The organism is Streptomyces sp. RG80 (genome assembly GCF_040446465.1).
Classification (GTDB): Bacteria; Actinomycetota; Actinomycetes; order Streptomycetales; family Streptomycetaceae; genus Streptomyces.
The window spans coordinates 1-110,689 of the sequence record NZ_JBEAAJ010000015.1 but is presented as its reverse complement, the minus strand read 5'-3'; the positions used below and the strand labels follow the sequence as shown (position 1 = coordinate 110,689).

The following is a 110,689-nucleotide window of genomic DNA, read 5'->3' as shown; positions in this document are numbered from 1 at the left end:
CCTTCACCGGCGGACCGGGCAAGCTGGCGCCGGCGCCGTACGGTGTCGAGGACCTGCCCGCGCAGCAGGCCCGGCGTCCGGTCGTCATCGACTTCGCCTCCTTCGGGCATCTGATGATCGGTGGCGCGCCGCGCAGCGGTCGTTCGCAGATCCTGCGGACCGTGGCGGGTTCCATCGCCCGTACGCACTCGGTGGCCGACGTGCACATGTACGGCATCGACTGCGGCAACGGCGCCCTCAACGCCCTGACGCGGCTGCCGCACGTCGGCGCGGTCGTCGGCCGTAACCAGACCGAGCGCGTGGTCCGCCTGGTCAACCGCCTCAAGGGCGAGATGGACCGCCGCCAGAACCTGCTCGCCGACAAGGGCTTCGCCGACATCGGCGAGCAGCGCGCCTCGGTCGCCGAGGACGAGCGGCTGGCGCACATCGTGGTGCTCCTGGACCGCTGGGAGGGCTGGGTCCCCACGCTCGGCGAGGTCGACCACGGCTCGCTGACCGACGAGTTGCAGACGATGATGCGCGAGGGCGCCTCCGTCGGCATCCATCTGATCCTCACGGGTGACCGCACGCTGCTGGTCGGCCGGATCGCCACGCTCACCGAGGACAAGTACGGTCTGCGGCTCGCCGACCGCGGCGATTTCTCCGCGCTCGGCATCCAGGCCCGCAAGGTGCCGGAGGAGATTCCGCCGGGGCGTGGTTTCCGCAACGAGTTCGGTACGGAGACCCAGTTCGCGCTGCTCTCCGAGGACACCACCGGTCAGGGCCAGGCGGCCGCGCTGGCGGCGATCGGCGAGGCCGCGGCCGCGCGCGACGCGGCGGTGCCCCGCACCCACCGGCCCTTCAGGGTCGACAGCCTGCCGAGCCGGATCGCCTTCCCGGAGGCCTGGGAGATGCGCGACCCGGACGCGTCCCGCAGCAAGCTGTTCGCGCTGGCCGGCATCGGCGGCGACGAGATCGTCGGCTTCGGCCCGGACCTGGCCGAGGGCGTGCCGTCGTTCGTCATCGCGGGTCCGGCCAAGTCGGGCCGCTCGACGGTCCTGTTGAACTTCGCGCACTCCTTCCTCGCGCAGGGCGTACGGATCGTCATCGCCGCTCCTCGCCAGTCGCCGCTTCGCCAACTCGACGGCACCGAAGGCGTGTTGAAGGTCTTCACCGGCGACGACATCGACGAGGACGAGTTCGAGGAGCTCATCGACGAGGCGAGCCTGGAGGAGCCGATCGTCGTCCTCATCGACGACGGTGAGCTGCTCGAGGACTGCGACGCCGAGAGCCAGATGAAGAAGATCGTCTCCCGTGGCGCGGAACGCGGCCTCGGCCTCGTCATCGCCGGTGACGAGGAGGACGTCTGCTCCGGCTTCTCCGGCTGGCAGGTCGACGCCAAGAAGGCCCGCCGCGGCATCCTCCTCTCCCCCCAGGAGACCTCCAGCGGCGACCTCATCGGCGTCCGCCTCAACCGCGGCCTCGTGGGCGGACAGATCACCCCGGGCAAGGGAATGCTGCACCTCGGGGACGGGGAGCTGCGGACGGTGGTTGTCCCCGGCTGACGCCGCACCGCAAACGGACGGGCCCCGGCATCGCGCCGGGGCCCGTCCGCATGCGCTCGGCGTCCGAGTAGTACGAGTTGTACGCCTTGCCGCTGTAACACGTGGACTGCGGGCTGGTCCCGTGCACGTCCTCCACCTGGACGCGCGCGCTGACGATGCCGTCGTCGTGCGTGGCGGTGGTCGTCCAGGTCTTGTTGGAGCCGTTGCCGTCGCGCAGTTCGCGCCACTTGTAGGTGTAGCGGTTGCCCTCGCCGGTGGTGATGTCGAGCCGGATGCGGACCCAGTTGCTGTCCGCCTCGGTGTCGGCCAGGATCAGGCCGACGTCCATGCTCTTCTTGCTGTTCCAGTCCCACTGCATGCCACCGCTGGCTCCGCCGTCGGACGTGGAGCAGCTCTTCACCAGCGCGGCGGCCGAGGCCGAGGGCGCCCCCGTGACAGCGAGTCCGGCGGTGGCGGCGGCGGCCAGGAGCGCGACGATGTGTCGACGCACGTGTTCCTCCCCGTAGTAGATCCCCGTGATAGATCGGTCAGCGGGGACTGTATCCCAACTGACGTTCGACATACGGTTTTTGGCCACCCTCGGGGATCTACGGCTGAAGCAGTTCCACCTTCACGTCCGCGGGAAAACCCGTCGTCGCCCCCACCCGGCGCGCGAACTCCGCGACCGCCTCCAGCTGCGGGCCGCCGAAGCGGAAGTCGAGGGTGGTGAAGTACTGCTCCAGGACGCGCTCGTCGAACTCCTCCCAGCGGGCGGCCTGTTCGGCGACCTTGCCGACCTCGTCGAGGGAGAGGTTGCGGGAGGCGAGGAAGGCCTCGTGGACCTGGCGGGTGATGGCCGGTTCGCGTTCCAGGTAGTCGCGGCGGGCCGCCCAGACCGCGAAGACGAAGGGCAGGCCGGTCCACTCCTTCCAGAGGGAGCCGAGGTCGTGGACCTGGAGGCCGAAGCGGGGGCCGTCCAGGAGGTTCGCCCGCAGGGCCGCGTCGCCGATCAGGACGGCCGCCTCCGCCTCCTGCATCATCAGGCTGAGGTCGGGCGGGCAGGTGTAGTAGTCGGGCCGTACGCCGTAGCGGTCGGCCAGCAGCAGCTGGGCGAGGCGGACCGACGTACGGGAGGTGGACCCGAGGGCCACCCGCGCGCCGTCCAGCTCGTCGAGCGGGACCTGGGAGACGATCACACAGGACATGACCGGACCGTCGCAGCCGACCGCGATGTCGGGGAAGGCGACCAGGTCGTCGGCGTTGCGCAGGAATTCGACGAGGGTGATGGGGCCGATGTCGAGATCTCCGCGCACGAGCTTCTCGCTGAGCTTCTCCGGGGTGTCCTTCGTGAGCTCGAAGTCGAGGAGCGTGCCTGTTCTGGCGAGCCCCCAGTAAAGGGGCAGGCAGTTCAGGAACTGGATGTGGCCGACGCGCGGCCGGGTGCGTGAATTGTCCACATCGTGAGGCTAGACCCTGTCGGCTGCCGTACGATGGGCACCCCCTCCGTCAACCCGACACGAGCACGATCAAACGTCCGGGTGACGTGATCTTGGCCTCTATTGCTTTCGGCTGCCCGCGTGCTAGGCTCCTCGCAAGTTGCAGTTTGGTTTCCCTTGCAGTACAGAGCCTGCGGAGCATGTGACCGCGGGCTCTAGTCGTTTTCAGACGTATGCAGTTGTGCGGCACTGTTTTCACAATCGCAGGTTCTGGAGCAGGGCAACCCTTTGGGCCCAAGGAGGGCTTATGGCTACCGGAACCGTGAAGTGGTTCAACGCCGAAAAGGGCTTTGGCTTCATCGCCCAGGAGGGCGGCGGCCCCGACGTCTTCGTCCACTACTCCGCGATCAACGCGAACGGCTTCCGTTCGCTGGAGGAGAACCAGCAGGTCTCCTTCGACGTGACCCAGGGCCCGAAGGGCCCGCAGGCGGAGAACGTCACCCCCGTCTGAGACTTTTCAAGTCTCTGATCCGGACCTGAGAGCAGTACCCAAGGAGCCCCGCGCCGCACGGCAGCGGGGCTCCTGCCTTTCCCGGCCGAGGCCCTACATGTGCTGCATGACCAGCACGAACGTCGTCCCGGGCAGCAGCGCCTCGTACGAGTGCGGCACATCCCCGCGGTACGCCATGTAATCGCCCGGCTCCAGCTCGACCTCCTCGCCCGCGGGGCCGGCCCGGACCCTGCCGGTGCTCACGATCAGATGCTCGTACGAGCCCGGAATGTGCGGCTCCGAGTCTCGGGCGGCGCCCGGTTCCGCGCTGATGTGGTAAATGTCCCGCCGCACGCCTGGCGGACTGGACGACAGCAGCGTGCCGACATAGTTCGCCCGCTCGGACGCCACCGAGGGCCCCTGGCCCGCCCGGATCACCTGCACGGACGGCGTCGGCGGCTCCACCAGCACACTGAACGGCACCCCGAGCGCCACCCCCAGCGCCCACAGCGTCTCCACGCTGGGATTCCCGCTCCCCGCCTCCAGCTGCGACAGCGTGGACTTCGCGATCCCGGCCCGCTTGGCCAGCTCGGACAGCGACAGCCCGGTACGGGCGCGCTCGCGGCGCAGGGAGGTGGCGATCCACTCGAGCGGAAGACGGCTGCCGGTGCCGGACATATTCGTTCGCTCCATCGGTACGACCGTTCGCCTTGACGAACACGACTGCTTCTGTTCATTGTAGAGAACATGCGTACGGCACAGCGAACACCCGACAGCGACCTCGTCCGGGACGTCTCACTCGTCTGTCTGGCGGGCGGTGTCGTCGGTGTGTCCTTCGGCGCGATCGCCGTCGCCGGCGGGCTGCCCGTGTGGGTACCGGTGGTGATGTCCCTGCTCGTGTACGCGGGCTCCGCGCAGTTCAGCGCGGTCGGCGTGCTGCTGGCCGGGGGCGGCCCGTTCGCCGCGGCGGCGACCGGCCTGGTCCTCAACACCCGCACGGTCGCCTTCAGCCTCGCGGTCGCCGAGCACATCGGCCGCGGCCGCCTGGCCCGCTTCGTGGGCGCCCACCTCGTCACCGACGAGACGGTCGCCTTCACGCTCGCCCAGACCGATCCGCTACGACGTCGTAGGGCGTTCTGGATCTCCGGGCTCGGCCTGTTCGCCGTGTGGAACATCGGCGTCCTGGCCGGAGCCCTCGCCGGCGACGCCCTCGGCGACACCGCCCGCTACGGGCTGGACGCGGCCTTCCCGGCGGTCCTCGTCGCCCTGGTGCTGCCCGCCCTGCGGGACGACTCGGCCGTACGGCGATCCGCGGTGCTCGGCGCCTGTGTGGCGCTGGCCCTGGCCCCGGTGACCCCTGCGGGCGTCCCCGTGCTGCTGGCCCTGGCCGGACTCCTCGCCCACGGCCGGAGGCGGTCGGCATGAGCGCGACGGTCGCCATGATCCTGGCCCTCGCGGTCGGGACGTACGCCTTCCGGCTGGTCGGGCCCGTGCTGCACGGCCGTGTCCAGTTGTCCGACCGTGTTCAGGAACTGCTCTCCGCGGGCGCCGTCGTCCTGCTCACCGCCCTGCTCGCGACGGGAGCGCTGACCGAGAACGGCGGCTTCGCGGGCTGGGCGCGGCCGCTCGGGGTGCTGGTCGGCGGTGTACTGGCCTGGCGGAAGGCGCCGTTCGTGGTGGTGGTGTTGGGGGCGGCGGGAACCGCGGCGGTGCTACGGGCGTTCGGAATGGCGTAGTGGATCTCAGGGGGACGAACACATGCAGGACCATGAACATGAGGAGAGCGGCGGATCCGCGGCCGACAGTCGCTGGGCGCTGTGCATATCGGTCGGTCTGTCGCTCGGCACAGCTCTGGGCCTGATGCTCGGGATGGAGGTCTTCGACGACCTCGGGCTCGGGCTGGCCGTGGGGATCGGGCTGGGGACAGCTGTGGGGACGGGTGTCGGCCTGGGGCTGACGCGGCGGCAGGGCGAATAGGCCACAGCCGGGCCGCCGTTGTCAGTGGTGGTGGCTAGGGTCCCGGAGCATGACCGACTCCGATTTCGTGACCAGTACCCGGGTCTTCTACGACACCGTCGCCGAGGACTACGCCGAGCGGTTCCGTGACGTGCTGACGGCGTCGCCGGTCGACCGGGCGATGCTCGACGCGTTCGCCGAACTCGTCGGGAGAGGCGGCGCGGTGGCCGACCTCGGGTGCGGGCCGGGGCGGGTGACCGCGTATCTCGACTCGCTCGGGCTGTCCGTCTTCGGGCTCGACCTGTCGGCGTCGATGCTGGCGATCGCCCGGCGGGAGCAGCCGGGGCTGCGGTTCGAGCAGGGGTCGATGCTGGAGCTGGACATGGCCGACTCCTCGCTCGCCGGGGTCATGTCCTGGTACTCCTCCATCCACACCCCTGTGGACGAACTCCCCCGTCTCTTCGCGGAGTTCCTGAGGGTGCTCGCGCCGGGCGGCCATCTGCTCATCGCCTTCCAGGTCGGCGACGAGCCCAAGCGCCACGACAAGCCCTTCGGCCATGACGTGATCCTCGACTTCCTGCGGCGGCAGCCGGAGACGGTCGTGGAACTCCTGGAAGGGGCCGGCTTCACGCTCGTCTCACGGACGGTGCGCGAGCCGGACCCCTCGGAGCTGACGAGACAGGCCTTCCTGATCGCGCGCAAGCCCCTCTAGAGATCCCTGGCCGCGATGTAGCCGAAGGTCATGGCCGGGCCGATCGTCGAGCCGGCGCCCGCGTAACTGCGGCCCATCACCGCCGCGCTGGCGTTCCCGGCGGCGTACAGCCCCGGGATCACCGAGCCGTCCTCGCGCAGGACCCGGGCCCGGGCGTCCGTGCGCATGCCGCCCTTGGTGCCGAGGTCGCCGGGGACGATCCGGAAGGCGTAGTACGGGGGCAGCCAGAGGGGGGCGAGGCAGGAGTTGGGGAGGACGGAGGGGTCCGTGTAGTAGTGGTCGTAGGCGCTGTCGCCGCGGTGGAAGTCGGTGTCCGCGCCTTGCCGGGCAAGGGAGTTGAAGCGGTCGACGGTGGTGCGCAGGGCGGCGGGCGGGACGCCGATCGCGGTGGCGAGGGCGTCGAGGGACCAGGCCTTCTTGGCGGCGCCTGAGCTGTACCAGTCGTCGGGGAAGGGGAAGGTCGGGCTGACGTCCTTGAAGAGGTACCGGTTGCGGTAGTTCTGGTCGGTGATCAGCCAGGCCGGGATGTCCGGGTCGGTCGGGTTGCGCTCGTACATCGTGTGGACGACGTCGCTGTAGGGCCCGGCCTCGTTGACGAAGCGGCGACCGGCGGCGTTGACGAGGAGGCCGCCCGGGAGGGTGCGTTCGGCGAGGCAGAAGTACGGCTGGCCGGGGAGCGGGATGGCGGGCCCCCACCAGGCGTCGTCCATGAGGTCGAGCGCGGCGCCCACCTGCCGGCCCGCCCGGATCCCGTCCCCCGTGTTCTCCTTCGCGCCGACGGTCCAGTCGACGCCGATGGGCTGCTGCTGGTACTGCGTGCGCATGGCGAGGTTGTGCTCGAAGCCGCCGGAGCCGACGATCACGCCCCGGCGGGCTCGGTAGAGGCCGCCGGGGACCACCGCTCCGACGACCTTGCCGTTCTCGACGTGGAGGTCGGTGAGCGGGGTGTTCAGCTTCACCGGCACGCCCGCGTCCAGCAGCCCCTTGCGCAGCCCTGCGGCGAGCGACTGCCCCATGGTGAGGGGCGTCTGCCCGAGCGTGAGCGCCTTGGTGCCGCGCGCCAGGCACTCCGTGGCGACGGCGAGGCCCTTGACGCTCACGGCGGCCAGGGCGAGCCACTTGTAGTCGGCGCTGAAGACGACCATGCCGTCCGGGACGGCCATGTACGGCGGGTTCAGGTGGGCGAGTTCGGCGCCGAGGATGTTGCCGTCGAGGTAGTCGGGCTCGATGGAACGCCCGCCCGGCAGACCGCCCGGGAGCTCGGGGTAGTAGTCGCTGTACCCCTCCATCCAGCGGAAGCGCAGCGGGCTGTTGGCCATGACGAAGGAGATCATGGCGGGGCCGTTGGCGAGGAAGGCCTGCTGCCGGGCGGCAGGGATGCCGGGGCCGACGACCGCGGCGAGATAGGCGGCCGCCTTCGCGGGGGTGTCCGGTACTCCGGCGGCGAGGATCACGGAGTTGTTGGGGATCCAGATCCCGGCACCGGAACGGGCCGCGGACCCGCCGAAGGTGGGCGCCTTCTCCAGGACGACACAGCTCAGACCCCGCTTGGCGGTGGTGAGGGCGGCGGTCATGCCCGCGGCACCGGAGCCGATCACCACGACGTCGTACGTCCCGAGGAGCGGCAGGTCGGCGGCGCGGGCGCTCTGCTGCACCCCGGCCGCGACGGCCAGCCCGGCGGCCGCGGTGGTGCCGATGACCTGTCTGCGGGTGGGTCTCGGTCGTGCGGCGTCCGCGCTGGTGCTCGTCATGGGTCACTCCCGCCCGGAATCAGGCAATCTGAGGATGTGTCAGAAATGGGAATGTGACGCGGGGACCATGTGAAGTCAAGGGCTGTGCAAAGGGGTTGGGCCGCGCAGGGTGGCCTTGGCAAGGGTGCGCCCGGTGAAGCGGTCGTGGAACGGGGAGCCGGGGTCCGTGAACGACGGATACGTGGCCCTTCGGTCGCAGCTCGCTTAGAAGTACACGATCGCCTCCGCCTCCTCGCCGATCGCGGCCGTGAGTTCGGTACGCCGGTCGAGCGGGAGCAGGGCCTGCGCGAAGCCGTCCGTGCCGTAGAAGGCGTGGCACAAGTCGGCGAGTTGGAGGGCGGGGCGGGCGTCCCATGTGGCGAGTCGGGTGCGAACGCGGTGGAGGTGGGTGAGGAGCGTTCCGCCGGGATGGGGCATGCTCCCGGCGCCCGACTCCCGCAGAAGTGAAACGGCTTGGGCGGTCGGGTCGTGGGCCATGGGACTGTCCCTTCAGCCTGGGTGGGTCGGCACCCGCTCCGTCCCGGGGTGGAGCGGGTTGCCGCCCGTTGGGCCCTGGGTGGATCGTCGTACAGCCGCTGAGTCCAGTCAATCCTTGGGATTTGTCGTGTACCCCAAGTGTTAGCTTGGAGGTCATGACCCTCGATGACCTCCGGGTGTTCGTGGCCGTGTGCCGGGCTGGGAGCCTGAGTGCGGTGGCCCGCGATCTGGGCTGTACGCAGTCCGCGGTGAGCCAGCATGTGAAGCGGCTGGAGCGGGAGACGGGGGTCGCGCTGCTCGAGCGGCAGCCGCGGGGTGTCGTGCCGACGGCGGCGGGGCGGGTGCTGGAGGCGGCGGCGTCGGAAGGGATCTCCGGACTCGATCTGGCCGTAAGCCAGTTGCGCGACCTGGTCGACGGCGAGAGCGGGTTCATACGGGTGGCCACGGGGGCGACGACCGTACGGCACTTCATGGGGGACGCGGTCGTGGAGTACCGCCGCCGGTATCCGCGCGTGAACCTGGAGTTCCGTACGGTGAGTTCAGGGCGCGGCAGCTTCGACGCGCTGGCGGACGGCACGCTGGATCTGGCGTGGATCACCCTGGGGCCACCGGTACGGGGCATCGAGCAGCGGGCGGTGGCGGAGCTGCCGTGGGTGCTGGCGGTGCGTTCCGACGATCCGCTGGCGGGGCGGGAGCGGCTGGACCCCACCGAGCTGGCGGACGTACGACTGATACGGCTGCCCCCGAACTCGGCGTCGGCCGCTCAACTGGACGCCTCCTGCGCGGAATTGGGTGTAAGGCTCGGCTACGACACGAACGTGGCCGACTGGGACACCGCTTTGCTGTTGGCCGAGTTGGGGGTGGGGCGGGCCGTCGTCCCGGAGCTGTCCGGTCTGGCGGCGACGGGGGGTCTGCGCCTGATCCCGTTGCCCGAGCTGCGTCCGTTGCCGGTGGGGTGGGCCGTACGGCGGTGGGAGGCGCTGAGTCCGCCGGCCCGGGCGTTCGCGGACACCGTGGAGAGGTTCCGGCGGACGCCCGGGCGGTGACCGGTGGGGGCCGTGGGTGTTATTGCGGGAACGACGCCACCACGGGCAGTTCCTTGGCGCCCGTGCTCGTGATGCCGGAACCCGTGCCGGGCAGGAACACGCTCGGGTCGTAGTAGTTGCTCGACACGAGCAGGTCCTTGTCGCCGTCGCGGTCGATGTCGCGCAGGCGGACGAGGCCACCGAAGTTCTCGTACTCGCTGGGAGCGCCCGGGACACCGGCGGTGGCGCGGGTGAACCACCGGGAGTTGCTGCCGGTGAGGCCGGACGTGCCGCCGCGCAGGACGTGCACGCCGCCCGCGTCCTCCGTCGAGCCGACGTTCTCGTAGGCCACGCCGACCGCCAGGTCCGCGTAACCGTCGCCGTCGGTGTCGGCCGCGGAGAGGTCCGAGCCGAAGTACTCGTTCTTGGCGGCGGCCGTGGCGACCCCCGAAGTCGACTGGGAGATCCGGTACTTGGTGGTCGGGCCGGTGCTGCCGCCGCGCCAGACGACCACCGAGCCCGCCTTGTTGTTGTACCGCGTGTCGCTGACCGCGAGGTCGCCGTAGCCGTCCTTGTTGAAGTCGGCGACGACACCGGTCGGGCTGTAGTCGGGGCTCGAGCTGTTGACGACCGTGACCTTGCCCGGCTTGACGGTGGAGCCGCCCCGCAGGAACCACACGTCCTGGGTCATCTTGTCGCTGTGATAGCCCTGCCCGAGGACGAAGAGGTCGGTCGCCTTGTCCTTGGTGACCTTGCCGACGACGAGGCCCGTGGTCTCGAACGTCGCGTCGAGGGTGTGCTTGGTGACCGTGCCCGTCGTACCGGACTTGGCGAAGCCACCGCGGTAGACGTAGACGGAGTCCAGGCCGTTGGCGACCGCCAGGTCGGCCTTGCCGTCGCCGTTGAAGTCGCCGGTCTCGATCGCCTTGCCGAAGCCGTAGCGGGCGTGGGCGGTGACCTTGAGGCGGACGGCGCCGGTGCCGGAGAGGCCGGTCTTGGCACCCCACAGGATGGTGACCGCGCCCGCGCCCACCTTGGTACCGACCTTCTCGGTGAAGTCGGCGACGGCGAGGTCGGCGTATCCGTCCCGGTTGAGGTCGGCGGTGGCCATGTCCTCGCCGAAGGCGTCGACGTAGCCGCCCGCGTCACCCGGCGTGCCGGGTATACCGGCGCTCGCCTGCGTGAACGTCTTGGTGGTGGTGCCGGGACCGGTGGCCGTCCCGTACGTCACGACGACTCCGCCGCTGAGGTCGCCCGTGACGAAGTCGCGGTAGCCGTCACCGTTGAAGTCGTCGGCGTACTTCGCCGGGGTGGCGGCGGTGGCGGTACCCATGGAGAGGGTGAGCAGCCCGCCGGTCAGAGACACGGCCGTGGCCGTGGCGAGCGCCAGCCGGAGGTTGGTGCGCGTGAACATGCGTCTCCTGCGGTGATCTAAGTCTGGTGACCAGGAGACTCACGCCGACGAGTGATGGTTGTGCCGCCACGTGACTCAGGTTCCTTGAGTGGCAGTTCCGCCCACACGGTCTTGCCCACGACACGCTCCGTGACGCCCCAGGCCTGCGAGAGGAGCGTCACGAGGATCAGCCCCCGTCCGCCCTCGGCGTCCGGATCGGTGACGTACCGCAGTTGGCGGTCGGCCCGGGGATCACTCACCTCGATACGGAGCGTGGGCCCCGACTCGGGGTGCAGGACTCTGAGACGCAGTTCGAAGTCACGCCCGGGGAGTCTGGCGTGGGTGACGGCGTTGGCGGCGAGTTCGGCGACGACCTGCTGAGCGGTGGCGTTCACATCGCTGTCGTAGGGGTGCCCCCAGGCGTCGAGCTGCTGCGCGGCGAGCCGGCGGGCGAGACGGGCGCCGCGCGGGGTGGCGCTGAGGCGGGTGGAGATTTCGGCGTTCACGTGACTGAGCGTGGCCGGTTGTCTCTACGCTGACCAGGTACGACTCGGCGACGCTGGGTAGCTGTACGGGTGCGGTGCGTTCTGTGTACGGGTGTCGGGTGGGAGGGGTGAGGCGGGTGAGCGAGCGGCGGCCTGAGACGCCTTCGGAGGCGGACGGGACGACGGGGTTGTTCGTCGCGCTGGGCAAGATGCTCAAGTTCCTGCGCGAGCGGAAAGGGCTCACACAGACCGAGTTCGGGGAACTGGTGGGCTACGGCCCGGACGCGATCTCGGCAATGGAGCGGGGCGTACGGAGGCTCCGGCCCGAGGTGCTCCTCAAGGCGGAGGAACTGCTCGACGCCGGGGGCCTGTTCAAGGAGGTGATCCCGGAGGTCGAGGAGGCGTTGACGAAGGCGAGGACCCGGCATCCGGAGTGGTACCGGAGTTATGCGGGGTTGGAGGCGGAGGCGGTTGAGCTGCACTTCTACGCCAACAACGGCGTCCCGGGCCTGTTGCAGACCGAGGATCACGCACACGTCGTATTCGCGAAGCGGCGGCCGTTCCTTGACGAGGTGACGATCGAGAGGCGGGTCGCGGACCGGCTCTCACGTCAGCAGGTCTTCGAGCGTCGGCCCGCTCCGATCGTGAGCTACGTCCTCGAAGAGGTCGTGCTGGACCGGCCCACCGGCGGCCGGCGCGTACATACGGACCAGCTTCGGCGCCTGCTCGACGTAGGACATCTGCAGAACGTCGAGATCCAGGTGATGCCGACCGAGGTGGAGGAACACCCCAACCCGGGAAGCGCGTTCAACCTGTTGGTACCCAAGGGTCATGGACAGGTGGCGTACACCGAGGCCCAGGGGTATCCCCGGCTGATCACCGATCCAGAAGAGGTCCGGAAGATCGCGGACCGCTATGGGATCATGCGGGCGATGGCACTCTCTCCCTCGGAGACCCGGAAGTTGATCGAGCAGAAGCTGGAGGAGCTATGACTACCGAGCAGCTCACCTGGTTCAAGTCCAGCTACAGCGACGGCGAAGGCGGCGAGTGCCTGGAGGTCGCCCTCACCCCCGCCACCATCCACCTCCGCGACTCCAAGAACCCCACCGGCCCGCACCTCACCCTCTCCCCCACCACCTGGGCCGCCTTCCTCTCAGGGGAGTTGGTCGGCGAGCGGCGCTAGCGCCTCCGCCGCCTGTAGGGCCTCGGCCGCCGCATCTCGTACGCCGCCCTTCGCGCGCCCCCGCAAGAACGGCACCGTCTCCGGGTGCGCCGGCCAGCCGAACGCGAGGAGGCAGAGCGCGGCCTTGCGGGCCCTGGGGCTCGGGTCAGCCGCGACTCGCTCCCGCACCGCCGCGGCCGGGGCCTCGCCGGAGTCGTACACAGCCCACCACCGCAACGCCGAGGTCCGCACAGCAGGGTCGGGGTCCTTGGCCACCAGCGGGGCAAGCACTGCTGCCGCCTCCGCATCGCTCGGGCCGCTGCCGGCCCACAGGAGCAGTGCGTGGTGCCTGACCGAGGCGTTCGGGTCCGCCGCAAGCAGTTCGCGCACCAGCTCCCACGTGCGGTGTTCCTCTCGCGCGCAGGCGGTCAGTGCCCGCAGGGCTCCGACCCGGAACCACACGTCCTCGTGGACGTCCGTGGCGTACTCCCGAAGCAGGCGCCGCGCGTCAGAGTGGTCGCCCCGGTTCTGCGCCAGCGTCCACAGGGTGCGCGTCCGGCTCTCCGCCGTCAGTGGGGGTGCCTCTTCCACGACCTCCTCCCCCTGGTGCTCGGCCAGCATCCGGGCGGCTTCCTCCCTGACCCTCCGATCCGGGTCGTTGACGGCCCGGTCCCGCACGAGGGTCCAGGTGCTCTGCTCGTCGCCGTTGTCCCGTACCAGGAGCCGCAGGGCGAACCCGCGCACCCTCGCGTCCGCCTCACCGACCGCGAACTCACGGGCAAGGTGGACAGCGATCGGGTCCTGTAGTCCGGGGCCCGCGAATACCAGGGCCCGAATGCGCGCGATCACTCTGTCGTCCAGGGCTACGCCGTGCAGCAGCTCGTCCACGCCCGCCTCTCGGGTGACGTGCCGCCACAGAAGCAGGACGGTCGGCGCGCGCCCCATCTCGTCGCGTTCCGCGGCGCTCCGCTCCTCCACCAGCGCCCAGGTGTCCGGGTCGTGTCCCCAGCCCCGGGCGAGCTCGTCCAGCGCCCCGTAGCGCACCCAGCCGTCGGTGTCCTCGACGGCTCGAGCCCGGAGGTGGTCCCTCAGTTCCTCGTCACCGGCCGCGCACCGGCCCAGCAGCTCCAGGGTCCACCTTCGGGTGCCCGCCTCGTGGTGATGGAGCGAGAGGTCCCAGAGCAGCCGTCGTACCCATGGATCGTCGGGCGCGTGCTCGACCAGGGGCTCCAGCCCGGCCGCGGGGTCCTCCACGCTCCTGTCGCGCAGCAGCCGCCGTACGGCGGCGTCGTCGCCCCAGCGCTCGGCCAGGAGGCTCAGCGCCCCACGACGTACCGCGGTGGACGGGGAGTACAGGGCCAGCATCTCGGGCACATCGCGTCCGCCGTAGAGCCGAGAGGCCACGTTCACCGCAGTACGGTCCGCATGGCGGTTGAACTGGCCGCGCAGATGGAACCAGCGCAGGATCCGGCCGTGGCCCGTCCAGTGCGGCGGGAAGGCGGAGAGGGCCGGCAGCACCGCGGCCAGGTCCACCTCGACCTCCGTGTCCCGGTCCACCGTCTCCAGGAACCCGATCAGCGCGTCGGCGACCGCCCGGCTCTGCGGGGCGAGCCGTCCCAGCCTGCGCACCTCGGACAGCGCTCGGACCGCCAGCACCAGCAGCCGCCAGTTCTCCGGCGCCCCGTGCCGCCGGTGCAGGTCGAGGAGCGCGTCGACGACCGCCGCGGCGTCCCGGTCCTCCAAGCGCCCCACCAGCAGGAGCAGCACCTCGTGCCAGGCGGTGTCCACGGCGCGTGGGACCACCACTTGCTCGACGAACTCCTGCCGCGTCCACTCCCGTTCGCGCGTGTACCGGCGCTCGATGTCCTCCGCCGCCAGATACTCCAGGAACGCCCGGTGGACGAACCCGTACACCCCTCCGCCGTAGTGGCTCAGGATGAAGTTGCGCTCCCGGAACCGGTCGGCCATCCCCCGGGCGACCACGACGGCTTCTCTGGGCGGTAGCTCGAAGGTGAGCCGCAGGTACTCCTTGAACACGGCGAGCAGGTCGTCCCGGTGGATGTGGTTGCCCGCGATGCCGCCCTGTCCCTCCTGCATCTTCCGGGCGACCAGCCGCAGGAGCTCACGCCGGTCCTCCTCGTCCAGGAAGTCCGGATCGCCGGGCCCCTTCAGATACTTCGCGTGCTCGTCCCAGTGCGCCACCAGTACGGCCACCGCGTGCCGGTACACGCCGTGCCGGTCACGCGGCAGCTCCCGGCGTCGGCCGATGATGGCGAGAATCGTCAACAGCAGGGGATTGCGCGCCAGTTCGCGTACCGGGCGGGACCGCGCCACCGCCTCGGTCAGGCGCCCGCAGAGCCGCGCCGCCCGTTCCCGGTCGTACGGGAACGCCGTCTCGTACCAGAGCCGCGCGAAGGAGCCGATCTGTTCGTCGGTCAGGTCCTGGAGCACGAAGTGCCGGAAGCCGGCGCGCTCCAGAACCCCTCGTCGATAGCCGATCACTCGTGAGGTGACGACCACCCGGACACCGGCCGCCCGGTGGCGGCCGGCGAAGTCGGCGATCCGGCGCCCGACCTGTTCCCGCGCCGCCGGATCGAAGAGTTCGTCCAGACCGTCGAAGAAGACGACAGCCCTGCCGGAGGCGAGAAGCCGCTCGGTGACCGGCCTCGGCGGTGCCATGCCGTTCGTCGTGTGCAGATGGTCCAGGAAGTCCTCGAACGTCCGCCCACGCCACCCGTCGACCGCGTACTCCCGCAGCTCCACCACCAGGGGCACCCGCCCGTCGAGCCGCTCCAGCGCGCCCGCGGCCGTTCCGCCGGTGAGCGCGAGGGCCACGTGGCGCACCAGCGTGGACTTCCCGGCCCCCGGGTCGCCCAGCAGGACGAGCCGCTCGGCCTCGGGGTCCGCCACCACGTCCAGCGACCCGAGCAGGGGCGGGTCCGTCTGCGCCCTGCCGACCCGCCCGGAGCCCTCCGGCGGTTCCGACGGCCACTCGCCGGACGCCACCAGCCGCTCGACCAGATCCCCGGACAGCTCCACGGGCGGGAGTGTCGTCCGTACGAAAGGCGGCACGAAAACCTCACGCAGCCCCACCGCCGGGTGGTCCGCTTCCTCCGTCGGGATCAGGACGTCCAGGTCCAGGAGCCCGTAACTCTGCCGGACACGATCCGCGTAGCGCCGCAGTGCCTCGTGGGTCTCGTCGGGCGTGGGCGCCTCCTGCTGCGGTGACAGCCCCTGGACGTACTGGTTCTCGATGTACGTCGCGCTGCCGTGGTCCCCGGTCGCGGCCGCCTTGACGTCGCCGCCCGCGGCGACCGACCGCTCCCCGCCCGCCGTCACCTGGTGTGCCTCGTGCGCCATGCCCGGACGTTACCGGCGGCGAGGCGTCAGCGGGTGTACAAGCCCTCGATCTCCGCCGCGAAGTCCCCCATCACCGCCTCCCGTCGCAGCTTCATCGACGGGGTCAGGTGGCCGCTCGTCTCCGTGAAGTCCCTCGGGAGGATCGTGAAGCGGCGGATCGATTCGGGGCGGGAGACGAGTTTGTTCGCCTCGTCCACGGCTCGGCCGAGGATCGCGCGCAACTCCTCGTCGGCGACCAGGAGTTCCGCCGGGACGGGGTGTTTGCCGTTCATCTGGCGCCAGTGGGTGATGCCCTCCATGTCGAGGGTGATGAGGGCGGCGACGTAGGGGCGGCGGTCGCCGACCACCATGCACTGGGAGATCAGGGGGTGTTGGCGGAGCCAGTTCTCGAGCGGGGCCGGGGCGACCGTCTTGCCGCCCGCTGTGATCAGGAGTTCCTTCTTGCGGCCGGTGATCGTGAGGTAGCCCTCGTCGTCCAGGGTGCCGATGTCGCCGGTGTGGAACCAGCCGTCCACCGCGGCCGGGGTCACTCCGCCCGCGTTGGGGTCCCAGTAGCCGCGGAAGATCTGGCCGCCCTGGAGGAGGATCTCGCCGTCCGCCGCGATCCGGACCCGGGTGCCGGGCAGGGGCCAACCGACCGTGCCGAGGCGGGACTTGAGGGGCGGGGTGACGGTGGCCGCGCCGGTCGACTCGGTCAGGCCGTAGCCCTCGTAGATCTCCATGCCCGCGCCCGCGAAGAACGCGTGGAGGCTGCGGCCCAGCGGGGAGCCGCCGCTGATGATGTGGCGCACCCTGCCGCCCATGGCGTTGCGGATACGGCGGTAGACCAGGGGGTCGTAGAAGGTGCGGGCCGTCTTCAGGGCCGTGCTGGGGCCGCTGCCCGTCCCGGACTGGCGGGCCTCCGTGGCCTCGCCGTAGCGGACGGCGACGTTCACCGCGCGGTCGAAGGCGGAGACCCGGCCACCGAGTTCGGCCTTGGCCCGGGCGCTGTTGAAGACCTTCTCCAGCATGTACGGGATGACCAGGAGGAACGTGGGCTTGAAGCTGGCCAGGTCGCCCAGCAGGTCCTCCGACTTCAGGCTCGGGGCGTGGCCCAGGCGGACCCGGGCGCGGATACAGGCGATCGCCACCATGCGGCCGAAGACATGGGACATGGGGAGGAACAGAAGGGTCGCCAGTTCCTCGTCCGAGCGGGATCTGAAGACCGGGTGGAGGATCTCGATCGCGTTGTCGACCTCGGCCAGGAAGTTGCCGTGCGAGATCGCGCAGCCCTTGGGGCGGCCGGTGGTGCCGGAGGTGTAGATGACCGTGGCCAGGGTGTCCGGGCCCAGCATGCCCCGGCGTACGTCGATCTCCGCGTCGAAGACGCCCTGGCCGAGCTCGGCCAGGCGCTCCACATGGCCCTTCTCCACAACCCACAGGTGCCGCAGGTCCGGCAGCCGGTTGAGCTCCGGGCCGAGCGCCGCCGCCTGGGCGGCCGTCTCCGTCACCAGCGCCACCGCGCCCGAGTCCTGGAGGATCCAGCGGGTCTGGAAGACCGACGACGTGGGGTAGATGGGGACGGTCACCAGGCCCGCGGCCCAGGCGGCGAAGTCCAGCAGCGTCCACTCGTAGATCGTGCGGGCCATGACGGCTATCCGGTCGCCGGGCTGAAGCCCCTCCGCGACCATGCCCTTCGCCAGGGCCAGCACCTGGCCGGCGAACTCGGCCGTCGTCAGGTCCGACCAACCGCCGTCCGGCGCCCGGCGGCTGAGCACCCGGTCCTCCGGAGCGACGGCCGCGTTCTCGAACGGCAGGTCGGCGAGCGAGCCATGGGTCACGGGCGGCACCACCGGCGGCACCGACACCTCCCGGACCTCGCCGTCCAGTCGCTTGATCTCCGGCTCCACGAGCACGGGCGCACCGTCGTAGTCGGTCGCGGAGACATAGGGGAAGGTCGACGACATGGGGCAGCTCCTGGGGCGCGCGCAGCTGGATACCGCTCTGCTGCATAGGTACGCGCCGTGCGTACCTGGGCGTTCACCGGTTGTGTGCGACTTAGGGGGGTTACCGGCGGTTAGATCCGAGATCCTAGGAGGTGCAGGTGGCGAGTTCGTGAGGGTTCGGGGATGCTCCGGGGCTAGGTCTGTGCAACCTCTCACGCAACGTGAATCTGTGTCAGCTACCCGTTACGTACGTGCGAGAATCCCCGCCGACCAGGGGTTACGGCGGTCCGAGGCCCCCGTCGCACCCCTTGGTCACGGCCGTTCGAGAACCGCGGTCACGCCCTGTCCGCCCGCCGCGCACACCGAGATCAGTCCGCGCCCCGAGCCCCCCTTCTCGGCAAGGAGTTTCGCCAGGGTCGCCACGATCCGGGCGCCGGTCGCCGCGAACGGATGGCCGGTCGCCAGGGACGAGCCCGCCACGTTCAGCCGCGCCCGGTCCACCGGCGCAAGGCCCGCCTTCTCCCAGGCCATCAGCGTGGCCAGCACCTGGGACGCGAACGCCTCGTGGACCTCGACGAGGTCGAAGTCGGCCATGTCGAGCCCGGCCCGTTCCAGCATGCGCGGCACCGCGTAGGCGGGCGCCATCAGCAGACCGTCGTCGCCCTCGACGAAGTCCACGGCCCCCGTCTCGTACGCCGTCAGATACGCCAGCGGCTCAAGGCTCCGCGCCCGCGCCCACTCCTCCGAGGCCAGCAGCACGACTGCCGCGCCGTCGGTGAGGGGAGTCGAATTCCCGGCCGTCATCGTCGGGTTGGCGCCGTCGAGGCCGAACACCGGCTTCAGCGTGGCGAGTTTCTCCACCGTCGAGCCCGGTCGCAGGTTCTGGTCTCGGTCCAGGCCCCGGAACGGCACCACCAGGTCCTGGAAGAAGCCACGGTCGTACGCCGCCGCCAGCCGCTGGTGGCTCGTCGCCGCCAGCTCGTCCTGCGCCTCGCGCGAGACGCCCCAGGCCTCGGCGGTCACGGCGGCGTGCTCGCCCATCGACAGACCGGTGCGGGGTTCGGCGTTGCGCGGGATGTCGGGGACGAGGTGGCCCGGGCGCACTCCGGCGAGCGCCTTGAGCCGTCCGCCCAGTGACTTCGCCCGCCGCGCCCCCAGCAGGATCCGCCGCAGCTGGTCGTTGACGCCCAGCGGGGCGTCGCTCGCCGTGTCCGCGCCGCCCGCGACCGCCGACTCGGTCTGGCCCAGCGCGATCTTGTTGGCGGCGGCGATGACGGCCTGCAATCCGGTGCCGCAGGCCTGCTGGATGTCGTACGCCGGGGTCGTGGGGGCCAGTCGCGAGCCGAGTACGGTCTCGCGGGCCAGGTTGAAGTCGCGGCTGTGCTTGAGCACCGCGCCGGCGACGAACTCGCCCACCGCGCCCGGATCCCGTAGACCGAAGCGGTCCACCAGACCGTCCACGACCGCCGTCAGCATCTGCTGGTTGGAGGCGGTGGCGTACGGGCCGTCCGAGCGGGCGAAGGGCACGCGCGTGCCGCCGATGATCGCGACCCGCCGTGCCGCCGGCACCTGAAGGGGGCTCATCTCGACCTGCTCCTCATGCGTGACGTAGCATTACCTGCGGTAACCTTACTCCAGAGTAAGAAGGCGTGGTAAGAGGTGGGACCGAGTGGGGAGACGGCAATGTCCGACCGTTATCTGAGCTTCACCGGCACCGCACCGGGCCGCTTCCTGACCCGCCGGCTCGGCCTGCCGCAACCCGCGGCACTGCGCCGCTGGTCACCGGAGCGCCCCGCCCTCGACGGGGACGAGGTGCTCCACCTGACCGCGGGCGGGCCCGCGCCCCTCTCCGACAGCCCCTCCGGCAGCCCCTCCGCCGTCGTCCTCGACGCCACCGGCGTACGGGACACCGACGGTCTCGCCGGAGTGCACGCGGCCCTCCACCCCGTGATCCGGTCCATCGCCCCGAGCGGCCGGGTCGTCGTGCTCGGCGCGCCCCTCGACCCCACCGACCACCACCAGGCCGCCGCCCAGCAGGCCCTGGAAGGGTTCACCCGCTCGCTCGGCAAGGAGATCGGGCGCGGCAGAACCGTGAACCTGGTCCGCCTCACCGACCGGGCCGCCGCCGAATCCACCCTGTCCTTCCTCCTCTCCCCCAAGTCCGCCTACGTCAGCGGCCAGGTCATCGAGGTCGGTACGGCGGCTTCGGCGGCAGCGGCCTCCGCGGCGGCGGTCACCGTCGACCCGGACCGTCCCCTCGCCGGCCGCACCGCGCTCGTCACCGGCGCCGCCCGCGGTATCGGCGCGGCCGTCGCCCAGACGCTGGCCAGGGACGGGGCGCGGGTCGTCGTACTGGACGTGCCGCAGGCGGAGGAGGACGCGCGGCGGCTCGCCGAGCGGCTGGACGGCATCGCCCTCGCGCTCGACATCACCGCCGCCGACGCGGGCGAGCGGATCGCCGCCGAACTGCCCGACGGACTCGACGTGTTGGTCCACAACGCCGGGATCACGCGCGACCGGCGACTGGTCAACATGCCCGCCGACCGGTGGAGTTCGGTCCTCGACGTCAACCTGGCGAGCGTGCTGCGCACCACCGACGCGCTGCTCGCGGCCAAGGCCCTGAACGACAACGGCCGGATCGTCGCCACCGCCTCCATCGCCGGGCTCGCCGGGAACGCCGGACAGACCAACTACGGCGCGAGCAAGGCGGGGATCGCCGGACTGGTGCGGTCGCTGGCCCCGCGCGCGCTCGCCGAGCACGGGGTGACGGTGAACGCCGTCGCGCCCGGGTTCATCGAGACCAGGATGACCGCCGCGGTCCCCCTCCTCATCCGCGAGGCGGGCCGCCGGATGAACTCCCTCGCCCAGGGCGGGCTGCCCGTCGACGTCGCCGAGACGGCCGCGTGGCTCGCGCACCCGGCCTCCGGCGCGGTGAACGGGCAGGTCGTACGGGTCTGCGGCCAGAGCCTGTTGGGGGCGTAGGTGACCGTCGTCCTCACCCGCTCCCCCGCGCTGGCGCCCCTCCTCGCCCGCGGCGCCCTGCTCTCCGCCGTCAAACGGCCCCGCCCGGACGCCGAGTTCCCCCGCACCCGGCTGCTCCTGCCCGAGCTGCGGGTCGACCTGGCCCGGCTGGCTGCCTACGAGCGGGTGTGCGGGTTCGCCACCGGCGACGACGCGCTGCCGCCGACGTATCCGCATGTGCTCGGCTTCCCCCTCGCCATGCGGCTGATGAGCGCCCGGGACTTCCCGCTGCCGCTGCTCGGGCTCGTCCACACATCGGTAGCGATCACCCAGCACGGTCCGCTCACCGCCACCGGGAACTACGAACTCACCGTGTACGTCGACGGGTTGGCCCCGCACCGGCGCGGCACGGAGGCGGGGGTCGTGACCGAGGTGCGGGTCGGCTCGGACGTCGTATGGGAGTCGAGGAGTACGTATCTGGCGCGGCACGGCACGCCCGGAGACGGCGCCGCTCCCGAGGCGGCCGTGCGGGGCGAACCGCTCCCCCCGGTCGCCGAGTGGCGTCTCGCCGGGGACGTCGGACGCCGGTACGCCTCCGCGTCCGGCGACCGCAACCCCATCCACCTCCACCCGCTCACCGCCCGCCTCTTCGGCTTCCCGCGCGCCATCGCCCACGGTATGTGGACGGTGGCCCGCTGCCTCGCCGCCCACGGCACACCCCGATCGGCCCTGATCCGGGCGGAGTTCAGGGCACCGGTACTGCTGCCGGGAGCGGTGACGTACGCGGCGGAGGGCGACCGCTTCGAGCTACGGGGCGGAGGGGACCGGGTCCATCTGACCGGGAGCGTTTATCCACTCAGGCCGTGAGGGGAGCGGGACCGGCGGCGCTCAGGTCGTGACGGGAGCGGGACCGGCGGCGCTCAGGTCGTGACGGGAGCGGGACCGGCGGCGCTCAGGTCGTGACGGGAGTGGGGGCGGCGCTCGTGTCCTGGAAGACCCACGGGCGGCCCTCCATCAGGTTCCCGAGCCCGGCCCACGCAAAGTTCATCAGTGTCGCCGCCGCCTGCTTGGCGGTGACGCCCGGGGTGGTGTTGGCCCAGGCGGCGAGGGACTCGGCGGCGCCGACGAGGGCCTCGGCGAGCCCGGCGACCTCGCGCTCGGGCAGGTCGGGGTCGCGGTGGGCCTCGCGGGCGGCGACCACGATCAGCTGCGTCACGAACGCGACGATCTCCTCCCGCATCGCGGCGACCTCACCGGCGAAGGGCTCGCCGTGCGTGCGGGCCTGGAGATGCAGCACCGACCAGGCGTCCGGGTGCTGCGCGGTGTGCGAGAAGAACGCCAGCAGCCCGTCCCAGAGTTGGCGGTCGGCGGGCTGCTCGGTGCGGACCCCGGAGCGCACCGCCTCGGTGAGCGCGAGCGCCTCTCGGCGGATGCACGCGGTGAAGAGGTCTTCCTTGGAGTTCAGGTACAGATAGACCAACGGCTTGGAGACACCGGCCAGTTCGGCGATCTCGTCCATCGAGGCGGCCATGTACCCGCGCCGCCCGAAGGTCTCCACGGCGGCGTCCAGCATCTGCTGCTCACGGACCGCACGCGGCATCCGCTTGGTCTTCACGGCACCCATAGGGGCAAGACTAAGACGTCTGTCCCTGGGTCCGTGCCGCGTCGTCGGCCACGTCTTCCTGGTTGCGGTTGGCTTCCAGGTTGGCCTTGACCCGGTCGACCTTCTCGACGATCTGGATGGAGGCGCGGTCGCGCTCCTTGCGGAGGGCGACGAAGCTGATGGGCGCGGAGATCACCAGGGAGAGCAGGACGATCCACATGCCGTTGGAGTCGCCCAGGCCGCGCGGGGCGACGCCGGAGTAGACGAGGCCCGAGACGACCACGAGGCAGCCCACCAGGATCCCGAGGCGCATCAGTGTGTAGCGGAGCATCTCAATCCACTCTTCCGTTCCGGCTGAAAGTTCCCAAAGGGTGCCTTCCAGTGAAGCACGCGGGCTGTGCGATCTTGCAGGGGGTGGGGTGGGTCAGGTCAGCGCGAGCCACATCATGATGTCGTCCCGGTAGTCGTCCGCGGACACGCGCAGCCCGTTCGGCACCCGGCCGACCTCCTTGTACCCGGCGGACGCGTAGAACCGCTCCAGGCCCAGCCCGCCCCGGCAGGTCAGCTTCAGCGCCTCCAGGCCGAAGGAGCGCGCGTGCTTCTCGACCTCCGCCAGCAGGGACCGGCCGTGTCCGCCGCCCTGGAGGGCCGGGTCGACCATGACGGTGTAGAGCCAGGCGTAGTGGCTCTGGAGGCGGTGCGCGTTGATGCCGAAGAAGGCGGTCGCCCGCAGCCGGCCCTCCGGGTCCACCCCGGCGAGGAGCCGGTGCCGCCCCGCCGCGGTCGACTCGGCGTAACGGTCCACCTCGGGACGCACGTCGTCGTACGTCGTCGTACCGGGGAACCCGACCGCGCCACCCGCGTTGTTCACGGCCACCCACAGCCGGGTCAGCTCGTCGAGCAGGGCCGGGGTGAGGGTGGGGTCAAGGCGGTACGTGAGCTCCATGAGCCCCGAGTGTAAATCGAACGCCGCATCACCCCAGCGCCCGGGCCGCCACCCGCAGATCGGAGACAAGCCCCTGGTAGGCGGCCTCGCGGTCGTCGGAGCGCAGCACGGAGGAGGGGTGCACGGTGGCCACGAGGCGTTCCTCACGGCCGTGGATCTCCCGCTCCAGGACCGCCCCGCGCTCCTGCGTCACCCGGAACGACGACCCGAGCAACGCCGTCCCCGCGGTGGCACCCAGCACCACGATCAACTCCGGCTCCACGACAGCCAGTTCGGCTGCCAGCCAGGGCCCGCACGCCGTCATCTCACGCAGCGTGGGCGCCTTGTGGATACGACGTTTCCGGGGTTCGGCCTGCGTGAACTTGAAGTGCTTCACGGCGTTGGTGACGTACGCGTCCCCGGGATCGATACCGGCTTCGGCGAGCGCCCGATCAAGCAACTTCCCGGCAGGCCCGACAAACGGCTTCCCCTGCCGGTCCTCCTGATCCCCGGGCTGCTCACCGACGATCATCACGCGAGCGTGCGCGGTGCCCGCACCGAAGACGGTCTGGGTGGCGTCAAGGTGCAAGGGGCAGCCGTGGCAGTCGGCGGCGGCACGACGGAGGGCGGGGAGCCCGCCGCGGTCAGGGAGGAAGGGCTCAGCGGTGTATGAGTCCTCGGGCGCCTTCGTAGGCATGCGCCCCGAGTACCCACCCAGGGGCGCGGGACTGCATCAATTTTGCGGCTCCGCCGCGTGGGCGCGACCAGCCCCCACGCACCCGCACCCGACAAAAAACCCTCAGACCCTCATAGGCTGAGGCGCCTCCCGACGCGCAGGGTCGGCCCCCTCGTACTCCCGAATGATCTCGTACCGAGTGTTCCGCTCCACCGGCCGGAACCCCGCGTCCCGGATCAGGTCCAGGAGATCCTCACGGGTCAGCTTGTTCGGCGTGCCGTAGTTGTCCGCGTCGTGGGTGATCTTGTACTCGACGACCGACCCGTCCATGTCGTCGGCGCCGTGCTGAAGGGCCAGCTGGGCGGTCTGCACGCCGTGCATGACCCAGAAGACCTTGACGTGCGGGACGTTGTCGAAGAGCAGCCGGGACACCGCGAAGGTCTTCAGGGCCTCCGCCCCGGTCGCCATCTGGGTACGGGCCTGGAGCCGGTTCCGTACCTTCCCGTCCTGCACGTCGACGAAGTCGTGCTGGTACCGGAGCGGGATGAAGACCTGGAAGCCACCGGTCTCGTCCTGGAGCTCACGCAGCCGCAGGACGTGGTCGACACGGTGCCTCGGCTCCTCGATGTGGCCGTAGAGCATGGTGCACGGGGTCTTCAGACCCTTCTCGTGCGCGAGGCGGTGGATCCGGGACCAGTCCTCCCAGTGGGTGCGGTGGTCCACGATGTGCTGCCGGACCTCCCAGTCGAAGATCTCGGCGCCGCCGCCGGTGAGGGACTCCAGACCGGCGTCGATGAGCTCGTCGAGGATCTCGGAGGCCGACAGCCCGGAGATCGTCTCGAAGTGGTGGATCTCCGTGGCCGTGAACGCCTTCAGGGAGACGTTCGGCAGCGCGGCCTTCAGCTCCCGCAGCGACCGCGGGTAGTAGCGCCACGGCAGGTTCGGGTGCAGCCCGTTGACGATGTGCAGCTCGGTGAGGTTCTCGCCCTCCATCGCCTTGGCGAGCTTCACCGCCTCCTCGATGCGCATCGTGTACGCGTCCTTCTCGCCCGGCTTGCGCTGGAAGGAGCAGTAGGCGCAGGAGGCGGTGCACACGTTGGTCATGTTGAGGTGCCGGTTGACGTTGAAGTGGACCACGTCACCGTTCTTGCGGGTCCGCACCTCGTGCGCGAGGCCGCCGAGCCACGCGAGGTCGTCCGACTCGTACAGCGCGATGCCGTCCTCGCGAGTCAGCCGCTCGCCGGAGCGGACCTTCTCCTCCAGCTCGCGCTTGAGCCCGACGTCCATAACTCAACCTCTTTCTACGACAGCCCGACCAACCGTACGCCTACGACGAACTCAGACCTCTTCGGGCAGCTCTCCGACCCGGTTCTCCCACTTCGTGGAGAGCACGATGGTGGTACGGGTCCGGGAGACGCCCTTGGTCCCGCTGAGCCGCCGGATGATCTTTTCCAGTCCGTCGACGTCGTTCGCCCGCACCTTGAGCATGTACGAGTCGTCGCCGGCGATGAACCAGCAGTCCTCGATCTCGCCGAGGTCCTTCATCCGGCGGGCCACGTCCTCGTGGTCGGCGGCGTCGGAGAGCGAGATGCCGATCAGCGCGGTGACGCCGAGGCCGAGCGAGGCGGCGTCGACGGTGGCGCGGTAACCGGTGATGACACCGGCCGCCTCCAGCCGGTTGATGCGGTCGGTGACGCTGGGTCCCGACAGACCGACGAGGCGCCCCAGCTCCGCGTAGGAGGCCCGGCCGTTCTCCCTCAGGGCCTGGATGAGCTGCCTGTCCACCGCGTCCATGCGATCGAAGCCTTCCGCTGAAAGTTCCCGAAGTGATGAGAGGTACTGCGACTTGCTCAGATGACGACTACGTCGTGCGGGTTCCGGACCCGCCGCCGATCTCGCCCTGCCAGCGCCGGTACAGCCCGTGCTCGACACCCGCCGCGTCGAGGACCCGTCCGGCGACGAAGTCGACGAGATCCTGGATGTGCGTCGCCCCCGCGTAGAAGGCGGGCGAGGCGGGTACGACGGTGGCTCCCGCGTCGTCGAGGGTCACGAGGTGCCGGAGCGTCTGACCGTTCAGCGGGGTCTCCCGAACGGCTACCACCAGCTTGCGCCCCTCCTTGAGGGTCACGCTCGCCGCGCGTTGCAGCAGGTCCTTCGACAGCCCCAGCGCGACCCCGGCGACGCAGGCGGTGGAGGCCGGCACGATCAGCATCCCCTTCACGGGATACGACCCGGAGGACGGCCCCGCGGCGAGGTCCCCGGCGGCCCAGTACCGCACCCGGTCGACGCCGGCGCCGACATCGAAGCTCCCCGGCTTGCCGTCGGCCCCCCTGGCCAGCCATTCCCGCAGGTCGTCCTGCCAGTGCGCGTCCCTGAACGAGATCCCCGTCTCGTCCAGCAGCGTCAGCCGCGAGGCCCTGCTGACGACCAGGTCGACGCTCTCGCCGCCGTCGAGGAGGGCGCGCAGCACGGACGCGGCATACGGGGTGCCGGAAGCGCCGGACACCCCTACGATCCAAGGCGTACGCCGCGTCTCTCCTGGCTTGACTGGGTTCACACCCCCGAGCCTATCCGGCGTCACAGGGTGGGAACCGGTCAAGGGGGTCGGACCGTTCTTCAAGGGGATGGGGGGTTGCCATGTCCGGTGCCGAGGTGGAGTGGTCACGCGGGGATCGTGTGCGGGCGGCGGCCAGGCTGATGCTGGGCTGGGTCGCGCTGCTGTGGCTGCTGGAAGTGGTCGACGTGGCGAGCGGCCACGCCCTGGACACCTACGGCATCACCCCGCGCGAGCCCTCGGAGTTGACCGACGTCGTCCCGGCCGCCTTCCTCCACTTCGGCTTCGCCCACCTGGCGGCCAACACGGTCCCGCTGCTGGTCATGGGCTTCCTGGCGGCGCTGGGCGGGATACGCCGGTTCCTCGTGATCTGCGCGGCGATCATCGTGGCCGACGGTCTCGGCGTCTGGCTGATAGCCCCGTCCCACACCAACACCGCCGGCGCCTCCGGCCTGATCTTCGGCCTCTTCGGCTTCCTGCTGGTCAGCGGAGTGGTCGAACGCCGCCCGCTGGGCGTCCTGGTCGGCCTGCTGGTCGGCGCGGTGTGGGGCAGCGCGATAGTGGCGGGCCTGGCCCCGACCCAGACGGGCGTCAGCTGGCAGGGCCACCTGCTGGGCCTGCTCGCGGGGGTGGCGGCGGCGTTCGTGTTCCGCCGCCGCCCCTCACCGGCGCTCACACGGTGAGACCGCGCACCAGCAGATCGAGCAGCGCGCACACGAACAGGGCGATCCCGATGAACCCGTTGACGCTGAAGAACGCCCGGTTCAGGCGGGACAGGTCGTGGGGGCGGACGATGTTGTGCTCGTAGACGAAGGCCGCCGCGACGATCATCAGGCCGACCCAGAAGAAGCCGCCCGCGTCGGTCGCCACCGCGTACCAGACCAGCAACCCCATGGTCAGCGCGTGGCAGACCCGCGCGCCCCGGATCGCCGCCGGGATACCGAAGCGGGCCGGGACCGACATGACGCCGACCTCGCGGTCCGTCTCGACGTCCTGGCAGGCGTAGATCAGGTCGAAGCCGCCGATCCAGATGCCGACGGCGAGGCCGAGGATGACCGCGTCCCAGGACCACTCGCCGGTGATCGCCAGCCAGCCGCCGATCGGGCCCATCGCCTGGGCGAGACCGAGGATGGCCTGCGGGAAGTTCGTGAAGCGCTTCCCGTAGGGGTACACGACCATCGGGATGACGGCGACCGGCGCCAGCGCCAGGCACAGCGGGTTCAGCAGGGCCGCCGAGCCCAGGAAGATCACCACCGCGACCAGCGCGCCCGTCCAGGCGTGCTTGACCGACATCGCGCCGGTCACCAGCTCGCGGTGCGCCGTGCGGGGGTTACGGGCGTCGATCTCGCGGTCGATGATCCGGTTGACCGCCATCGCGAAGGTCCGCAGCCCGACCATGCAGATGGTCACCAGGAGCAGCCGGCCCCAGTGGATGTTCCCGTCCCACTGGAACATCGCGGTGAGCGCGGCGATGTACGCGAACGGCAGGGCGAAGATCGAGTGCTCGATCATCACCAGGCGCAGGAACGCCTTCGTACGTCCTGGCTGCGGAATCGCTGCGGAGGCGCTGCTCACAGGCCGTACTCCTTCCAGCGGCGGTCCACCTTCGCCGCCGTATCCGGGTCGGACAGCACCATGTCGGGCCAGCCGCCGTCGCGGGTGTAGCCCTCCTCGGGCCATTTCTTCGTCGCGTCGATTCCCGCCTTGCCGCCCCAGAACTGCTGGTAGGAGGCGTGGTCGAGATGGTCGACGGGACCTTCGACGACCGAGAGGTCGCGGGCGTAGTCCGTGTTCCCCAGCGCCCGCCACGCGACCTCGTGGAGGTCGTGGACGTCGCAGTCGGAGTCGACCACCACGATCAGCTTGGTCAGGGACATCATGTGGGCACCCCAGATCGCGTGCATCACCTTCTGGGCGTGTTTGGGGTACTTCTTGTCGATCGAGATGATCGCGCAGTTGTGGAAGCCGCCCGCCTCGGGCAGGTGGTAGTCCACGATGTCCGGCACGATGATCTTCAGCAGGGGCAGGAAGAACCGCTCCGTCGCCTTGCCCAGCGGACCGTCCTCCGTCGGCGGCCGCCCCACCACGATCGACTGGAGCAGCGGCCGCTTCCGCATCGTCACGCAGTCGATCTTCAGGGCGGGGAACGGCTCCTGCGGGGTGTAGAAGCCCGTGTGGTCGCCGAAGGGGCCCTCGGGGAGCATCTCGCCCGGCTCCAGCCAGCCCTCGATCACGACCTCCGCCTGCGCCGGCACCTGGAGCGGCACCGTCTTGCAGTCGACCATCTCGATCCGCTTGCCCGCGAGGAAGCCCGCGAACAGGTACTCGTCGATGTCGCCGGGGAGCGGGGCGGTGGAGGCGTACGACACCGCGGGCGGGCAGCCGAAGGCGATGGCGACGGGGAGACGCTCGCCCCGCCTGGCCGCGACCTGATAGTGGTTCCGGCTGTCCTTGTGGATCTGCCAGTGCATGCCGATCGTGCGCTTGTCGTGGCGCTGGAGGCGGTAGAGGCCCAGGTTCCGGATGCCGGACTCGGGGTCCTTGGTGTGGGTCAGGCCCAGGTTGAAGAAGGAGCCGCCGTCCTGCGGCCAGGTGAAGAGGGCGGGCAGCTGGTCGAGGTCCACGTCGTCGCCGGTGAGGACGACCTCCTGGACCGGCGCGTCCCCGGACTTCACCTTCTTCGGCGGTACGTGGGCCATCGCGCCGAGCTTCCCGAAGGCCTCCCGTACACCCACGAAACCGTGCGGCAGCTCGGGGCGGAGCAGGCCGCCGATCTTCTCCGTGATCTCGGAGTACGACTTCAGGCCCAGCGCCTTCAGCAGGCGGCGGTCGGTCCCGAAGACGTTCATCGCGAGGGGCATCGCGGAGCCCTTCACGTTCTCGAAGAGCAGCGCCGGGCCCCCGGACTTCTGGACCCGGTCGACGATCTCCCCGACCTCCAAGTACGGATCCACCTCGGCCTTGATGCGCTTGAGGTCGCCCTCGCGCTCCAGGGCCCTGAGCAGCGAGCGAAGATCGTCGTAAGCCATGGGGTCAAGTATCCCCGAGCGGCTACCCTGGGCCTGAACCCGGGGGCCGTGCCCCCGGCCCGCCGACCCCGTTCCACTGGAGAGGGCCCATGCTCCGGGTGCTGATGTTCCTGATCCCACTGGCGCTGAGCGTGTACGCGTTCATCGACTGCATCAGCACGAAGGAGGAGGACGTCCGCCACATGCCCAAGCCGCTGTGGGCGATCCTGGTGCTGCTGTTCCCGCTCGTCGGCTCGATCTCCTGGATGATCGCGGGCAAGAAGCGCAGCCCGGCCGCCGAGGGCTGGTCCGGGGTGCGTGAGCGTGGCGGTCGCGGTGGCCAGTGGGTCGCCCCCGACGACAACCCCGAGTTCCTGAAGTCTCTGGGCGAGGACAAGAAGGAGCGCGACGAGGACGGCTCCAAGGACAGCTGATGGAGCTGCGGCTGCTCGTCACCTTCGAGAAGGTCGCGACCGTCCTCAGCTTCACCCGGGCCGCGGCGGAGCTGAAGTACGCCCAGTCCAGCGTGACCGGTCAGGTGCGCGCCCTGGAGGACTCCCTCGGCACCCCGCTCTTCGACCGGCTCGGCAGCCGGATCCGGCTCACGGAGGCCGGTGAGCGGCTGCTGCCCTACGCCCGGCAGATCATCGAGCTGAGCGAGGAGGCCCGGGCGGCGGTCGTCGACGCGGAGGAGCCCTCGGGCGCGCTCGCCGTCGGCACGATGGAGTCGCTCACCTCCTACCGGCTGCCACCGCTCCTGGAGCTGTTCCACCACCGCTATCCGAAGGTACGGCTCTCGCTGCGCACCACCCTCGGCGACGAGACCCGGCAGGCGCTGCGGCAGGGGACGTACGACGTGGGGTTCCTGATGGAGCCGGAGACCGAGCACGCGGGGCTGGAGAGCCGGGTGCTCGCGCCGGAGCCGCTGGTGCTGGTGGCGGCGCCCGGTCATCCGCTCGCTGGCAGGGCGCCCGGGCTGAAGACCGAGGACCTCGCCGAGGTCCAGCTGGTCGGCACCGAGCCGGGCTGCCCCTACCGCGACCTGTTCGAGTCGGAGCTCGTCCACCGCACCGGGACCCCGCCGCCCTTCATGGAGTTCGGCACCATCGAGGCGACCAAGCGGGGCGTGGCCGGCGGTCTCGGGATCGCGCTGCTGCCGCGGGTGACGGTCGCCGGTGAGCTGGCGTCCGGGGTGCTGGCGGAGCTGCCGTGGGAGCCGCCGTTCCAGCTGTACACGCAGGTGGCGTGGCGGGCGGGGAAGCGCCTGCCACGCCATCTGACACTGTTCATCGAGGCTGCGGTGCGGCTGGTGCGGGAGCAGACGGAACCCGGCTCGTGACGGTCCGAGGCGACCTGGCGAGGGTCACCTTCAGGCTGGCCAGCACGATCAGCGGGACGCCCAACGCCTGGACGAGGCCGATGTGGTGGCCGTACACCACCCAGTCCATGACCATCGCGACGGCCGGGTAGACGAAGGCGAGCACGGCGATCTTCGAGACCGGCAGCTCGGCGTAGGCGGCGTACATCAGGACGTACATGACCCCGGTGTGGATGAACCCGAGCCCCACCAGCCAGCCCCAGTCCGCGCCCGTCCCCGCCATCGCGCCGAAGTCGGCGAAGGGCAGCAACAGCGGGATCCCGACGAGGACTTGGACGAGGGCGATCAGGTGCGGCCGTACACCGGTCACCCGCTTGGTGACCAAGGTGGACAGACCGTAGAGCAGCGCGGCCAGCAACGCCTGTCCGACACCGAGGAGATACGACCCGCCGCTCCCGAGGTCCCCTGGCGTGACGCCCGATACGAGGATCAGGCCCGCGAACGCCAGCGCGATCCAGCCGACCTTCGCGGCGGTGAGGCGCTCACGGAACAGCAGCGCGCCCAGCAGCACGACGTAGAACGGCTGCGTGTGGTAGACCACCGTCGCCACGGAGATCGAGGTGTTCTCGTACGACTGGAAGAGCAGGACCCAGTTGAAGACGATGAACACCCCGCCCAGGACGGCGAGTCCGAGGGTGCGCGGGGTGAAGCCGTGGTCGCGGAGCCAGCCGCGGGCGACGACGTAACCGCCGAGTGCGAGGGCACCGAACAGGACGCGGAAGAAGACGACGTTGAAGGGCGAGGCGCCCGACTCGACGACGAAGACGCCGAGGGTGCCGGAGAGCACCATCGCGGTGGTCAGCCGGGCAATGCCCCTGGTCTCTGTGCCCTTGCTCTCTGAGGTCATGTCCCCGACGCTACGAGCGGGCATCGGTGCAGGTCCACGCGCCAGTGGGGCGTCCTGCCGATGCCCCCATCGGCCCCGTCGATGCGCCCAGGTCGGCCGGGGTCAGCCTGCGTCCGGGGTCATCTCGACCATGTACGTCACCTTGATGTGCCGGGAGCCGAACTCCTTCGTCACGAGGGGCTCGGCCTTCTTCGGGTCGTCGACGCCGACGCGCACGAACCCCCGTTCGTCGACGCCGACCAGACGCAGGATGAAGGTGCCGTCCCAGCGGTTCATGTCCTCGCTGATCCGGTCGGCGAGAGCGTCGAGGGTCCTGCGGTCGGCGTCGGCCGCGTGGATCCGTAGCTTCACGCCCTTCTCGGCGGCGTCGCAGGCGGCGGTGTCGAAGGCGGCGCTGGGGATGCGCCAGATGTCGGCGGTGTCGTGGTCCCGGTCGACCGACATGCCCGTGTAGACGTCGGCGTGGTCGCCCGCGGCCAGCTCGTCGATGCGGGTGAGCGTCCGGTCGAACGGGGTGTCGTCCGGGGAATCGCCTGGGGATCCGGTGCCCGAGGGGCCGGAGCGGGTGCCGACGCACTCGTGCACGGCGTCCACCTTGTCCGCGACCTTGTCGGCGGCCTTCACCCCGACCGGGGCGCTCGACCTCGGTTCGGCCCGCAGGCCACCGCCGCTCTCGACGTGCCCGGTCTCCAACTCGTCGACATACAGGGCCGACCCCGCCACCACACCGGCGGTCGCAACCGCCGCCACGATCCAGCTCCGAATCCTCATGCCACTCCGACGCCGGAACGGGCAAAAGGGTTCAGATGAGTTCAGTGCGCAGGACCAGCCCCAACAGCCCCGGGAAACGGGCGTCGAACTCCTCCCGCCGCAGCCGGTTGACCCGCTTGGGCCCCTCGTCGCGCTGCTCCACGAGTCCGGCGGCGCGCAGTACCGCGAAGTGGTGGCTGAGGGCGGCCTTGCCGACGGGCACGTCGAAGGTGCCGCAACTGCGCGACCAGTCGGCGGACGCGGCCAACTCCCGTACCAGCTGGGCGCGTACGGGGTCGGCGAGCGCGGCGAGTGCCGTGAGGACGGGCACGTCGTCGGGGTGGGTGTGCTCGGGGGCGGCGCGATGACTGGTGCCGGCCATGGAGTCCCTCCGTACCGCGTGCCGCTTGCCGAGTGTTCGATGAAAACCATACACTCCCGAGTGTTCGCTTTTCATTGAACAGTCTTCGCGGGACGGGGTGTGGCATGCGCGCGGTCGAGATCCAGGAACACGGCGGTCCCGAGGTCCTTGAGGTCGTCGAGGTGGACGTCCCGGAGCCGGGTCCCGGGCAGGTGAGCGTCGACGTGGCGTACGCCGGGATCAACTTCGCCGACCTGAAGGCGAGGGAGACCGGGTACCGGGTGCCGTCGCTTCCCTTCCGGCCGGGGCTCGAGGTCTCCGGGCGCGTGCGGGCCCTCGGCGCGGGCGTCACCGGGCTCGCCGTCGGGCAGGAGGTCGCCGCGCTGACCGCCGCCGGCGCCTACGCCGAGGTCGCCGTCGCGGACGTGGCCACCGTCTTCGCGGTCCCCTCCGACGTCGGCCTGCGCACCGCGGCGACCCTGCCGACCGTGCTGCCGACGTCGTACGCGCTCATCCATTCGGTGGGCCGGCTCCAGCCCGGCGAGACGGTCCTCGTGCAGGGTGCCGCCGGGGGCATCGGGACGGTCGCGGGCCGGCTGGCGAAGGCGGCCGGGGCCACCGTCCTGGGGGTCGTGTCGAGCGCGGGGAAGGCCGCGTTCGCGAAGGAGCACGGCTCCTACGACGAGGTTTTCGTCGGCGACTTCGAGAAGGCCGTACAGGAGACCACCCGTGGCCGCGGCGTCGACCTCGCCCTCGACCCTGTCGGCGGCGACACCTTCCGCACCTCGCTCGCCGCCCTCGCCCCCTTCGGACGCCTCGTCTCCTTCGGCAACGCGAGCGGCGCTCAGCCATGGAGCGTCGGGCAGCCCGAGCTGTTCCCGTACGGCGTGACCGTCGGCGGCTTCTCCATCCTCACCCTCGCCCGGACCGCGCCGGACGAGCTGCGGGCACTCACCGAGCGGGCCTTCGCGAAGGTCGCCGACGGGACCGTCACACTCCCCGTCACCGCCGAGTTCGCCCTGGCCGAGGCGGCGCAGGCGCACCGGCTGATGGGGACGCGGTCGAGCACGGGGAAGCTGCTGCTGCGGGTGAACGGTCAGTAGGGCCGAACGCATCCGGCGCCCGCCGACGGGAGAGTGACGGGCGCCACTCACCACCAGGGTTTGCATGACCATGCGTTCCGATGCATAATCTTCCTATGTCCAAGGTCCTCACCTCCCTGCCCGCCGGCGAGCGCGTCGGCATCGCCTTCTCGGGCGGCCTCGACACCTCCGTCGCGGTCGCGTGGATGCGTGACAAGGGCGCCGTCCCGTGCACGTACACGGCCGACATCGGCCAGTACGACGAGCCCGACATCGCCTCGGTGCCCGGCCGCGCCAAGGCCTACGGCGCCGAGCTCGCCCGCCTGGTCGACTGCCGCGCCGCGCTGGTCGAGGAGGGCCTGGCCGCGCTCACCTGCGGCGCGTTCCACATCCGCTCCGGCGGCCGGGCGTACTTCAACACCACTCCCCTCGGCCGTGCCGTCACCGGCACGCTGCTGGTCCGGGCGATGCTCGAGGACGACGTCCAGATCTGGGGCGACGGCTCGACCTACAAGGGCAACGACATCGAGCGGTTCTACCGCTACGGTCTGCTCGCCAACCCCCACCTGCGGATCTACAAGCCCTGGCTGGATGCGAACTTCGTGACCGAGCTCGGCGGCCGCAAGGAGATGTCGGAGTGGCTGGTCGCCCACCAGCTGCCGTACCGGGACTCCACGGAGAAGGCGTACTCCACCGACGCCAACATCTGGGGCGCCACCCACGAGGCGAAGACCCTGGAGCACCTGGACACCGGGCTCGAGACCGTCGAGCCGATCATGGGCGTCAAGTTCTGGGACCCGTCGGTCGAGATCGCCACCGAGGACGTGACGATCGGCTTCGAGCAGGGCCGCCCGGTCACGATCAACGGCAAGGAGTTCGCCTCCGCCGTGGACCTCGTCCTGGAGGCCAACGCCATCGGCGGCCGGCACGGCCTCGGCATGTCCGACCAGATCGAGAACCGGATCATCGAGGCCAAGAGCCGCGGGATCTACGAGGCACCGGGCATGGCCCTGCTGCACGCCGCGTACGAGCGCCTCGTCAACGCGATCCACAACGAGGACACCCTCGCCCAGTACCACAACGAGGGCCGCCGCCTCGGCCGCCTGATGTACGAGGGCCGCTGGCTGGACCCGCAGGCGCTGATGATCCGGGAGTCGCTCCAGCGCTGGGTCGGCGCCGCCGTCACCGGCGAGGTCACCCTGCGTCTGCGGCGGGGCGAGGACTACTCGATCCTCGACACCACGGGCCCGGCGTTCTCGTACCACCCGGACAAGCTGTCCATGGAGCGCACCGAGGACTCGGCCTTCGGCCCCGTCGACCGCATCGGCCAGCTGACCATGCGCAACCTCGACATCGCCGACTCCCGCGCCAAGCTGGAGCAGTACGCGGGCCTCGGCCTCATCGGCACCGGCAGCCCCACCATCGGCGCCTCCCAGGCCGCCGCGACCGGCCTCATCGGCACCATGCCGGAGCTGCCGGAGGGCGGCGCGGAGGTCATCGCCTCCCGCGGCGAGGTCTCCGAGGAGGACGCGCTGCTGGACCGGGCGGCCATGGAACTCGGCACGGACTGATCGACGCACACGGAAAGGCCGGCCCCGCTCGGGCCGGCCTTTCCGTCGTTGCGCCCTGGACATTTCGCGCCGAATTTTGGCAGTGTCCCAGCCATGCCCGAGACCCCGGAGGCCCTGGCCTTCCACGCCGTCCAGAGCACGTTCTCCGACCCCGGCGAACTCGCCCGCCACTATGCCGGGTTACCGCGCGACCCCGCCGAACTCGCCCGTATCGTGCGCGGCTTGCTGATCCACCGCGGCGAGGGCGAGCTCTTCGGCCACACCCACTCCGAGGACCGGCTCCACAACGACGCCGAGACCCGCTACATCGACGACATCGTCCGCATCATCGTCGACCGCAGCGCCGCCCCGCTCACCGAACCGCGGCCGCCCGCCGACCGGTTCGTCGCCACCTGCCGGGACTTCGCCCTGCTGCACTGCTCGTTCCTGCGCCACCACGGCATCCCCGCCCGCATCCGCTCGGGGTTCGCCGACTACTTCCGCTCGGACGGCTTCCACAACGACCACGTCGTCACCGAGTACTGGTCGAACGGCACCTGGGTCCTCGCCGACCCCCAGCTCGCCGACCCCGCCCTGCACCACGCCTGGGACGTGGACTTCGACCCGCTGGACGTGCCGCGCTCCCGCTTCCTGGTCGCCGGCGAGGCATGGCGGGCCATCCGCGAACAGGGCGCCGACGAGAAGACCTTCGGCCTCCACCCGCCCGAGGACGGCCCGTTCTGGGGCGAACGCTTCGTCGCCGGCAACATCCGCCTCGACCTGGCCGCCCTCAACAAGGTCGAGACGCTCCTGTGGGACGTCTGGGGAGAGGACGAGGGCGAGCCGGGCACACCGCTCCCGGAGCAGTCACGTGAGTTCTACGACGGGGTCGCCCCGGTGGTCTCCGGCAAGGTGCCGTTCGAGACGGCCCGCAAGCTGTTCGCCGAGGACGACACCCTGCGCACCCCGCGGACGGTGACCTGCTACGCCCCCTTCAACGGCCCGAGCCAGGTGACCCTTCGATAGCAGAGGCGCCCCGGGTGAGTACCCGGCAGAGTGGACGTATGGATGAGGCACAGGCACGGACATGGCTCGCCACCGCCGTCGCGGAGGCCCGCGCCGGGCTCGCCGAGGGCGGTGTCCCGATCGGCGCCGCGCTCTACGGGGCCGACGGCACCCTGCTGGGCCGCGGCCACAACCGCCGCGTCCAGGACGACGACCCCTCCATGCACGCGGAGACGGCGGCGTTCCGCGCGGCGGGGCGGCAGCGGTCGTATCGGGGTACGACGATGGTGACGACCCTCTCGCCGTGCTGGTACTGCTCCGGACTGGTCCGCCAGTTCGGCATCACCCGGGTGGTGATCGGCGAGGTGACCACCTTTCACGGCGGCCACGACTGGCTCGCCGAGCACGGCGTGGAGATCGTGCTGCTGGACGACCCCGAATGCACCGAGCTGATGCGCGACTTCATCGAGAACAACCCGGCACTGTGGAATGAGGACATTGGTGTCTGAGGCGACCGAGCCCCGTATCCCCACCATCGACCTGCGCCCGTGGACGAAGGGCTCCCCCGAGGCCCGGGCCGCCATCGCCCGTACCGTCGACGAGGCCCTCCAGAGCGCCGGGTTCCTGCTGGTCACCGGGCACGGGGTGGACCCGGAGCTGCGTACGGCGATCCGGGAGGCCGCGCGGAGCTTCTTCCGGATGCCCGTCGAGGTCAAGCAGCCCTACGCCGCGAAGGTCGGCGGGCGGGGGTGGCTCGGTCCCGGTGCGGAGGCCAACGGGTACTCGGAGGGGACCGAGACCCCGCCGGATCTGAAGGAGTCGCTGACCTTCGCGACGCCGGATCCCTGGGACGACCCGGAGATCAACGCCGAGTGGTACGCGCCCAACGTCTGGCCGTCGCAGGTGCCGGAGCTCCGGACTCTGTGCGAGGAGTACCTGGCGCGGATGGGCGAGCTGGAGAAGCAGCTCCTCGACCTGCTGGGAGTGGCCCTCGGGGTCGAACACGACTTCTTCTCCCGGCACATGGACCACCCGACCTACGGCTTCAACATCAACTGGTACCCGGGCACGGAGGTCGTCGGCGACCCCGAGCCCGGCCAGTTCCGCATCGGCCCGCACACCGACTTCGGCACGGTGACGATCCTGGACCGGCAGGCGGGCAAGGGCGGGCTCCAGGTCTGGACGGACGAGGGCGGCTGGGAGGACGCGCCCTTCGACCCCGCCGCCTTCACCATCAACATCGGTGACCTGCTGGCCCGTTGGACCGGCGCCCGCTGGCGCTCCGGCCGCCACCGCGTCCTGCCCCCGCCCGTCGACGCCCCCACCGAGGAGCTGATGTCCCTCGTCTACTTCGGCGAGTGCACCCCGGGAACCCTGGTGGAGTCACTCCCGGCGCCGATCGGGCGAGTGGCGTACGAGCCGGTCGACTCCCACACGTATCTGCGGGAGAAGCTGGACTCGATCACGGTGGACTGACCGACGGCGACGGCTACGGCTACGGCCGCTCGCCCCGCTTGTCCACGACCGTGCGCTCCAGGACGGCGGTGCGCGCGGTCACGTCCCCCTTCTCGAAGCCCCACGGCAGGTCCTCGACGGCGACCTCCCGCTCGCCGAGGAATTCCTTCGTCTTCTTGTCGAAGATCAGCTCCCGGCGCTCCCCGTCGTCGACCCGTGCGACCGCGACCCCGTGCCGTCCGGCCGCGTCCACGGCGTCGTCGATCACGAAGACCCCGGAGATCCTGGCGGCCGCCCGGTAGAGCGCGGCGGCCTGCGCGGGCGGCATCAGGGACTCGCGAGCGAGGTCTCCGACGAGGACGAAGTTGGCCTCGTCCTTGCTTCCGCTGCCGTCACCGCTGGCCCTGACCAGCCAGTCGTACATCTTGTCGGGGTCGGTCGGCAGGGTCTGGAGGTGGCGGTAGTTGGTGTTGCGGGCGTTGCCCGGGGTCTCCTTCTCCAGGAGCAGGTGCTCGGAGCGGGAGAACGGTTCGTGCACCATGCCCTGCTCCTTGCCGTCCACCGGCAGCCACACCTCGCGCTGGTGGATCGGGTCGAGCTTCGCGGGCCCGTCGCCGTCCTGGGAGGTCCAGGCGACCTTGCTCTTGATGTAGACGAACTGGCCGTCGCGGATGTCGCGGGGCACGTCGGCGTGCTCGGCGGCGAGCGCGATGTCCTCCAGCAGCGCCGCAGCGGTCTGCGTGGCGGACGCCCCGGGCGCTGCCGTCGGCGGCGTGGACCCGCCGGAGCCGAAGGGCACGCCGACGGCGAGCGTCACGGCGGTCACGGCCGCGACGGCTCCGGCCACGAGGGCGGGGCGCAGCCAGGGGCGGCGCGCAGGCGCGGGGAACTCTTGCCGGATCTCGGTCATCAGATGCTCCTTGAGGAGTCGGTGACGGCCCGGCGGAAGGTCGCGTTCGGGAAGGTGGTTCATCGGTTTCCCTCCTTCAGGGGCCCGACCGCGGTGGTGCGGTCACCTCTCATCTGTCCGCGGGAATCAGACGGTTCCATATGTTTCGAGAGTTTTGTCCGCGCCCGGGAGAGCCGCGACCGTACGGTCCCCACCGGCACCCCGAGCGCCGAGGCGGCGGCCGCGTAGTCGAGGCCCGCCCACACGCACAGCGCCAGCACCTCCCGCTCGGCCCGCCGAAGCCGCCGTAACGCCTCTCCTACGACGGCCAGTTGCGCCGCGTCGTCGAGCCGCCCCGCTACCTCGTCGGCGAAGTCCCGTACCGTCTCGTCGCGCGGCAGCCGGGCCACGGCGGCGGCATGCCTGCGGGCCGCGCGGCGGGTGTTGCGGGTGACGTTGGTGGCGATGCCCAGCAGCCAGGGGCGCAGGGAGCCGCCCTCCTCGTCGACCCGGTCGCGCAGCCGCCAGGCGTCGAGGAAGGTCAGCGAGACGACGTCCTCGGCGGTGGTCCACTCGCCGGTGAGGCGGTAGGCATGGTTGTAGACGGAGCGTGCGTACGCGTCGAAGAGGTCGCCGAAGGCGTCGTGGTCCCCCGCGCGAATCCGTTTCCGCAGATTCGTATCCACGCCCCTCTACCTGTCCGTACGACGAAGGCCGGTTCCCGTGACTCAGGTCACAGGGAACCGGCCTTCACCGTAAGGGGGTTGGCCGCCCGGGCTACACGCCCGCGTAGGAGTGCTTGCCGGAGACGAAGATGTTCACGCCGTAGTAGTTGAACAGCCAGCAGCCGAAGGCGAGCAGGGCCAGGTAGGCGGCCTTGCGGCCCTTCCAGCCGGCCGTGGCGCGGGCGTGCAGGTAGCAGGCGTAGGCGACCCAGGTGATGAACGCCCAGGTCTCCTTGGGGTCCCAGCCCCAGTAGCGGCCCCACGCGTCGCCCGCCCAGATCGCGCCCGCGATGATCGTGAACGTCCACAGCGGGAAGACGGCTGCGTTGACGCGGTAGGAGAACTTGTCCAGCGAGGCCGACGCGGGCAGCCGCTCCAGGAAGGACGTGGCGAAGCTGCCGGGCTTTCCGCCGCTGGCGAGCTTGTTCTCGTACGAGTCCTTGAACAGGTAGAGGATCGTGCTGACCGCGCCCACGTAGAAGACCGCGCCGCACAGGATCGCCGTGGAGACGTGGATGTACAGCCAGTACGAGTGAAGGGCGGGAACCAACTGGTCGCTGGCGGTGTACAAGACAGTGACGGCGATGCCGAGATCGAGGAGGACGGACGTGATCAGGAACAGCCCGAGCCAGCGCACGTTCTTCCTCAGCGCGAGCAGCGTGAGGTACACACCGACGGCCACCGTGGAGAAGGTGATGTTGAACTCGTACATGTTGCCCCACGGCGCCCGCTCCACCGAGGCCGCGCGGGCGATGACCCCGGCGAGCTCGATGAGGAAGGCGAGCACGGTGAGGGACACGGCGATACGCCCGTACAGATCCCCCTGCTCGTCCCCGCCGTGCGCCCCGGGCCCGTCCGGCACGTCCCGCTGGCCGGCGGCGGCCCGCACCACGACCTTCGGCCGTTCCAGTACGGCGGTGGAGCCGCCCTTCTTCACCGTCACGGCCGGCACCTTGGCCTTGCCGTCCGCCCCTTCGGTGAGTGCGGCGGCAGTACGGCCGATCTTGCTGCGGCTACCGAAGATCCATTCGGTGATGTAGGCGAAGAAGGCCAGCGTGTAGACGGCCATCGCGGAGTAGATCAGCGTGTTGCTGAGGTTCGCGAGATGTTCGTTGGTGGCGGCGGCCAACTCGGTTGTGGCGGCGAGAGTCACCTCAGCACTCCTTCGGGTGATATCCCGGCGACTTGCCGTCGGGTGATGTGGTCTTCGGAGAAGCTGGCAGTCGTGTTACCGGGCTGGTTTCAACCCGGCTGGCGTTGATCGTGGAAGACCTGGAGGGCCGCTGGTCCGCCAGGCGGCGTGAGCCAGGAATCTCCCTGGTTCCGCGCGGGAGAGGATTCAATTCTCGGCCCCTTCGGCAACAGACGCGGCGCCGGAGTCGGACACACCATCCGGCTCCGCCTCCGTCTCGCGAGACACCCCCGGCGCCTGGTCGTAAAGAATCCCCGCGAGGTCGCCCAGCTCTTCCGGCACCTTCGCGGACTCGCTGCGGCCGAGGCCGGCCATCTCGACGACCGTCACCCCGTCGGCGCCCTTGACCGCCCGTACCCACACCCGGCGGCGGGAGATGAACAGGGAGCCGGCGAGGCCGAAGATCGCGACGATCGAGCCGGTCAGTGCCCAGTCGCTGGCGGGCTGGCGGGTGACCTGGAAGTTGGCCCACTCGACGGTCTTGTCGTAGGTGATGGAACCGGCGCCGTTGGGGAGCTTCATGGTCTCGCCCGGCTTGAGGTTCTCCCGCTGCTGCTCGCCCTTGGCGTCCTTGAACTCCTTCAGGTGCGACTTGTCGAGCTGGTAGACGCTCTGCGGGATGCCCGCGTCGACGCCGAGGTCGCCGTAGTAGCCCGCGAGGTTCAGCACCGGGTTGTTCAGCGCGGGGAAGGTCGAGGCCGTCTCGCTGCCGGGCGTGTACGTCGGCAGGAAGAAGGCCTCGAAGCCCAGCTGTTCCCGCACGCCCTTGGCGTTGCGGTAGCCGTCCATGACCTTGATGACACCGGAGGAGGTGATGTTGTTGTCGAGCGGAAGGAGCGGGACCGCGTCGCGGTAGACGACGTTGCCCTTGCCGTCGCGGACCGTGATGACGGGGGCGTAGCCGTGGGCGGTGAGGTAGACCTTGGAGTCGCCGATCTCCAGGGGCTTGTTGACCTTGACGACCGTCCGCTTGGCCTTGCCGTACGCGCCGAGGCGGTAACTGAGGTCGGCCTGGAAGGTGCGCGCGGTGCCCCGGTTGGGCCCGGTCTTCTCGTAGCTGCCCTGGAAGTCCTTGAGGTTGAAGCTGAAGGGGTCCAGCTCGTCCTGGGTGAACAGGGTGCCGGACTTGAAGTCGTCGTACTGCGTGAGGGTGTTGGAGAACCCGTCGCCCTCGACGATCAGCTTGTTGCCCTCCATCTTGAACAGCTGGCCCCAGGCGAAGGCGATCAGCATCACGATGAGCGCGATGTGGAAGGCGAGGTTGCCTACCTCCCGCAGATAGCCCTTCTCGGCGGCGACGTTGTCACCGGCGAGGTGGGCGCGGAAGCGGCGCTTCTTCAGCAGGGCGAGCGCGGCCTCGCGGACCTGCTCGGGCTCGGCCTCGGTGCGCCAGGTGGTGTAGGCGGGCAGCCGGGTCAGCCGCTTCGGGGCGCCCGGCGGGCGGCCGCGCAGCTGGCCCACGAACTGCCAGGTGCGGGGCACGATGCAGCCGATGAGGGAGACGAACAGCAGGAGGTAGATCGCGGAGAACCACGCCGAGCTGTAGACGTGGAAGAGGCCGAGCTTGTCGTAGACGTCCCCGAGGGTGGGGTTGGCGTTACGGAAGTCGGCGACCTTGGTCTCGTCGGTGCCGCTCTGCGGGATCAGCGAGCCGGGGATCGCGCCGAGCGACAGCAGCAGGAGCAGCAGCAGCGCGACCCGCATGGAGGTGAGCTGCCGCCAGAACCAGCGGGCCCAGCCGATGACGCCCAGGGCGGGCATGTTCAGGCTTTCCTCGGGTGCGGTGGAGAGCTGGGAGCCCGCGGCGCCCAGGTCCTCGTCGATCGTGGTCTTGCTCATCGTTCAGACACCCACCGTGAAACCGTTGGACCAGACTTGCATCTCCTGCACGAGACGGTCCCACGCGCCCGTCAGCAGCAGCACACCGGTGAGGATCATCATCGTGCCGCCGATGCGCATCACCCAGACATAGTGGCGCTTCACCCAGGCGAAGGCGCCCAGTGCCTTGCGGAAGGCTACTGCGGCGAGCACGAAGGGGACGCCGAGACCGACGCAGTAGGCGACCGTCAGTATGGCGCCGCGGCCCGCGCTGCCCTCGTTGGCCGCCAGGATCGTCACGGAGGAGAGCGTGGGGCCGAGACAGGGGGTCCAGCCGATCCCGAAGAGGGCGCCAAGGAGGGGGGCGCCCGCGAGCCCGGTGGCCGGCTTGGTGTGGAAGCGGAACTCGCGCTGGGTGAGCCAGGGCATCAGGCCCATGTAGAAGACGCCCATGAGGACCATCAGAACGCCGAGGATCTTCGTCAGGACGTCCTTGTTGTCCTGGAGGTTCGAGCCCCAGTAGCCGAACAGCGCCCCGCCGGAGACGAACACCACGGTGAAGCCGAGGACGAAGAGGGAGGCACCGGCGACCATCCGCCCGCGTCGGGCGTCCGCCAGGTCGGTGCCGCTGACCCCGGTGACATACGACAGATAGCCGGGGACGAGGGGAAGGACGCACGGGGAGAAGAAGGAGACAAGGCCGCCGAGCACCGCGATGGGCAGCGCGAGCAACAGGGCGCCGTGCAGCACTGTGCTGTTGGTCGTGGCTTCGGCGAGCGTGACCGTCGCGCTCACGTCACTTCTCCGCGAGCACAGGCTTGATCATGCCGGTCAGCGTGTCCTCGCCGAGCGCCATCAGGGCCCGCGCCGCGATCTTGCCGCTCCGGTCGATGACGAGCGTGGAGGGGATCAGCTGCGGGTTGAGCGTGCCCTTCTTGAAGCGGAGCATCTGCCTGCCCGTCGGGTCGTACAGACTCGGGAAGGTGACCCCGAACTCCTTCTCGAAGTTGATCGCCGAGGTGGTGTTGGTGTCCCGGGTGTTGATGCCGACGAACTGCACGCCCCGGGTCTTGAACTTCTCGGAGACGGCCTGGAGGTTCTTCGCCTCGGCCCGGCACGGGGTGCACCAGGAGCCCCACACGTTGACGACGAGGATCTTGCCCTTGTAGTCGGCGGTGGACAGCTGCTTGCCGTCGATGGTCTTGCCGGACAGCACCGGGGCGGTGTCCCGCTTGCCCTGGGCGACCGTGTCGACGCCGTCGTTTCCGGTGATGAAGTTGGTGTCACCACTGCCGCCCACCTTGCCGCCGGAACTGCACGCGGTGAGGGTCAGCGCGGCTGCGGCGGCCGTGGCGGTGAACAGGACGGCACGACGGTTGGTGCGATTCGAGCCCAGGCGGGCGCGGCTGGCAGCACTCATGTGAAAAGTTTCGCATGCCCGTTCTGGGGATCTTGCGCACCCCCCTTGCGGGCGGAAATCCGCATATCAGGCGGCGTTCGACGAGCTCCCGGAGGTGCTGCCCGCGGTGCTCTGCGAGCCGTCCTTCATGAAGGCGTTCCAGCCACCGACAGGCGCCTGTCCGACATCGAGCGTCCGCAGCTTGGCCAGCACCTCCGGCTTCTGCACGTCCATCCAGTCGACGAACTGCCGGAAGGAGACCAGGCGTACGTCCTCGCCCTTCTCCTTCTCCGCCGCGATGTGCTTCAGGGCCTCCTCGACGGCGTCCATGTAGATGCCGCCGTTCCAGTGCTCGAAGTGGTTGCCGACGAAGAAGGGGGCGCGGTTGGTCTCGTAGGCCCGCTTGAAGCCGGAGATGTAGGCGCCGGCGGCCTGCTCGCGCCAGGCGGGGTAGTTGTGGGCGGGGGCGTTGGTGGAGTTGATCGACTGGTTGGCGAGCATGTTGTAGTCCATCGAGAGGACCTCGAAGCTGCGCCCGGGGAAGGGGATCGCCTGGAGCGGCAGGTCCCACAGTCCGTCCTTCTTGTCCGGCCAGACCTGGCGGCCGCCGGGCGAGGAGGCGTCGTAGCGCCAGCCGAGCTCGCGCGCGGTGGGCAGCAGGTTGTCCTGGCCGAGGAGACAGGGCGTGCGACCGCCGATGAGCTCCTTGTCGTAGTCGAAGGGCAGGGAGGGCAGGTCGGTCCAGCCGGTGTTGGTCCGCCACTCCTTCACGAAGGCCTTCGCCTGGTCTATCTCGCTGCGCCACTGCTTGGGCGTCCAGTTGCCGACGGTGCCGTAGCCGCCGCAGAAGTGGCCGTTGAAGTGGGTGCCTATCTCGTGCCCTTCGAGCCAGGCGTTGCGGACGTTGGTCAGGGTCGCCTTGACGTGCTCGTCGGTGAGGTAGCCGATGTCGGAGGCGCCGACGGGGTTGTTGGGCGGGTTGTAGAGGCGCTTCTTCGACTCGGGGAGCAGATAGAGCCCGGAGAGGAAGAAGGACATGTGGGCGCCGTGCTGCTTGGCGAGGTCCAGGAAGCGCGGGAAGAGTCCGTTGCCGACCTCGCCGGCGCCGTCCCAGGAGAAGACGACGAACTGGGGCGGGGTCTGGCCCGGCTCCAGCGGTTCGGGCTTGGCGGGCCGGCCGGGCTGCTTGCCGGTGTAGGAGGTGGAGCCGTCGCCGATGGGGCGGGCGCGGTGGGTCTGGCCGCTCGGCTTGCTGCTGGGCTTGTCGCCGGTGGAACCCGAAGCGCCGCTCGACCCCTCTGACGGGGTGAGACCGCCGCAGCCCGCGAGTCCGAGGGCGGCGGCGCCACCCATGCCGAGTCCGAGTGCTCCCCTACGGGTGAGATCGCGCATTGCATCACCGTTCGTCACGTCCTGCGAAGTGGTCACCCATTCAGAGGACGCGACGAACGAGGAGGTTCCCGTCGTTCACGGAGATTCGGCAATGAATGTCACAGGTGTGTCATAGGCCGTAAATGTGGCCCCTCAGGCTCCGAAAGCCTTGTCCTGCCCCTTCACCGGCTTGGCCCCGGCACGCAGGTGCGCGGGCACCAGATCGATGGCGGGCTCGGAGTAACCGACCGACACGATCCTGTCGCCCTGGTACGTGAACGTCGTCAGGGACGCCAGCGTGCACTGCCGTCGGCGCGGGTCGTGCCACAGCCGCCGCTTCTCGACGTACGACCGCACGATCCAGATGGGCAGTTGGTGGCTGACGAGCACGGCCTCGTGTCCACGCGCCACGTCCTTGGCGGCGTCGAGCGCCCCCATCATGCGGACCACCTGGTCGACGTACGGCTCGCCCCACGACGGTTTGAAGGGGTTGACGAGGTGCTTCCAGTTCTCGGGCCGCTTCAGCGCCCCGTCGCCGACTCCGAAGGTCTTGCCCTGGAAGACGTTCTCGGCCTCGATGAGCCGCCCGTCGGTCGCGAGGTCGAGCCCGTGCGCCTTGGCGATCGGCGTGGCGGTCTCCTGCGCGCGCTCCAGCGGGGAGGAGCAGACGTAGGTGATGTCGCGGGGGGCCAGGTGCTCGGCGACCCGGTCGGCCATCTGCCGCCCCAGCTCGGACAGGTGGTAGCCGGCGAGCCGGCCGTAGAGGACGCCGTCCGGGTTGGCGACCTCGCCGTGCCGCATGACGTGTACGACGGTGATGTCGCCGTTGGTCTCGGAGCTGCTCACGCCTGGGCCTCCGCCGCGGCTCGGGCCGCCGCCGGGAGGGCGTCGGCGATCTTCTGCACGGCCTGGTCGTCGTGGGCCGTGGACACGAACCACGACTCGAAGGAGGAGGGCGGGAGGTAGACGCCCTGGGCCAGCATCGAGTGGAAGAACGCGGTGAAGCGGAAGGACTCCTGCCGCTTGGCGTCCTCGTAGTCGCGCACCTCACGGTCGGTGAAGAACACGGAGAACATGTTGGAGGCGTTCTGGAGCCGGTGCGCGACGCCCTCCTTGGTGAGCGCCTCGGTGACGAGCGACTGGACGGTCGCCGAGACGGCGTCGACCTTGTCGTACGCGGCCTGGTCGAGCAGCCGCAGCTGGGCGAGGCCGGCCGCGGTGGCGATCGGGTTCCCGGAGAGGGTGCCGGCCTGGTAGACGGGACCGGCGGGCGCGAGGTGCGCCATGACGTCGGCGCGACCGCCGAAGGCCGCGGCCGGGAAGCCGCCGCCCATGACCTTGCCGAAGGTCATGAGGTCGGGGCGGACCCCGTCGATCCCGTACCAGCCGGCGCGGCTGGTCCGGAAGCCGGTCATGACCTCGTCGGAGACATAGAGGGCGCCGTTCTTGGAGCAGGCGTCCTTCAGGCCCTGGTTGAAGCCGGGCCGGGGCGGCACGACACCCATGTTGCCGGGCGAGGCCTCCGTGATCACACAGGCGATCTCGCCGGGGTGCCGGTGGAAGGCCTCGTGCACGGCTTCGAGGTCGTTGTACGGCAGGACGATCGTGTCGCCGGCCTGGGCGCCGGTGACGCCGGGGGTGTCGGGAAGCGCGAAGGTGGCGACCCCGCTGCCCGCCGCGGCGAGGAGCGAGTCGACGTGACCGTGGTAACACCCGGCGAACTTGATGACCTTGGTGCGCCGGGTGAAGCCGCGGGCGAGCCGGATGGCCGACATGGTCGCCTCGGTCCCGCTGGAGACGAGCCGCACCTGCTCCAGCGGCTCGATGCGCTCGACCATCTCCTCGGCGAGAGCGACCTCGCCCTCACCGGGCGTACCGAAGGACGTACCGCGCGAGACGGCGTCCTGGACGGCGGCGATGACCTCGGGGTGCGAGTGCCCGAGGATCATCGGCCCCCAGGAGCAGACGAGGTCGACATACTCCCGCCCGTCGGCGTCGGTCAGATACGGACCGCGGCCCGACACCATGAACCGGGGCGTACCGCCCACGGCCCGGAAGGCGCGCACCGGGGAGTTCACGCCGCCCGGTGTGACGGTGGCCGCACGGTCGAACAGGGCCTGTGAGGCAGGCGCATCGTATGAATAGGGCGTTTCGCTCATGACCTGCGACTTCTCCGACTTCTCGGACTCCGGTTGCCGACTGACCTCCTCAGGGTAGGCCAGCTGCCCTGGCCGACAGCGGGCTGAGGGCCCGGAGCATCTGCGAAACTGGGACCTGATACACACAGCTCGAACGGCCCGAGGTGTTCAGGGGCTGCGAAGATCCTTGTAGGGATCCTGCGGACAGGTGTTTCAACGCACGTTTCGGCGGGCGGCCGTGGGGGAGGTCACTGACACGATGATCGGGTTGCGCGGCGGGGGCCACGCGTCCTAGAAAAGCAGTCGGGTGGAGATATGCATCGCGGTGGCGGACTGGGCGAGGGGACCGATGACCTGGGTCCTCGACGTGCCAGGCGGGGAAAGCACCGGCGCGACGCGGAGGAAGCCGCGGAATCCCGGCAAGGACATGCGGCACCTGGTGAGTCGGAGCGCGACGATCGACGTATCGAACGTCGGATCGAGCAGCTGAGGGCGGGAAGCAGGAATGGTGGTCGGGTGGGGGTGACGTACAAGTACTTCGGCGCGCCCGACGGCGCGACCGCGGCCCGTGTCCCGATCTCGATGCGTCCCGAGGAACTCGGCGGCGACGAGCTCGGTATGAACGGCATGTTCACCAAGATCAAGCCGGAGACGATGGCCGCGATGGTCCTCACCGGCATAGAGGGCGTCCCCCTCCACAAGGTGCCCCCGCTGGAACTGGTCGTCCTCCACCCCGACTACGCCGTGGTCAAGCTCCCCATGACGGTCGTCGACCCCCTGCGCGGCATCGGCGAGGAAGCGGTGGGCGCGGCGGCGTTCATCTGGTCGACGGTCCCGGACCGGGGCGGCCCGCGAGACGCGTTCAACGTGTACCAGCTGCTGCACGAGTGGCAGGACTTCAGTCACCGTCTCCATGAGGCGGGGCATCAGCCGTATTGCCTTGTCTGGCCCTGAGCTGCTGGTGCCCTGTCACGCAGAGCAGCTTCAGCTTGCTGTGGCTCTCCGTGCCGGGACCACGCGCTCGTCGATGACCAGCCGCCTCGGCAGTCCCTCCCAGCCGGTGGCGTCCAGGCCGACGCGCGTGAGCCGCGAGGCGTGCCGGAGTAGAGTCGAAGATCCGTTCCGCCGATCGTGCCCAGACGACGAGGTCGCCATGCAGCAGCCCACGGAAGCACTCCCGGAAGGGCACGCCGCCGTTCGTATCGTCGCGGCCGACCCCGACGTCGCCCGTCGCGTCGCAGAGGTGCTCCGCCGTTGCTTCGCGGCCACCGAGCAGCGCAGCTATCCCGCGGGCGCCGGGGGAGGAACCCGCCTCGAGCTCGTCGTGGACACCACGCGTGCGGCGGAACCGGCGCGGTCCTGGCTGGAGACCAGCCGCTCCCCGGGCGAGGACCGTCGGAGCAAGTGAGGCGATGGCCGGGAGCAGCCCGTTCGACCTGTTCGGGGAGTGGTGAGGCCATCGGGAGCACTTCGCGCACCGGTCCCGATACCGGTGTCGTTCCTGATGGAGCGACTACACCGGCCGACTGCCTCGTCAACGGCCATGTGATGAAGGTCGGTTGGTTCACCTCGGAGCTGGATCCGCACATGATGCTGCTGCTGTCCGGCACGGTGGGTCCGACAGGACCGTCTCGTCGTACGAGGCCGGCTCACGGACCCGGTGACCTGTTGAGCCGTCCGGCGGTCCGTGACGGGCCGGTCAGGCCTGGCCGCCCGCGGCCGCTGACATGAGCGGTTCCGCCGACGCCTCGGTCGTGTCCGGCGGCACGACCAGCAGGTCCCAGCGCCCCCGGCCGGGGGCGAGCAGGACGACGGTGTGCGGAGCGGAAGCTCCCAGTGCCCTGCGCAGTCGTACGACCTGGTTGGCGACGAGCATCCGGCCGGGCACGGCGGACCAGGTCGCCCCGCAGACCGTGACGCTGGTGATGTGACCCCATGCCCGCGGCAACCCGGCCAGCAGTTGCGGAAGTTCGGCCAGCAGGTCGTACGAACGCGGCCACCACGCGCCGTCGATGGCCCGGGGCAGGTCCCTGTGGGGGGCCAGGCGCAGGCGCAGGACGGGATGGGAGGGAAGCGGGGGTTGCAGTGCGGTGGTCATGATGGCTCCTGCCAACAGCCTTGCGTGATGGTGTGATTCGGCGTCAGGAACGACGCGCCGCCCGGTCCGGCGTCGGCCGGCGCACGTCGTGCACCCGGTCGAGGCGTTCCAGGAGGCGGATGACGGAGCCCGACGGGAAGGGGGGTGCCGTCGTAGTCCTGGGGCGACGATGCGGTGACCGGCGGGGTCGTCCTGGTGGGTGCGGTGGGGCTGATGGCATGGAGGGGGATCCTGACCTCGACGAAGGGCCGCGGGGACGGAGGTGCGGCCGGGGTCACGGGTTGCCCCTGGTGGATGGGTGGTGTGCTGGAGACGACCTGTCATATAGGCACGACGCACCCTCGTTCTCCCCACCGTACTCCCCGTGCCGGGAAACGCCCCGATACCGCCGATCAGAGCCCCTGGCCGGGGTGTGCTCGGGCCGGACCGCGTTGACACGGATCATCCCCGGACGTTGACTGAGAGGACGGCGCAGGGCCGTGACGGGCGGAGCAGGCCGGTTTCCGGCAGCCCGGAGCAGGCCGCAGGCCACCCAGAAGACCGAGGGCGTCTTCGGGTGGCGACCCCCATCACCACGGGAACGGGTGCATACGACGATGTACGACCAGACACGCGCCCAGCAACCGGCCGACCGGTCCCCGGGACTCGCCGGGCACCGCGCCCCGGGCACGGAACCGCTGCTCCCGTCCGAGGAACGGGACAAGATCGCCCGGCGCCTCGGACACGCCGTGAACACCTTCGCGGACACTCCGGGCGAGGCCCTGGAGGAGGCCGAGGGCGCCTTCGACGAAGCCACCGAGGCGCTGGTGAACGCCCTCAAGGAACGACGCCGCGTCCTGCGCGCAGGCTGGCAGGACCAGGATGCCGAGACGCAGTCCGCCGAACTCCGGCTCGCGCTGCGGGAGTACCGGGAGATCACCGGGCGGCTGCTGCGCGCGTGAACCGGCGGCTGTCGCCGCACGGTCGGCCACGGGTCGGCCGGCGCAAGCGCCTTCCGACGGCCGCCGCCGGTCGTCCGATCCTCGGCGGCGGCCGTCTGAGACTCCCGGCGCGGCCGAATCCCCCTTCACGGGCGCGCGATCGGGAGCCGTGTGCCCCGCATCGGACCGTGCGACGGCAGGCGGGAGGCCATCGCGCCGGTCTCGCGACGAGGGGAAGCAAGGACGAGGCAAGCACAGGAGCCGACCACCCAACGGGCAACGAAAGCCGACTGCTCTGCGGAGGCTGAGAATCGATCCTTGCCCGGGAGCTCGGGCGCAGGCAGCCCGCGGGCTGCCGAACGGCGTGCGTTCCGACGGAACCCTGTGCACGGCGGAATACCGCAAGCCTAGGTGGACTCACCCCGGGTGAGAACCCTCGAGGGCCATGGAGAATCCTCCGGACGGCCCGCCTGTCGACGCACCGGGGCCGAATGGCCCGGAGCGAACCGGGAGTTGCCCGTACGCCGGCTCCCCGCGGCAGTAGGCTCGACACGCGGTAGCCCTTGGCCCCGGCCCTCTCCGTGCAGTCCGTTCCGCGCAACAGAGGCTCTGCGCACGCTGAAGCTCCAACCGGACAGAGGAGATGGGGCGCATGTGCGCTCATCCCGATCGGCCCGAGCCTTTCCGTACACCCGAACTGTTCGACGAATGCCGGATGGTCACAGCCCGCGGGGAGCTGGACCTGACCACCATGGGACCCCTGACCCACGCTCTGGAGGGCGCCCGCAGCGGCTGCGGGCGTCTCTTCCTCATCGTCGATCTCCGCGAGGTGACCTTCACGGACGGAAGCATCCTGCGACCGTTGCGCGAGGCGTGGGACGACTGCCGGACCCGCCAGGGCTGGGTCCGCGTCGTCCACCGCAGCCGGGGCATAGACCTCGTCCTGCTCAGCGGCGGCCTGCTCGGCCGCTTCCCGGCCTATGCCAGCGCCCAGGACGCCTGGCGGGGAACGCCCACGGCAGCCCGTGGCGCAGCCCGCGCCCCCACCTCGACGCGTACCGTCGGCGGAGAGTCCCGGTGAAGTCGCGCGGCGGGTCCTGGCCGGTGATCACCACTCCCACCTGCCTGAAGGGACAGCCCCGTCCCCCGATGACGACACACTCCCTCGTCACGGGCTCGGGCCCGACGTTCTCCATCGACATCGGGTAGGACGCGGGCGGGCGGCGGTCAGCGGAGCACAAGCAGTCGGCTGGGAGCGAGATGTGACGCTCCGCGGGCACCGGTCGACAGCCGGCGCCACCCCCAGGACAGCAGTGCCTCGAGCGCGTCCGTGTTGTCACGGTCGACCAGCGTGACACCGAGCACGGCTGCGTGATCGCTCAGCAGCCGCTTCTGCAGGCGCCGGGCGAGGTTCCACTCGCGGCTCTGGTCCTGGGTGCGTACCCGTCGCTCGACGAGAATGTCGGCGACCGCGAAGAGCCTGCCGCAGGCGGCGACGCGCAGCAGGCTCTCCGGGAGGTACCCGTCGAGGCCGTCCCACCAGGGCCCGTCGCCGCGCACGGGGAAGCCGTAAGCGCACGCCGTGAGGACGACGGTGCCCGAGGGGCCGTCGCTCTCTGCCACGAGCAGCTCGAACCCCGGCCGCCGCATGTGGCCCGCGAGCCGTCGCCGGAACGCGGCGGACCGGTCCTGGTTCGACGCGTCCGAGGCCCGCACCTGGCTGGACGAGGTCTGCGTGTACAGCTCGCCCAGCTCTCGCATGCGGTCGTCGATCTGGCACCGGGTCAGCGGACGGACGAGCTCGCCCTTTTCGGGTGAGGGCCCCTGGCGCCGCCGCTGCGGCGGCGCCTCGGAAAGTGTCGGCCCCCGGCCCGGTGTCCCAGGGTGGGCTGTCTCCGGGCGCTCCGGCGTGTTCACGGTCATGGGCGAACCCTGCTCCGGCCCGGACGGGTCCGGTCCGGTGTCGTCGTTCGCCGAGAACGGCACCGGCGTGGAAGTCGGCACACGGAGAGCCCTCGGTACCTCCGAGCCTACGCCCGCCGGCATGGCAGGCGAGCGCCTCCACCCGCACTCCGACCGTCGTTCCTCGGTCGACAGCCGCCGGGCTGTGCCGGCGTTCAGCGATGAGCCGATGCCCGGCTGGTTACCATCGTCGGGTGAACACCTACTGGCACGTCGTTCTGCCGCCGCTCTGCGCCTGACGGGCGCGGACACCGCGGCGGTTTGAGTATCTGACCGTTTGACCCCGACCCCGGCCGGCCCGCAGGGCGGTCAGGGGTGGTTGTCGTGCGCCTGTTCCGGATCGGAATCCCAGACGCATTCGACGACGGAAGATCACGACTGTGCCGAACCGCACGACCTCTCTGCCTCCCGCACGCCCTGCGCCGACCGGCCTCCTCGGCGGCCCCGCGCCCATCCTCGCCTCGGCCGTCCTGTGGGGCACGACCGGCACCGCGAGCGCGCTGGCGCCGGCCGGTGCGCCGGCGGCGGCCATCGGCTGTGCCGGGCTCGCCCTCGGCGGCCTGCTGCTGTTCCTCACCTCGCGCGGCGCGCGCTCGCTGCCGGCCGGCTGCACGCGCGGCGAACGCCGGCTGCTCGTCCTCGGGGCGCTGGCGGTGGCCGCGTACCCGGTCACCTTCTATCCGGCGGTCGCCCGGACCGGCGTGGCGGTGGCCACCGTGATCGCGCTGGGCAGCGCCCCGGTCTTCGCCGGGCTGCTCTCCTGGGCGACCGGCCAGACCCGCCCCACGTCACGCTGGGCCGCCGCCACCGCGGCCGCCGTGCTGGGCTGTGTCCTGCTGGTGCTGGGCCCCGAACTCACGGGCACCGCGGCGCCTTTGGACCTGACGGGGGTCGCCCTCGCCGCCTGTGCCGGACTCTCGTACGCCGCCTATTCGCTGATCGGCGGCCGGCTCATCGTGCGCGGGCACTCCTCCGACGCGGTGATGGGCGTGCTGTTCGGGGCGGCCGGGCTGCTGGTCGTGCCGCTCCTGCTGTCCGTGGACCCGCGCTGGCTCGGCACCGCGCGTGGGGCGGCCGTGACGACGTATCTCGCCCTGTTCACCGTCTACCTGGCCTACCGCCTCTTCGGCCACGGCCTGCGCCGCACCCCGGCGTCGGTGGCCACCTCGCTGACCCTCGCGGAGCCCGCCGTGGCGGCGGTGCTGGGCGTGGCCGTCCTCGGTGAGCGTCTGCCGGCAGCGTCCTGGTGCGGGCTCGGCGTGCTCGCGGTGGGGCTGGTGCTGCTGACCGTGCCGGTGGGCGCGGGCGGGCGGCGCCCTTAGCCGAGCGGTTCCCACGCCCCGCCGCCTCCCGCCGCCTCCCTACGGGTCAGGCGGCGGGGTGCGGGTCCCGCGCCGTCAGCCTGCGGGCGAGCAGGCCGATGAGTACGGCGTTGACCAGGCCGCACGCGACCGTGCCGGCCATGAAGAGCGGCGTGCTCAGCCACTCGTGCGGGGAGTCCCACGCGGGAGCCAGGGACATCAGGGGGATGCTGACGACCATGCTGAGCGGAGCCGTGGCCAGGATCGCCCAGACCCCGGCGAACCCCGGGTCGGGCGACAGGTACACGGCCCACAGGAAGAACCCCAGGGACGTCGCGACCACCGCGAGATAGCCACGCGCGAGCCAGTTGTCGACGGCGGGCGCCAACAGGGCCCGGATCCTCGGGAATCGCGGGCGTGCGGAACGGGTCATGACGGTGCCTCTCTCTTGGCAGAAGGTGCTGGAAGCTGCGGTTCAGGCGTGCCCGGCGGCACGGATGTCACGGACGTGGTGCGCGAGCGCGCCGGCCACGGCGGCGTTGACGAGCGCACACGCGAGAAGCCAGGCCCCCGCCACGACGGAGGCGACCACCACGGCCGGCCCACCGGCGTCCTCGGCGAGACCGGGCCCGAAGGGGACGACGGCGCCCATCATGGAGAGGGGCTCGGTGAGCAGCACCGGGGCCATCGCGTACGTGCTGTCCGGAAAGAGGAACGCGACCGGCACGGAGGCGGCGAACACCCCCAGGTACCCCCGGGCGAGCCAGTTGTCCGTGGCGAGCGCGAGAAGCCGGCGCAGCCGTGGAAGGCGGCGCGGGCGCGAACCGTTCGACATCGCGGGTCCCTTCGGGTCGGTGCGTTCTCGGTGTGAGTCCCACGGTCCTCCGAGAGCCGCGCCGGGACATGAGTACGGGGGCTCATCTCCGGCTGGGTGCCTGCCCGTACGCCCCCGGCACGGCCGACTCAGGAGAGGCGTGAGCGACCGTGGACGACCGCGCACGCCGGGTCGTCCACCACCGGCAGCCCGCTGTCCCCGGGGCCGTCACTCCATGAATCCGACGCATGCTTTTCATCGCAGTCATGAACGGGAACCATGAGCGATGTGGATCTCCAGCAGATGCGCTACGTCGTCGCCGTCGCCGAAACCCGTAACTTCACCCGTGCCGCCGAGCGCTGTGACGTGGTGCAGTCCTCGCTCAGTCATCGGATCGCCGGTCTGGAACGGGAGTTGGGGGTCAGGCTGTTCGCCCGGTCCAGTCGGCGCGTCGAACTCACCAGCGCCGGGGCGGCGTTCGTCGATGCCGCGCGGGAGTGTCTGGCGGCCGCCGACCGGGCCGTCGCCGACGCGGCCGCCGCGACCGGTGTGGTGCGGGGCCGGCTCGCGGTCGGTGTGATCGTGACGACGGCCGCCGTCGACGTGCCCGAACTGCTTCAGCGTTACCGTGCCCGGCATCCGGAGGTCCGGGTCGTCCTGCGCTCCGGGCGCAGTGACGATCTGACGGCGGCGATCCGCCGGGGTGAGCTGGACATCGCCTTTCTCGGTCTGCCGGAGGGTGAGGGGCCGGCCGGGGTGGAGGCCGTCGCCCTCGATCACGACGAGCACGTCCTGGTGGTCCCGGCCGGGCACCCGCTGGCCGGGACCGCGCGGGTCGAGCTGCGGGACATCGCCCACGAGACCTTCGTGGACTTCGTCGGCGGCACCCCCGCCCGCGCCCAGTCCGACCAGGCGTTCGCCGACGCGGGCCTGGTCCGGGACGTGGCGTACGAGGCCGGCGCCGTCGAGCTGATCACCCGGCTGGTCGCGCGCGGACTCGGCGTCGCTCTGCTGCCCTCGGCGTTCGTCCGTCTCCTGGCCGCCGACCATCCCGAGCTGGCGCTGGTCCCGGTGGCCGACGGACCGCGCCGCGTCGAGTACCTGGCGTGGAGCCGCTTCAACCCCAGCCCGGCGACCCGGGCGATGCTGGACGTCCTCGGGGTCAGGCGGTGAAGCGACAACCGCGCCGCGCGGTCACGAGGTGAGCGCCGACCGGCCGCCGGGCGCCAGATGTCCGGACCGCCAGGCCGACAGCGCGAAGGCGGCCGGGAGCTGGAGCGTGAACAGCGCGAAGATCAGCATGACGAAGGCGGAGTCGGCGGGCGGCCCGTCGTAGGCCACCGCCTCGGCGGCGGTGACCAGCAGCAGGACCAGGGCGTACAGGGCGGTGTCGACGCCGGCCGTGGTCCAGCGCGACCTGGCCGGCAGCACCAGCCGTGCCTCGACCAGCACGATGATCGCCACCAGCGGGAAGGCGAGCCGGTCGGGGGTGAGGAGGGCGTTCGTCGCCCAGTTGCGCGTGGGCGGCTCGGGGTTCCACAGGAGGTCGACGACCTCCCCCACCGCCAGCGAGACGAGCGTGACGATCGCCGCGTACGAAACGGCACTGCGCCAGGACGTGTTCATTGTGCTGCCCCTTCCCCCGTGGGCCTCCGCGGCCTCACCAGGAAAGATCAACGAACGGCCCCGGCGGTTCCCGTCACTTCGTCCCCACCGTCCGCAGCACCGTCAGCGCCAGCGTCCGCGCCACCGCCACCACCTCCCGCACACTCACCCGCTCCCGGGCGCTGTGCGCGACCTGGATGTCCCCCGGCCCGAACTGAAGGGTCGGGATCCCGGCCCCGGCGTACAGCCGCAGATCACTCCCGTACGACGCCCCGCGCTCCCGCAGCGGCCCGCCCCCGGCGTCCGTGTGCGCGGCCCGGATCACGTCGGGCAGGGGATGCCCCTCCGGCAGCCGCCCGCTGGCGAACTGCCCGCCGGGCCAGGTCACTTCGACCGGGTGCTCCCGCAACCAGGGGTCAACGGCGCACACTTCGGCGACCCGGCTCTCGAACGCGGCCCGGGCCGCCGCCGGCTCCTCCCCCAGCCGTACGCCCAACCGCCCCTCCGCGACGAGCAGATCGGGCACGCTGCTCGCCCAGTCCCCCGAGCGCAGGGTACCCACGGACAGGGCGTACGGGATCGGGTACTCGGCCATCAGCGGATGCGGGTCCCGGTTCCGCTCGGCCTCCAGGTGCCCCAGCGCCCGGTGCAGCGGCAGATAGGCGTCGACGGCGCTGACCCCCTGGTCCCGTGAACTGCCGTGCGCCGACTTTCCGTTGACGGTGAGCCGGAAGGTCAGCGCGCCCGCGTTGGCGGTGACCAGGGTGCCGGCGGTCGGCTCGGCGATGACACAGGCATCGCCGCCGTAGCCCCGCCGCAGGGTCCCGAAGGCGCCGAGCCCGCCGTCCTCCTCGCCCACAACGAAGTGCACGGCGACCCGGCCGCGCAGCCGCGCCCCGCTCGCCCGGACCGCCGCCAGCGCGGCCAGTTCCGCCACCAGCCCGGCCTTCATGTCGCAGGCCCCGCGCCCGTGCACGACGTCACCGACGACGCGCGGCACGAACGGATCCCCGGGCCAGGCGCCCGGGTCCCCGGGCGGCACCACGTCCACATGCCCCTGGAGCACGAGCGTCGGCCCGTCGTTCCCGCTCCCGGTCTGCCCGACGAGCCCCCACGCCTCGTCCCTGGGCGCCTCCGCGCCGGGGAAGTCGGGGTCGGCGCGCAGGGCGTCGAGATCCATGGGCCACAGGTCGACGTCGAGCCCGAGCCGCTCCAGCCGCCCGGCGAGGTGGTGCTGGAGCTCCGACTCGGCGGCGCTCCCGGTCACGCTGGGGATGGCGACGAGCTCGGTGAGCAGCTTCCCGACGGCGGCCTCGTCGATGCCGTCCAGCGCGGCGGCCTCCTCGGCACTCAGCATGACGCCCCTCTCAGGTCGGCGGCCCGTTCACGTGGTGACCCAAGAGATACCTGCTCACCCCCACCGCCGTATACGCGCGCTCAGTCCCCGCCCACCGTGAATCCGATCACCGCCCCGCCGCCCTCGCGGCGTATCGCGAACGGCGCTCCCCCGTGGGCGAGCGCGACCTCGCGCACGATCGACAGGCCGAGGCCCGACCCGGGCAGGGACCGTGCGTCGGCGGCGCGGTAGAAGCGGTCGAAGACGCGGATGAGGTCGGTGTCGGAGATGCCGGGGCCGCGGTCGAGGACCTCCACCCGGACCGTGCCCGGGCGGGCGGGCCCGGTCACCGTGATCTCGATCGGTGCCCGGCCGTCCTTGTCGAACTTCGCGGCGTTCTCCACGAGGTTGGTGACCGCCCGGGTCAGCATCGTCGGCCTGCCGTCGGTCGTGGTGTCCCCGCTCACCCGGACCACGACCTCCCTCGCGGTGCGGCGCCGGGCGAGCCCCGCCACGTCCTCGGCGATGTCGGCGAGGTCCACCCGCCGGGGCGGCTCGGTGTCGGACTGACCGGCCGCCAGCTCGACCAACTCGTTGACCAGGTCGGTCAGTTCGCGCGCCTCCTGGGAGAGGTCCGCCACCAGCTCGTCGCGGGTGTCGGGCGGCAGCTCGTCGATGCGCCGCAGCAGCGAGATGTTGGTGCGCAGCGAGGTCAGAGGGGTGCGCAGCTCGTGCCCGGCGTCCTGGACCAGGCGCCGCTGGTCCTCCTCGGACTGTGCGAGGCGGCCCAGCATCCGGTCGAAGGCCCGGCCGAGGCGACCCACCTCGTCGTACCCGGTGACCGGCACCTGGATGCCGAGCCGGCGGGTGCGGGCCACGTCCTCCGCGGCCGAGGTGAGGATGACCAGGCGGCGGGTGATGCGCCGCGCCAGCCACCAGCCGAACAGTCCCGCCGCGACCACCACGGCCGACATCAGGATCAGGGTGCGCTGCTGGAGGGCCCGCAGCAGGTCCTCGGTGTCGCTGAACTCCTGCGCGACCTGGACCGCGCCCCGGCCGCCGCCCAGGGAGACGGTGGCGACCCGGTAGATGTCACTGCCGACGTCGACGTCCTTGTGCTCGGTCAGCCGCCCGGCCGTCGCGGCCGCCGCCACCTTGCGGTCGGCGTCGGTGACGGGCAGCCCGGGACTGCCGGGGTCGACGACCGAGCCGTCCGGCCCGAGGACCTGCACATCGGTACGGGCCGGTCGTACGAGGTCGTGTCCGGGCGCCGACGAGGAGAAGTCCTCCGGCGTCATCTTGTGCTGGCTGACCTCGTCCCGCAGATCCTGCACGACCTCGTCGAACACGGACTGCTGGTCCACCCGGACCAGCCGGGCGGCGGCCGAGTACGACAGGATGCCGACCAGGACGGTGACGGCGGCCGTGACCGCCGCGAAGGACACCGCGAACGTGGTGGCGAGGGACACGAGCCCGGGCCGCCGCCGGCGCAGCAGCCGAGCGAGCCGGCCCACTCAGTCCTCCCGCAGCACGTAACCCACGCCCCGCACCGTGTGGATCAGCTGCGGTGCCCCCGGCTCGTCCAGCTTGCGGCGCAGATAGCCGACGTAGACGGCGAGGTTCTTGGAGCCGGGCCCGAAGTCGTACCCCCAGATCCGGTCGTAGATCGTGGAGTGGTCGAGGACGATGCCGCTGTTGCGCACCAGCAGTTCGAGGAGCTCGAACTCGGTGCGGGTCAGCTCCAGCTCGCGTCCGTCCCGCCAGGCCCGCCGCGCCTGCGGGTCCATCTTCAGTCCGGCCGCCTCCAGATAGCGCTCGGGCAGCTGCTGCCTGGGGGCCTCGGGGGCGGGGACGGCGACGCTGTTCACCGCTCCGGTGCGCCGCAGCAGCGCCCGCAGCCGGGCGAAGACCTCCTCGACGTCGAAGGGCTTGAGGACGTAGTCGTCGGCGCCCGCGTCCAGGCCGGCGATCCGGTCCGCCGTCTCCACCAGCGCGGTCAGCATCAGGATCGGTGTCCGGTCGCCCTCGGCGCGCAGCACCCGGCAGACCTGGAGCCCGTCGATGCCCGGCATCATCACGTCCAGCACGAGCACGTCCGGCGGGGTGCGGTGGGCCTGCGCCAGCGCCTCGACGCCGTCGGCGACCGCGGTGACCCGGTACCCCTCCAGGGTCAGGGCGCGCTCCAGGGCGTGACGGATGGCGCGGTCGTCTTCGGCGAGCAGCACGGTCTGAGGCACGCCTCCATAGTGCCAAGGCGACCGCCGGTTCAGCCGGGTGAGCGGGCCGACGATCAGCCTTTTTACCCGGCTCTCACCGTCACAGAGGCAACCGCGGCCCGTACGCCTACGCTCTTCTCACCCTCGTCGTCCGGGGGCGCGGCGCGGCCTCAGACCGCCACCCCGTCCTTCGGTGACAGCGCCGCCAGCTGCTCGGCGAAGGGGACCACCTCGAAGCAGGCCTTGGCCGGCTTGTTCGCCGGGCGTCCCGCGAGCAGCCCCGCCAGCTCCCCGGCGGCTTGCTCGATGCGCCCGTCCAGCCCCTCGGCTCCCCAGTCCTCCGAGGCGGCGTAGACCCCGGTCGGAACCACGACGGCCCTCAGGTACGAGAAGAGCGGCCGCAGCGCGTGGTCCAGGACCAGCGAGTGCCGCGCGCTGCCGCCGGTGGCCGCGATCAGCACCGGCTTCCCGGCCAGCGTGTCCTTGTCGAGGACGTCGAAGAACGACTTGAAGAGCCCGCTGTACGACGCCGAGAACACCGGTGTGACGACGATCAGCGCGTCCGCCTCGGCGACGGCCGCCTGTGCGGCGGCGAGGGCGCGCCCGGGGAATCCGTGGGTCAGGTTGTGGGCGATCTCCACGGCGAGGTCGCGGACCTCGACGACCTGGGTCTCGGTCTCGGCCTCGGCGGACCGCTCCACCGCCGCCGCCAGCCGATCCGCCAGCAGCCGGGTGGAGGACGGCACGCTCAGCCCCGCAGAGACGACGACGAGCTTCATACGGCGGTCTCCTTCTTCTTCGCTTCGGCGAGCAGGGACGCGTGGGTGGGCGCCTCGGGAACATCCTTGCCGCGCCCCTTGGCGAACTCCTCGCGCAGCACTGGAACGACCTCCTCGCCCAGCATGTCGATCTGCTCCAGGACGGTCTTCAGCGGCAGTCCGGCGTGGTCCACCAGGAACAGCTGGCGCTGGTAGTCGCCGGCGTAGTCGCGGAAGGCGAGGGTCTTCTCGATGACCTGCTCCGGGGAGCCGACGGTCAGCGGGGTCTGGTCGGTGAAGTCCTCCAGGGACGGCCCGTGGCCGTAGACCGGCGCGACGTCGAAGTACGGCCGGAACTCCCGTACGGCGTCCTGGGAGTTGCGCCGCATGAAGATCTGTCCGCCGAGCCCGACGATGGCCTGCTCGGGGGTGCCGTGCCCGTAGTGGGCGTAGCGCTCGCGGTACAGCTCGACCATCCGCTTGGTGTGGTCGGCCGGCCAGAAGATGTTGTTGTGGAAGAAGCCGTCGCCGTAGTAGGCGGCCTGCTCGGCGATCTCGGGCGAGCGGATGGAGCCGTGCCAGACGAACGGCGGTACGCCGTCCAGGGGGCGGGGCGTGGCGGTGAAGCCCTGGAGGGCGGTACGGAACTTGCCCTCCCAGTCCACGACGTCCTCGCGCCACAGCCGCCGCAGCAGGGCGTAGTTCTCGACCGCGAGCGGGATGCCCTGACGGATGTCCTGTCCGAACCACGGATACACCGGGCCGGTGTTGCCGCGGCCCATCATCAGGTCCACCCGGCCGTCGGCCAGGTGCTGGAGCATCGCGAAGTCCTCGGCGATCTTCACCGGGTCGTTCGTGGTGATGAGGGTGGTGGAGGTGGAGAGGATCAGCCGCTCGGTCCGCGCGGCGACGAAGCCGAGCATCGTGGTGGGCGACGAGGGCACGAACGGCGGGTTGTGGTGCTCGCCGGTCGCGAAGACGTCGAGCCCGACCTCCTCGGCCTTGAGCGCGATGGCGACCATGGCCTTGATGCGCTCGCGCTCGGTCGGCGTGCGGCCCGTGGTGGGGTCGGGCGTGACATCACCGACGCTGAAGATCCCGAACTGCATGGCCGTTCACCCTCCAAGTTGTTGACGGTTCAACTATACCCGGAGAACGACGGCACCCGGCTGCTAATTCCCCTTGACGTCCACCGGCACCCACCCCCATATTCGTCTGCGTGACACAGATACTGCATGACGCACAGAAAGAGCCTCCCCTCCCCGCACCCGCTGGGCGATCCTCGCCGTGATCCTCGCCGCGGACGTCCTCGACCTCCTCGACGCCACGATCACCAACATCGCCGCCCCCACCATCACCGCCGACCTCGGCGGCGGCCCCGGCCTCGTCCAGTGGCTCGGCGCCTCCTACGCCCTCGCCCTCGGCGCCCTCCTCGTCCCCGGCGGACGGCTCGGCGACAAGTACGGCCGCCGCAGGCTGTTCCTGCTCGGCCTCACCGGATTCGTCATCGCCTCACTGGCCTGCGGCCTCGCCCCCGACCCCACGACACTCGTCGTCGCCCGGCTCGCCCAGGGCGCCTTCGGAGCCCTCGTCATCCCCCAGGGCTTCGGCATCCTCGGCGCCACCTGGCCCCGCGACCAGATCGGCAAGGCGTTCAGCCTGTTCGGGCCCGCGATGGGCCTCTCCGCCGTCGGCGGCCCGATCCTCGCCGGATTCCTCGTCGACGCCGACGTCCTCGGCCTCGGCTGGCGCCCCATGTTCCTCATCAACCTGCTGCTCGGCGGCGCCGCCCTGTTCGCCGCCGCCCGCCTGCTCCCCCGCGACCCCGGCGACCCCACCGTCTCCGTCGACATCCGCGGCGCGGCCCTCCTCACCGGCGCCCTGCTCGGCCTGCTCGGCGGCCTCATCGACGGCTCGCAGAACGGCTGGACCACCCGCCCCCTCACCCTCCTGCTCCTCGGCGCCGCCCTCTCCCTCGCCTTCTGCCACCGCCAGCGCACCGCGCCCCACCCGCTCATCGAACCGACCCTGCTCCACAACCGCGGCTTCGCGGCGGGCCTCACCCTCGGCGTCGTGGCCTTCGCCGCGACCTCCGGCCTCCTCTACGTCCTCTCCCTCTTCCTCCAACAGGGCCTGGACCGCTCCCCCACCGGCACCGCGCTCGCCCTGATCCCCCTGACGATCGGCATCGTCCTCGCCTCGATCGCCTGCCACGGCCTGATCCACACCCACGGCCGCCGCCTGGTCCACGCAGGCCTCCTGACCCTCCTGACCGGCTGCGCCTGGCTCCTGCTCCTGATCCACAACTCGGGTACGGACACCGAAGGTTGGACCCTGATCCCACCCCTGCTGATCCTCGGCCTGGGCATGGGCACCTGCTTCGGCACGGTCTACGACGTCACCATCGGCGACATCGCCCCGTCGGAGGCAGGCAGCGCGAGCGGCTCCCTGAACGCGGTCCAGCAACTGGCCAACGCGGCGGGAGCGGCGGCGGTGACGACGGTGTACTTCAGAACACCGGGCGGCGAGACCCACGCCACGGTGGTGAGCCTGGTGGCAGTAGGAGCAGCGCTGATGGCATGCCTGCCGTTGGCTCGCCTACTGCCGCGCAAGGCGCAAGAGGAACAGCACCACTAACCCACCTAGGGGCGCGGGGAACTGCGCGACCAGCCACGACGGCGCCGCAGACAACTCGCCGCCCCCAGCGGAGCGTTACGGCACCAACACGATCCGCCCCCGAACCCCACCCTCCGCCAACCGCCCATGCGCCTTCCCCGCATCCTCCAGCACGAAGCTCTCCGCCACCCGCAGGGTCAGCACCCCCGAATCCACCAGCCCCACCAACTCCGCTAGCCGCGAACCATCGGCGGCAACCTCGACAGCCGAAGTACGAACCCCCCGCACCGAAGCCGGCTGAGCCTGCGGAATCACCCCCACATACGCACCCCCGTCCCGCACGAACTCCAGCGCCCCCTCCCCCAGCACCGCCGCGTCCAGCACCGCGTCGAACCCGGCCCGCCCCGCCGCGACGAACTCCCCGGCCCCCAGCGACCGTACGAGCTCCTCGTCCCCCTCCCGGGCCAGCCCGGTCACCGAGATCCCCCGGTGAGAGGCGAGTTGGACGGCGAACCCACCGACCGCCCCCGCAGCCCCGGTCACCAGCAACGACTGCCCCGGCGTCAACTCCAGCAGATCCAGGGCCTGTACGGCGGTCAGCGCGTTCAGCGGCAGGGTCGCGGCGTGTATCGCGTCCACCGTCCTCGGCGCCAGCGCCACGGCGTCCGTGTCCAGGACGACGTACTCGGCATGGGTGCCCAGCGGCGTGACCATGCCGTAGTGCAGCCCGACGACCTCGTCACCGACGCTCCAGGCGCTGGCGACCCCGGTCGCGTCGACCGTCCCGGCGACATCCCAGCCGAGCCCGATCCGCTTCCCGGCGCCACCGAAGACGCCCTGCCGGATCCCGGCGTCCACCGGGTTCAGCGCGGCTGCCGCCACCTTGATCCGCACCTGCCGCGCGGCGGGCTCGGGCACCTCGGTCTCCACGACCTCCACGACCTCGGGCCCGCCGAACGTGTTCACCACAGCAGCACGCATGTCAACTCTCCTGGTTTTATTGGCGTTTGAGAGGGTTTCCCCTCCACTGCCAACAACCCTAGGAAGAGCTACTATCTATTCGTAAGTAGTTACCTGGAAGTGCGTAAGCATCCCGGAGGTGAGCCATGGCGACCACGACCGCGGCCCAGCGGCGCGAACAGGCACGGGTCGAGTACGACGCGTTCATCCGCGGCTGCCCCACCAACCAGCTCCTGGACCGCCTCAGCGACAAGTGGGTCAGCCTCGTCGTCTCCGCCCTCGCCGCCGGCCCCATGCGCTACAGCGACCTCACCCGCAAGATCGCCGGCGTCAGCCCCAAGATGCTCACGCAGACCCTGCGCGCACTGGAACGCGACGGCATCCTCGCCCGCACGGTCACCCCGTCCGTGCCGGTCCGCGTCGACTACGAACTCACCCCGCTCGGCCACAGCCTGGCCCTGCTCCTGACCGCGGTGAAGGACTGGGCGGAGACCCACATCGGGGAGGTCCACGAGGCCCGCGAGCGCTACGACACGACGGACTGACGGGTGGGAGCGGGGTTGGGGCCGCCTACACGTCCCCGGCGCGCAGCCGCTCGACCTGCTCGGCGCTGAACCGGGTCGTACGCCTCATGTGCTCGATGATCAGGGCCAGTTGGGCGTCACCGAGGTCGTCGAAGAGGGCGTTGTACCCGCCCCCCAGCCGGTCCCACACCCGCGTCAGCTCCGCGAGCCGCTCCGGCACGGTCGCCACCAGCACCCGCCGCCGGTCCGCCACGTCCCGCTCCCGCAGCACGTACCCGGCCCGCTCCAGCCGGTCCACCAACCGCGTCGCCGACCCGGTCGTCAGCCCCGTCAGCTCCGCGACCCGCCCGGTCGTCACCGGCCCACCCTCCAACGCCAGCAGGTTCAGACACTGCAAGTCGGTCGGATGCAGCCCCAGATGGTCGGCGACGGCCTGGTTGAAGAGGGCGTACGAGGCCATGTACCGGCGCGACACGGTGGCCAACTCGTCCAGCAACCGCTCACGTCCCGACCCCACCATGCCCGTGCCGCCCTTCATCTGCGCCGTGCAGAGATCGTACGACGCACAACAGCCCCACCCGGCCGCGACCGAGCACCCCACCCACCCGCAGCAGCACACCCCGCGCCCCGCCTGAAACACGCCCACGCCCAGCCGAAAGCAGACTCTCCACCCCGGCCGGAGACACGCGCCCCACCCCAGCCGAAAGCGGGCCCTCCACCCGCCCGGACGCAGTCGCCCCTCCCCCGCCCGGTCAGAAGAAGTACGTGTCCCCGGTGTCCAGCACCAGCACTCGCTGTCGGTCGTTCAGCCGGTTGCGGTCCACCACGCCGCCGCTCCACACCGTGTCGATCTCCAGCAGCACCTCGGCGGGCGCCCCCCGCAGCCGTAGCCGCAGCCCGATCTGTTCTCCCAGGCCGTCGGCGGCCAGTGCTCCCACGCGGCACAGCACCACCCGGGCCCCCGACCGCGCGCACCCGGTCGGCAGTTCCTGCCGGTTCGCCAACGGCTCCGACCAGCGCAGTCGTACCGTCGCGTCCGGTACCGCCGACGGCCCGTGGTTGCGCGGGGTGAACCGCACGTCGACCTGGCCCCCGGCCATCGAGGCGGCCCCGTGATAGGCCAGATCGGCCTCGGGCCAGTCGGTGGCGCCGGCGACGGCGACCGGGATCCCGCCGGCCACCGCCAGCACGGCCGCGACGCCCACAGCAACAACCCGCATACCGCACTCCTCACTCCGGCGTGGTCGTACAGGCGGATGTATCCCACGCGGAGCGGACGACAAGGCGCCGTGGCACCCGTATGGCAGGCTGCGGGCCATGTTCGTGCTGCGCTCGGCCGGTCTCTTCGTCCTCGCCGCCTTCTTCGAGATCGGCGGCGCCTGGCTGATCTGGCAGGGCGTGCGAGAGCACCGCGGCTGGCTGTGGATGACCGGCGGCGTGCTCGCTCTCGGCGCCTACGGCTTCGTCGCCACCCTCCAGCCCGACGCCCACTTCGGCCGCATCCTCGCCGCGTACGGCGGGATCTTCGTGGCCGGGTCGATCCTGTGGGGCGTCGTGGCGGACGGCTACCGACCCGACCGCTGGGACATCGCGGGCGCACTGATCTGCCTCGCGGGCATGGCGGTCATCATGTGGGCGCCGCGGGGGGAGTGAGGCGGGCACCCGCCGTCTACGGTGTCTCGTCCGGCAGCAGCCCCAGCTGCCCCAGGAACTCCATCTCGTCGAAGTAGAGCCGGTAGTCCACGATCTTGCCGTCCTTCACCGTGGCGATGTCCACCCCGCGGATCCTGACGTCCTTCTGCGTCGCCGGCAGGGACTCCCCGGTAGGCAGCTGGATCGGCCCGGTGTTCCGCCCGCTGAACCAGCCCTCGTCGATGGCCGTGTCACCGGTCTCGTAGGCGTGCAGCGTCTCGAACCTCGCCTCGGGCACCGCCTCCGTCATCTGCCGCCAGTACTCGACGATGTCGTCACGCCCGCGAAGCTCTCCCTCGTCGGGCGTGAAGGCGACCGCGTCCTCCGCGTACAGCTCGGCGATGACCTTCAGGTCCGGGTGCGTGGTCAGCGCATCGGTGAGCCGGTCCATGACCTCTCGTGCTTCACCCATAATCCACCTCGATGAGCCGGAGGATCACCATCCCCATGGTCTCACCGGGCCCGCGATCCGGACACTCCGGAGAAGACCACGGGAGCCGCATATCCTGAGGAAAGTCGTCTGAAGCCCCCTGAACACCGACCCGAGGAGCTCCCGCTCATGCCCAGCGCAGCGTCCCGCATCGCCGTCGTCACCGGTGCGAGCAGCGGAATCGGCGCCGCCACGGCCCGACAGCTCGCCGCCGCGGGCTACCGCGTCGTCCTGACCGCCCGCCGCAAGGACCGCATCGAGGCCCTGGAGGCGGAGATCAACGCGGCCGGCCACCAGGCGACGGCGTACCAGCTGGACGTCACCGACCGCGCCGCGGTCGACGAGTTCGCGTCGGCCTTCAGGACGATCGGCGTCCTGGTGAACAACGCGGGCGGCGCGCTCGGCGCCGACCCGGTGGCCACCGGCGACCCGGCCGACTGGCGCACGATGTACGAGACGAACGTCCTCGGCACCCTCAACGTCACCCAGGCCCTGCTCCCGAAGCTGGTCGCGAGCGGCGACGGCACGGTGGTGATCGTCTCCTCCACGGCCGGCCACGGCACGTACGAGGGCGGCGGCGGCTATGTCGCCGCCAAGCACGGCAGCCACGTCCTCGCCGAGACCCTCCGCCTGGAGATCGTCGGCCAGCCGGTGCGCGTCATCGAGATCGCCCCCGGCATGGTCAAGACGGACGAGTTCGCGGTGACCCGCTTCGGCGGCGACAGGGAGAAGGCCGCGAAGGTCTACGAGGGGGTCGCCGAGCCCCTCACGGCCGACGACGTCGCGGACACGATCACCTGGGCCGTCACCCGCCCCGCGCACGTCAACGTCGACCTCCTGGTCCTGCGCCCCCGCGCCCAGGCGTCGAACACGAAGGTCCACAGGGAGCTGTAGTGACCGGCGAAGGGACGGACGAAGGAGACGAGGAACTCGACCGCCGACGCCTGGCGTTGGAGAAGAAGCGCGAACGCATCGTCTGGTACTACCTCGGCTACTTCCTCTTCGGCATCCACATCGTCGCCTTCGTCATGATCTACGCGGTCACGCACGCGAAGTAGGGTCACAGGCCGTGGACAGACACGTAGCTTTCGACGGCCTGCACAACTTCCGTGACCTGGGCGGCTATCCGACGACCGACGGCCACCGCGTCCGTCCGGGCCGCCTCTACCGCGCGGACTCACTGGGCAGGTTGACCCCCGGCACCCCCGACTGGAGCCGCTTCCTGTCCCTCGGCATCGGCACGGTGATCGACCTCCGCCACGACTGGGAGATCGAGAAGCGGGGCCGGATCCCGGAAGACGCCTCCTTCACGTACCGCAACCTCAGCATCGAGCACCGCCCCTACAACCAGGCCGCGTTGGGCGCCGACGTGGACCCCGGCCCCTACCTCGCCGAACGCTTCCTGGAAGTGGCCGAGGACGGCACGAAGGAGATCCGCGAGGCCCTGGAACTGCTGGCGGAGTCCAAGGCGCCCCTGGTCTTCCACTGCGCCTCGGGCAAGGACCGCACAGGCGAACTGGCCGCCCTGATCCTGTCGTTGCTCGGCGTGGACGAGCGAACGATCATCGAGGACTTCAGCCTCACGGAACTGGCCACCCAAGCCCTCCTGTCGGACTGGAGAGCCCGCAACAACGGCAACTCCCCCAACTGGCCGGGCTTCGCCCGCGCCCCCGAGTCGGTGATGCGCCTGTTCCTGGAGCGACTGAACTCCCGCTACGGCTCGGTGCAGGGCTACGTCGCCGAGGCCCTGGGCATGGACGCGGAAGCACTCTCGACACGCCTCCGCGAGAACCTCCTGGAACCGACCCCGACCACCTGGCAACCCCTCACCTACCGCCGGGCAACCCCGCGGGACGCCCCGACCCTGGTCCGCCTCCGCGACTCGGTGGCCCTGTGGATGCTGGCCCGGGGAATCGACCAGTGGAAGCCGGGCGAGAAGGACGAGGCCCACTTCCGGCGCCGCATGGACGAGGGCGAGGTCTGGCTGGCGCACTCCGCCAATCACCTGGCCGGCGCCTACGAACTCTGGTGGACCGACGAGGCCGCCTGGGGCCCCCGCCCCGCCGAAGCCGGCTACATCCACCGCCTCATGACCACACCCCACCTGGCCCCACCCGGCACCGGCCGCGCCCTCCTCACCCACGCCGAATCCCGCATCACCGAAGCAGCCCTCCCCTACGCCCGCCTCGACTGCCTCTCCACCAACCCCCGCCTCCGCACGTACTACGAGTCGGCGGGCTACACAGTGGCCGGCGAACAGCCCGCGAAAGACGGCGGCCTGGGCAGCCCGTACGCGGTGACCTTGCTGGAGAAGCGGCTCGGATGACATGGCGAAGGGCCCGAGCCGCACCGGCCCGGGCCCTTCTTTCGGTCAGCCCTTCACGCAGACGACCTGCTTCAGCTTCGCGACGACCTCCACCAGGTCCCGCTGCTGGTCGATGACCTGCTCGATCGGCTTGTACGCACCCGGGATCTCGTCCACGACGCCGGAGTCCTTACGGCACTCCACGCCCCGCGTCTGCTCCTCCAGGTCCTTCGTCGAGAAGCGCCGCTTGGCCGCGTTGCGGCTCATACGGCGACCGGCGCCGTGCGACGCCGAGTTGAAGGACAGCGGGTTACCGAGGCCCTTCACGATGTACGAACCCGTGCCCATCGAGCCCGGGATGATGCCGTACTCCCCGGCCCGGGCGCTGATCGCTCCCTTGCGGGTGACGAGCAGGTCCATGCCGTCGTAGCGCTCGACGTTCACGTAGTTGTGATGGCAGCTGACCTCGGGCTCGAACGTCGGCTTCGCCTTCTTGAACTCCTTGCGGATCACGTTCTTGAAGAGCGCCATCATGATGGTGCGGTTGTACTTCGCGTACTCCTGCGCCCAGAAGAGGTCGTCGCGGTACGCCGCCATCTGAGGAGTGTCAGCCACGAAGACGGCGAGGTCTCGGTCGATCAGACCCTGGTTGTGCGGGAGCTTCTGCGCAACCCCGATGTGGTATTCCGCGAGTTCCTTGCCGATGTTGCGCGAACCGGAGTGCAGCATCAGCCACACCGATCCGGAATCGCAAATGTTTACTTCCGCAAAGTGATTTCCTCCACCGAGCGTGCCCATCTGCTTCCCGGCCCGTTCGCGGCGGAACTTCACCGCCTCCGCGATCCCGTCGAACCGCCCCCAGAAGTCCTCCCAGGGGGCCATGGAGAAGCCATGCAGCCGGGCCGGGTTCACCGGATCACCATGCATCGAGAAGCCGACCGGAATCGCCTCCTCGACCTTCGACCGCAGCCGAGACAGATCCCCCGGCAGATCATTAGCGGTCAGGGACGTCTTGACCGCCGACATCCCGCACCCGATGTCCACCCCCACCGCCGCAGGACACACCGCCCCCTGCATCGCGATGACCGACCCGACCGTCGCGCCCTTCCCGTAGTGCACGTCCGGCATCACGGCGAGGCCCTTGATCCACGGCAGGGTCGCGACGTTGCGCAGCTGCTGGAGCGCGACGTCCTCGACCGACGCCGGGTCGGTCCACATGCGGATGGGTACCTTCGCGCCCGGCATTTCCACGTACGACATATCGTCCTCATTCCCCCGGAATCAACCAAAAGTCTTAAATCGCAAAACCGGCGCCAAGATCAACGAATGAGACAACGGACCGGCGTCCACGGCTGTGCGTGCGATAGACATGGTGCACAGGGGCCACCCGCGCCCAGCAACCCATTAACCAGCAACGAAGAGGAGCCGACCGTGCAGCGGAAGGCGTATGTACCCGGCGTCGCGGCACTCCTCGTGGCGTTGCTGGCCGGCTGCACCGGCAGTTCGGACGACGGCGGCACCACGGACGACTCCAATCCCGGCGACGCCGGCACCGCTTCCGCCGTCGCCGAGCCCGGCCGGTACCGCACTCTCCCGGAGCCCTGTTCCGCGGTGGGCGAGAGCACGCTCGACTCGCTGCTGCCCGGCATCCCGCAGATCGCGGACGAGGACCAGCGCGAGAAGGCGTACGAGGGCGCGCCGACGGTCACCTTCGACACGGACCGCAAGGTCGGCTGCCGTTGGAAGGTCGAGTCCACGGACGCGACGGACCGGCTGCTGGTCGATCTGGAGCGGGTGGTGTCGTACGACACCTCGGTGAGTGACGACAGCCAGGCGGAGGCGCTGTTCGCGGAGAAGCAGGAGGCCGCCGATCTTCCGGAGCCCGAGGCCTCCGAGTCGAGCACGTCCGACGTGAGTTCCTCCGCGTCCCCGAGCTCGTCCCCTTCCGCCACCTCCTCCACCGCGACCGGTTCCCCCAGCGCCACCCCCTCCGATCTCCAGCCCCGCATCCTCGACGATCTCGGCGACGAGGCGTTCCTCGACGACGCGCTCAGCAGTTCCGGTTCGACGGCTCGCCAGCGCACGGTGACTGTGGCGTTCCGCACGTCCAATGTGATCGTGACGATCGTGTACGAGGAGCAGCCGGCGACGGTCGGTGTGGTGCCGGACAGTGAGGAAATGCAGGACAGGGCAAGGAAGCTGGCCTCTCAGCTGGCGGACACGCTGGCGGGTTGAGGCCTGTTCGGGCCGGTCGGCAATGCGGGCGAACCAAGCCGCACAGCTGTCTCACCGCGTACCGTGGCCCCTCGGACCCGATCCGACCGCAGGAGCACGAGCAGCGTCATGAGTGAAGGAACCATGCAGCGAGCAGCACAGCGAGACCACGACGGCAGGCGCACGAAGCGGCTCAACCGCGTTCTTCTCGGCGCGGCCGCAGTCCCGGTGATGCTGGTGGCGGCCGGCTGCTCCTCGGACTCCGGTTCGGACGATGCCGGCAGCGACAAGAGCTCCGAGACGTCGGCGTCCGTCAGCGCGTCGCCGACCGTGCAGGCGGCGACGTACAGCTCGTTGCCGGACGCGTGTGACACCTTGTCGAAGGGCACGCTGGGCGATCTCGTACCGAAGGCCTCCAAGTCCGGCAAGCAGGGCAAGTCGGACGATGTGGCGACGCGGGGCAGTTGCTCCTGGTCGAGCCTGGACAACAACGGCGTCAAGGGCTCCCAGTTCCGCTGGCTGAACGTCTCCCTGCTCCGTTTCGACTCGGACGCCACCCGTGGCGAGGGCGACAAGCTGGCGCAGACGTACTTCGACAAGCAGGTCCAGGACGCCCAGGCGGTGGACGGCGCGAAGAACGCCAAGGCGGCGCCGGTCACCGGTACGGGTGAGGCGGCGACGCTGGTGACGTACGACCTGAAGAAAAAGGAAGGCTCCTTCAAGCAGCAGACGCTGGTCACGCGCGTCGAGAACGTCGTCGTGACCATCGACTACAACGGCGCGGGTCTGGCGGGCGAGAAGACGCCGAGCGCCGACAGTCTGGCGAAGCTGGTGAAGAAGGCGGCCAAGGAGGCGGTGGCCTCGGTGACGAAGGCCAACTCGGGCGGCGGCACGGCCGGTTCGGCGAGCCCGTCCCCGTCGAAGTCCCCCTCGAAGTCCGCGTCCACGTCGCCCTCGAAGTCCCCGTCGAAGTCCGCGTCCCCGTCCAAGTCGGCTGCGAAGAAGAGCTGACGACACAGTCGACGAGGGACCGCCGGAGGGCTGACGTCCGCTACCGGGCACCCGTGCGCCGCACACATGTGCCACTCTGTTGCGCGCAACAACACGCAAGGGGAGGGGAGTACGGGTGGCCGCGCCAATGCAGCTGACTCGGATGCACCGCATTCTCATCGGCGTGGTCGTGTTCGGCGCCGTGATCATCGCCGGCATCGGCTTCGCAGGGTCGTACGCGGCCGTCCGCGAACTCGCCCTCAAGAAGGGCTTCGGGAACTTCAGTTACGTCTTCCCGATCGGCATCGACGCGGGCATCTGCGTCCTGCTCGCCCTGGACCTGCTGCTGACGTGGATCCGGATACCGTTCCCGCTGCTGCGGCAGACGGCGTGGCTGCTGACGGCGGCCACGATCGCCTTCAACGGCGCGGCGGCCTGGCCGGATCCGCTCGGTGTGGGCATGCACGCGGTCATCCCGATCCTGTTCGTGGTGTCGGTCGAGGCCGCCCGGCACGCGATCGGCCGGATCGCGGACATCACGGCCGACAAGCACATGGAGGGCGTCCGCCTCACCCGCTGGCTGCTCTCCCCCATCCCCACGTTCCTCCTGTGGCGCCGCATGAAGCTGTGGGAGCTGCGCTCCTACGAGCAGGTCATCAAGCTGGAGCAGGACCGCCTGGTCTACCAGGCCCGCCTCCACTCCCGCTTCGGCCGCGCCTGGCGCCGCAAGGCCCCGGTGGAGTCCCTGATGCCGCTGCGGCTGGCGCGCTACGGCGTGCCGCTGGCGGAGACCGCTCCGGCGGGCCTGGCGGCGGCGGGCATCGAGCCCGCGCTGCTGCCTCCGGCGCCGGTGCCGACGGCGACCCAGCAGGTCGAGGCGCCGGTGACGCAGCGGGCCGTCGAGGCCGCGCCCGTTCCGCAGCAGGCGACGGCTCCCGTCGAGGAGCAGTACGAGCAGGTGCCGGAAGAGAGCCCCTGGTTCAACACGCCCCAGCAGATCGAGTACCAGGGCGGCTACGACCCCGCGTACGACCCGGACCAATACGCCCAGTGGTACCCGGAGGAGCAGCCGGTGTACGACGAGCCCTCCCCGGAGGAGACCGGCAGTTTCCCCATCCCGGCCGGTCCCGGCCGTACCCGCGAGCTCGGCGAGGGCGGCGGCAGCCCGGAGCCGACCGAGGAGGACTACTACCAGGTCTTCCGCCAGTCGATAAACGGCAGCCTCCCCACGGCCCGCCAGTTCGCGGACGCGGTGGAGGACACGTACGGCAGTGAGATCCAGGACGCCGAGGCGAAGCGCATGGTGACCCGCTTCTCGAACCGCTTCAACGCGGAGCTGGAAGAGGACCACATCGCGTAACAGCCACATCCGCTACGACGATGGGGGCGCCCGGTGGTTCACCGGGCGCCCCCATCGTCGTAGAAACGGCCCGGCCTACTCCCCGAGCAGGGTCCGCACCCGCTCCTGGCCCACGGCCAGCAGCAGGGTGGGCAGTCGGGGACCGGTGTCACGGCCCACCAGCAGGTGGTAGAGCAGCGCGAAGAACGTCCGCTGGGCGGTCTTGATCTCCGGCGGCAGCTCCTTGGGCGTCGCGTCCGCGGAGAACCCGGCCTGCACCTTGGGCACGCCGTACACGAGGTGGGTCAGTCCGTCGAGCGACCAGTGCTCGGCGAGTCCGTCGCGCAGCAGGCGCAGCGACTCCACGGACGCCTCGTCGAGGGACTTCAGCAGCTCGCTGTCGGGCTCCTCGCGCACGATGGTCCGCTGGTCGGCGGGGACGTGCGTGTTGATCCAGGCCTCGGCCTTGTCGTACCGCGGCCGGGCCTCGGCCAGGGAGGACAGCGGGTCCGAGGGGTCCAGCTCGCTGAGGATGCGCAGCGCCTGGTCCTCGTGTCCGGCGGTGATGTCCGCGACGGACGCGAGCGTCCGGTACGGCAGCGGCCGGGCGGTCCGGGGCAGCTCGCCGCCGGCCGTGCGCACCGCGCGGGAGTGCGCGGCGACGTCGGCGGGCAGGGCGGACCCGTCGGCCACCTTGGCGTCGAGCTTGTCCCACTCGTCGTAGAGCCGCTGGATCTCCTGGTCGAAGGCGATCTTGAAGGACTGGTTGGGCCGGCGGCGGGCGTATAGCCAGCGCAGCAGCTGAGGCTCCATGATCTGAAGCGCGTCACCCGGTGTGGGCACGCCCCCCTTGGACGAGGACATCTTCGCCATCCCGGAGATCCCCACGAAGGCGTACATGGGCCCGATGGGCTGCTTCCCGCCGAAGATCCCGACGATCTGCCCGCCGACCTGGAAGGAGGAGCCCGGAGACGAGTGGTCGACACCGCTAGGCTCGAAGACGACCCCCTCGTACGCCCACCGCATCGGCCAGTCGACCTTCCAGACCAGCTTGCCGCGGTTGAACTCGTTCAGCCGGACGGTCTCGGAGAAGGCGCAGACGTCGCAGGTGTACGTCAGCTCGGTGCTGTCGTCGTCGTACGCGGTGACGGTCGTGAGGTCCTTCTCGCAGTTGCCGCAGTACGGCTTGTACGGGAAGTACCCGGCCGTCCCGGAGGAGCCGTCGTCCTCGTCCGCGGCCCCCGACCCCTCCGCGGCCTCCAACTCGGCCTCGTCGACGGGCTTCTGCGACTGCTGCTTCTTCGCGGGAGCCTTCTTGGTCCGGTACTGGTCGAGGATCGCGTCGATGTCACCGCGGTGCTTCATGGCGTGCAGCACCTGCTCGCGGTACACGCCGGAGGTGTACTGCGCGGTCTGGCTGATCCCGTCGAACTCCACACCCAGCTCGGCGAGCGCCTCGACCATGGCGGCCTTGAAGTGCTCGGCCCAGTTCGGGTACGCGGACCCCTTCGGCGCCGGCACCGAGGTCAGCGGCTTGCCGATGTGCTCGGCCCAGGAGTCGTCGATGCCCGCAATACCGGCCGGCACCTTGCGGTAGCGGTCGTAGTCGTCCCAGGAGATGAGGTGCCGGACCTGGAGCCCCCGGCGCCGGATCTCGTCGGCGACCAGGTGCGGGGTCATCACCTCGCGCAGGTTCCCGAGGTGGATCGGCCCCGACGGGGACAGCCCGGACGCGACGACGACCGGTTTGCCCGGGGCCCGACGCTCCGACTCCTCGATGACCTCATCCGCGAAACGGGAGACCCAGTCGGTGGTCTCGGTGCTCTGAGCCACGGCGCACGTCCTTCTTTCTACCGGGACAGCCGGTACGGTCTACGGCTGGCGTGGCCATTCTCCCAGCTAGTCCGTCAAGCGCGAAAACGCCTTTTCCCAGACGCGCCCCAACGGCGGCGCAGCCGCGTCTGGGGGCGCGGGGCTGTATGGATAGGCGGCGCAGCCGCCTTCAGGGGCGCGGGGAACTGCGCGACCAGCCCCCACCGGCCCGCGGCCAAAAATTCGCTACACCCCCCATGGGATACTGGCCACGTCTGAAACAACCCCACGAGGAGAACGGCTCCCACCCCATGACCTCGGTCACGTCGCTCACCGGCCAAGTCCACCAGCGCCTCATCGACGCCCTCACTTCCGCCCTGCCGGAAACCGACGGAGTCGACCCGCTGCTGCGACGTAGCGACCGGGCCGACTACCAGGCCAACGGGATCCTGGCCCTCGCGAAGAAGGCGAAGGCGAACCCCCGCGAGCTGGCCACGCAGGTCGTCGCACAGGTCGAGTCCGGCGACGTGATCAAGGACATCGAGGTCTCCGGCCCCGGCTTCCTCAACATCACGCTCACCGACAAGGCGATCACCGACAACCTCGCCGCCCGCTACACCGACCCCACCCGCCTGGGCGTCCCGCCGAAGCAGAACCCCGGCATCACGGTCGTCGACTACGCCCAGCCGAACGTGGCGAAGGAGATGCACGTCGGTCACCTGAGGTCCGCGGTGATCGGCGACGCCCTCCGCGGCATGCTCGACTTCACCGGCGAGCGGACGATCGGCCGGCACCACATCGGCGACTGGGGCACCCAGTTCGGCATGCTCATCCAGTACCTGGTCGAGAACCCCGGCGAGCTGGCCCCGCCCGAGGACGTCGACGGCGAGCAGGCCATGTCGAACCTGAACCGGGTCTACAAGGCGTCGCGCGCGGTCTTCGACGCGGACGAGGAGTTCAAGGAGCGCGCGAGGAAGCGGGTCGTCGCCCTCCAGTCCGGTGACAAGGAGACCCTCGAACTCTGGCAGCAGTTCGTGGACGAGTCGAAGGTCTACTTCTACTCGGTCTTCGAGAAGCTGGACATGGAGATCCGGGACGAGGAGATCGTCGGCGAGTCCGCGTACAACGAGGGCATGCCGGAGACCGCCCGCCTCCTGGAGGAGATGGGCGTGGCGGTCCGCTCCGAGGGCGCGCTGGTCGTGTTCTTCGACGAGATCCGCGGCAAGGACGACCAGCCGGTCCCGCTGATCGTGCAGAAGGCGGACGGCGGCTTCGGCTACGCGGCCTCCGACCTGACGGCGATCCGCAACCGTGTCGTCGACCTGGACGCGACGACCCTGCTCTACGTCGTCGACGTACGCCAGTCGCTGCACTTCAAGATGGTCTTCGAGACGGCCCGCCGCGCCGGCTGGCTCGGCGACGACGTCACCGCGCACAACATGGGCTACGGCACGGTGCTGGGCGCGGACGGCAAGCCGTTCAAGACCCGTGAGGGCGAGACGGTGAAGCTGGAGGACCTCCTCGACGAGGCTGTCGAGCGGGCCACCGCGGTCGTGCGCGAGAAGGCCGAGAAGGTGGGCCTGACCGAGGAGGAGATCGTCGAGAACGGCCGGTACGTCGGCATCGGCGCCGTGAAGTACGCGGACCTGTCGACCTCGCCGAGCCGGGACTACAAGTTCGACCTGGACCAGATGGTCTCGCTGAACGGCGACACGTCGGTCTACCTCCAGTACGCGTACGCCCGTATCCGGTCGATCCTGCGCAAGGCCGACGACAAGCGGCCGACCGCTCACCCGGAGCTCGAACTCGCCCCGGCGGAGCGGGCGTTGGGCCTGCACCTGGACGCGTTCGGCGAGCAGCTCGCGGAGGCGACGGCGGAGTACGCCCCGCACAAGCTGGCGGCGTACCTGTACCAGCTGGCGTCGCTGTACACGACGTTCTACGACCAGTGCCCGGTCCTGAAGGCGGACACGGAGGAGCAGAAGGAGAACCGTCTGTTCCTCTGCGACCTGACCGCCCGCACCCTCCACCAGGGCATGGCCCTGCTGGGCATCAGGACGCCCGAGAAGCTCTGAACCGACGCGCTGTGGCCCGTCCTCCCCATCGGGAGGACGGGCCACCGCCGTTTTCCGACGTCTCGGCCCTGGATCCGGTCGCCCCTAGATCCAGCTGGGCAGGTGCTCCTGCGCGTAGCGGGCCCCGAATCCGCCCTGGGGCAGGATCGCGTCGATCGCGGCGAGGTCGGTCTCGGTCAGGACGACGTCGGCGGCACCGGTGTTCTCCTCGATGCGCCGCACGCTGCGGGTGCCCGGGATGGGCACGATGTGCTCGCCGCGGGTGAGCAGCCAGGCCAGGGCGAGCTGGGAGACGGTGGCGCCCTTGGTGGCGGCGAGGTCGGCGAGCCGGTCGACGGCCTCGACGTTCTTCTCGAAGTTGCCGGGCTGCCAGCGCGGGTCGGTGTTGCGCATGTCGGTGGCGTCGTAGGAACCGGCGGGCTTGGCGGTGCCGGTGATGAAGCCGCGGCCGAGCGGGGAGTAGGGGACGAAGCCGATGCCGAGTTCGTCGAGGAGCGGGAAGAGCTGCTCGGCGTCCCGCTCGAACAGGGAGTACTCGGTCTGGAGGACCGACACGGGCTGTACGGCGTGGGCGCGACGGATGGTCTGGGGCCCGGCCTCGCTCAGGCCGAAGTACTTGACCTTGCCCGCGTCGATCAGCTCCTTGACGGTCCCGGCGACCTCCTCGATGGGTACGTCCGGGTCGACGCGGTGCTGGTAGAAGACGTCGATGTGGTCGACGCCGAGGTAGCGCAGGCTGTTGTCGGCGACCTTGCGGATGTTGTCGGGCCGGCTGTTGAGGCCGAATCCCTTGGACATGTCGGAGAGGTCGGACAGGTCGAAGCCGAACTTGGTGGCCAGGACCACGTCGTCGCGGAAGTCCTTGACCGCCTTGCCGACCAGGATCTCGTTGGAGCCGGTGCCCCAGCCGTAGAGCTCGGCGGTGTCGATGAAGGTGACGCCGAGGTCGTGGGCACGCTGGATGGCGGCGACGCCCTCCTGTTCGTCACCGGGGCCGTAGGCCATGGTCAGGCCCATCGAGCCGTAGCCGATCGCCGAGGCGGTCAGACCCTGGCCGCCGAGTGTCCGCTGCTGCATGACGCGCTCCTCTGAAGTCGTCCCTCGGGAAATCACCCCTCGGAAAGTCATCCCTGGGGTAAAACCAAAATGTTTGCTTTGGCTCTCGCTTCCCGACTGTACGCCCGAACGGCGACCATCGCCAAACAAACCTTTTTGGCCAGGTAGTCTCGGGAGCATGACTCCTTCGGCCGCCGCGGACTCGACCCGCGACCGCATCGTCACCGCGGCCAGGGCCGAGTTCGCCCGGTACGGCATCGCCGGCGCGCGGATCACCCGTATCGCCAAGGCCGCGAGGACCAGCACGGAGCGCCTCTACGCCTACTTCCGCAGCAAGGAGGAGCTCTACGGCTTCGTCGCCGGACAGGAGCTCGCCGCGGTGTCCGAGGCGACCCGCCTGGACGCCACCGACCTGCCGGAGTACGCCGGGCGGGTGCACGACTACTTCACGCGCCACCCCGACCGCTACCGGCTCATGAGCTGGGGCCGACTGGAACTCGCGGGCGACGCGACCCACGAGACCATCCGCCGCAAGGTCGGACAGCTCCGCGAGGCCCAGGAGGCCGGCCACCTGGACCCCGCCTGGGACCCGATCGACGTGCTCGTCCTCCTCAACCAGATCGCCACGGCCTGGCCCGGCCAGCTCGACCTCGTCGACGCGGCCGGCGACAACGTCCGCGACCCCTCCCCGGAGGCTCGCCGCGCCGCGGTCGTCGCCGCCGTGCAGCGCCTGTTCCCCGCCGCCACGGAGAAGTGACCGCCCCCTGACCGCCGTCTGCGGACCCCGCCCGGAATGCCTCCTACCGCGGTCCTCATCCGGACAAGTCCTGCCGTACTGCGGCATGTGAAGGCCTCGTGCCCCTCCCCCGCACCCCGCCACGCACACCCCCGACGTGACCCGGTGCTTCACAAGCCCCCCACGCCACGTTTCGCACACACCGTGACGGCACCCCCACTTGGCACTCTCTTTACTCGCCCGTACCGGCGTCCGGTTCACCACCCCCGGCATCCCCCGATGGTTGACCCATACACGACAACCCCGTCACGCTCCCCCAGGTCATCGCCGAGCCGCACCGGCCCGGATGCCGGTGCCGAACACGGGGGAACACCATCAATCACCGCAGATCATTGAGCGGCGCGCTGCTCGCGTTCACCGCCGCCACCGCACTCACCGTCACCGCCCTGAGCCCGGCGCAAGCCGCGGCGGGGTCCGACACCACCGAAGTCACCTACCGGGGACACACGTTCACCGTCCCGGACGACTGGAAGGTCGTGGACCTCCAGAAGTCACCGGCCACCTGTGTCCGTTACGACAGCCACGTCGTCTACCTGGGCACCCCGGGCGCCGAACAGGACTGCCCGGCAACGGCGTTCGGCCGCACCGAAGCCCTGCTCGTGGAGCCCTCGGACGTGAACGCCACCACGGTGACCGAGAACCGCACCTCGCACACGTACTGGGCCGAGACGAAGGGCATCAAGGTCACCGCCTCCTACGGCGAGAACCGTGACCGGATCAGGGAGATCCTGGACAGCGCCGCTCTCCCCGTGGACCGGGCGACGCCCGCGGCCACCGCGGCCGCCCCCACCCTCCAGGCCCTCCCCGCGGACGCGACGAACTTCCAGGGCAAGGGCTTCGACCGCTGCACCGCGCCCTCCACGGCCCAGATGAACGCCTGGAAGTCCGCCTCGCCGTACGGCGCGGTCGGCATCTACGTCGGCGGGGTCAACGCCGGCTGCAAGGACACCTTCGACGCGGCCTGGGTGCAGGCGCAGTACAACAGCGGCTGGCGGTTCATGCCGATCTACGTCGGCCCGCAGGCCGAGTCCAACGCGGGCAGCTGCGGCGGCGACTGCGTGGTCATCACCGACCCGGCCGCCCAGGGCGCGGAGTCGGCCCGGGACGCGGTCGCCCAGGCGCAGGGTTACGGCTTCCCGGCCGGCTCGGTCCTCTACTACAACATGGAGCACTACAACGAGCCCGCCTCCACCGCCAAGGTGCTGGCCTTCCTGGAGTCGTGGACCGACACCGTCCACGAACTGGGCTACCGCTCCGGCGCGTACGGCAGCGTGTCCTCGCTGATCGAGGATCTGGTCGCGGCCGGTGCGGGCTACACCCAACCGGACGTCATCGACTTCGCCCGCTGGGACGAGGTGGAGACCACCCAGGACCGCGCGATCCCGGACGACATGTGGGCGAACCACCAGCGGGTCAAGCAGTACGACGGCCCGACCGAGGACGACCCGAACCGCGAGACGTGGGGCGGCGTGACCCTCGACATCGACCACGACCTCCTCGACGTGGGCGAGGGCGGCACCCAGCCCCCGGTCCAGAAGGACACGGCCCTCGCCTACACCGGCCCGGCCACCGTCTCCAACGGCTCCCCGGCCGCCCTGTCGGCCACGCTCACCGAGAAGGACGGCGGCGCCCCGGTGCCCGACCGCGAGGTCACCCTCACGCTCGGCCCGACGGACCACCTCCAGACCTGCACGGCGAAGACCGCCGCGGACGGCAAGGCGACCTGCACGATCGACAAGGTCGCCCAGCCCCTCACCGCCACGGCCACCGTCCCGCTCAAGGCCACGTTCGCCGGCGACGAGGCCTACAAGCCGTCCGAGGCGAGCGCCGAACTGAAACTCCAGTACGTCACCGGCCGCGCCTACGGCCTCTCCGCCCAGATCCCGGTCCTGGTCCTGCCCATCGGCATCGCGCCCACCCCGGACACCGGCGTGGTCCGCGCGGCGGACGCCAAGACGGTCGCCCCGGCCTGCGCGGCGCCGATCAATCTGCTGGTCCTGAGCGCCGACATCCTCTGCGCGAAGGTCGAGACGAAGATCGGCCCGAGCAGCTCCACTGCGACCGCGACCGTCGAGGACGCCCGGATCGGTCTGCCCGGCCTGCCCGTGGTCGCCCTGTCCGGCGTCACGGCCACGTCCACCAGCAGCTGCACGGCCGCGACCGGAAGCACGGACCTGTCGCTGACCGTCGCCGGTACCCCCGTCGAGATCGGTGACGTGCCGAACTACACGGTCGACCTCGGTCCGGCCGCCAAGCTCGTGCTCAACGAGCAGATCAGGACGGCGACCGGTCTGACGGTCAACGCGGCCCATCTGACCGCGGCGGGAGGTGTGGACGTGGTCATCGCGTCCAGCGCCTCGGACGCCTACAACTGCGCGTGAATCGGGGGAAGTTCAGCATGACCACCAAGAGAAGCGGCACCCTGCTCACAGGCCTGCTCACGACCCTCGCCCTGGCCCTGACAGCCACGGCGACGGCAACGGCAAGCGCTGCCGACGAACCCGCCACCCTGGCCAAGCCCGCCTTCCTGGCCCCGTTCGAGTGCGACGCGGTCTGGACGTACTCCACCTACCCGGACCACGGCAACGTCCTGGACTTCGTCAAGGCCGAGGGCCCGAGCGCCGGTGCCCCCGTCCTCGCCTCGGCCGCGGGCACGGCCACCCGCCACAACCAGCCCGAAGGCGGCGGCCAGTACATCCGGATCACCCACGCCGACGGCTGGACCACCGAGTACATGCACCTCGCCACCTACGAGGTCCCGAACGGCGCCCAGGTCACCCCGGGCACCGTGATCGGCACGGTCGGCAGCACCGGCAACACCACCGGCCCGCACCTCCACTACGAGCAGGAACTGAACGGCGTACACCAGGACATCGAGCTGGAGGGCAAGGTCCTTACGCCCTACCCGTCCGAGTACAACGAGAAGTTCATCACCAGCACCAACGGCTGCGACGGCGACCCGGAACCCCCCGTCCAGAAGGACACGGCACTCGCCTACGACGGCCCCACCACGGTCTCCAACGGCTCCCCGGCACCCCTGTCGGCGAAGCTCACGGAGAAGGCCGGCGGCGCCGCGGTGCCCGACCGCGAGGTGCCCCTCGCCCTGGGCGAGCAGTCCTGCAAGGCGAGGACCACCACCGAGGGCAAGGCGACCTGCACGATCGACAAGGTCGCCCAGCCCCTCACCGCCACGGCCACCGTCCCGGTCAAGGCGACCTTCGCCGGCGACACGGCGTTCAAGCCCTCGGAGGCCACCGCCGAGGTGAAACTCCAGTACGCCACCGGCCGGGCCTACGGTCTCTCCGCCAGGGTGCCGGTCCTGGTCCTGCCGATCGTCATCGCACCGACCCCGGACACGGGCGAGGTCCGGGCGGCGGACGCCAAGTCGGTGGCCCCGGCCTGCGCCCAGAACGTCAACGCCGTGGTCCTCACCGCCGACGCCCTGTGCGCGGACGTCACGACCACGGTCGGCCCCAGCGGCTCGACCGCCAAGTCGACGCTGGCGAAGGCCAGTCTGGGCCTGCCGGGCCTGCCCGTGATCGAGGTCTCGGGCGTCACCGCGACCTCCACCAGCACCTGCGCGGCGAGCACCGGCACGACCGCCCTGAAGCTCACCATCGCGGGCACCCCGGTCACGATCCCGGACACCCCGAACCACACGATCGACCTCGGCGCCGGAGCCAGGATCGTGGTCAACGAGCAGACGACCACGCCCACCGGCCTGACCGTCAACGCCCTCCACATCACCGGCCTGGGCGGCACGGACGTCGTCCTCGCGTCAAGCACGAGCGGCGCACACAACTGCACATGACCGACTAGCCAGTTGAGCAAAGAAGCGCAGCGAACCCCCGGCAGGGTGGCCGAACTCGCAAGACCCACCCTGCCGGTCCCGCTCAGAGGCTGAGCATGGCCCGCAGGGCTATGTCGATACGTTCCATCCGCTCGGCGGGGACATCGCCGTGGTACGTCCCCTGCTCGAAACGCGTCAGCCGGAAGTTGTAGAGGTCGGGCGCGAGCACCACACCCGACAGCGGCGCCTCGACGCGCACGGTGACCAGCGACTCCCCGCGCTCCCCGGACGTGTCGAGCAGGGCGCACAGCACGGCATCGGGACGGAGATCGGCGACATGGTCGTTCTGGACGATGACGACCGTACGGGCCCGCCCCACGGTGGGAACGGTCCACACCTGCCCGCGTTTCAGCTGTTGCACAGGTCGCCTGATCCCTTGTCGCTCCGGCTACGAACACACGATCACCGTGAGCCTACTCGTCGCCCCGCGATTCGCTACACCAGGAGACGGGCCTCATCCACGGGACAGGCGAATTCCGCCCACACCACCTTGCCGGGATTCCGCTGCCCCACCCCCCACTTGTCGGCGAGCGCGGCGACGAGAAACAGCCCACGGCCACCCTCACCGTCCCCGGGCGGGTCCGAGGCATACGGCTCCCCGCCCCCGCTGTCATGCACCTCGACCCGCAGTACGTCACCGTCGTACCGCACCCGCAGCAGAAACCCCCGCCCCGGCGGCGCCCCGTGCACGAGCGCGTTGGTCGCCAGTTCGCTCACACACAGCGATACGTCGTCGGCGCGCTCCCAGTCGGCGAGTTCCCAGTACCTCAGCGACCACCGGGCGAACCGCCTGGCCGCGGAGACGGAACGGCGGTCACGGGCGTAGAACTGATCTCGCTGATAGAGGATTTGGCTCTCGTCGTTCACGGGAAGAATGTCGCGCAGAGTCACCGGAGGGAAGCAGCGAGTCGACCCGTACAGTTTTTTTGTACGGGCTCCCACCCGGTGACGTACGGGTCACCTGGGGGATTGAGACCAGCATGAGCGCGAAGAAGCCGCCGCGGCCGAAGAACCTGACCTCGATGAAGATGCTGGGCAAGCAACTGAGCGCGGCACGCCGCGTCGCGGGCTACACCCAGACCGCCCTGGCCGAGCTCGTCCAGGTCAACGACGAGACGCTCGCCTCGATCGAGCAGGGCAGAAGGACATTGAAACCGGACCTCGCGGCCCGCCTGGACGACGCGCTCCAGACCAAGGGGATGCTGTCGGCGGGCGTGGCGAACCTGCCGGAGATCGACCAGTTCCCGATGTGGGCGGAGCTGTACATGGAGCATGAGAGGGAGGCGATCGCGTTGTCCCTCTATGCCAACCAGGTGTTGCCCGGCCTTCTTCAGACGCGGGCGTACGCGGAGGCGGTGCTCAGGGAACGCGTTCCGGCCTACGGCGAGGAGGAGATCGCCACCAAGACCACGGGCCGCATGGAACGGCAACAGATCCTCCAGCGCGAGACCCCGCCAACCCTCAGCTTCGTGATCTGGGAGCCGGTGCTCCAACTGATGATCGGCGGGCCCGAGGTCCGCGCGGAACAGCTCCGGCACCTGCGCGCCTACGCTGAACTGCCCTGCGTGTCACTCCAGTTCCTACCGATGAACAGCCCCTCTCACGCCGGACTGAACGGCCCCTTCGTCCTCCTGGAGACCCCGGACCATCAACATCTGGCCTACGTCGAAGGGCAGCGTGGCAGCCAATGGGTCTCTGACGCAGATGAGGTGTCCATCCTCGCTCGCAAGTATGCGATGCTGCGAGCACAGGCCCTGTCTCCCTTGGACTCGAAGGGTCTGCTGGATCGTCTGCTAGGAGAGCGATGAGCACCGAGGCCCTTCAGTGGTTCAAGTCGACGTACAGCGGCGATGAGGGCGGCGAATGCCTCGAAGTCGCCCACGCCCAGAACACGGTCCACGTTCGCGACTCCAAGACCCCCGACGGCCCCACCTTCCAGGTGGCCGCATCCACCTGGACCGCCTTCCTCGACACCACCACCGTCTAGACCGGAACTCCCGTCCCCGCACGGCTCGTTCCGCCGGGTCGGCGTCCCAGGACGTACACCCGGGAGTACGGCGCCGTCTCCGCGGACCGTTTCCGCAGGGCCTCGATGTCCGTGCCCGGTGGCCACCGTGTGCCCTCGGACCACTGGATGCCGGTGAGGCCGGGGTCGTTGGGGTTCACGCCGGTGAGGTCCGCCTCGGTGAAGTCGTCGAGTGCGCCGTCGAGGAGGGCGGTGACGAGGCCCTCGGTCGTGGGGAGGTCGAGTCGGCGGGCCGCTTCGAGGGCGACCTCGTCGGCGAGGGGCCGGACATCGCGGTCCAGGCCCTGGACGCGGCCGGGGTTGCCGGAACGGGCGGCTTCCTCGACGGTGGCGGCGAACTCCATGGCACGGTCGCGGCGCAGGACGGCTCGGCCGAGGTCGTGGACGAAGGCTCGGGCGAAGACGCTGGTGAGGGCGAGGACGGCGCGGACCTCGAGGGTGGGGGCGGCGTCGAGGTTGAAGTTGCGGGCGCGGGCGAAGTCCCTGGCCAGTTCGGCGTAGCGCTCGCCGTGCGCGTCCCCCGCGCCCCGGGGGAGATCGCCGACGAGCACGAGCGCCCGTACGAGAAGCTCACCGACGACACAGGCCGCGATCAACGGGTCCTTGCGCGCGACCAGTCGCCGCTCGGCGGGCAGGGCACGCAGGGCCTCGGCGACATCGGCCTCCGACATCCACCGCGGTTCCAGGGCGTTCGACGAACCGGAGCCCGCCGTCGCCGAGTTCAAGGCCTCCTCAGGGTGCCGGAGGATGTCCGCCAGGCCGCCCTCGACATCCAGCACCAAACCCAGACCCCGTACGACGTCCTCGTGCCCACCGGCCTGCTCCCGCACCTCCCGCAGCCCCTCGTCCACGTCGAGGAACCGGGACAGTCCGTCGCGCAGTTCGTCGTGCTCGCGGGAGAGCCATTCGTCGCGCATCACTCCTCCTCCCGGCGTTCGAGGTACCGGGCAACGGAGTTGCGCGCCTTGAACAGGTTCGACCGTACCGCCGCGCCCTCGATCCCGATCAGCTTCGCGATCTCGGCGGGTCCCCAGCCGTCCAACGTCAGGGCCAGCACCTGCCGTTGCCGCGCGGGTAACTCACGGAGCACCTGGACGATCTCCTGCTCCTGTAACCAGGTCTCGGCGGCCTCCGGCCGGCGCAGCAGGGCCACGGGGTCGGGCACCTCGTCCACCGGCTCCTCCTCGGCCCGCATGACGTGCCGCAGGAACTCCCGGTAGGCGACCTTGTAGGCCCAGCTCGCGGGCGACTTGATCTCCTGCCACCTGCGGTAGGCCTTGACCATCGTGTCCTGCACGAACTCGACGGCCCGCTCGACGGGCGCGCCCTGGTAGACGAGATACGCGGTCAGCCTCGGCAGGTAGTCACGGTAGAAGCGGCCGAAGGCCTCCTCGTCCTCGGGCGACAGACCGTACGACGGATACGTGCCCCGCTCCTCCGAGGCCCCCGTGCCACCGCCGCCGACCGGCAGCGGCTCCCTGGAGTCCCCGTCCTCGTCCTCCGGCGGGCCCGGGTCCGTCACGCCGTCTCCCTCCCGTCGGGGTCACAGTGGCAGCACGTCTGTTCCCGTCCGCGGCGCCTGGCCCACCGTAACCTCAACTCCTCTCTGATCAAGGCGACTACGTGAATCCCCAGCCCCGCCGGTGCCGTGACGACCGACGCCGCCCCGTCCCGCCTGAACCACGGGTCGCAAGATCTTCGGGGGGCGTTGTCAGTGGCTGCCCCTACAGTCGTCGGCATGGCAACGCTCCCCAACCCGCTGCCGAGGCTCGCCGACCTCGGCCTCGCCCTGCCGCCGGGCAGGCTGATCGACATGACCGACGACGGTCCCTGGTCCGAGCCGCTGCTGTGGCTCGCCGACGACAGGGCGAGCGCGGGCGCGTGGTCCGCGCTCCAGGAGGCGCCGCGCACGGTCGGACTGCTGCCGGTGGTGGTGGACGCGGGCGGGGGCCATGGCGGCCCGGAGGACTGGGAGTTGATGCCGGGCGAGATGTCGTACCCCGGCGACCACGACCCGGAGGAGGTCCTGGCCGACTTCTGGGAGGCGTGCGCCACGGAGGAGGACGGCGACTGGCCCGGCCTGGCGGAGCCCTCCGCCGACGCCACCATCGACCCGGTGTCCGTTTCGGCGGCCGCGTCGGCTGCCGTCGTCGACGACCTCCTCGCGCCCGGCGGCCCCCTGAAGGAGCCGCGCCTGGCCCTGGTCCCGGCCCGCCGCAGCGCCGACATCCCGGCGGCGATCGGCTGGACGGGCCCGGCGAACCACGAGAACGACACGGCCCGCCTCAGCGCGGTCCTCCGCTCCTGGGAGGACCGCTTCGGCACACGGGTCGTGGCGCTCGGCTTCGACCACCTCGTGCTCTCCGTCGCGGCCCCGCCGACGACACTGCCCGAGGCTGAAGCCCTGGCCGCCGAGCACTTCGCGTTCTGCCCGGACAACATCTGGCAGGGCGCCGACGCGACCCTGAAGGCCTACGCCGAACGCCAGTTGCTCGGTCAGCCGGCCTGGTCCTTCTGGTGGGACTGAGGCACGACGATCCCGAACTCCTCGGCCAGCACCCCCACGACCTCCTCCTCGGCCACCTCCCGCTTGCCTACAGTGCCGTCGGGGGACGTGACGATCAACTCCCGGTCGAGCAGGAGGACATGCTCATCACCCCGCATGCGCTGCACGTACCGGCGCTGGACGAAGGGTGAGCGCGGGTGCGTGGCGACGTACCAGTTGGCGACCTCGAAGTCGGGCCGCGCGGCGGGGTCCAGCGTGAAGCTGTACTGCCGCCGCCAGCCGGCCCCCCACACCGAGCCCGGCTCGTAGGTCTCCAGCACCCACAGGTCCAGGGGCCCGGGATGCGTCACCAGCACCAGCCGGTGCCGTCGCCCCGCCCCCTCGGCCTCGACGCCCGCCACCAGCGGCACCGGCTCCAGCAGCGCGCCGACCGACCCGTACCCGACATCGGCGAGGTAGGGCCGGGGCTCCCCCGGCACCTCCACCAGCAGCGTCAGATGGGTGCGCGGCCGCCCCGAGTCGGGCGCCCCGTCCGCGCCCACCAGAACCCGGGCCGCCAGCCTGGTCACCCCGAAGCCGAGCGCCTCCAGGGCGTGCAGGAGCAGGGTGTTGTGCTCGTAGCAGTACCCTCCGCGCCGCCCGTGGACCAGCTTGTCCTGTAGATCACCGATGGCGAGCGAGGGGGCGGTGCGGTTCAGGGCGTCGAGGTTCTCGTAGGGGATCGCCCGCGTATGCGCGAGGTGCACCCCCCGCAGGGTCGCCGCGTCGGGCACCCGGCCCCCCTCCCACCCGATCCGGCCGAGGTACGCGTCGAGGTCGAACTCCACTGTGTCGGACATGACTCAACCCTAGGCACACCCCGGGCGCCCGTCGGCAGCCTCCAGCCGCAATCGCCCCATACTTGAGACCTAGGCCCCAAGCCCCACACCCGCCCCCGCAGCCCCCGCACACTCACCGCCGCAGCCCCGCACCCATCCTCCGCAGCCCCTCCCCGATCCGCTCCGGCGTCTCCGTGACGAAGCACAGCCGCAGCGTCGCCCGATCCACCGCACCCGCGTGGAAGGGCGCCCCCGGAACATAGGCGACGTCATGCCGGACGACTTCGGGCAACAGGGCAGCGGTGTCGTACCCCGAAGGCAGCCGCGCCCACAGGAACATCCCGCCCTCGGGCCGGTTCCAGCGAGCCCCCTCCGGCAGCGCCTCGGCCAGCCCCGCCAGCATGGCGTCCCGCCGCTCCCGGTAGACACCGGCGACCCGCGCCACATGCGAGTCGAGATCGCGATCGGCCAGATACCGGGCCGCGGCGAGCTGGTTGACGGTCGGCGTATGCAGATCGGCGGCCTGCTTGGCCACGACACAGGCCCGCAGCACCTCGGCGGGCGCCCGCAGCCACCCGAGCCGCAGCCCCGGAGCCATCACCTTGGAGAACGACCCGAGCAGCACGGTCCGATCGGCCGCCCCCTCGTACGTGGCGATCCAGGGCACCCGTTCCCCATCGAACCGCAACTCCCCGTACGGATCGTCCTCCACGATCCACACCCCGCACCGCCCGGCGACCTCCGCGACGGCGGCCCGCCGCTCGGCGGGCATGGTCCGCCCGCTGGGGTTCTGGAAGGTGGGCACGGTGTAGAAGAGCTTGGGCCGTTCCCGCACCACCAGCTCGGCCAGCGCCTCCACATCGGGCCCGTCGGCGTCCCCCGGCACGGCGACGACGCGGGCCCCGGCGAGCCCGAACACCTGAAGTGCCGCCAGGTAACAGGGGTCCTCGACCAGAACGGTGTCCCCGGGCTCGACCAGCGCGGCGGCGACCAACGACAGGCCTTGCTGCGACCCGGTGGTGACGAGCAGATCCTCGGCCCGGGTGGCCAGCCCTCTCTCCACCGTCCGCGCCGCCAGCAACTCCCGCAGTCCCGGCTCCCCTTCGGTGGTCGAGTACTGGAGAGCCCGCCCCGGCATCTCCTCCAGCACATACCGGAACGCCTCCGCAACGCCCTCCCGGTCGAACAGCTCGGGCGCGGGCAGCCCACCGGCGAAGTTGACGACCTCGGGCCGCGAGGTGACGGCGAGGATCTCCCGCACCGCCGACCCACCGACCGACCGGACCCGAGAGGCGAGCGAAGGCACGGAAACAGCAACAGATGTCATGCCCGCACCCTAGGAAAGTAAATGCCGCCTACAAACACCTTTCCAGAATCCGGAACCCACGACGGAACCCACGACAGGCCCCGCGCTCCCCGCGTCCCACACCACAAGCCCGGGACAAGCCATCCCCGCAGGTCAGAGCCGTTCCTCCCACGAGGCGTCCCAAATCCCCCACCACGTATGGCGAGAACCCCCCGCCACCCACCAGGCTGAGGCCACTCCCGAAAGATCGACCCCGGAGAGCCCCCATGCCCACACTCACCCGCCGCACCCCCCGCACCCGCCGCCGTACGACGACGGCCGTACTGGCGGCCACCCTCATGCTCACCCTCGCCCCCACCCTCACGGCATGCGAGGACGGCAAGGGCCTCAGGGACGAGGGCCCGTCGACCTCCACAACCCTGGGATCACGGGCGGCGGCTTCACCACTCCCCGCAGCTACCGCTGAGCGGCCAGCAAACGAGAAGCCTCAACAGCCCAGTAGGTGAGGATGTTCTGCGCCCCGGCCCGCTTGATCCCGGTCAGCGTCTCCAGGATCGCCCGCTCCCGGTCGATCCACCCCTTCTCGGCGGCGGCCTCGACCATCGAGTACTCACCGGAGATCTGATAGGCGGCGACCGGCACGTCCACGGCGTCCGCGACCCGCGCCAGGATGTCCAGGTAGGGTCCCGCCGGCTTCACCATCACCATGTCGGCCCCCTCCTCCAGATCAAGGGCCAACTCCCGCATCGACTCCCGCGCGTTGGCGGGGTCCTGCTGGTAGGTCTTGCGGTCCCCCTTCAGAGAGGACCCGACGGCCTCCCGGAACGGCCCGTAGAAGGCGGACGCGTACTTCGCCGTATAGGCCAGGATGGCGACGTCCTCCCGCCCGATCTGGTCGAGCGCGTCGCGGATGACCCCGATCTGCCCGTCCATCATCCCGCTGGGCCCGACGACATGTGCCCCGGCATCGGCCTGCACCTGAGCCATCTCGGCGTACCGCTCGAGGGTGGCGTCGTTGTCGACGCGCCCCTGGTCGTCCAGCACGCCGCAGTGCCCGTGGTCGATGGTCTCGTCCAGACACACGTCGGACATCACGAGCAACTCGTCCCCGACCTCGGCCCGCACATCCCGCAGAGCGACCTGAAGGATCCCGTCCGGATCGGTCCCCGGCGTCCCCAGAGCGTCCTTCTTGGACTCCTCGGGCACCCCGAACAGCATGATCCCGGAGATCCCGGCCTCGACAGCCTCGGCGGCGGCCTTCTTCAGACTGTCCCGCGTGTGCTGAACGACCCCCGGCATCGCGGCGATCGGCACCGGCTCACTCACGCCCTCCCGCACAAAGGCCGGAAGGATGAAGTCAGCGGCATGCAAACGGGTCTCGGCGACCATCCGCCGCATGACAGGAGAAGTCCGCAGCCGCCGCGGCCGACTGCCGGGAAAGGATCCGTACGTCGTCATACCCCTACGCTACGCCCGCCCCAGACCCCCCTTTGCCGACGCGACGTCGGACGAACCACGAGGCAGCGCACCCCCACGGCGAGGCACTGGCGCAACGGCGAGAAGGGGACGTACCGGGGGGTGTCCGCCCGCAGCGTCGGGCGTCAATCACCGCGCACCCCTCAAAAAGACAGCACCGCCCGACCGAGGACGGACACCCCCCGGTGCGGCACCGACTCACCACGAACCGTAGGGCGCAACGCGAACCCCCACCGAACCGCGAGGGGCCGCCGCAGGCATAGGACGCAAACCCCCACATGCGCTGAGCAAACCACGGGTCCAAGCTGAAGAGGACGACACCGGCCACCGGCCGAGGAGGACCCCATGCCCACCCCACCCCTCTTCGCCCTCTCCGAGATCAAGGGCCCGGTCCTACGCAGCACGGACGAGGCCTACGCCACCGAGGTGACCGGCTTCAACCTGGCCGCCCCCCACACCCCGGACATAGTCATAGTCGCCACGGACACCGCCGACATCATCACGGCCCTCCGCTGGGCGACAGCCACCGGCACCCCCGTAGCCGTCCAGGCCACCGGCCACGGCGCGAACTTCCCCATAGACACAGGCCTGCTGATCAACACGTCCCGCATGACGGACGTACGCATAGACCCCACCGCCCGCACCGCGACGATCGCGGCGGGCGCGAAATGGCGCCAAGTCATCGACGCGGCGGCCCCCCACGGCCTCGCCACCCTCAACGGCAGCTCCACAGACGTCGGCGCCGTCGGCTACACCCTCGGCGGCGGCCTCCCCGTCCTCGGCCGAGCGTACGGCTACGCCTCCGACCTGGTCCGCTCCTTCAAGGTGGTCACCCCGGACGGCACCCTCCACGAAACCGACGCCACCCACACCCCCGACCTCTTCTGGGCACTGCGCGGCGGCAAGGGCAACGTAGGCATAGTCACGGAGATGACCACAGAGCTCCCCAGCCTCTCCCGCATCCTCGGCGGCGGCATCTACTGCACGGGCGAGGACGCGGAACCGCTCCTACGAGCCTGGGCGGACTGGACCCCCACGGTCCCCGACGAGATGTGCACAGGCTTCACCCTGCTCCGCCTGCCCCCGCTCCCCCAGATCCCGGAGCCCCTGAGGGGCCGCTTCTGGTCCCGCGTGGCAGTCGCCTGGACCGGAGAGGAATCAGCAGGACAGGACCTCCTGGCCCCGCTCCGCGCCGCCGCACCGGTCGTCTTCGACACGGTGACGGAGATGGACTACACGGCCGTCGACATGATCTACCAGGACCCCCACGACCCGCTCCCGGCCCGGGAATCCTGCGGCTGCCTCGGCGAACTGACCCCCGACGCGGTGACGGCACTCCTCGACCAGGCGGGCCCGAACACACCGGACTACCCCCTGCTCCTGGTGGAGCTCCGCCACATGGGCGGCGCCCTCTCCCGCCCGGCCGCGACAGAGGACGCGGTCTGCGCGAGGAACGCCGCCTACCTCCTGGAAGCGGTCGGCGTCCTCGCGGGCCCGGAGGCAGCCGCGGCCGTCGAAACGGCCACGACCGCCCTGTACGAGGCGATGACCCCGTACGCCACCGGCTGCACGATGCCCAACCTCCACGGCACCCCCGGCGACGCGAAGGACCGCGCCCGGGCCTGGACCCCGGAGATCTACGACCGCCTGCGCCGCACGAAGGAGACGTACGACCCCCACAACCTGCTCCGCTACGGCCACACGGTGACCGCGGTCTGAACAGATCAGATGGTTCTGATCGGATCAGGTGGTTCTGATCGGGTCAGGTCGTGGTACGCCGCCGCCGAGCGCCGGGCCGCCGCTCGCTGGGCCGGGTGACGGGATCCCCGGCCTCCACGGCCGAAGCGCGCCGCTTGAGCCCGAAGTCCGCCAGCGCCTCGGCCAGCCGGTGCACGGACGGCTCGGGAGCCATCACATCCACCCGAAGCCCATGCTCCTCGGCGGTCTTCGCGGTGGCGGGACCGATACACGCGATGACGGTCACGTTGTGCGGCTTGCCGGCGATACCGACCAGGTTCCGCACGGTGGAGGACGACGTGAACAGAACGGCGTCGAAGCCACCGCCCTTGATCGCCTCACGCGTGTCGGCCGGCGGCGGCGAGGCCCGCACGGTCCGATAGGCGGTGACGTCGTCGACCTCCCACCCGAGCTCGATGAGCCCGGCGACCAGCGTCTCCGTGGCGATGTCGGCCCGAGGCAGGAACACCCGGTCGATCGGATCGAAAACGGGGTCGTAGGGCGGCCAGTCCTCGAGAAGACCCGCGGCCGACTGCTCACCGCTCGGCACCAGATCCGGCTTCACACCGAACGCGATCAGCGCCTTGGCGGTCTGCTCGCCCACCGCGGCGACCTTGATGCCCGCGAAGGCACGTGCGTCGAGCCCGTACTCCTCGAACTTCTCCCGCACCGCCTTGACGGCGTTCACCGAGGTGAAGGCGATCCACTCGTAGCGCCCGGTGACGAGCCCCTTGACCGCCCGCTCCATCTGCTGCGGCGTCCGCGGCGGCTCGACGGCGATCGTCGGCACCTCGTGCGGCACGGCGCCGTAGGACCGCAGCTGGTCGGAGAGCGAGGCCGCCTGCTCCTTCGTACGCGGCACGAGCACCCGCCAGCCGAACAGCGGCTTGGACTCGAACCACGACAACTGCTCGCGCTGAGCAGCGGCGGACCGCTCACCGACCACGGCTATCACCGGCCGCCCGCCCTCCGGCGAGGGCAGCACCTTGGCCTGCTTCAGCGTCTGGGCGATGGTGCCCAGCGTCGCGGTCCAGGTCCGCTGGCGCGTGGTGGTGCCGGCGACGGTGACGCTGAGCGGTGTGTCGGGCTTGCGCCCGGCGGCGACGAGTTCACCCGCGGCGGCGGCGACGGAGTCCAGCGTCGTGGAGACGACGACGGTCCCGTCGGAGGCGCCGACCTCGGTCCAGCACCGGTCCGAGGCGGTACGGGCGTCGACGAACCGCACGTCCGCACCCTGGGCGTCGCGCAGCGGAACACCCGCGTAGGCGGGCACCCCGACCGCGGCGGCGACCCCGGGAACGACCTCGAAAGGCACCCCGGCGGCGGCACACGCGAGCATCTCCTCGGCGGCGTACGCGTCGAGCCCGGGGTCCCCGGACACCGCACGTACGACCCGCCTGCCGCCCCGCGCGGCCTCCATGACAAGATGTGCGGCATCCCGCACGGCGGGGGCAGCAGCGGTTGTTGACGCACTGTCAACAACCGTCAGTTGAGGCGCGCCTGTGCCCGGAAGCGGACCCGAAGAGGGCTCCGCGTCCGTGTCCACGACGGAGACGCCGTGCCTGGCGTGCGTGCGTACGACGTCGAGCACCTCGTGCTCGGCGACGAGAACGTCCGCGTTCGCCAGCGCCTCGACAGCGCGCAGAGTAAGTAGTCCCGGATCCCCGGGTCCGGCACCCAGGAAGGTGACGTGCCCGTGTTCAGGTCCGGCGGCAGGAAGGGTGGTGGGGCTCACTGTGCTCGCTCCCCCATCAGACCGGCCGCGCCCTGGGCAAGCATCTCGGCCGCGAGTTCACGGCCGAGCGCCATTGCTTGGTCGTACGTCTCGGGCACGGGACCGGTGGTGGACAACTGCACCGTGCGGGAACCGTCGGTGGTACCGACGACGCCCCGCAGGCGCATTTCCTTGACAATCTGCCCGTCGGCCAGCAGGTCGGCCAGCGCGCCCACAGGGGCGGAGCAGCCGGCCTCCAGGGCGGCGAGCAGTGACCGCTCGGCGGTCACGGCGGCCCGCGTGAACGGGTCGTCGAGCTCTCCGAGCGCGGCGATCAGGTCCGCGTTGTCCGCGGTGCATTCGATCGCGAGTGCTCCCTGGCCGGGAGCGGGCAAAACCGTGTCGACTGAAAGAAAGTCAGTCACTTCGTCGATGCGCCCGATGCGATGCAGCCCGGCCGCGGCCAGTACCACCGCGTCCAGCTCACCGTCGTGCACATACCGGATCCGGGTGTCGACGTTCCCCCGGATCGGAACGGTCTCGATGTCCAGCCCATGGGCGCGTGCGTACGCGTTCAGCTGGGCCATCCGCCGCGGCGAACCGGTACCGATGCGCGCCCCGCGGGGCAGATCGGTGAACTTGAGCGCGTCCCGGGCGACGATGACGTCGCGCGGGTCCTCGCGCACCGGGATCGCGGCGAGCGAGAGCTCGTCGGGCTGCCCGGTGGGCAGGTCCTTCAGCGAGTGCACCGCGAAGTCGACCTCCCCCTTGAGCAGGGCCTCCCGCAGCGCGGTCACGAACACGCCCGTGCCGCCGATCTGCGCGAGCTGCTCCCGCGACACATCGCCGTACGTGGTGATCTCGACGAGCTCGACGGGCCGTCCGGTCACCTGGCTCACGGCGTCCGCCACCTGCCCGGACTGGGCCATGGCGAGTCTGCTCCGCCTGGTCCCGAGCCTCAGTGCCTTCTCAGTCATGCCGGCCCTCGGTTCTTGCTGTTCTTCTCGATGCTGTCCTCGGCCCGGGACACGGCGTCCACCGTCTCCTGGTCGAGGTCGAACAGGGTCCGCAGCGCGTCCGCGTACCCGGCACCGCCGGGCTCGGCGGCGAGCTGCTTGACCCTGACGGTCGGCGCGTGCAGCAGTTTGTCGACGACGCGCTTCACGGTCTGGGTGATCTCCCCGCGATGTTTGTCGTCGAGCGCCGGCAGCCGCCCCTCGAGGCGTGCCATCTCGCTCGCGACCACATCGGCGGCCATGCTGCGCAGCGCGACCACGGTGGGTGTGATGTGCGCGGCCCGAAGCGCGGCCCCGAAGGCCGCGACCTCGTCGGCGACGATACGCCGCACCTGGTCCACATCGGCCGCCATCGGCGCGTCGGCGGAGGCCTCGGCGAGCGACTCGATGTCGACGAGCCGCACCCCGCCGATCCGGTGCACGGCGGCGTCGATGTCACGGGGCATGGCCAGGTCGAGCAGAAAGAGCGCGGGAGCGGGCTGCGGAGCGACCGGCTCGGGCCTGCGCCGCTCGGGGATCCGCGCACCCGCGGCGGCAGCGGCGGCGAGCGCGGCGATGGCCTCGGCCTCTTCGACGGGCCCGGCGCTCTGCGGCCGCGGCGCGTTGTCCACCCACGCGGCGTGCTGCTCGAGCTCGGCGGCCCCCATCCCGGCGACGGCCGCTTCCCCCAGCACGGAGAACCCGGCGGTGGCCTGGACGGAGTTCAGATCGAGCGGACACTCCTCCTCGACGCCGCCGGCCAGGCTACGGGCGCTGGTGCCGCCCAGCGCGGCTCCCGGCCCAGAGCGCGGCGCCCCGTGACCACCGGGCTGCGCGACCGATCCCTGCTCGACACCGGGCGCCGAAACAGCCGCGGCGACCGCCGAAGCCGTAAGCACCAGCCCGGTGGCCCCCGTACACGACACGGCGACATCGGCACGTGTCAGCTCAAAAGCCACCGCGTCCATCGCCACCGCACGAGCCACGACCCCCGTCTCGGCGGCCCCGTCGTTCAAGATCTCCGCAAGCCGCTCGGCCCGATCAGCCGTCCGGTTGGCGATCACGATCTCCGCGACCCCGGCCCGCGCGAGCGTCGCCGCGGCCAGCGAGGACATCGACCCGGCCCCGATGACCAGCGCCTTCTTCCCGCGCGCCCAGTCCTGGACCGCCGCCCCCGCCGAGAGCTGCTCGAGCCCGAACGTCACCAGCGACTGTCCGGCCCGGTCGATCCCGGTCTCGGAGTGCGCCCGCTTGCCGACCCGAAGGGCCTGCTGGAAGAGATCGTTCAGCAGCCGCCCGGCGGTGTGCAGATCCTGCGCCTTGGCCAGGGAGTCCTTGATCTGCCCGAGGACCTGTCCCTCCCCGACGACCATGGAGTCGAGACCGCAGGCCACCGAGAACAGGTGGTGAACGGCCCGGTCCTCGTAGTGCACGTACAGATACGGCGTGAGCTCGTCGAGCCCCACCCCGCTGTGCTGGGCGAGCAACGTGGACAGCTCGGCGACACCGGCGTGGAACTTGTCGACGTCGGCGTACAGCTCGATGCGGTTGCACGTGGCCAGCACCGCGGCCTCCGTGGCCGGCTCCGCGGCGACCGTGTCCTGGAGCAGCTTGATCTGGGCGTCAGCGCCGAGCGCCGCCCGCTCCAGCACGCTGACCGGTGCGCTGCGGTGGCTCAGGCCCACGACGAGGAGACTCATGCCGGCATCACCGCGGGTACGTCCCCGTCGGGCCCTTTGTCGGCGGAGTCGCCGCGACCGGCGGCGACCGGACCGGCGGCATCGGCCGCGGCGGCCTCCTCTCCGGCCTTGCGCTGCTCGTGGAAGGCGAGGATCTGGAGCTCGATGGAGAGGTCCACCTTGCGCACGTCGACGCCGTCCGGGACGGTCAGCACGGTCGGCGCGAAGTTCAGGATGGAGGTGACCCCGGCGGCCACGAGCCGGTCGCAGACGGGCTGGGCGGCACCGGCGGGGGTGGCGATGACACCGATGGAGACGCCGTTGTCCTCGATGATCTTCTCGAGGTCGTCGGAGTGCTGCACCGGGATCCCGGCGACGGGCTTGCCGGCCATGGCCGGGTCGGCGTCGATCAGGGCCGCGACCCGGAAGCCGCGGGAGGCGAACCCGCCGTAGTTGGCCAGAGCGGCGCCGAGGTTACCGATACCGACGATCACAACCGGCCAGTCCTGGGTCAGGCCCAGCTCGCGGGAGATCTGGTAGACGAGATACTCGACGTCGTAGCCCACACCGCGGGTCCCGTAGGAACCGAGGTAGGAGAAGTCCTTGCGCAGCTTCGCGGAGTTGACCCCCGCCGCGGCCGCGAGCTCCTCGGAGGAGACCGTGGGTACCGAGCGCTCCGACAGTGCGGTCAGCGCGCGGAGGTACAGCGGAAGCCGGGCGACGGTGGCCTCGGGAATCCCTCGGCTACGGGTCGCCGGTCGGTGAGTTCGGCCAGTTGCCACGGTGCTCCTGCGGGTAGAGCGGGGCTTAAGGCGGTCACACGTACCTAGACCGCCCCGTCGAATGCAGGCTATGTCTTTGTGAACGCGTGCACAAAGATGGTGTCCGATTTGCCCGGCCAACGTGACCGGGGTCACGCGCGTCTCTCTCGGGGGCAAAACCGCACACTCTCCTCAACAATCCCGCCCCCCAGGACCAAGTCGCCATCGATCCTAAGCGACCGGCCGCCCCAGTTGGACTACTCGGTCAGTGCCGACCTCAGCCGTTTCTCGTCCACGCGCCAGAAGGTGTGCTGCTCCCCGTCGACGAGGACGACCGGGATCTGTTCCCAGTACTGGTCGTGGAGTTGGGGGTCCTGGGAGATGTCCTTGCGCTCCCAGGGAACCCCCAGCTCCCCGCACACCTTCTCGATGACGATCTGTGCGTCATCACACAGATGGCATCCCGGCTTGCGGATGAGGGTGACGAGCCGGTCCTCGGGAGCCTTGGCCGGCTTGCGGCGGAAGATGGGACTCATGTCAGCCATTCTCCCGCGGACCTCGACCGGGCCTGGATCGCCTGTTTAACGGCCCGGTCGCGGAGAGTTCACACCCTCCGAACCTCTCGGCTCCGGAAGCTCCGAACAAACTGGCTATGCTCACGCCATGGCCGCACTCGGATGGCTCACTCCCCGTAGGCGCTCCGCCACGGCGCGGAGCGTGTTGGCAGGCGAAGCCTCGGCGGAGGCCGCGCGCAAGTCGTCGCAAGAGGTCGAGGAGACCTCCGCCCCAGGTGAGGAACCGGAGTTCCCGGTACTCGGCGACGACAAGGCAGCCGCCTTCTTCGACCTCGACAACACCGTCATGCAGGGCGCGTCGCTGTTCCACTTCGGCCGAGGCCTGTACAAGCGGAAGTTCTTCGAGACCCGCGACCTCGCCAAGTTCGCCTGGCAGCAGGCGTGGTTCCGGCTGGCGGGCATCGAGGACCCCGAACACATGCAGGAGGCCCGCGACTCCGCACTGTCGATCGTCCAGGGCCACCGCGTCTCCGAGCTGATGTCCATCGGCGAGGAGATCTACGACGAGTACATGGCCGAGCGCATCTGGCCCGGCACCCGGGCCCTCGCCCAGGCCCACCTGGACGCGGGCCAGAAGGTGTGGCTCGTCACGGCGGCCCCGGTGGAGATCGCCGGCGTGATCGCCCGCCGCCTCGGCCTGACCGGCGCCCTCGGCACGGTCGCGGAGTCGGTGGACGGCGTCTACACGGGCAAGTTGGTGGGCGAACCCCTGCACGGCCCGGCGAAGGCGGAGGCGGTCCGCGCCCTGGCCGCGGCGGAGGGCCTGGACCTGAGCCGCTGCGCGGCCTACAGCGACAGCCACAACGACATCCCCATGCTCTCCCTGGTCGGCCACCCCTACGCGATCAACCCGGACACCAAGCTCCGCAGGCACGCACGGCAACTGGACTGGCGTTTGCGCGATTACCGCACCGGCCGCAAGGCCGCGAAGGTCGGCATCCCGGCAGCGGCGGGCGTGGGAGCGGTGGCGGGCGGCACGGCGGCGGCGATCGCCCTGCACCGACGCCGCCGATAACAAACACGCGCCCGAAACACGAGCAATACCCCGCACCCCCTCCCTCCAGTCCTCTTGTCGGCACACGGCCACAACACGCCCCGACCATGACCGAAATCCGATCTCAAACGATCAACAACCGGTCACCCTCCGGCACTTGAACGGGCGTCATTCGGTTACAGAAGCGACGTAATCGATGATTTGAGCAACTGGGTGTAGCAGTGCCTGCACGAAGCGTTATTCTCCTCAGACGCAAACCGGTACCCCTCCGTCGCTACGACGGGTGAACGGTCCCGCACTGCACGTGATGGAAGCTCTGCCTCTGGGAGTCCCGTGTACCCACACGTCGGGGTTGACGCCTCGGGCCTGGCTACGCTGCGCGCAACGGTCACTGACCTGTTGCGCGGCTTCGTCCCCACCGCGTACGCCGTCCCCGCCCTCGCCGTAGCCACGGCACCGATCGGCCCGTGCTACGCACTGGCCGACGGTTCCGCGGCCGTCGGCAGACGAGGGCGTTCGACCGGCACCACCACCGCGCGCCGCCCGGCCGCGGACAGCGACAGCGCCCGCATGATGGATCTCGTGGAGCGCGCACAGGCCGGCGAGGCCGACGCCTTCGGGCGCCTCTACGACCAGTACAGCGACACCGTCTACCGGTACATCTACTACCGGGTGGGCGGGAAGGCGACCGCCGAGGACCTCACCAGCGAGACGTTCCTGCGCGCGCTGCGCAGGATCGGCACCTTCACCTGGCAGGGCCGCGACTTCGGCGCCTGGCTGGTGACGATCGCCCGCAACCTCGTCGCCGACCACTTCAAGTCGAGCCGCTTCCGTCTGGAAGTGACGACCGGCGAGATGCTCGACGCCAACGAGGTCGAGCGTTCGCCCGAGGACTCGGTCCTGGAGTCCCTCTCCAACGCCGCCCTCCTCGACGCCGTGCGCCGCCTCAACCCGCAGCAGCAGGAGTGTGTGACGCTCCGCTTCCTCCAGGGGCTCTCCGTCGCCGAGACCGCCCGTGTGATGGGGAAGAACGAGGGCGCCATCAAGACGCTCCAGTACCGGGCCGTCCGCACCCTCGCCCGGCTCCTCCCGGACGACGCCCGCTGACGGGGCACGCTCGGTAACGACCAACTCGCTGTCGGTGAAAGTCCGTTGACTCCCCGATCCGATCATCCGCAGTCCGTAACCCAAGTGCCGCGTTGCTCGTTGTGCGGGATGCAGGCTCCCTGTGGTCACTCCCTGGCCGACTTCGATCACTCGATCGTGTGGATGCAGCCAGGGCGTGCAACCCTCAGGACCCCCTGGGGAGTCGACCGTCATGACGAGAGGAGGTGCCGCCAGTGATCGCGAACGTATCGGCACACCGGCGGGCGAACGCCTTCGCCCAGGCCCTGGAGGAGCAGTCCGACCGGGGCCCGGCGGCCGAGCAGTCCGAAGGACCGGACCCGGCCCAGGCGGCCGCGGAGCGGACCGAGCAGGGCCGCATGCTGGCCCTCGCGGAGTGTCTCGGCGAGCTGCCCAGGCCGGAGCTGAATCCTGAGGTCAAGGTCGTCCAGCGGGCCCAACTGGTGGCCGCGTTCGAGGCCATGCTCCAGGAAGGCACCGTCGGAGGCGAAGCAGCGGATCCTTCGGTGCCCGAACAGCGCTCCCATCGGGCACGCGGGACGCACCGCGCGTCCCCGCTGGGCAAACTGCGACCGCGTTCCCGGCTGACCAAGGGCCTGGCGGCCGGCGGACTCAGCGTCGGGGTCGCCGCGGGCGCCTTCGGCGGGGTGGCGGCCGCCAGCTCGGACGCCCTCCCGGGCGACTCGCTGTACGGCCTCAAGCGCGGCATCGAGGACTTCAAGCTCAACTACATGTCCGACGGGGACGACGAGCGCGGCACGGCCTATCTCGACCAGGCCTCCACCCGGCTCAACGAAGCCCGCCGGCTCATGGACCGCGACCGTGGCGGCCACCTCGACCACGAGTCCGTGGGCGAGATCCGCCGCGCCCTGTCCGGCATGCAGCACGACGCCTCCGAGGGCCACCGCCTGCTCCACGAGGCGTACCAGCGCGACCCCGACTCCCTGGGCCCCATCCAGGCCCTCGACGCGTTCTCCCGCTCGCACCGCGAGGTCTGGGGCGCGCTCCGCGAGCGACTGCCGGTCCAGCTCGGCGACGTCAGTCAGCAGGTGTCGTCGGTCTTCGACGCCATAGACGAAGAAGTCGCCCCGCTCCAGTCCCTGCTCCCCCAGGCTCCGGCCCAGGGCGGCGGCGACGGCAAACGGCAGGGCGGCACCGGCTCGGCGTCCACCGGGACCTCCGGTTCCGGCCGCTCGGCCACGCCCAGCAGCGGCAACGGCACCTCGGACCACAGCGGCTCGAGCGGCACCGACAGCCCGAGCAACTCCTCGACGTCCGAGGACAGCGACGGCCTCCTGGGCGGCAACACCGGCGGCCTCCTGGACCCGACGGAAGGCACCACCAGCACCGCCTCCCCGTCCACCAGCACCCCGACCCAACCCGACGTAACCCTCCCACCCCTCCTCCCCGGCCTCCTCCCAGGCCTGGGCATCGACAGCGAGGACGCGGACTAGCACTTCGGTTACGACGACGGGGGGCGCCCTTCACCAGGAAGGGCGCCCCCCGTCGTCGTAGCGCGAAGCGGGCCGGTGATGCCTACTGCGGTTCGGCAGCGCCCGAAGGGGCGCGGGACTGTATCGATCAGCGGCTCCGCCGCGGGGCGCGACCAGCCAAGATGGCGCCGCAGACGAACAACAACCCGTCCACCGCACTTCCGGCGGAGCGCTAGAAGAACACCGACCGCCGCTGCACCAGCAACTTGGCCCCTCCTGTCTGCTGCCCTCGCACTGCTTCGCAGGCTTCGGACAGGCTGCACCGGCCTCCGTCCGGTGGCTCTACGCGGCCGGAGACCGTCGGGGTCCGGGGCCTGCCGTCGGCCACCGCGTCTGTCGGCCGACTCAGAAAAAGACCGACCGCCGCTGCACCAGCAACTTGTACAACGTGTGCTGAATCTGCTCCCTGACCTGGTCCGTCAGGTTGAACATCAGCATCGCGACCCATCTACATGGCCACCCTCGCACCGCTCCGCGGGCTTCGCGCGGCTGCGCCGGACTCCGTCCGCCGACTCACCGGACCCCAACCGGAAAACCCACGTCAGAAGAACACCGACCGCCGCTGCACCAGCAACTTGTACAGCGTGTGCTGGATCTGCTCCCTGACCTGGTCCGTCAGGTTGAACATCAGCATCGGGTCCTCGGCGGCCTCCGGCGGGTAGCCGTCCGTGGGGATCGGTTCGCCGAACTGGATCGTCCACTTGGTGGGGAGCGGGATCGCGCCGAGCGGGCCGAGCCAGGGGAAGGTCGGGGTCAGCGGGAAGTACGGGAAGCCCAGCAGACGCGCGAGCGTCTTCGCGTTGCCGATCATCGGATAGATCTCCTCCGCGCCGACGATCGAGCACGGGATGATCGGCGCGCCCTGCCGCAGCGCCGTGGAGACGAAGCCGCCCCGGCCGAACCGCTGGAGCTTGTAGCGCTCGCTGAACGGCTTGCCGATGCCCTTGAACCCCTCCGGCATCACCCCCACCAACTCACCCTGCGCGAGCAGCCGTTCGGCGTCCTCCGCGCACGCCAGGGTGTGGCCGAGCTTGCGGGCGAGTTCGTTGACCACCGGCAGCATGAAGACGAGGTCCGCGGCGAGCAGCCGCAGATGCCGCCCCGCGGGATGGTTGTCGTGGACGGCGACCTGCATCATCAGCCCGTCCATCGGCACCGTGCCCGAGTGGTTGGCGACGATCAGCGCGCCCCCGTCGGACGGGATGTTCTCGATGCCCTTCACCTCGACCCGGAAGTACTTCTCGTACACCGGCCGCAGCAGCGACATCAGGACCTGGTCGGTCAACTCCTCGTCGTAACCGAAGTCGTCGACGTCGTAGTCCCCGGTGAGCCGGCGGCGCAGGAAGGACAGCCCGCCCGCGATCCGCCGCTCGATACCGCCGTCTTGCTGCGCCTGCTGCGGCGGCTGTTCCTCACGCGTCACAGGGACATCATCCTGCTCCGGCCCGCGTGTGGGCAGGGGCTGGACCTCACGGACCAGCGAGGGCTCCTTGCGTCGGCTCCCCGCGCTCCGGCGACGCGACGGCCGCTGTACGGCAGCCCCACGGGACCGGTCGTCGTCGAACGGAATGACCTTGGCGTCCGCCATCGTTGATGCGCTCCTCAGTTGGCGCTCTGCGTCGGGGGGTGGCCGCCGCCCAGGACGGGCAGCGCGGCGATCCGGTCGACGGCCCCCGCGAGGGCCTCCGGCGGCAGCAGTCCGGGTCCGCGGCCGCGCACGAAGTCCGCGAACGTCTCCGCCGTCGTGTACTTCGGCCGGAATCCGAGCGTCTCCCGCATCTGGACCGTCGACACGACCCGGCCGTGGGTGAGCAACCGGATCTGCTCGGGCGAGAAGTCCGTCACTCCGAGCGTACGTACCAGCGAGCCGGCCCAGGTGACCGCCGGCAGCAACAGCGGCACGGTCGGCCGCCCCAGCCGCCGCGCGCACTGCGACAGCAGCAGCACCCCGTCACCGGCGATGTTGAACGTCCCGCTGTTGAGCGTGCCCCGCTCCGGCTCGTGCGAGGCGATGCGCAGCACCTCGATCACATCGTCCTCGTGCACGAACTGCAACCGCGGGTCGTACCCGAGGACGGTGGGCAGCACGGGCAGCGAGAAGTACGAGGCGAGGGGGGTGTCCGCGCTGGGCCCCAGGATGTTGGCGAACCGCAGCACACACACGGCCACATCGGGCCGCCGCCGCGCGAACCCCCGCACATACCCCTCGACCTCGACCGTGTCCTTCGCGAAGCCGCCGCTGGGCAGCGACTTGGGCGGGGTGGTCTCGGTGAAGACGGCAGGGTCACGGGGCGCGGACCCGTACACGTTCGTACTGGACTTCACGACCAGCCGCTTCACGGTCGGCGACTTCTGACAGGCACCGAGCAGCTGCATGGTGCCGATGACATTGGTCTCCTTGACCGTGGTCCGGCCGGCACCGCCCAGCGCCATGGCCGTCACGTCCAGGTGTACGACTGTGTCGGCGCCCACCTGTGCGAGCACCCGCGCGATGGTGGGCTGCCGGATGTCGGCCTGGATGAACTCGGCGCCGCCCAGATGATGCTCGGGGGGTACCGCGTCCACGGCGACCACCCGGTCCACCTGCGGGTCACGCTGGATCCGTCGGACGAACCGGCCCCCCAGTTGACGGGCCACTCCGGTCACGAGCACGACCTTGCCCAAGATTCAGCGCCTCTCTTCCAGCACTCGTCCCCTGCGTACCCTGCCGCGTTCCCCGTGTTCGGCCAACCTAGCGGGTCGATGTTGCGCTGTGATGACCGCCCAATGCACGAAGTGACGACATCCACAGACGTACGACCAGACCAAGCCAAGCGGTGTCAGACGTACGCACGGAGCGGACCTCGGTGTCCGGGTATGCGTGTGGCCCCCCACCGGGTGTGGTGGGGGGCCACAATCACGCTGCTTGCGCGGCGTCGCCTTACTTCTTGTTGCGACGCTGAACGCGCGTGCGCTTGAGCAGCTTGCGGTGCTTCTTCTTAGCCATCCGCTTGCGCCGCTTCTTGATAACAGAGCCCACGACTACCCTCGCTCACTTCTCATCACTCGGTGTTTGGGCGCCATGGGCCCATACGACCTACGAGGGGCCAGCCTACCCGCCCGAGAGCTGAGCTCGTAATCGAGGGGGAAGGGGGGATCCCTGCCTTGCCCTGAGGATCCCCCCGCCCCACTGTCGTCAGGCGGTTTCCACCCCCACGTAGCTCTCGCGAAGGTACTCGTGAACCGCTTGCTCGGGGACGCGGAAGGACCGCCCCACCCGGATCGCGGGCAGATGACCGCTGTGCACCAACCGGTACACGGTCATCTTCGACACTCGCATCACCGAGGCGACTTCCGCCACGGTAAGGAACTGAACCTCGTTCAGAGGCCTCTCGCCAGCTGCCATGACACACCTGAACCTTCCGCACTCGACGGCCACCGGCTTCCCCTTCCGGTGACTCTTCGTCGCTGCGTGCTCACTCCCCAATGTAGGGGCGGGTGATGCGAGTGGGGAAGAGGTGCACCCATCGGCGGCCTACTGTGACAGACACGCTCGATTGAGTACGTAGCGGGTAAGCGGCCGGTAGTAATCAGACCGCACAGCGTCATCAAGTGGAACGACGACGGACACCACCCCCTCGGCCTCCCCCACGAAGAGCGCGGGGTCATCGGTATCGGCCAGCCCAATGGCCTCAAACCCCAGCTGACCTGCCCCGCAGACCCACCCGTGATCCCCGATGACAAGCTCGGGGAGCGGTCCGCCGGCGTCCGCGGCGGCCGCCAGGACGGTCCGAACCGGGAGGGGCGAGTGCGTGTGTGCGCCGGTCGCACAACCGGGGCGAGAGTCCCCCGGATCTCTCACGAGCGCGACTCCTCGTACGTAGTCAAGGTTGTACGTGCGTAGACCGAACCGGGTCGTTATGTCGACACAGCGACCATGCGCAGGGGTGAGAACGGTACATCCCGCCGCCGACAGGGCGTCCGCCAAGGCGGCGTAGAACCCGAGCAGTCGATGCGGATGCCCGGTCCCGAGGAGAACAGGTGCGCGACGCTGAGCGACGGCACCCACCCGGTCAGCGAAGGCGTCGAGAGCGACCAAAGTTCGTTCAGGATCGATCACATCATGGCCTTGAGTGTGCCGAGGATCGCCGGAAACCCCACATTTGTCGGCCATCAAACCGATCAAATCCCGCTGTCCCCAAGTCCACTCGGGATCGATCCCGATCAGCACTCTCGGGTCACGCGCGGCGAAAAGCCGATAACTCCGCAGGCTCTCCTCCCGCGAAGTGGCCACGGGACCGGCCAGACGAGCAGCCAGCAGATGGGCGCGCAGGGCTCCGGTGCTCAACACGGGAGTGATGGTGACGGACGGGGGCCCGGGACGGGATGGGAACGGGAAAACACCGCACAGTCGGCGTAACGAACACCTCTACGGCAGCAGCCCCCGCAACGGGAACACCGCCCGCCGAGCCGCCAGCACCGCCTGGTCCAGCCGGTCCGCGGGGTCGTACCCCGACTCCCAGTCCGCCCAGCCCACCGGCCAGCGCCCGTCGGTCATCCGCATCGGCGCCAACTGCCGCGTACGCGCGAACACCTCCTGGCGCCAGCTCTCCGGGATCACGCTCTCCGGCGCCACGTCCCGCCCGGCGGCGATCCCCACCAGATGCGTCCACGACCGCGGCACCACCTCGACCACCGCGTATCCGCCGCCGCCCAGCGCCACCCAACGCCCGTCGGCGTACTCGTGCGCCAGGTCGTGGCACGCCACCTGCACGGCCCGCTGCGCGTCCAGCGACACCGCGAGATGCGCCAGCGGATCCTCGAAATGCGTATCGGCCCCGTGCTGGGTCACCAGCACCTGCGGCCGGAAGTCGGCGATCAGCTCCGGCACCACGGCGTGGAACGCCCGCAGCCAGCCCGCGTCCCCGGTCCCCGCCGGCAGCGCCACATTCACCGCGCTGCCCTCCGCGGCGTCCGCCCCGGTCTCCTCCGGCCACCCGGTCTGCGGGAACAACGTCCGCGGATGCTCGTGCAGCGAGATCGTCAGAACCCGCGGATCCTCCCAGAACGCCGCCTGCACCCCGTCCCCGTGATGCACGTCGACATCGATGTAGGCGACCCGCTCGGCACCCAGCTCCAGCAGCCGGGCGATCGCCAGCGAGGCGTCGTTGTAGATACAGAACCCCGACGCACCGCCCGGCATGGCGTGGTGCAGCCCACCCGCGAAGTTCACGGCGTGCAGAGCGTCCCCGCGCCACACCGCCTCGGCGGCACCCACCGACTGCCCCGCGATCAGCGCGGACACCTCGTGCATCCCCGCGAAGGCCGGATCGTCCATCGTCCCGATCCCGTACGCCGTGTCCGCCGCCCCCGGCTCCGCCGACGCCGCCTTCACGGCCTCGATGTAGTCCTCCCGGTGCACCAGCCGCAACGTCGACTCCCCGGCGGGCTTCGCCGATACGACGTCCACCTCCCGGTCCAGCCCGAAGGCGCTCACCAGTCGCCGGGTCAGAGCCAGCCGGACCGGATCCATCGGATGGTCCGGGCCGAAGTCATAGCCCGTTACTGCCTCGTCCCACATCAGCTGTGCGCGGCCGCTCATGCCCGCCACCGTATCGGTCCGGTTGAGCGGCGAACGACCGGGCGTACACAAGCGTCACCAGCACCAACACCATCGGCACCAGCATCGCCCCGCGATAGCTCCACGCATCGCCCAACGCCCCCACCAAGGGCGAACCGACCAGAAACCCGACATAGTTGAAGACATTGAGCCGAGCGACAGCGGCATCGGAAGCCCCCGGGAACAGCCGCCCGGCAGCAGCGAAGGTCTGCGGCACCAGCACACACAACCCCAGCCCCAGCAAGGTGAACCCGAGCATCCCCACCCACGCCCCCGGCGCCGAGGCCACCACGGCGAACCCGAGCGCCGCCACCACGGCCCCCGCCCGCACCACCGCCACGGCCCCGAACCGCCGCACCCCGAAGTCCCCGAGCCCCCGCCCGATCAGCGTGGTGACCATGTAGACGTTGTACGGCACGGTCGCCAGCTGCTCCGAGCTCCCCAGCACGTCCTGAAGGTACTTCGCACTCCAGTTGGAGACCGTCGAGTCCCCGATGTACGCGAAGGTCATCACCAGACACAGCGGCAACAGCACCTTGAAGGCGACGGTCCCACCCTCGGCACCGGCCTCGTCCTTGCCCTTGTCCGCCTCAGGCTCGGCGCCCCCGTCGACGTACCACCGACTCCCGACGAGCGCAGCCGGCAGCAGCACGACCACCACGGGCAGATACGACACGAACAGCGCGAGATCCCAGTGCGCCCCCGCCCACGCGAGCGAGGCCCCCACGATGCCGCCCAGACTGAACACCGCGTGGAAGCTGAGCATGATGCTCCGCCCGTACGCCCGCTGGAGGCTCACCCCGAGCATGTTCATGGACGCGTCCAGCACACCCACGGCGAGCCCGAACGCGGCCAGCGCGATCCCCAGCTCGGCCGTCGACTCCCCCGCCCCGACCCCCAGCAGCGCCAGCAGTACGACGGGCTGGGCCCAGCGCAGCAGCCGGCTGGGCGGTATCCGCTGCACCAGCTTCTCGGTCGTCACGCTCCCGACCCCGGCAAGGATCGGCACGGCGGCGAGGAACGCCGGCAGCAACGCGTCCGAGACCCCGTACCGGTCCTGGATCGCCGGGATCCGGGTCACCAGCAGGGCGAAGGCGGCCCCCTGGGCGAAGAAGCTGAACGCCAACGAGGCCCTACCGCGCCGCAGCACATCTGTCATGGCGGCGAGCGTAGGGCCCCGGGCTACCCGTGGGTAGATCCAGCCAAAGATGAATTTCCCTCAGCTTCAAAGCCGAGTCCTTCAGGCGGCGACCACGACCCCCGCCTTGGCAGCCTCCTCGGCGGCCTTCACCTCGGCACACAGCAGCCGCGCCATGGGCTCGGCGGCGACCACCCGGCTCACCACGAACGCCAGCGCCATGGAACCGATGAGGATGACGGACCCGAGCCAGACCATGGTGTCCACGGGCAGGGTGTACGCCCCGACGATCCGCACCACACACTCCGCGAGCAGTACGACCCCCCACACCACCGAGAAGGCCCGCTCAGCCCTCCGGAACGCGGCCGACCCACCCGCCAGCCGCTCCCACGCGGCCTCCCTGGCCGGATCCCCCTGCACCAGGAAGGGCTTGAACCCCGCCGTCATCATCGGCCGCCCCAGCACCACCGAGGCCAGCACGGCGATCCCGATCACACTGCTGACCCCGCTGTCCTTGGCCAGCATCAGCCGCGGATCCCCGGAGACAAAGCTGAGCAGCAGCGACACCGCGTTCACACAGAGGATGACCGCGGCGAGCCCGTTCACCTTCCGCTCCCCGACCGCACCCCACACCGTCCGCACGGCAGGCGCCACACTGCTCCAGGCAAGCGCCGCGAAGGTGCTCATCCCAAAGGCACCCTTGAAGAGGTAGTACGACCCGACAGGCACCGCCACATCCACGATCAGCGGGCCGAAGGCACTGAGCTTGCTCGTCCTCGTCGTCCCGCCCTCAGCTTCGCGCCCACCCGGGGTCCCCCAGTAGAAACGATCGTCCGGAGCTCGGCATGACAATTGTCAGACGTCGGGAGGCGGTACGAGCTCACGCCAGCAGAGCGCCCAACTCCCCCATGTCGGAGAAGAGTTGAGTGGCCCCGACGAGTCGCCCGGCGGGCGTCATGGCGGTGAACCCGTACACGTCCATCCCGGCCGCGACAGCCGCCTGTACACCCAGCGGACTGTCCTCGACCACCACACACCGCTCCGGCGCGACCCCCATCCGCTCGGCGGCATAGAGGAACAGATCCGGCGCCGGCTTCCCCCGCCCCACATCCTGCGAGCTGAAGACCCGCTCCTCCTCGAACCACCGGTCCAGCCCCGTGGTCCGATGCCCCACCCGAATCCGCTCATGGCTCCCGGACGACGCCACGCAGTACGGCACCCCGTCCGCCGCCAGCTTCTCCAGCACCCCCACAGCACCGACGACAGGCTTCAGCTCCCGCTCGAACGCGGCGAACACCCGCCCATGAAAGACATCATCGAAGTCCACCGGCAACCGCTGCCCGGTCCGCTCCTCGATCAGGTCATGGATCCGATGCATGGCGGACCCCATGTAGTCCCGGATCGAGTCCTCGTACGACGTCGGATGCCCGAGTTCGGTCAGATAGGCGGCCAGCAGCCGGTTGGAGATCGGCTCGCTGTCGACGAGGACGCCGTCGTTGTCGAAGATAACCAGGTCGTAGCGCATGCCATTTACCCTAAACGCAAAAAGGCCCACGCCTGATGGCGTGGGCCTTTTTCTAAAATTTGTTCGGCGGTGTCCTACTCTCCCACAGGGTCCCCCCTGCAGTACCATCGGCGCTGTAAGGCTTAGCTTCCGGGTTCGGAATGTAACCGGGCGTTTCCCTCACGCTATGAC

113 protein-coding genes, 1 rRNA gene and 3 pseudogenes (1 of these 117 cut by a window edge) are annotated in these 110,689 nt (G+C 70.4%); 45 read left to right on the top strand and 72 right to left on the bottom strand.

What is annotated here, in order from left to right:
• Window positions 1-1,544, top strand: partial view of an FtsK/SpoIIIE domain-containing protein gene (locus tag ABKA17_RS41440; protein ID WP_353697585.1) — the end only. It extends 3,100 nt beyond the left edge of the window; only the last 1,544 of its 4,644 coding nucleotides appear in the window; its start codon lies beyond the left edge, outside the window; the stop codon is at window positions 1,542-1,544.
• On the opposite strand, the gene ABKA17_RS41435 is transcribed toward ABKA17_RS41440, so the two are convergent.
• Complete coding sequence (locus ABKA17_RS41435) at window positions 1,477-2,034, bottom strand: hypothetical protein (RefSeq protein ID WP_353697584.1); 558 nt, start codon at window positions 2,032-2,034, stop codon at window positions 1,477-1,479. The genes ABKA17_RS41440 and ABKA17_RS41435 overlap by 68 nt on opposite strands.
• Window positions 2,035-2,131: 97 nt before the next feature.
• Complete coding sequence (locus ABKA17_RS41430) at window positions 2,132-2,980, bottom strand: menaquinone biosynthetic enzyme MqnA/MqnD family protein (RefSeq protein WP_353697583.1); 849 nt, start codon at window positions 2,978-2,980, stop codon at window positions 2,132-2,134.
• A gap of 286 nt (window positions 2,981-3,266) precedes the next feature.
• Here ABKA17_RS41430 and ABKA17_RS41425 point away from each other — a divergent pair, with 286 nt between their 5' ends.
• Window positions 3,267-3,470 (top strand): cold-shock protein, encoded by a 204-nt coding sequence (locus ABKA17_RS41425; RefSeq protein WP_007490911.1) that lies wholly within the window; start codon window positions 3,267-3,269, stop codon window positions 3,468-3,470.
• Between the two features lie 93 nt (window positions 3,471-3,563).
• Here the strand turns inward: ABKA17_RS41425 and ABKA17_RS41420 are convergent, their stop codons facing one another.
• Window positions 3,564-4,127: a helix-turn-helix domain-containing protein gene (locus ABKA17_RS41420; RefSeq protein WP_353697696.1), complete on the bottom strand. Its 564-nt coding sequence runs from the start codon at window positions 4,125-4,127 to the stop codon at window positions 3,564-3,566.
• Window positions 4,128-4,196: 69 nt separating this feature from the next.
• Here ABKA17_RS41420 and ABKA17_RS41415 point away from each other — a divergent pair, with 69 nt between their 5' ends.
• Genes ABKA17_RS41415 through ABKA17_RS41400 form a run of 4 tightly spaced genes read left to right on the top strand, consistent with a single transcriptional unit; the run spans window position 4,197 to window position 6,117 of the window.
• Entirely contained in the window at window positions 4,197-4,874 is a 678-nt protein-coding gene (locus ABKA17_RS41415; RefSeq protein ID WP_353697582.1) for an AzlC family ABC transporter permease, read from the top strand.
• The gene (locus tag ABKA17_RS41410; protein ID WP_353697581.1) at window positions 4,871-5,185 is read left to right on the top strand and encodes an AzlD domain-containing protein; all 315 of its coding nucleotides are present in this window, start codon (window positions 4,871-4,873) and stop codon (window positions 5,183-5,185) included. Before ABKA17_RS41415 ends, ABKA17_RS41410 begins: the two co-directional genes overlap by 4 nt.
• A 22-nt stretch (window positions 5,186-5,207) precedes the next feature.
• Window positions 5,208-5,426, top strand: coding sequence for a hypothetical protein (locus ABKA17_RS41405; RefSeq protein WP_353697580.1), 219 nt, complete (start codon window positions 5,208-5,210; stop codon window positions 5,424-5,426).
• Between the two features lie 49 nt (window positions 5,427-5,475).
• Window positions 5,476-6,117: a class I SAM-dependent methyltransferase gene (locus ABKA17_RS41400; RefSeq protein WP_353697579.1), complete on the top strand. Its 642-nt coding sequence runs from the start codon at window positions 5,476-5,478 to the stop codon at window positions 6,115-6,117.
• Here ABKA17_RS41400 and kstD read toward each other — a convergent pair.
• Window positions 6,114-7,868 carry a 3-oxosteroid 1-dehydrogenase gene (kstD, locus tag ABKA17_RS41395; protein WP_353697578.1) on the bottom strand — a complete coding sequence of 585 codons (1,755 nt, stop codon included), beginning with the start codon at window positions 7,866-7,868 and terminating at the stop codon, window positions 6,114-6,116. The two genes, ABKA17_RS41400 and kstD, sit on opposite strands and share 4 nt — an antisense overlap.
• Before the next feature lie 123 nt (window positions 7,869-7,991).
• Window positions 7,992-8,345: pseudogene (locus ABKA17_RS41390) on the bottom strand (DUF6817 domain-containing protein); the annotation flags it as partial.
• A 155-nt stretch (window positions 8,346-8,500) separates the two neighbouring features.
• Between ABKA17_RS41390 and ABKA17_RS41385 the strand changes: the two are divergent.
• On the top strand, window positions 8,501-9,391 hold the full coding sequence (locus ABKA17_RS41385) for a LysR family transcriptional regulator (protein ID WP_353697577.1): 891 nt from the start codon (window positions 8,501-8,503) through the stop codon (window positions 9,389-9,391).
• A 19-nt stretch (window positions 9,392-9,410) separates the two neighbouring features.
• Here the strand turns inward: ABKA17_RS41385 and ABKA17_RS41380 are convergent, their stop codons facing one another.
• Window positions 9,411-10,784 (bottom strand): FG-GAP and VCBS repeat-containing protein, encoded by a 1,374-nt coding sequence (locus ABKA17_RS41380; RefSeq protein WP_353697576.1) that lies wholly within the window; start codon window positions 10,782-10,784, stop codon window positions 9,411-9,413.
• Between the two features lie 17 nt (window positions 10,785-10,801).
• Window positions 10,802-11,269 carry an ATP-binding protein gene (locus ABKA17_RS41375; protein WP_353697575.1) on the bottom strand — a complete coding sequence of 156 codons (468 nt, stop codon included), beginning with the start codon at window positions 11,267-11,269 and terminating at the stop codon, window positions 10,802-10,804.
• Between the two features lie 116 nt (window positions 11,270-11,385).
• Here ABKA17_RS41375 and ABKA17_RS41370 point away from each other — a divergent pair, with 116 nt between their 5' ends.
• Both ABKA17_RS41370 and ABKA17_RS41365 read left to right on the top strand, forming a co-directional pair.
• Window positions 11,386-12,240 (top strand): helix-turn-helix domain-containing protein, encoded by an 855-nt coding sequence (locus ABKA17_RS41370; protein WP_353697695.1) that lies wholly within the window; start codon window positions 11,386-11,388, stop codon window positions 12,238-12,240.
• Window positions 12,237-12,431, top strand: coding sequence for a DUF397 domain-containing protein (locus tag ABKA17_RS41365; RefSeq protein WP_353697574.1), 195 nt, complete (start codon window positions 12,237-12,239; stop codon window positions 12,429-12,431). The genes ABKA17_RS41370 and ABKA17_RS41365 overlap by 4 nt, the downstream gene beginning before the upstream one ends.
• Here ABKA17_RS41365 and ABKA17_RS41360 read toward each other — a convergent pair.
• From ABKA17_RS41360 to ABKA17_RS41350, 3 genes are all read right to left on the bottom strand, one after another.
• Window positions 12,402-15,770 carry an NACHT domain-containing protein gene (locus ABKA17_RS41360; protein WP_353697573.1) on the bottom strand — a complete coding sequence of 1,123 codons (3,369 nt, stop codon included), beginning with the start codon at window positions 15,768-15,770 and terminating at the stop codon, window positions 12,402-12,404. The two genes, ABKA17_RS41365 and ABKA17_RS41360, sit on opposite strands and share 30 nt — an antisense overlap.
• Window positions 15,771-15,796: 26 nt before the next feature.
• Window positions 15,797-17,716, bottom strand: coding sequence for an AMP-dependent synthetase/ligase (locus tag ABKA17_RS41355; protein ID WP_353697572.1), 1,920 nt, complete (start codon window positions 17,714-17,716; stop codon window positions 15,797-15,799).
• Between the two features lie 291 nt (window positions 17,717-18,007).
• Complete coding sequence (locus tag ABKA17_RS41350; RefSeq protein WP_353697571.1) at window positions 18,008-19,279, bottom strand: acetyl-CoA C-acetyltransferase; 1,272 nt, start codon at window positions 19,277-19,279, stop codon at window positions 18,008-18,010.
• A gap of 99 nt (window positions 19,280-19,378) precedes the next feature.
• Between ABKA17_RS41350 and ABKA17_RS41345 the strand changes: the two genes are divergently transcribed.
• Both ABKA17_RS41345 and ABKA17_RS41340 read left to right on the top strand, forming a co-directional pair.
• Window positions 19,379-20,677, top strand: a complete 1,299-nt coding sequence (locus ABKA17_RS41345) for a 3-oxoacyl-ACP reductase (RefSeq protein WP_353697570.1) — start codon at window positions 19,379-19,381, stop codon at window positions 20,675-20,677.
• Window positions 20,678-21,523, top strand: coding sequence for a MaoC family dehydratase (locus ABKA17_RS41340; RefSeq protein WP_353697569.1), 846 nt, complete (start codon window positions 20,678-20,680; stop codon window positions 21,521-21,523).
• An 85-nt stretch (window positions 21,524-21,608) separates the two neighbouring features.
• Here the strand turns inward: ABKA17_RS41340 and ABKA17_RS41335 are convergent, their stop codons facing one another.
• The 7 genes from ABKA17_RS41335 to ABKA17_RS41305 all read right to left on the bottom strand — a co-directional run bounded on the left by ABKA17_RS41335 (window position 21,609) and on the right by ABKA17_RS41305 (window position 26,417).
• Window positions 21,609-22,280, bottom strand: a complete 672-nt coding sequence (locus ABKA17_RS41335) for a TetR/AcrR family transcriptional regulator (RefSeq protein WP_353697568.1) — start codon at window positions 22,278-22,280, stop codon at window positions 21,609-21,611.
• A gap of 10 nt (window positions 22,281-22,290) precedes the next feature.
• A complete protein-coding gene (locus tag ABKA17_RS41330; RefSeq protein ID WP_353697567.1) occupies window positions 22,291-22,590 on the bottom strand; it encodes a DUF4229 domain-containing protein in 300 nt (99 codons plus the stop codon).
• A gap of 93 nt (window positions 22,591-22,683) precedes the next feature.
• Window positions 22,684-23,205 (bottom strand): GNAT family N-acetyltransferase, encoded by a 522-nt coding sequence (locus ABKA17_RS41325; RefSeq protein ID WP_353697566.1) that lies wholly within the window; start codon window positions 23,203-23,205, stop codon window positions 22,684-22,686.
• Between the two features lie 28 nt (window positions 23,206-23,233).
• Entirely contained in the window at window positions 23,234-23,881 is a 648-nt protein-coding gene (locus ABKA17_RS41320) for a UdgX family uracil-DNA binding protein (protein ID WP_353697565.1), read from the bottom strand.
• A 102-nt stretch (window positions 23,882-23,983) separates the two neighbouring features.
• Window positions 23,984-25,147: an aminofutalosine synthase MqnE gene (gene mqnE, locus ABKA17_RS41315; RefSeq protein ID WP_353697564.1), complete on the bottom strand. Its 1,164-nt coding sequence runs from the start codon at window positions 25,145-25,147 to the stop codon at window positions 23,984-23,986.
• A gap of 51 nt (window positions 25,148-25,198) precedes the next feature.
• Window positions 25,199-25,654, bottom strand: coding sequence for an Lrp/AsnC family transcriptional regulator (locus ABKA17_RS41310; protein ID WP_353697563.1), 456 nt, complete (start codon window positions 25,652-25,654; stop codon window positions 25,199-25,201).
• A 67-nt stretch (window positions 25,655-25,721) separates the two neighbouring features.
• Window positions 25,722-26,417, bottom strand: a complete 696-nt coding sequence (locus tag ABKA17_RS41305; RefSeq protein ID WP_353697562.1) for a UbiX family flavin prenyltransferase — start codon at window positions 26,415-26,417, stop codon at window positions 25,722-25,724.
• Window positions 26,418-26,497: 80 nt separating this feature from the next.
• On the opposite strand from ABKA17_RS41305, the gene ABKA17_RS41300 reads away from it, so the two are divergent.
• Window positions 26,498-27,097, top strand: a complete 600-nt coding sequence (locus ABKA17_RS41300; protein WP_353697561.1) for a rhomboid family intramembrane serine protease — start codon at window positions 26,498-26,500, stop codon at window positions 27,095-27,097.
• Here ABKA17_RS41300 and mqnP read toward each other — a convergent pair.
• Together mqnP and ABKA17_RS41290 are read right to left on the bottom strand one after the other, a co-directional pair.
• On the bottom strand, window positions 27,087-27,989 hold the full coding sequence (mqnP, locus tag ABKA17_RS41295; protein ID WP_353697560.1) for a menaquinone biosynthesis prenyltransferase MqnP: 903 nt from the start codon (window positions 27,987-27,989) through the stop codon (window positions 27,087-27,089). The two genes, ABKA17_RS41300 and mqnP, sit on opposite strands and share 11 nt — an antisense overlap.
• Complete coding sequence (locus tag ABKA17_RS41290; protein WP_353697559.1) at window positions 27,986-29,443, bottom strand: menaquinone biosynthesis decarboxylase; 1,458 nt, start codon at window positions 29,441-29,443, stop codon at window positions 27,986-27,988. The genes mqnP and ABKA17_RS41290 overlap by 4 nt, the downstream gene beginning before the upstream one ends.
• 89 nt (window positions 29,444-29,532) lie before the next feature.
• Here ABKA17_RS41290 and ABKA17_RS41285 point away from each other — a divergent pair, with 89 nt between their 5' ends.
• Together ABKA17_RS41285 and ABKA17_RS41280 are read left to right on the top strand one after the other, a co-directional pair.
• Window positions 29,533-29,856 carry a PLD nuclease N-terminal domain-containing protein gene (locus tag ABKA17_RS41285; RefSeq protein ID WP_353697558.1) on the top strand — a complete coding sequence of 108 codons (324 nt, stop codon included), beginning with the start codon at window positions 29,533-29,535 and terminating at the stop codon, window positions 29,854-29,856.
• A complete protein-coding gene (locus ABKA17_RS41280) occupies window positions 29,856-30,761 on the top strand; it encodes a LysR family transcriptional regulator (RefSeq protein ID WP_353697557.1) in 906 nt (301 codons plus the stop codon). The genes ABKA17_RS41285 and ABKA17_RS41280 overlap by 1 nt, the downstream gene beginning before the upstream one ends.
• On the opposite strand, the gene ABKA17_RS41275 is transcribed toward ABKA17_RS41280, so the two are convergent.
• The 3 genes from ABKA17_RS41275 to ABKA17_RS41265 all read right to left on the bottom strand — a co-directional run bounded on the left by ABKA17_RS41275 (window position 30,709) and on the right by ABKA17_RS41265 (window position 32,779).
• Complete coding sequence (locus tag ABKA17_RS41275) at window positions 30,709-31,647, bottom strand: DMT family transporter (RefSeq protein ID WP_353697556.1); 939 nt, start codon at window positions 31,645-31,647, stop codon at window positions 30,709-30,711. The two genes, ABKA17_RS41280 and ABKA17_RS41275, sit on opposite strands and share 53 nt — an antisense overlap.
• Before the next feature lie 102 nt (window positions 31,648-31,749).
• Window positions 31,750-32,418, bottom strand: a complete 669-nt coding sequence (locus ABKA17_RS41270) for a hypothetical protein (protein WP_353697555.1) — start codon at window positions 32,416-32,418, stop codon at window positions 31,750-31,752.
• A gap of 31 nt (window positions 32,419-32,449) precedes the next feature.
• Window positions 32,450-32,779 carry an ArsR/SmtB family transcription factor gene (locus tag ABKA17_RS41265; RefSeq protein WP_353697554.1) on the bottom strand — a complete coding sequence of 110 codons (330 nt, stop codon included), beginning with the start codon at window positions 32,777-32,779 and terminating at the stop codon, window positions 32,450-32,452.
• Between the two features lie 104 nt (window positions 32,780-32,883).
• Here ABKA17_RS41265 and ABKA17_RS41260 point away from each other — a divergent pair, with 104 nt between their 5' ends.
• The 5 genes from ABKA17_RS41260 to ABKA17_RS41240 all read left to right on the top strand — a co-directional run bounded on the left by ABKA17_RS41260 (window position 32,884) and on the right by ABKA17_RS41240 (window position 37,871).
• Window positions 32,884-33,861 carry a quinone oxidoreductase family protein gene (locus ABKA17_RS41260; RefSeq protein ID WP_353697553.1) on the top strand — a complete coding sequence of 326 codons (978 nt, stop codon included), beginning with the start codon at window positions 32,884-32,886 and terminating at the stop codon, window positions 33,859-33,861.
• Between the two features lie 95 nt (window positions 33,862-33,956).
• Window positions 33,957-35,411, top strand: coding sequence for an argininosuccinate synthase (argG, locus tag ABKA17_RS41255; RefSeq protein ID WP_353697552.1), 1,455 nt, complete (start codon window positions 33,957-33,959; stop codon window positions 35,409-35,411).
• Window positions 35,412-35,504: 93 nt separating this feature from the next.
• Window positions 35,505-36,416 (top strand): transglutaminase-like domain-containing protein, encoded by a 912-nt coding sequence (locus ABKA17_RS41250; protein ID WP_353697551.1) that lies wholly within the window; start codon window positions 35,505-35,507, stop codon window positions 36,414-36,416.
• Window positions 36,417-36,454: 38 nt separating this feature from the next.
• On the top strand, window positions 36,455-36,904 hold the full coding sequence (locus ABKA17_RS41245; RefSeq protein ID WP_353697550.1) for a nucleoside deaminase: 450 nt from the start codon (window positions 36,455-36,457) through the stop codon (window positions 36,902-36,904).
• Window positions 36,897-37,871: an isopenicillin N synthase family dioxygenase gene (locus tag ABKA17_RS41240; protein ID WP_353697549.1), complete on the top strand. Its 975-nt coding sequence runs from the start codon at window positions 36,897-36,899 to the stop codon at window positions 37,869-37,871. The genes ABKA17_RS41245 and ABKA17_RS41240 overlap by 8 nt, the downstream gene beginning before the upstream one ends.
• Before the next feature lie 19 nt (window positions 37,872-37,890).
• Here ABKA17_RS41240 and ABKA17_RS41235 read toward each other — a convergent pair whose 3' ends face one another.
• The 9 genes from ABKA17_RS41235 to hemL all read right to left on the bottom strand — a co-directional run bounded on the left by ABKA17_RS41235 (window position 37,891) and on the right by hemL (window position 47,403).
• The gene (locus ABKA17_RS41235; RefSeq protein ID WP_353697548.1) at window positions 37,891-38,823 is read right to left on the bottom strand and encodes a CU044_5270 family protein; all 933 of its coding nucleotides are present in this window, start codon (window positions 38,821-38,823) and stop codon (window positions 37,891-37,893) included.
• Window positions 38,820-39,425 (bottom strand): RNA polymerase sigma factor, encoded by a 606-nt coding sequence (locus ABKA17_RS41230; protein WP_353697547.1) that lies wholly within the window; start codon window positions 39,423-39,425, stop codon window positions 38,820-38,822. Before ABKA17_RS41230 ends, ABKA17_RS41235 begins: the two co-directional genes overlap by 4 nt.
• 91 nt (window positions 39,426-39,516) lie before the next feature.
• On the bottom strand, window positions 39,517-40,617 hold the full coding sequence (gene ccsB, locus ABKA17_RS41225) for a c-type cytochrome biogenesis protein CcsB (protein WP_353697546.1): 1,101 nt from the start codon (window positions 40,615-40,617) through the stop codon (window positions 39,517-39,519).
• A gap of 186 nt (window positions 40,618-40,803) precedes the next feature.
• Window positions 40,804-42,495, bottom strand: coding sequence for a cytochrome c biogenesis protein ResB (gene resB, locus ABKA17_RS41220; RefSeq protein WP_353697545.1), 1,692 nt, complete (start codon window positions 42,493-42,495; stop codon window positions 40,804-40,806).
• A 3-nt stretch (window positions 42,496-42,498) separates the two neighbouring features.
• A complete protein-coding gene (locus ABKA17_RS41215; protein ID WP_353697544.1) occupies window positions 42,499-43,269 on the bottom strand; it encodes a cytochrome c biogenesis CcdA family protein in 771 nt (256 codons plus the stop codon).
• 1 nt (window position 43,270) lies between these two features.
• Complete coding sequence (locus tag ABKA17_RS41210) at window positions 43,271-43,894, bottom strand: TlpA family protein disulfide reductase (RefSeq protein ID WP_353697543.1); 624 nt, start codon at window positions 43,892-43,894, stop codon at window positions 43,271-43,273.
• Between the two features lie 66 nt (window positions 43,895-43,960).
• Window positions 43,961-45,265, bottom strand: coding sequence for a polysaccharide deacetylase family protein (locus tag ABKA17_RS41205; protein ID WP_353697542.1), 1,305 nt, complete (start codon window positions 45,263-45,265; stop codon window positions 43,961-43,963).
• A gap of 132 nt (window positions 45,266-45,397) precedes the next feature.
• Window positions 45,398-46,045, bottom strand: coding sequence for a histidine phosphatase family protein (locus tag ABKA17_RS41200; protein ID WP_353697694.1), 648 nt, complete (start codon window positions 46,043-46,045; stop codon window positions 45,398-45,400).
• Window positions 46,046-46,086: 41 nt separating this feature from the next.
• Window positions 46,087-47,403 (bottom strand): glutamate-1-semialdehyde 2,1-aminomutase, encoded by a 1,317-nt coding sequence (hemL, locus tag ABKA17_RS41195; RefSeq protein WP_353697541.1) that lies wholly within the window; start codon window positions 47,401-47,403, stop codon window positions 46,087-46,089.
• Window positions 47,404-47,898: 495 nt separating this feature from the next.
• Between hemL and ABKA17_RS41190 the strand changes: the two genes are divergently transcribed.
• Together ABKA17_RS41190 and ABKA17_RS41185 are read left to right on the top strand one after the other, a co-directional pair.
• Window positions 47,899-48,336: a hypothetical protein gene (locus tag ABKA17_RS41190; RefSeq protein ID WP_003974483.1), complete on the top strand. Its 438-nt coding sequence runs from the start codon at window positions 47,899-47,901 to the stop codon at window positions 48,334-48,336.
• Window positions 48,337-48,535: 199 nt separating this feature from the next.
• The gene (locus ABKA17_RS41185) at window positions 48,536-48,790 is read left to right on the top strand and encodes a hypothetical protein (RefSeq protein ID WP_353697540.1); all 255 of its coding nucleotides are present in this window, start codon (window positions 48,536-48,538) and stop codon (window positions 48,788-48,790) included.
• 291 nt (window positions 48,791-49,081) lie between these two features.
• Here ABKA17_RS41185 and ABKA17_RS41180 read toward each other — a convergent pair whose 3' ends face one another.
• Complete coding sequence (locus ABKA17_RS41180) at window positions 49,082-49,480, bottom strand: DUF5994 family protein (protein ID WP_353697539.1); 399 nt, start codon at window positions 49,478-49,480, stop codon at window positions 49,082-49,084.
• Between the two features lie 596 nt (window positions 49,481-50,076).
• On the opposite strand from ABKA17_RS41180, the gene ABKA17_RS41175 reads away from it, so the two are divergent.
• Window positions 50,077-50,421, top strand: coding sequence for a hypothetical protein (locus ABKA17_RS41175; RefSeq protein ID WP_353697538.1), 345 nt, complete (start codon window positions 50,077-50,079; stop codon window positions 50,419-50,421).
• A 694-nt stretch (window positions 50,422-51,115) separates the two neighbouring features.
• Window positions 51,116-51,481, top strand: coding sequence for an STAS domain-containing protein (locus tag ABKA17_RS41170; protein WP_353697537.1), 366 nt, complete (start codon window positions 51,116-51,118; stop codon window positions 51,479-51,481).
• Window positions 51,482-51,515: 34 nt separating this feature from the next.
• Here ABKA17_RS41170 and ABKA17_RS48005 read toward each other — a convergent pair.
• Window positions 51,516-51,596 (bottom strand): annotated as a pseudogene (locus ABKA17_RS48005) (SCO5918 family protein); the annotation flags it as partial.
• Window positions 51,597-51,627: 31 nt separating this feature from the next.
• On the bottom strand, window positions 51,628-52,404 hold the full coding sequence (locus ABKA17_RS41165; protein ID WP_353697536.1) for a hypothetical protein: 777 nt from the start codon (window positions 52,402-52,404) through the stop codon (window positions 51,628-51,630).
• Between the two features lie 338 nt (window positions 52,405-52,742).
• Between ABKA17_RS41165 and ABKA17_RS41160 the strand changes: the two genes are divergently transcribed.
• On the top strand, window positions 52,743-53,684 hold the full coding sequence (locus ABKA17_RS41160) for a DMT family transporter (protein WP_353697535.1): 942 nt from the start codon (window positions 52,743-52,745) through the stop codon (window positions 53,682-53,684).
• A gap of 46 nt (window positions 53,685-53,730) precedes the next feature.
• Here the strand turns inward: ABKA17_RS41160 and ABKA17_RS41155 are convergent, their stop codons facing one another.
• Window positions 53,731-54,096 (bottom strand): SCO4225 family membrane protein, encoded by a 366-nt coding sequence (locus tag ABKA17_RS41155; protein ID WP_353697534.1) that lies wholly within the window; start codon window positions 54,094-54,096, stop codon window positions 53,731-53,733.
• Between the two features lie 42 nt (window positions 54,097-54,138).
• On the bottom strand, window positions 54,139-54,498 hold the full coding sequence (locus ABKA17_RS41150) for an SCO4225 family membrane protein (RefSeq protein WP_353697533.1): 360 nt from the start codon (window positions 54,496-54,498) through the stop codon (window positions 54,139-54,141).
• Between the two features lie 267 nt (window positions 54,499-54,765).
• On the opposite strand from ABKA17_RS41150, the gene ABKA17_RS41145 reads away from it, so the two are divergent.
• Window positions 54,766-55,650 (top strand): LysR family transcriptional regulator, encoded by an 885-nt coding sequence (locus tag ABKA17_RS41145; RefSeq protein WP_353697693.1) that lies wholly within the window; start codon window positions 54,766-54,768, stop codon window positions 55,648-55,650.
• Between the two features lie 21 nt (window positions 55,651-55,671).
• On the opposite strand, the gene ABKA17_RS41140 is transcribed toward ABKA17_RS41145, so the two are convergent.
• From ABKA17_RS41140 to ABKA17_RS41115, 6 genes are all read right to left on the bottom strand, one after another.
• Window positions 55,672-56,103 (bottom strand): hypothetical protein, encoded by a 432-nt coding sequence (locus tag ABKA17_RS41140; protein ID WP_353697532.1) that lies wholly within the window; start codon window positions 56,101-56,103, stop codon window positions 55,672-55,674.
• Window positions 56,104-56,176: 73 nt separating this feature from the next.
• Window positions 56,177-57,439 (bottom strand): ArgE/DapE family deacylase, encoded by a 1,263-nt coding sequence (locus ABKA17_RS41135; protein WP_353697531.1) that lies wholly within the window; start codon window positions 57,437-57,439, stop codon window positions 56,177-56,179.
• Between the two features lie 80 nt (window positions 57,440-57,519).
• On the bottom strand, window positions 57,520-58,932 hold the full coding sequence (locus ABKA17_RS41130) for a sensor histidine kinase (protein ID WP_353697530.1): 1,413 nt from the start codon (window positions 58,930-58,932) through the stop codon (window positions 57,520-57,522).
• Window positions 58,933-59,655 carry a response regulator transcription factor gene (locus ABKA17_RS41125; protein WP_353697529.1) on the bottom strand — a complete coding sequence of 241 codons (723 nt, stop codon included), beginning with the start codon at window positions 59,653-59,655 and terminating at the stop codon, window positions 58,933-58,935.
• A 149-nt stretch (window positions 59,656-59,804) separates the two neighbouring features.
• On the bottom strand, window positions 59,805-60,413 hold the full coding sequence (locus tag ABKA17_RS41120; RefSeq protein ID WP_353697528.1) for a CE1759 family FMN reductase: 609 nt from the start codon (window positions 60,411-60,413) through the stop codon (window positions 59,805-59,807).
• Window positions 60,410-61,501 carry an LLM class flavin-dependent oxidoreductase gene (locus tag ABKA17_RS41115; protein WP_353697527.1) on the bottom strand — a complete coding sequence of 364 codons (1,092 nt, stop codon included), beginning with the start codon at window positions 61,499-61,501 and terminating at the stop codon, window positions 60,410-60,412. Before ABKA17_RS41115 ends, ABKA17_RS41120 begins: the two co-directional genes overlap by 4 nt.
• Before the next feature lie 178 nt (window positions 61,502-61,679).
• On the opposite strand from ABKA17_RS41115, the gene ABKA17_RS41110 reads away from it, so the two are divergent.
• Window positions 61,680-63,029: an MFS transporter gene (locus ABKA17_RS41110; RefSeq protein WP_353697526.1), complete on the top strand. Its 1,350-nt coding sequence runs from the start codon at window positions 61,680-61,682 to the stop codon at window positions 63,027-63,029.
• Between the two features lie 75 nt (window positions 63,030-63,104).
• Here the strand turns inward: ABKA17_RS41110 and ABKA17_RS41105 are convergent, their stop codons facing one another.
• Entirely contained in the window at window positions 63,105-63,989 is an 885-nt protein-coding gene (locus ABKA17_RS41105; protein WP_353697525.1) for an NADP-dependent oxidoreductase, read from the bottom strand.
• A gap of 125 nt (window positions 63,990-64,114) precedes the next feature.
• On the opposite strand from ABKA17_RS41105, the gene ABKA17_RS41100 reads away from it, so the two are divergent.
• Entirely contained in the window at window positions 64,115-64,513 is a 399-nt protein-coding gene (locus tag ABKA17_RS41100; RefSeq protein ID WP_353697524.1) for a winged helix-turn-helix transcriptional regulator, read from the top strand.
• Window positions 64,514-64,538: 25 nt separating this feature from the next.
• Here ABKA17_RS41100 and ABKA17_RS41095 read toward each other — a convergent pair whose 3' ends face one another.
• Window positions 64,539-65,012, bottom strand: a complete 474-nt coding sequence (locus ABKA17_RS41095) for a MarR family winged helix-turn-helix transcriptional regulator (RefSeq protein WP_353697523.1) — start codon at window positions 65,010-65,012, stop codon at window positions 64,539-64,541.
• 232 nt (window positions 65,013-65,244) lie between these two features.
• Entirely contained in the window at window positions 65,245-65,712 is a 468-nt protein-coding gene (locus tag ABKA17_RS41090) for a hypothetical protein (RefSeq protein WP_353697522.1), read from the bottom strand.
• 97 nt (window positions 65,713-65,809) lie between these two features.
• Between ABKA17_RS41090 and ABKA17_RS41085 the strand changes: the two genes are divergently transcribed.
• Window positions 65,810-66,145, top strand: a complete 336-nt coding sequence (locus ABKA17_RS41085; protein ID WP_353697521.1) for a YnfA family protein — start codon at window positions 65,810-65,812, stop codon at window positions 66,143-66,145.
• 16 nt (window positions 66,146-66,161) lie between these two features.
• Here ABKA17_RS41085 and ABKA17_RS41080 read toward each other — a convergent pair whose 3' ends face one another.
• Window positions 66,162-66,596 (bottom strand): ester cyclase, encoded by a 435-nt coding sequence (locus ABKA17_RS41080; protein ID WP_353697520.1) that lies wholly within the window; start codon window positions 66,594-66,596, stop codon window positions 66,162-66,164.
• A 147-nt stretch (window positions 66,597-66,743) separates the two neighbouring features.
• Here ABKA17_RS41080 and ABKA17_RS41075 point away from each other — a divergent pair, with 147 nt between their 5' ends.
• From ABKA17_RS41075 to ABKA17_RS41065, 3 genes are read left to right on the top strand one after another with little or no spacing between them, the layout of a single operon-like run.
• Entirely contained in the window at window positions 66,744-67,508 is a 765-nt protein-coding gene (locus tag ABKA17_RS41075) for an SDR family NAD(P)-dependent oxidoreductase (protein WP_353697519.1), read from the top strand.
• Window positions 67,508-67,672, top strand: coding sequence for a hypothetical protein (locus ABKA17_RS41070; RefSeq protein WP_353697518.1), 165 nt, complete (start codon window positions 67,508-67,510; stop codon window positions 67,670-67,672). Before ABKA17_RS41075 ends, ABKA17_RS41070 begins: the two co-directional genes overlap by 1 nt.
• Window positions 67,673-67,683: 11 nt before the next feature.
• On the top strand, window positions 67,684-68,940 hold the full coding sequence (locus tag ABKA17_RS41065; RefSeq protein ID WP_353697517.1) for a GNAT family N-acetyltransferase: 1,257 nt from the start codon (window positions 67,684-67,686) through the stop codon (window positions 68,938-68,940).
• A gap of 45 nt (window positions 68,941-68,985) precedes the next feature.
• On the opposite strand, the gene ABKA17_RS41060 is transcribed toward ABKA17_RS41065, so the two are convergent.
• Window positions 68,986-70,179, bottom strand: coding sequence for an RtcB family protein (locus ABKA17_RS41060; protein ID WP_353697516.1), 1,194 nt, complete (start codon window positions 70,177-70,179; stop codon window positions 68,986-68,988).
• Between the two features lie 171 nt (window positions 70,180-70,350).
• Between ABKA17_RS41060 and ABKA17_RS41055 the strand changes: the two genes are divergently transcribed.
• From ABKA17_RS41055 to ABKA17_RS41045, 3 genes are all read left to right on the top strand, one after another.
• Window positions 70,351-71,154 (top strand): DUF3558 domain-containing protein, encoded by an 804-nt coding sequence (locus tag ABKA17_RS41055; RefSeq protein WP_353697515.1) that lies wholly within the window; start codon window positions 70,351-70,353, stop codon window positions 71,152-71,154.
• Window positions 71,155-71,277: 123 nt separating this feature from the next.
• The gene (locus ABKA17_RS41050) at window positions 71,278-72,144 is read left to right on the top strand and encodes a DUF3558 domain-containing protein (RefSeq protein ID WP_353697514.1); all 867 of its coding nucleotides are present in this window, start codon (window positions 71,278-71,280) and stop codon (window positions 72,142-72,144) included.
• 127 nt (window positions 72,145-72,271) lie between these two features.
• A complete protein-coding gene (locus ABKA17_RS41045; RefSeq protein ID WP_502994527.1) occupies window positions 72,272-73,483 on the top strand; it encodes a DUF2637 domain-containing protein in 1,212 nt (403 codons plus the stop codon).
• Window positions 73,484-73,558: 75 nt separating this feature from the next.
• On the opposite strand, the gene lysS is transcribed toward ABKA17_RS41045, so the two are convergent.
• Window positions 73,559-75,295 (bottom strand): lysine--tRNA ligase, encoded by a 1,737-nt coding sequence (gene lysS, locus ABKA17_RS41040; protein ID WP_353697512.1) that lies wholly within the window; start codon window positions 75,293-75,295, stop codon window positions 73,559-73,561.
• Window positions 75,296-75,585: 290 nt separating this feature from the next.
• Here lysS and argS point away from each other — a divergent pair, with 290 nt between their 5' ends.
• A complete protein-coding gene (gene argS / locus ABKA17_RS41035) occupies window positions 75,586-77,349 on the top strand; it encodes an arginine--tRNA ligase (RefSeq protein WP_353697511.1) in 1,764 nt (587 codons plus the stop codon).
• 84 nt (window positions 77,350-77,433) lie between these two features.
• Here argS and ABKA17_RS41030 read toward each other — a convergent pair whose 3' ends face one another.
• Complete coding sequence (locus ABKA17_RS41030; protein WP_353697510.1) at window positions 77,434-78,426, bottom strand: aldo/keto reductase; 993 nt, start codon at window positions 78,424-78,426, stop codon at window positions 77,434-77,436.
• A gap of 157 nt (window positions 78,427-78,583) precedes the next feature.
• Between ABKA17_RS41030 and ABKA17_RS41025 the strand changes: the two genes are divergently transcribed.
• From ABKA17_RS41025 to ABKA17_RS41015, 3 genes are all read left to right on the top strand, one after another.
• Window positions 78,584-79,162, top strand: coding sequence for a TetR/AcrR family transcriptional regulator (locus ABKA17_RS41025; protein ID WP_353697509.1), 579 nt, complete (start codon window positions 78,584-78,586; stop codon window positions 79,160-79,162).
• Between the two features lie 371 nt (window positions 79,163-79,533).
• Complete coding sequence (locus ABKA17_RS41020) at window positions 79,534-81,582, top strand: choice-of-anchor P family protein (protein ID WP_353697508.1); 2,049 nt, start codon at window positions 79,534-79,536, stop codon at window positions 81,580-81,582.
• A 17-nt stretch (window positions 81,583-81,599) separates the two neighbouring features.
• Window positions 81,600-83,012, top strand: coding sequence for a choice-of-anchor P family protein (locus tag ABKA17_RS41015; protein ID WP_353697507.1), 1,413 nt, complete (start codon window positions 81,600-81,602; stop codon window positions 83,010-83,012).
• Between the two features lie 82 nt (window positions 83,013-83,094).
• On the opposite strand, the gene ABKA17_RS41010 is transcribed toward ABKA17_RS41015, so the two are convergent.
• Together ABKA17_RS41010 and ABKA17_RS41005 are read right to left on the bottom strand one after the other, a co-directional pair.
• Window positions 83,095-83,412 carry a type II toxin-antitoxin system PemK/MazF family toxin gene (locus tag ABKA17_RS41010; RefSeq protein WP_353697506.1) on the bottom strand — a complete coding sequence of 106 codons (318 nt, stop codon included), beginning with the start codon at window positions 83,410-83,412 and terminating at the stop codon, window positions 83,095-83,097.
• A gap of 74 nt (window positions 83,413-83,486) precedes the next feature.
• The gene (locus tag ABKA17_RS41005) at window positions 83,487-83,918 is read right to left on the bottom strand and encodes an ATP-binding protein (protein ID WP_353697505.1); all 432 of its coding nucleotides are present in this window, start codon (window positions 83,916-83,918) and stop codon (window positions 83,487-83,489) included.
• A 113-nt stretch (window positions 83,919-84,031) separates the two neighbouring features.
• Between ABKA17_RS41005 and ABKA17_RS41000 the strand changes: the two genes are divergently transcribed.
• Window positions 84,032-84,859: a helix-turn-helix domain-containing protein gene (locus tag ABKA17_RS41000; protein ID WP_353697504.1), complete on the top strand. Its 828-nt coding sequence runs from the start codon at window positions 84,032-84,034 to the stop codon at window positions 84,857-84,859.
• A complete protein-coding gene (locus ABKA17_RS40995; RefSeq protein WP_353697503.1) occupies window positions 84,856-85,038 on the top strand; it encodes a DUF397 domain-containing protein in 183 nt (60 codons plus the stop codon). Before ABKA17_RS41000 ends, ABKA17_RS40995 begins: the two co-directional genes overlap by 4 nt.
• Here the strand turns inward: ABKA17_RS40995 and ABKA17_RS40990 are convergent.
• Together ABKA17_RS40990 and ABKA17_RS40985 are read right to left on the bottom strand one after the other, a co-directional pair.
• The gene (locus ABKA17_RS40990) at window positions 85,035-85,994 is read right to left on the bottom strand and encodes a hypothetical protein (protein WP_353697502.1); all 960 of its coding nucleotides are present in this window, start codon (window positions 85,992-85,994) and stop codon (window positions 85,035-85,037) included. The genes ABKA17_RS40995 and ABKA17_RS40990 overlap by 4 nt on opposite strands.
• Entirely contained in the window at window positions 85,994-86,599 is a 606-nt protein-coding gene (locus ABKA17_RS40985; protein WP_353697501.1) for an RNA polymerase sigma factor, read from the bottom strand. The genes ABKA17_RS40990 and ABKA17_RS40985 overlap by 1 nt, the downstream gene beginning before the upstream one ends.
• Before the next feature lie 216 nt (window positions 86,600-86,815).
• Here ABKA17_RS40985 and ABKA17_RS40980 point away from each other — a divergent pair, with 216 nt between their 5' ends.
• Window positions 86,816-87,604: a DUF4253 domain-containing protein gene (locus ABKA17_RS40980; RefSeq protein WP_353697500.1), complete on the top strand. Its 789-nt coding sequence runs from the start codon at window positions 86,816-86,818 to the stop codon at window positions 87,602-87,604.
• Here ABKA17_RS40980 and ABKA17_RS40975 read toward each other — a convergent pair.
• From ABKA17_RS40975 to hemB, 3 genes are all read right to left on the bottom strand, one after another.
• On the bottom strand, window positions 87,574-88,422 hold the full coding sequence (locus tag ABKA17_RS40975; RefSeq protein ID WP_353697499.1) for an arylamine N-acetyltransferase family protein: 849 nt from the start codon (window positions 88,420-88,422) through the stop codon (window positions 87,574-87,576). The genes ABKA17_RS40980 and ABKA17_RS40975 overlap by 31 nt on opposite strands.
• A gap of 112 nt (window positions 88,423-88,534) precedes the next feature.
• Window positions 88,535-89,728 (bottom strand): aminotransferase-like domain-containing protein, encoded by a 1,194-nt coding sequence (locus ABKA17_RS40970; RefSeq protein WP_353697498.1) that lies wholly within the window; start codon window positions 89,726-89,728, stop codon window positions 88,535-88,537.
• 435 nt (window positions 89,729-90,163) lie between these two features.
• Complete coding sequence (hemB, locus tag ABKA17_RS40965) at window positions 90,164-91,165, bottom strand: porphobilinogen synthase (RefSeq protein ID WP_353697497.1); 1,002 nt, start codon at window positions 91,163-91,165, stop codon at window positions 90,164-90,166.
• 363 nt (window positions 91,166-91,528) lie between these two features.
• On the opposite strand from hemB, the gene ABKA17_RS40960 reads away from it, so the two are divergent.
• Window positions 91,529-92,902, top strand: coding sequence for an FAD-binding oxidoreductase (locus ABKA17_RS40960; protein WP_353697496.1), 1,374 nt, complete (start codon window positions 91,529-91,531; stop codon window positions 92,900-92,902).
• A 43-nt stretch (window positions 92,903-92,945) separates the two neighbouring features.
• On the opposite strand, the gene ABKA17_RS40955 is transcribed toward ABKA17_RS40960, so the two are convergent.
• The 5 genes from ABKA17_RS40955 to ABKA17_RS40935 all read right to left on the bottom strand — a co-directional run bounded on the left by ABKA17_RS40955 (window position 92,946) and on the right by ABKA17_RS40935 (window position 98,614).
• On the bottom strand, window positions 92,946-94,655 hold the full coding sequence (locus ABKA17_RS40955) for a bifunctional uroporphyrinogen-III C-methyltransferase/uroporphyrinogen-III synthase (protein WP_353697495.1): 1,710 nt from the start codon (window positions 94,653-94,655) through the stop codon (window positions 92,946-92,948).
• On the bottom strand, window positions 94,652-95,611 hold the full coding sequence (hemC, locus tag ABKA17_RS40950) for a hydroxymethylbilane synthase (protein WP_353697494.1): 960 nt from the start codon (window positions 95,609-95,611) through the stop codon (window positions 94,652-94,654). Before hemC ends, ABKA17_RS40955 begins: the two co-directional genes overlap by 4 nt.
• Window positions 95,608-97,329 (bottom strand): glutamyl-tRNA reductase, encoded by a 1,722-nt coding sequence (locus ABKA17_RS40945; RefSeq protein WP_353697493.1) that lies wholly within the window; start codon window positions 97,327-97,329, stop codon window positions 95,608-95,610. The genes hemC and ABKA17_RS40945 overlap by 4 nt, the downstream gene beginning before the upstream one ends.
• The gene (locus ABKA17_RS40940; protein WP_353697492.1) at window positions 97,326-98,090 is read right to left on the bottom strand and encodes a redox-sensing transcriptional repressor Rex; all 765 of its coding nucleotides are present in this window, start codon (window positions 98,088-98,090) and stop codon (window positions 97,326-97,328) included. The genes ABKA17_RS40945 and ABKA17_RS40940 overlap by 4 nt, the downstream gene beginning before the upstream one ends.
• Before the next feature lie 236 nt (window positions 98,091-98,326).
• Complete coding sequence (locus ABKA17_RS40935; RefSeq protein WP_353697491.1) at window positions 98,327-98,614, bottom strand: glutaredoxin family protein; 288 nt, start codon at window positions 98,612-98,614, stop codon at window positions 98,327-98,329.
• A gap of 118 nt (window positions 98,615-98,732) precedes the next feature.
• Here ABKA17_RS40935 and ABKA17_RS40930 point away from each other — a divergent pair, with 118 nt between their 5' ends.
• From ABKA17_RS40930 to ABKA17_RS40920, 3 genes are all read left to right on the top strand, one after another.
• Window positions 98,733-99,659 carry an HAD family hydrolase gene (locus tag ABKA17_RS40930; protein WP_171147507.1) on the top strand — a complete coding sequence of 309 codons (927 nt, stop codon included), beginning with the start codon at window positions 98,733-98,735 and terminating at the stop codon, window positions 99,657-99,659.
• Window positions 99,660-99,971: 312 nt separating this feature from the next.
• Window positions 99,972-100,745, top strand: a complete 774-nt coding sequence (locus ABKA17_RS40925; RefSeq protein WP_353697490.1) for an ECF subfamily RNA polymerase sigma factor, BldN family — start codon at window positions 99,972-99,974, stop codon at window positions 100,743-100,745.
• Window positions 100,746-100,978: 233 nt separating this feature from the next.
• Entirely contained in the window at window positions 100,979-102,217 is a 1,239-nt protein-coding gene (locus ABKA17_RS40920) for a DUF5667 domain-containing protein (RefSeq protein ID WP_353697489.1), read from the top strand.
• 384 nt (window positions 102,218-102,601) lie between these two features.
• Here the strand turns inward: ABKA17_RS40920 and ABKA17_RS40915 are convergent.
• From ABKA17_RS40915 to rrf, 11 genes and pseudogenes are all read right to left on the bottom strand, one after another.
• A pseudogene (locus ABKA17_RS40915) lies at window positions 102,602-102,694 on the bottom strand (glycerol acyltransferase); the annotation flags it as partial.
• 103 nt (window positions 102,695-102,797) lie between these two features.
• Complete coding sequence (locus ABKA17_RS40910) at window positions 102,798-103,844, bottom strand: lysophospholipid acyltransferase family protein (RefSeq protein WP_353697488.1); 1,047 nt, start codon at window positions 103,842-103,844, stop codon at window positions 102,798-102,800.
• A 14-nt stretch (window positions 103,845-103,858) separates the two neighbouring features.
• Window positions 103,859-104,920 (bottom strand): NAD-dependent epimerase/dehydratase family protein, encoded by a 1,062-nt coding sequence (locus ABKA17_RS40905; RefSeq protein WP_353697487.1) that lies wholly within the window; start codon window positions 104,918-104,920, stop codon window positions 103,859-103,861.
• 256 nt (window positions 104,921-105,176) lie between these two features.
• Window positions 105,177-105,275: a 30S ribosomal protein bS22 gene (locus ABKA17_RS40900; protein WP_003948845.1), complete on the bottom strand. Its 99-nt coding sequence runs from the start codon at window positions 105,273-105,275 to the stop codon at window positions 105,177-105,179.
• Window positions 105,276-105,431: 156 nt separating this feature from the next.
• Window positions 105,432-105,641: a helix-turn-helix domain-containing protein gene (locus ABKA17_RS40895; protein WP_093781815.1), complete on the bottom strand. Its 210-nt coding sequence runs from the start codon at window positions 105,639-105,641 to the stop codon at window positions 105,432-105,434.
• Window positions 105,642-105,770: 129 nt separating this feature from the next.
• The gene (locus ABKA17_RS40890; protein ID WP_353697486.1) at window positions 105,771-106,586 is read right to left on the bottom strand and encodes a phosphatase; all 816 of its coding nucleotides are present in this window, start codon (window positions 106,584-106,586) and stop codon (window positions 105,771-105,773) included.
• A 78-nt stretch (window positions 106,587-106,664) separates the two neighbouring features.
• On the bottom strand, window positions 106,665-107,837 hold the full coding sequence (locus ABKA17_RS40885; RefSeq protein ID WP_353697485.1) for an acetoin utilization protein AcuC: 1,173 nt from the start codon (window positions 107,835-107,837) through the stop codon (window positions 106,665-106,667).
• A complete protein-coding gene (locus ABKA17_RS40880) occupies window positions 107,788-109,014 on the bottom strand; it encodes an MFS transporter (protein ID WP_353697484.1) in 1,227 nt (408 codons plus the stop codon). The genes ABKA17_RS40885 and ABKA17_RS40880 overlap by 50 nt, the downstream gene beginning before the upstream one ends.
• A gap of 81 nt (window positions 109,015-109,095) precedes the next feature.
• Window positions 109,096-109,740 carry a VC0807 family protein gene (locus ABKA17_RS40875; RefSeq protein WP_353697692.1) on the bottom strand — a complete coding sequence of 215 codons (645 nt, stop codon included), beginning with the start codon at window positions 109,738-109,740 and terminating at the stop codon, window positions 109,096-109,098.
• A 133-nt stretch (window positions 109,741-109,873) separates the two neighbouring features.
• Entirely contained in the window at window positions 109,874-110,518 is a 645-nt protein-coding gene (locus tag ABKA17_RS40870; RefSeq protein ID WP_353697483.1) for an HAD family hydrolase, read from the bottom strand.
• A 61-nt stretch (window positions 110,519-110,579) separates the two neighbouring features.
• A 5S ribosomal RNA gene (gene rrf, locus ABKA17_RS40865) occupies window positions 110,580-110,689 on the bottom strand; the annotation flags it as partial.

Bases quoted from the DNA above. Each gene is read 5' to 3' on its own strand.
- ABKA17_RS40885 (WP_353697485.1), bottom strand. From the start codon at position 107,837: ATGAGCGGCCGCGCACAGCTGATGTGGGACGAGGCAGTAACGGGCTAT.
- ABKA17_RS41060 (WP_353697516.1), bottom strand. From the start codon at position 70,179: ATGTCGTACGTGGAAATGCCGGGCGCGAAGGTACCCATCCGCATGTGG.
- ABKA17_RS41210 (WP_353697543.1), bottom strand. From the start codon at position 43,894: ATGAGTGCTGCCAGCCGCGCCCGCCTGGGCTCGAATCGCACCAACCGT.
- ABKA17_RS41175 (WP_353697538.1), top strand. From the start codon at position 50,077: ATGTACGACCAGACACGCGCCCAGCAACCGGCCGACCGGTCCCCGGGA.
- ABKA17_RS40975 (WP_353697499.1), bottom strand. From the start codon at position 88,422: ATGTCCGACACAGTGGAGTTCGACCTCGACGCGTACCTCGGCCGGATC.
- hemC (WP_353697494.1), bottom strand. From the start codon at position 95,611: ATGACTGAGAAGGCACTGAGGCTCGGGACCAGGCGGAGCAGACTCGCC.
- ABKA17_RS40930 (WP_171147507.1), top strand. From the start codon at position 98,733: ATGGCCGCACTCGGATGGCTCACTCCCCGTAGGCGCTCCGCCACGGCG.
- ABKA17_RS41150 (WP_353697533.1), bottom strand. From the start codon at position 54,498: ATGTCGAACGGTTCGCGCCCGCGCCGCCTTCCACGGCTGCGCCGGCTT.
- ABKA17_RS41095 (WP_353697523.1), bottom strand. From the start codon at position 65,012: ATGGTGGGGTCGGGACGTGAGCGGTTGCTGGACGAGTTGGCCACCGTG.
- ABKA17_RS41050 (WP_353697514.1), top strand. From the start codon at position 71,278: ATGCAGCGAGCAGCACAGCGAGACCACGACGGCAGGCGCACGAAGCGG.
- ABKA17_RS41090 (WP_353697522.1), bottom strand. From the start codon at position 65,712: ATGCGGGTTGTTGCTGTGGGCGTCGCGGCCGTGCTGGCGGTGGCCGGC.
- ABKA17_RS41345 (WP_353697570.1), top strand. From the start codon at position 19,379: ATGTCCGACCGTTATCTGAGCTTCACCGGCACCGCACCGGGCCGCTTC.
- ABKA17_RS41105 (WP_353697525.1), bottom strand. From the start codon at position 63,989: ATGCGTGCTGCTGTGGTGAACACGTTCGGCGGGCCCGAGGTCGTGGAG.
- mqnE (WP_353697564.1), bottom strand. From the start codon at position 25,147: ATGGACGTCGGGCTCAAGCGCGAGCTGGAGGAGAAGGTCCGCTCCGGC.
- ABKA17_RS41280 (WP_353697557.1), top strand. From the start codon at position 29,856: ATGGAGCTGCGGCTGCTCGTCACCTTCGAGAAGGTCGCGACCGTCCTC.
- ABKA17_RS41140 (WP_353697532.1), bottom strand. From the start codon at position 56,103: ATGAACACGTCCTGGCGCAGTGCCGTTTCGTACGCGGCGATCGTCACG.
- ABKA17_RS41100 (WP_353697524.1), top strand. From the start codon at position 64,115: ATGGCGACCACGACCGCGGCCCAGCGGCGCGAACAGGCACGGGTCGAG.
- ABKA17_RS40995 (WP_353697503.1), top strand. From the start codon at position 84,856: ATGAGCACCGAGGCCCTTCAGTGGTTCAAGTCGACGTACAGCGGCGAT.
- ABKA17_RS41235 (WP_353697548.1), bottom strand. From the start codon at position 38,823: ATGAACCACCTTCCCGAACGCGACCTTCCGCCGGGCCGTCACCGACTC.
- ABKA17_RS41285 (WP_353697558.1), top strand. From the start codon at position 29,533: ATGCTCCGGGTGCTGATGTTCCTGATCCCACTGGCGCTGAGCGTGTAC.
- ABKA17_RS40970 (WP_353697498.1), bottom strand. From the start codon at position 89,728: ATGACATCTGTTGCTGTTTCCGTGCCTTCGCTCGCCTCTCGGGTCCGG.
- ABKA17_RS41365 (WP_353697574.1), top strand. From the start codon at position 12,237: ATGACTACCGAGCAGCTCACCTGGTTCAAGTCCAGCTACAGCGACGGC.
- ABKA17_RS41085 (WP_353697521.1), top strand. From the start codon at position 65,810: ATGTTCGTGCTGCGCTCGGCCGGTCTCTTCGTCCTCGCCGCCTTCTTC.
- ABKA17_RS41270 (WP_353697555.1), bottom strand. From the start codon at position 32,418: ATGAGGATTCGGAGCTGGATCGTGGCGGCGGTTGCGACCGCCGGTGTG.
- ABKA17_RS41245 (WP_353697550.1), top strand. From the start codon at position 36,455: ATGGATGAGGCACAGGCACGGACATGGCTCGCCACCGCCGTCGCGGAG.
- ABKA17_RS40880 (WP_353697484.1), bottom strand. From the start codon at position 109,014: ATGACAGATGTGCTGCGGCGCGGTAGGGCCTCGTTGGCGTTCAGCTTC.
- ABKA17_RS41080 (WP_353697520.1), bottom strand. From the start codon at position 66,596: ATGGGTGAAGCACGAGAGGTCATGGACCGGCTCACCGATGCGCTGACC.
- argS (WP_353697511.1), top strand. From the start codon at position 75,586: ATGACCTCGGTCACGTCGCTCACCGGCCAAGTCCACCAGCGCCTCATC.
- ABKA17_RS41275 (WP_353697556.1), bottom strand. From the start codon at position 31,647: ATGACCTCAGAGAGCAAGGGCACAGAGACCAGGGGCATTGCCCGGCTG.
- ABKA17_RS41415 (WP_353697582.1), top strand. From the start codon at position 4,197: ATGCGTACGGCACAGCGAACACCCGACAGCGACCTCGTCCGGGACGTC.
- ABKA17_RS41350 (WP_353697571.1), bottom strand. From the start codon at position 19,279: ATGAGCCCCCTTCAGGTGCCGGCGGCACGGCGGGTCGCGATCATCGGC.
- ABKA17_RS41075 (WP_353697519.1), top strand. From the start codon at position 66,744: ATGCCCAGCGCAGCGTCCCGCATCGCCGTCGTCACCGGTGCGAGCAGC.
- ABKA17_RS41325 (WP_353697566.1), bottom strand. From the start codon at position 23,205: ATGGAGCTCACGTACCGCCTTGACCCCACCCTCACCCCGGCCCTGCTC.
- ABKA17_RS41045 (WP_502994527.1), top strand. From the start codon at position 72,272: ATGCAGCTGACTCGGATGCACCGCATTCTCATCGGCGTGGTCGTGTTC.
- resB (WP_353697545.1), bottom strand. From the start codon at position 42,495: ATGAGCAAGACCACGATCGACGAGGACCTGGGCGCCGCGGGCTCCCAG.
- ABKA17_RS40990 (WP_353697502.1), bottom strand. From the start codon at position 85,994: ATGCGCGACGAATGGCTCTCCCGCGAGCACGACGAACTGCGCGACGGA.
- ABKA17_RS41025 (WP_353697509.1), top strand. From the start codon at position 78,584: ATGACTCCTTCGGCCGCCGCGGACTCGACCCGCGACCGCATCGTCACC.
- ABKA17_RS40980 (WP_353697500.1), top strand. From the start codon at position 86,816: ATGGCAACGCTCCCCAACCCGCTGCCGAGGCTCGCCGACCTCGGCCTC.
- ABKA17_RS40870 (WP_353697483.1), bottom strand. From the start codon at position 110,518: ATGCGCTACGACCTGGTTATCTTCGACAACGACGGCGTCCTCGTCGAC.
- ABKA17_RS41185 (WP_353697540.1), top strand. From the start codon at position 48,536: ATGCAGCAGCCCACGGAAGCACTCCCGGAAGGGCACGCCGCCGTTCGT.
- ABKA17_RS41170 (WP_353697537.1), top strand. From the start codon at position 51,116: ATGGTCACAGCCCGCGGGGAGCTGGACCTGACCACCATGGGACCCCTG.
- ABKA17_RS41360 (WP_353697573.1), bottom strand. From the start codon at position 15,770: ATGGCGCACGAGGCACACCAGGTGACGGCGGGCGGGGAGCGGTCGGTC.
- ABKA17_RS40935 (WP_353697491.1), bottom strand. From the start codon at position 98,614: ATGGCTGACATGAGTCCCATCTTCCGCCGCAAGCCGGCCAAGGCTCCC.
- ABKA17_RS41425 (WP_007490911.1), top strand. From the start codon at position 3,267: ATGGCTACCGGAACCGTGAAGTGGTTCAACGCCGAAAAGGGCTTTGGC.
- ABKA17_RS41015 (WP_353697507.1), top strand. From the start codon at position 81,600: ATGACCACCAAGAGAAGCGGCACCCTGCTCACAGGCCTGCTCACGACC.
- ABKA17_RS40945 (WP_353697493.1), bottom strand. From the start codon at position 97,329: ATGAGTCTCCTCGTCGTGGGCCTGAGCCACCGCAGCGCACCGGTCAGC.
- ABKA17_RS41205 (WP_353697542.1), bottom strand. From the start codon at position 45,265: ATGCGCGATCTCACCCGTAGGGGAGCACTCGGACTCGGCATGGGTGGC.
- ABKA17_RS41380 (WP_353697576.1), bottom strand. From the start codon at position 10,784: ATGTTCACGCGCACCAACCTCCGGCTGGCGCTCGCCACGGCCACGGCC.
- ABKA17_RS41260 (WP_353697553.1), top strand. From the start codon at position 32,884: ATGCGCGCGGTCGAGATCCAGGAACACGGCGGTCCCGAGGTCCTTGAG.
- ABKA17_RS41200 (WP_353697694.1), bottom strand. From the start codon at position 46,045: ATGCGGCACGGCGAGGTCGCCAACCCGGACGGCGTCCTCTACGGCCGG.
- ABKA17_RS40910 (WP_353697488.1), bottom strand. From the start codon at position 103,844: ATGGCGGACGCCAAGGTCATTCCGTTCGACGACGACCGGTCCCGTGGG.
- ABKA17_RS41410 (WP_353697581.1), top strand. From the start codon at position 4,871: ATGAGCGCGACGGTCGCCATGATCCTGGCCCTCGCGGTCGGGACGTAC.
- ABKA17_RS41405 (WP_353697580.1), top strand. From the start codon at position 5,208: ATGCAGGACCATGAACATGAGGAGAGCGGCGGATCCGCGGCCGACAGT.
- ABKA17_RS41420 (WP_353697696.1), bottom strand. From the start codon at position 4,127: ATGTCCGGCACCGGCAGCCGTCTTCCGCTCGAGTGGATCGCCACCTCC.
- ABKA17_RS41335 (WP_353697568.1), bottom strand. From the start codon at position 22,280: ATGGGTGCCGTGAAGACCAAGCGGATGCCGCGTGCGGTCCGTGAGCAG.
- ABKA17_RS41385 (WP_353697577.1), top strand. From the start codon at position 8,501: ATGACCCTCGATGACCTCCGGGTGTTCGTGGCCGTGTGCCGGGCTGGG.
- ABKA17_RS41135 (WP_353697531.1), bottom strand. From the start codon at position 57,439: ATGCTGAGTGCCGAGGAGGCCGCCGCGCTGGACGGCATCGACGAGGCC.
- ABKA17_RS41000 (WP_353697504.1), top strand. From the start codon at position 84,032: ATGAGCGCGAAGAAGCCGCCGCGGCCGAAGAACCTGACCTCGATGAAG.
- ABKA17_RS41155 (WP_353697534.1), bottom strand. From the start codon at position 54,096: ATGACCCGTTCCGCACGCCCGCGATTCCCGAGGATCCGGGCCCTGTTG.
- ABKA17_RS41180 (WP_353697539.1), bottom strand. From the start codon at position 49,480: ATGACCACCGCACTGCAACCCCCGCTTCCCTCCCATCCCGTCCTGCGC.
- ABKA17_RS41115 (WP_353697527.1), bottom strand. From the start codon at position 61,501: ATGCAGTTCGGGATCTTCAGCGTCGGTGATGTCACGCCCGACCCCACC.
- argG (WP_353697552.1), top strand. From the start codon at position 33,957: ATGTCCAAGGTCCTCACCTCCCTGCCCGCCGGCGAGCGCGTCGGCATC.
- ABKA17_RS41355 (WP_353697572.1), bottom strand. From the start codon at position 17,716: ATGTCGTCGACCTTCCCCTATGTCTCCGCGACCGACTACGACGGTGCG.
- hemB (WP_353697497.1), bottom strand. From the start codon at position 91,165: ATGACGACGTACGGATCCTTTCCCGGCAGTCGGCCGCGGCGGCTGCGG.
- ABKA17_RS41310 (WP_353697563.1), bottom strand. From the start codon at position 25,654: ATGGACGCGGTGGACAGGCAGCTCATCCAGGCCCTGAGGGAGAACGGC.
- ABKA17_RS41320 (WP_353697565.1), bottom strand. From the start codon at position 23,881: ATGCCTACGAAGGCGCCCGAGGACTCATACACCGCTGAGCCCTTCCTC.
- ABKA17_RS41250 (WP_353697551.1), top strand. From the start codon at position 35,505: ATGCCCGAGACCCCGGAGGCCCTGGCCTTCCACGCCGTCCAGAGCACG.
- ABKA17_RS41290 (WP_353697559.1), bottom strand. From the start codon at position 29,443: ATGGCTTACGACGATCTTCGCTCGCTGCTCAGGGCCCTGGAGCGCGAG.
- ABKA17_RS41300 (WP_353697561.1), top strand. From the start codon at position 26,498: ATGTCCGGTGCCGAGGTGGAGTGGTCACGCGGGGATCGTGTGCGGGCG.
- ABKA17_RS41265 (WP_353697554.1), bottom strand. From the start codon at position 32,779: ATGGCCGGCACCAGTCATCGCGCCGCCCCCGAGCACACCCACCCCGAC.
- hemL (WP_353697541.1), bottom strand. From the start codon at position 47,403: ATGAGCGAAACGCCCTATTCATACGATGCGCCTGCCTCACAGGCCCTG.
- kstD (WP_353697578.1), bottom strand. From the start codon at position 7,868: ATGACGAGCACCAGCGCGGACGCCGCACGACCGAGACCCACCCGCAGA.
- ABKA17_RS41400 (WP_353697579.1), top strand. From the start codon at position 5,476: ATGACCGACTCCGATTTCGTGACCAGTACCCGGGTCTTCTACGACACC.
- ABKA17_RS40960 (WP_353697496.1), top strand. From the start codon at position 91,529: ATGCCCACCCCACCCCTCTTCGCCCTCTCCGAGATCAAGGGCCCGGTC.
- ABKA17_RS41120 (WP_353697528.1), bottom strand. From the start codon at position 60,413: ATGAAGCTCGTCGTCGTCTCTGCGGGGCTGAGCGTGCCGTCCTCCACC.
- ABKA17_RS41030 (WP_353697510.1), bottom strand. From the start codon at position 78,426: ATGCAGCAGCGGACACTCGGCGGCCAGGGTCTGACCGCCTCGGCGATC.
- ABKA17_RS41330 (WP_353697567.1), bottom strand. From the start codon at position 22,590: ATGCTCCGCTACACACTGATGCGCCTCGGGATCCTGGTGGGCTGCCTC.
- ABKA17_RS40895 (WP_093781815.1), bottom strand. From the start codon at position 105,641: ATGGCAGCTGGCGAGAGGCCTCTGAACGAGGTTCAGTTCCTTACCGTG.